The following is a 115,343-nucleotide window of genomic DNA, read 5'->3' on the forward strand; positions in this document are numbered from 1 at the left end:
ATACGATAAAATCAGGTAAGAGGTACTCTAATAAAGGCAGAAAACTTTCCAAAACAGATAGGGTTGATTAAAACACAAACCTAAAAAAATCCAACGCTCTCCACAACTTTTGGTTTTGATCCCAGAAAACTTTCCAAAACAGATAGGGTTGATTAAAACACAAACCTAAAAAAATCCAACGCTCTCCACAAATTTTGGGTTTGCTCCGATACTTGCAGGATATCATTTTTTTCATTCTATGATTTACCTCCAACAAAAAACCCCTCAAATCGCGAAATTTGAGGGGTTTTTGTGATTTAAGTGGACGCGTAGGGATTCGAACCCCAAACCTCCTGATCCGTAGTCAGGTGCTCTATCCAATTGAGCTACGCATCCGATTCTTTATATTTCCCGTTGTTTTGGGACTGCAAAGGTAGCTGTTTAAATTTCAATTCCAAACGAAAAATGTGTAAAAGTTTCAAATAATTTACTTCTATGCTGAAAATCAATCGGTTTCGGATTGAAAAAATTTACACTTTTATCACTGCTTTGCTACAATTTCAATTTTAGGCCATCGTATCCCAGTCGCACCGTGGGCGGAAGCTCCTTTTCTACGTCGCCGTGTTTGCCCATTTTATGACTGACGTGCGTAAAATAGGTCATTTTGGGTTGCAGCCTTTCCACCATGCCCAATGCCTGCTCCAGTGAATAGTGAGAAATATGTTGATCTCGCTGAAGGGCTCCCAGCACCAGCACGTCCAATCCTTTCAATTTGTGTTGTTCAGACTCGGCAATATGATTTACGTCGGTCACGTACGCGAAGTTATTTACCCGAAAGCCAAAAACGGGGAGTTTGTGGTGGAGCACGTCAATAGGAATAAAAGTGACGCCTTTGACCTCAAAAGGGGTATTGCTAATTTCGTGAAGTTGTAGGCGGGGAATGCCTGGGTAACGGTGCTCGGCAAAAACGTACTCAAATTCGCGGTGAATTTGCTCCAAGACTTCCGCCCGTCCATAAACGGGCATATCGCGCTGCTGAAGGAAATTAAACGCACGGACGTCGTCCAGCCCTGCGGTGTGGTCTTTGTGCTGATGCGTGAAGATTACGGCATCCAATTGACTGATTCCTTCCCGCAACATCTGTTGACGAAAATCCGGGCCCGTATCAACCACAAAGTGATGGCCGTTTACTGCCAAGTGTATCGAAACCCGCAGCCGTTTGTCGCGGTAGTCCAACGAGCGACATACATCGCAGCTACAGCCAATCAACGGTACGCCCGAAGAAGTTCCGGTACCTAGGAGTGTGACAATCATTTTTAAGAAGTGAGGAGCGAGAAGTCAGGAGCGAGTGATGATTTTTTTCATTCTCGCTTCTCACTTCTCGCTTCTGCTATTACTCTTCCGTTAATTCATTTACAATCTCCACGAGGCGGTCAAAGTTGAGTGGTTTTACCAACACATCGTTGAAGCCTGCGGCCTTAAATTCTTCTTCCGAGTAGTTTTTGGCATTGCCCGTGATGGCCACAACCGGCAAGTTTGATTTTTTCTTATCGCCGAGCGCTCGGATGGCTTTTACGCACTCCATGCCATCCATGATGGGCATGTTGATATCGAGCAAAACGATGTCAAAATCTTCTTTGTCTACAATTTGCATTACTTGCTCACCGTTTTTGACGGCTGTAATTTCATAATTTTGAAATTCCAAAATCTTACGGGCTAAGTTTTGGATTACGGAACTATCCTCAGCGATGAGAACGCGCTTTTGCGACATAATGTATTAAGTTTTGGTGGTTTACTGTTTTCCCTGCAAAAGAACAAAGAAAAGCGACACTAAGAAACAGAAAAATTAGAAACAGAAAAACTGAAAAATTCAAAAGGGAGCTTTTTTTTTATTATCCGACGAATTTGGCTCTTTTTCACAAAAAATCCCACGTTTTAGGCGTGGGATTTTTTGATGATAAAAACGGCAATTGCTAGTTGAAAATGTAGCGAATCCCGAACTGACCTTGCCATACATTGTTTACGTTGATGCTCTTCACAAAAGCATCACGCAATAAGATAGTTTCGCCATTTACAGATTGCGTAGCCATACGATAGGTTGGAACCCCCGCTGCGCTGATAGACGCCATTGTCAATGGGTTGGTGGTAGTAGTAGTTTCAGCTACACCCCAGGCATTGTTAATGAGGTTACCTACGTTTAGCACGTCAAAACGCAGGCGGATGATGTTTTTCTTTCCTTTTGCACCCACCGACACATAAAAATCTTGCTCAACGGTAAAGTCAAAACGAGTCAGCCAAGGTACAGTGGCACCGTTACGTTCTGCATATTGACCGCGACGTGATTTCAAATAAGGGTCGTTTTCGATGTAAGCATCAAACGCCGCCGCCTGTTGGTCGGGCGTGAAGGTCTTTCCACCCGCAGTCAAAGTAGCGAAAGTCAAATCGCTTCCTTTGTTAGGTACAAAGATAAGGTCGTTGTTTTGACCGTCGCCGTTGATGTCACTTCCTGAAGTATACGAGATTTTGAATCCGCTGTTGGAAACCATACCCAACGTAAACATGGTAGAACCACCCAATTTACCGCCGTAATTCAAACGGTAGTTGAGGTATCCTACAAAACGGTGACGCAAGTCGTTGTCAGACCATGATGGAGTCAAGAAGTTTTGACCCGCAACCGTGGGGATGTTGGCCAATACCGTACTCGCTACTGATTGAATATCTTTCGCTAACGAGTAAGTATATCCTAACATACCGCTCAAGCCTTTGGTAGCTGTTTTTTCCAATTTAGCCGTGAAAGAGTACGAATAACCTTCTTTCGTGTTGGTCAGGATAAACGCGTTGGTGTTTGCGGAGTTGATAAAACGAGCAGGGTTGACAGCGGCTCCTGACAATCCTGAACCAGGGAAACGACCGCGCGTATCTGGACCGCTCAAAGTTCGGTTGGGACCGTTTAAGTTACCATCAATGTAGCGAAGTGCCTGAATATTTTTGTTGTAGATACCTTCCAAGGTTCCAATTAATCCCCAAGGCAATTTTTGGTCAATTGCCAAGTTAGACTTCCAAATGACTGGGTTTTTCAAACCGTCTACCGAGGCGTTGATTACGTACGCAGGCAGTTTTGTGATGTCAGTTGTAGCAGGCTTGTAGCGAGTAGGATCCAACGTAAACGGATAAGCAGTGGTGTTGGTAAAGTTCAATACTGCGGTGTTTACCCCGTTGTTACCCAATTGGTTTGAGACCAATACTTGCGGAATACGTGACACGAAAATACCCGTTCCACCTCTGATTTGAGTCGTTCTGTCACCTTTCACATCCAAGTTAAAGCCGATACGTGGCGACACCAAAAGTTTGTTACTTGGAAAAGTACCTGTGCTTACTTTCAAGTCTTTACCGTTTTCATCTTTGTACGTCAAACCTGCAACGACTGGGTTGTTGAAGTCCTTGGCTAAATCATCATTGTAATCAAACAGGTCAAAACGAACACCACCAGTAACTTTGAATTTGTCATTTACCTGAAACTCGTCCTGTACATAAGCTGTGTAGGTCGATTGCTTCAAGGTCTGCAAAGGCTCAGCTCCGTTTGGCAACAAAGAGTAGCGGTAGTTAAAACGTGCAACTTGTACAGGAGAAGTAGTCAAGTTTGGATCAGCTTTATAGGCCAACGCGGCAGTTTTAAAGTCCGCAATAGAATTAAACACCCATACCCCGTTTGAAGAAGGGAAGAATACGTTATTTGACGTAAAGTGCTCATAGGCTAAACCTAGCGTCAAGGTATGTTTCCCTGCAAAGTAGCTCAAGTTATTGGTAAAATTCAACGTTGAGTAGTTCAGCTTGTTGTTGGGTGTAAAAGGGTCAAAACCCGTAGAAGTGTAGGTACTTCCGTCTTTCAAAATATCAATCGTTGGGAAGATTTCGTTCTTGTACTGACGATCTTCATTTTGCTTGTTATAGGTAGCGATGAAGTTATTGGCAAATTTACCGCCAAAGTTAGAGTTCAATTCAGCAACCAAAGAACGAGTATTATCAGCAATCAGATAACCTGTGTTTTCGGGCGAAAGCGCCAACGAAGAGTTGGTACGGTTACCGTTTCCTGCGGTGTTGCTACTGTTACTGTTGCTGATGATGGCCCCCGACTGCGAATTGTGGTGCGAGTAGCGCAACGTCAACTTGTGGTTGTTGTTAATGTTGTAATCAAGACGAACCAATCCTTTGGTACTTTTAACTTCATTGTTAAAGTTGTCGATAGCCCCTGATTCATAATTGAAGTTGGTCTTCATGAAATTGGCGAGATCGGTCAAGTCATCATAAGTAACGCGAGATACGTTACCCGCCGCACCCGCACGAGCCGCCACCCAAGTGGTAGCTGGTGTAGAGCTGGTAAAGGTTTCGAAGTTGGCGAAAATGAACAGCTTATCTTTAATGATTGGCGCACCCACGCGGAAACCAAACGTTTTCTCGTTGATGTTCACCGTTGGCAAATCTCTTCCGTCCGCTTTTTTGCCGACTAAGTTGCTGCCTCTTGTAAGATAGTAGGCCGAACCCGTTACTTCGTTTGTTCCTGAGCGAGTAACGGCGTTGATACCAGCACCCGCAAAACCTGACTGACGTACGTCAAAAGGTGCAATGTTGATTTGTACCTGCTCAATCGCATCCAATGATACGGCAGTAGTTCCAGTACGTCCACCTGCCTGAGCCGAAGAACCCAATCCAAAACCATTGTTAAACACTGCACCGTCGATGGTAAAGTTGTTAAGACGGCTATCCTGACCCGCAAATGAGCGACCGTTGCTGTACGCATTGTATTTAGTAATATCATCAATGGTACGACCGATGGTAGGCAAGCTGTTTACGGCGTTGAGGCCCAATGTAGTAGCCGCACCCGTACGTCCTGAAGAGAAAATATCCGAACGACCGCTGGTTACCACAATTTCCTGAATCTCTTTACCATCTTCAACCAACGAGAAGTTTGCATCGGCAGAGGCACCTAAGTTTGCAACAATGTCTTCTTTAGATTGTTCTTTAAAGCCAACAAAAGTAACCGTAACTTTGTAGGGTCCACCTACCCGCACTGAGGGTAATACATACCGTCCTTTTTCGTTGGTAACGGTTCCGTATTTTGTTCCAGAAGGTAAGTGAGTAGCTACGATGGTAGCGCCCGGAAGCTCTGCTCCTTTATCATCTTTTACAATACCCCGAATTGAAGAAGCGGTAACTTGAGCTTGTGCCGCTGGGAAAACCATAAAAAGAGAAGCAACGACTGCGAAAAGTGCAATTATTACCCTCTTCCTTTGTAAATGTTTAACATTCATAAATTTGGGAATTTTGGTTAGAATTGTGTTTGGTAAAATCAGTTGGTTGATGTCAAAAATCGCTGCAAAGAAACAAGAAAATTATGGGACAAACAAAAGCACTTTGGAAAGAAAATAGTACGTTAGCGGACCTAAATGCCTGATTTATTGGAATAATACATTTTTTTATCGTTTTTTTTCCAAATCCATTGGTTAAATAATTGTTAACAACATTTTTGTCCTTATTTTGACCTTAAAATGGCTTTTTTGTCACAAAAAAGCAAAACATAAAGCCAAGTGTAAACCAATAAAACATATTTGTTAACACCTTGAAATCGTACAAATTGCCCTAATTCAATAAATGACGTCATAAATTAACATATACAGTGAATCCAAAACTTTATCTGGTCCCTACGCCCATCGGCAACTTAGAAGATATAACTCTGCGCGCCATCAATATGTTGAAAAGTGTAGATGTTATTTTGGCCGAAGACACCCGCACGTCGGGGCATTTGCTCAAACATTTGGGTATCAGCAAACCTTTGCAGAGCTATCATATCCATAACGAGCACCAAACAGTGCAGCGAATTATTCAACGCATTCTGAAAGGTGAAAACATGGCGCTGATTTCGGATGCGGGTACGCCGGCGGTATCTGATCCCGGTTTTTTACTGGTACGTGAATGCCTCAAAAACGGCATCGACATCGAATGTCTGCCAGGGCCTACGGCTTTTGTACCCGCCTTGGTCAATTCGGGGCTGCCCACCGACCGCTTTACTTTTGAAGGTTTTTTGCCTCACAAAAAAGGCCGCCAAACGCGCCTTACTGAACTAAAAGAAGAAGAGCGCACGATGATTTTTTACGAATCGCCACACCGCCTGCTCAAATCGCTCCAACAGTTTGTGGAGTACTTCGGAGCCGACCGGCAAGCCTCCGTTTCGCGAGAATTAACAAAACTTTATGAAGAAACCATCCGTGGAACTTTAACAGAAATTATTGCTTATTTTGCCGAAAAAACAATCAAAGGTGAAATCGTTATCGTCGTTGCAGGGAAACCATAAAACCGTAGGGGCAGGCCCGCAGCTGCGCCCGCTTACGTCTGCCTATTTTACCCGTACATCTGCCCATTATCGTATGTTTAACAACTGCATTATCTCTGTTCTTGGGCACATTGTTGTCCGAGCACTCTCCTGTCTGATTATATTTTTCTTAACGCTCTGTGCGGTACACTCTCCGCTCTTTGCCCAATCCCTGAGCCGGGATGCCAAAGTAAGCCTTATCACGGTCTCGCCGGGAGAAGAATTATACAGCAGCTTTGGCCACAATGCGCTTTGGGTTTCTGACCCCATGCAGGGCATCGACAAAGTCTATAATTATGGCACTTTTGATTTTAGAACCGAAGGGTTTTATATCAAGTTTATGCGCGGCACCCTTCCGTATCAGTTGTCGGTCTCGCCGATGTATTACACGATGTACGGCGCGCAGGCCGAAAATCGTAGCGTAACGGAGCAGGTATTGAATCTTTCGCAAAACCAAAAACAGAAACTGTACGATTACTTGGAGAACAATTACTTGCCCCAAAATCGACAGTACGCTTATAAGTTCTTTTACGACAACTGTGCAACGCGGCTGCGGGATGCAATGCAGGCCGCGTGCGGGGATAGTTTACAATATTATAATCAACCTATTCGCGGAACTTTTGAAGCTAAAAGTTACCGAAATTGGATGAATAGCTATCTGGGCAATAAACCTTGGGCCCGTTTTGGAATGAATTTGGGCATTGGGTTACCTTCTGACCACGTAGCTACCCCTCAAGAAGAAATGTACTTGCCCGACAACCTAAGAGACCACGCTGACAGGGCAAAAATTGGCGGACAAAAGCTGGTTCTGCAAAAAAACAAACTTTTTGAGCCCCCCCAACCCGATCCTGTTTTCCCCCCTTTTTATGAGCTATTGTTAAGTCCGCAGTTTATTTTCATTTTACTGATGGGCGTATTTAGCGGTCTTACTACTTATCAAAAAAGACGCAAAAAGATTTCGTTCCTTTATGATAAAATCATCTTCACGGTGATTGGATTGGCGGGGTGGCTTTTACTCTTACTCTGGATTGCCACCGACCACGGCGTCACGAACTGGAATCCACATTTACTCTGGGCATTTCCCCTACATTTTCCTTTGATATTGTTTTTGGGGAATCCAAAACACAGCAGTTGGGTAAAAAAATATGTGCTGCTGTGTCTTATTTTACTTGTCATTTTTGGTGTAGGAGTGATTGTGAGTAGCTTAGTCTTAGGTACGATTATCGGTCAACCCATTGAAGCGGCCTTTATCATTATCGGTCTCTTTTATCGCCTCAACTTTCTCCGCCAACGCGTTTAAGCCATTCTAATTTATCAATTCCAAATACCATGAATCTCGAAAATATCACCCACCAAACCATAGAAATTGTCCGTGAAGCGGGAGCATTTATCAAACACGAAGCCGCCAAGTTTGACCGCTCGTTGACCGAGTACAAAGCCGCCAACAACCTGGTGTCGTACGTAGACAAAGAAACTGAAAAGCTCTTGGTGACGGGCCTACGCCAAATCTTGCCCGAAGCAGGTTTTATCACCGAAGAAGGCACCGCTGGCGAAGAATCCAATCCCGACGAGCTGTATTGGATCATTGACCCCCTCGACGGCACGGCCAATTTTATCCATAGCTTGCCCGTGTATTGCGTCAGTGTGGGATTGGTAAAGAATAAAATTCCTATTGCTGGCGTCATTTATCATTTGGGAACCGAGGAGCTATTCTACGGTTGGCAAGGCGGCGGCGCGTGGACGGTCAACTTACGGTATATGCTTGGCGGATTACCGTTGGACAGCGCTTTTCTTCAGGGTGCAACCCGCCTAAAAGTTTCGTCAGCCACTACCCTCGGCGACAGTTTATTGGCTACGGGATTCCCGTATTATAAGTTTGAAAAACAGGACCGATACCTCAAAGTGCTAGAAACGCTCATGCAAAGCTGCCACGGATTGCGGCGTATGGGTGCGGCGGCCATTGACTTGGCCTACGTAGCGTCGGGCCGTTTTGAGGCCTTTTATGAGTACAATCTCAACTCTTGGGACATGGCCGCTGGTGCGCTTCTCATATTGGAAGCAGGCGGTCAAATCACCGATTTTTCGGGTGGTCAGGATTGGCTCTTTGGCGGCGATGTCATTGCGGGTTGTGCGGCTCAAGCCGAGCTTTTAGAAGTAATTAAAAAACATTGGGCCTAACAAGGTCAGACTTTCCAAGTGTTCGGTACACTTGGAAAGCATCAATCTCTCCAAATTTTCCGAGCAATTTTAAAATAACCGTAAGAAATACCGCATTTTACAGAGCAGAGACAACTATCAATTGTTTCCATAAAAGTCACTCTCATTATTTCTTCAGACTTATCGAAAATAAAAGAGGTGGCTCGTTGCCGAGCCACCTCTTCGTAGGTATATAACATGGCACTAAAATCAGGCCAATTAGAAACGGTCGAGGTTCATCACCTTGTTCCACGCTGCCACAAAGTCCTTTACGAACTTCTCTTGCGCATCTCCGCATCCGTACACTTCCGCCAAGGCACGAAGCTCCGAATTTGAACCGAAAATTAGGTCAACCCGGGTGCCCGTCCACTTGAGTTCGCCAGTTGAGCGATCACGGCCTTCAAACACGTCTTGGTGTGGCGAAGCCGCTTTCCATGTCGTACGCAAATCAAGTAGATTGACGAAGAAATCGTTGGTAAGTGTCTCTGGGCGCTTGGTAAACACTCCATGTTTAGAGAAACCGTAGTTGGTATTCAAAACACGCATACCCCCCACAAGCACGGTCATTTCGGGTGCGGTCAGGGTCAACAATTGTGCTTTGTCAATCAACATTTCTTCGGCTGAAACCGTGTATTTGGTCTTAGCGTAGTTGCGGAAACCGTCGGCTTCTGGCTCAAGAACGGCGAATGATTCCACATCGGTTTGCTCTTGAGAGGCATCAGTACGTCCAGGTGTGAACGGAACGGTCACGTCATAACCAGCCTTCTTAGCTGCCTGCTCAACACCCGCACATCCACCCAACACGATCAAGTCAGCAAGAGATACCTGCTTACCACCCGACTGCGCGCTGTTGAATTCCTGCTGAATACCCTTAAGTTTATCAAGTACATTCGTCAAAAGGCCTGGGTGATTCACGTCCCAATCCTTCTGTGGGGCAAGGGCAATACGGGCACCGTTTGCGCCACCACGTTTGTCGGAGCCACGGAAAGTAGAAGCCGACGCCCAAGCAGTTGATACCAATTGAGACACCGACAGGCCCGAAGCAATGATGCTTGCCTTCAACGCAGTGATGTCCTGCTCGTCAATCAGTTCGTGCGTAACGGCAGGAACGGGGTCTTGCCAAATCAGCTCTTCTGAGGGTACTTCTGGGCCGAGATAACGAGCGATAGGGCCCATATCGCGGTGAGTCAATTTAAACCATGCGCGGGCAAATGCGTCGGCAAACTGATCGGGGTTCTCATGGAAACGTCTTGAAATCGGTTCGTAAATAGGATCTACTCGCAAAGCGATGTCGGTCGTAAACATCATAGGCGCATGACGCTGCGCGGGGTCGTGGGCATCAGGCACGCTACCGAGGCCCGCCCCATTTTTGGGTGTCCACTGCTGCGCTCCGGCTGGGCTTTTGGTAAGTTCCCATTCAAATCCAAACAAGTTGTCGAAATAGTTGTTGTCCCATTGCGTTGGATTGGTGGTCCATGCGCCTTCCAAACCGCTGGTGATGGTGTAGACACCATTGCCGCTGCCGAAAGAGTTTTTCCAACCAAGGCTTTGCTCCTCAATGCCTGCTCCTGCGGGCTCGCGACCCACGTATTTGCCTGGGTCGGCCGCACCGTGGGCTTTACCGAAGGTGTGTCCACCCGCAATCAGCGCCACCGTTTCTTCGTCATTCATTGCCATGCGGCCAAACGTTTCGCGAATATCACGGGCCGCCGCCAGCGCATCAGGGGTGCCGTTAGGCCCCTCTGGATTTACGTAGATGAGCCCCATCTGAACAGCCGCAAGCGGATTTTCCAGTTCGCGGTCGCCTGTATAGCGTTTATCGCCCAACCATTCGGCTTCCGAACCCCAATAAATATCTTCTTCTGGTTCCCAAATATCCTCACGACCGCCTCCAAAACCAAAGGTCTTGAAGCCCATCGACTCAAGTGCACAGTTGCCAGTGAGAATCATTAAATCAGCCCACGAAATCTTTCTGCCGTATTTTTGTTTGATTGGCCACAGCAACAAGCGCGCCTTATCAAGGTTTCCATTATCAGGCCAACTGTTTAGAGGGGCAAAGCGAAGGGTACCTGAACCTGCGCCGCCTCGTCCGTCAGCAATACGGTAGGTACCAGCACTGTGCCACGCCATCCGAATAAAAAATGGACCATAGTGACCGTAGTCGGCGGGCCACCAGTCCTGAGAGGTTGTCATGAGCTCAAAGATATCTTTCTTCACCGCAGCTAGGTCAAGGCTCTTGAACTCTTCAGCGTAGTTAAACGACTCACCCATTGGATTGGAAAGGGCAGAGTTTTGACGGAGGATGTTCAATTTTAGTTGATTTGGCCACCAGTCACGGTTGCTAGTACCACCGCCAGCGCTTGGCTTTTTCTTGGCAGTTCCATTGTGAAACGGACACTTGGCTTCCCCGTTAACATCGTAAGCTGATGTGCCTGAAGCTGTATTATTTTCCATTTTTCTTAATTAATAAAATGTTTAGTAAGTTAATTTGTAGTGATTTTTGGTTGCTTATCAGGTTGTGTATGCAGGGAGAGAATTTACAGAATAATGACACATTTGTGCCGACATCTACACTTAATTCTACATTTAACTTTTGGCTGAGCGCAATCTTTCATTTTTAGTAATTTGTTGTCAAAATTACACTAGAATATTAAATAAGTCAAATTGATTATTTTTATGACTATATAGTTTTTATCTATAATGTTACTCTCTCAAAGAAGAGCATTGCCCATTATTTTCATTATACCACTGCTTGTCAAGCACTTACTCTCTTGTTTTAATCCGTTTAAAAACAAAACTAACCATGTAACTATACGTACGCCCAAAATCACTTCCCACGAGAGCGGACGAAAGCGGGACATTTAAAATTAGAAAGTAGACAAAACCATGTTTTCCATTTCTCTGACTTTTGTTAAGGCAATAAAAGCTGTATTTTTAGGATGTATAATAGACCGCAAAAAATCTATCTATACGAGCGATTATTGTTTTACCTAAACCTAAATTTAACAAAATGGAAAATGTAAAATCACCAAACAAGCACGCCTATAAGTTGCTTTTTTATGGCGTTCTTTTATTCTTTTTTGGTTTAGCGGCTGGTTTGTTCGTTCCGCTGATGGCCAACCCCCGAATGGGGCTAAGCACTCACCTTGAAGGCGTGATGAACGGCATTTTTTTGATTGTATTGGGGCTGATTTGGAACCGGGTGGCCCTACCTGACAAATGGCTCAAGATCACTTTTGGACTCGCGCTGTACGGCACTTTTTCCAATTTTGCCGCGGTATTGTTTGCCGCCATTACTGGGGCTGGAAGGATGATGCCAATCGCCCTAGGCAAAGAAGGAACACCCATCCAAGAAGTCATTATTTCATTTTTGCTGGTGTCGGTTTCGTTGGCCATGCTAGGGGTGTGCGCCATTGTATTGGTGGGGCTTAACAAACATATCAATGCGCAACTGAGTCACTAGTATAATGAGCCAATATAGCAATCATCAAGAAGATACCTCAAAATAGAAAAACGTACCTTAACAATTCCCCTAAAAGATAGAAATGATTTGAAAGTTGTCGATGGGTCAAAGACGTATTTGGTTTTTGGCCCATTGGCGGCCTCCGCTGTGGAACCAACCTTCAAAAAAGTTGTTAATTTAAGTACCTTAATTTCTCACAAAAAACAAAACATGAAAAACTCTATCTTAATCGTCGGCGGTACCGGTAATCTCGGCGGAAAAATTATTAATGCATTGCTCGAAAGAGGCGCGGATGTCCGTATGGTGGTTCGGGCGGGCAGCGACGCTGCAAAATGGGCAACTTTTGAACAACGCGGCGTACAGGTTATTCCAGTAGATATGTCGAGCGTCGAAGAACTCACTAAGGCCTGTGCGGGCGTATCCTGCGTGGTTTCGGCCCTGCAAGGCCTCCACGATGTGATTGTTGACACTCAAGCCCGATTGCTCGAAGCAGCTGTAGCGGCTGGTGTACCCCGTTTTATCCCTTCCGACTACGCCACCGACTTTACCAAAATCCCCGTTGGGGCCAACCGCAATTTTGATTTAAGACGCGAATTCCATACCCATCTTGACAAGGCTCCGATTGCTGCAACGACGATTTTCAACGGTTGTTTTGCGGAGTTGTTGGCCTACAACATTCCTCCTCTTGATGCCAACAACAAAACCATTGGCTACTGGGGCGACGACATTGACTGGCACGTAGACTACTCTACCATGGACGACACAGCGGCTTACACCGCCGCCGCCGCCCTAGACGCCTCCACTCCTCGTTACCTCAGAATCGCTAGTTTCCAAATAAGCCCTAAAGAATTGGTAACGCTGGCGAGTGAACTCACAAAATCGACGTTTAGCCTTGCCCCGATGGGTAGCCTCGACGGGCTGGCCGCTTACATCAAGAGCGAACGCGAAGCCCATCCTGAAGGAGAAAATGCACTTTATCCCGACTGGCAAAATGCCCAATACATGCACGGAATGTTTAGCGTTCACCACGATGCCCTCGACAATGACCGCTACCCAGATGTGACCTTTACGAGTGCGGCGCAATTCCTGGGTGCCATTCTTCACTAACCACACAAATCACCTTGTGAAATGCTGGATTTAGGGCATTTCACAAGGTGATGCCTTTCAAAACGCCAAATGGTATGAGAATTTGTGCAGTTCAGACCAAACCCGTCAAAGGCGACATCCCAAGAAATATTGAGATTCACAAAAAGTTAATCGCATTGGCGGTGGCCAACAGTGCCGACATCATTATCTTTCCAGAGCTTTCTTTAACGGGTTACGAACCTGAGCTGGCCAATGCCTTGGCCGCACCTATCGACACACCACAACTGGATGATTTTCAAAGCATCAGCGACGCAGCACATTGCACAATTGGCCTAGGAATGCCCGTCAAAAACGATTTGGGCATCAGCATCAGCATGATTTTGTTTCGGCCCCATACCCCCCGCGGGGCATACTCCAAAAAGTATTTACACCCCGACGAAGAGCCTTTTTTTATCAGTGGACAAAGTAGCGTTGGTCTGATTGGTGCTCAATCCAATATTGCGCTTGCCATCTGTTATGAACTATCAATTCCTGAACATTCGGAAACAGCCACAAAAAACGGTGCTGAAATCTACCTAGCAAGCGTGGCTAAATCGGCGGCAGGAGTTGAAAAGGCCGCACAGACGTTGTCTGACATCGCCAGAAACCACTCTATGGCAGTGCTCATGTCCAACTGCATAGGGTATTGCGATAATTTTGAAAGCGGTGGAAAAACCTCCGTTTGGGCCGAAAATGGCGCATTAGTAGGACAACTCGACGATAAAAGTGAGGGAATTTTGCTATATGATACCCAAACCAAAGAAGCCATTGCGCATTATCTATAATGAGGGTTCTCAATAGTAAAAAGATACGCACAATTTGATTTTTTGACGATAAAACATCAAACTAAAAAAACCAATGACCAAGACAATTTTAATTATCGGGATGGGGCAAGGGCTTAGCTTAGGCATTGCCGAAAAATTCGGTAAAGAGGGCTATAAAGTAGGAATGGTGAGTCGAAGCCCAGAAAAACTGGCAGGTTTCAAAAATCATTTGCAAAGTTTGGGCATCACCTCTGCTTTTTCGGCCGCCGATGTAGCCGACACCGATCAATTGAAAAAGGCCATCACGGATTTAAAATCTCAGTTGGGCAGTATTTCTATTCTGCAATACAACGCCGTAGACTACCGAATAAAGCCCCTGATGGAAGAAACCGTAGAGGATTTGACCAACGGATTTAAAATCAGCGTAGCCAATGCCTTAGCCGCTACCCAATTTTTGTTGGCCGATTTGAAGGAAAACAAAGGCGCTGTACTGCTCACGGGCGGCGGGTTGTCTATTCATCCAAGCCCCGCAGTCGCTTCTATTTCTTTGGGAAAAGCGGGCATTAGAAACCTTGCCCTACAATTGCACCAAGCCTTAAAATCCGACAATGTTTTCGTGGGTACAGTGACCGTAAGCGGCGCAATCAGCCCCAACAGCCCAACCCATTCGCCCGAGATTCTGGCCCAGAAGTTTTGGGACTTAAACACCGATAGAAGCAAAGTAGAAATTATACATTGATTCAGAAAGCTTCATTGACAAAAAGCAACGCTCCCGTATTCTATACAGAGTTAGGGAGCGTTGCTTTTTAATATACCCATCATACAAATTACATATTAGAAGTATCCTCTTTATGCTTGTTTGACACAAAACCTCAGGGGAGATTGCCAATTATTTTAAACATTTCTAACAACAATATTGGAATATATCAAATAAATATTGAATGGACCATAACGCACTATTTGTCATAAATAAACCTCTATAAACGACCGTTTGATAATTATATTTGACAACTTTAACATATTGGTATAATATTGCAGCTTTAACTCACAACTTTGATTTTAAATCATTTCCAGAGTATATTATATTTTAGGTAGGTCCGCTGAATACAGACCAGTATCTTGAAAATAATCCTAAAGCATCAAACTTATAGACTTTATAAGTACAATTTTTTCATAACGTTGAGTATAATAATAAAAGCACAGTGAACTTCGCTGTGCTTTATTTTTTATTATCTATGCTTCCGGATGTTGATTTTTTTAATTCCCACCGCCACAGTTTTTCGTTGGCGATGTCGTCTATTTCTCCCTTTTTCAGAAACCCATTTTTAGTCAAAATACGCGTCGAGGCATTATCCATTGCCAAAGTATAGGCTTTAATCACTTTTACGGAAGGGGCAGCAAAGGCGTTCATTACCAATGCATTTGCCAATTCCATCCCTAAGCCTTGGTTGCGGTAGGGCTTGATGATTTCGTAGCCTATTTCCACGACTCCAGCGGCATCGGGTTTCCCCTTGTAACCACAGCTTCCAATTAATATATTGTCTTTTTTATGGATAGACACATACGTCCACCAGCCTAGTTCGTTTTCATCTGCTTTGATTTTTTGAAGGGCATATTTGAAGGGGCGCGTACCGAATTCGGTCCATTTTTCAGGGACCGAAACTTTCAGGTATTTTTCCAAGGCCGAATTTCCCTCAATCGCTGTTTCGAGAAATAGTTTATCGCAGGGAATAACCAGTAAATGTTTGGTTTCTATTTTTTGACTCATTTGCGCTTAAAAAATTTATCTTTAACGTTCCAAAAGGTATAAATTCAACCCCGCATCCATTTTAAAATTTCCGCAGAAATGACCATCAAAGAATTAACCTTGCTGTCCGACAATCTTGCAGAAACCAAACAATTTTATGCCCGAATTTTGGGATTACCCATTGTCAGCGAAGAAACATCCACCCTTTCTTTTGCCGCCGGTGCAACCCTCCTTTGTTTTGAACAATCTACAAACCTACGGCCACGCTATCATTTTGCATTTAATATACCCTACACGTCGGTGATGGATGCATTCAGTCAAATGAGCAAGAAAGTTGACATTTTGCCAATTTCGAAAAACTCCAAACTTGCCGACTTTGTCAATTGGAATGCAAAATCTTTCTATTTCTACGATAACAACGGCAATATACTCGAATTCATTGGCCGCAATGACCTTCCCGACAGGGATAAAATGGATTCACCCTTTATTTTATCAGTGAGCGAAATCGGCCTGCCCGTAAAGAATGTAAAGGACGAATGTGAAAATTTGATTAATGAGCATCGTTTGGGATATTTTGACAAACAACCTCCAAGCGACACCTTCAGCGTGATAGGCAAAGATACCGGGCTACTGATTATCGTTCCTGTTGGGCGGAATTGGTATCCCACCGACAATCATCCCGCCGAAGCCTATAAAATAAAGGTTGTTATTCTCAATGCCGAACGAGAAATACCCCTCTTATACGAGTAATAGAATTTTTACTACTGTTCCTTTCTCAATAAAAAAATCTTCATTTCAGCAATTGAATTTCCTTCAAATGTGTTGTAAACTCAATACGACCGAAAAACAAACATGAAAATAGACAATCAGACCTTAAAAACACAATTCGGAAACATATTTGAGGCAGGTTTGCTGAACGAATTGTCCGAGATTGGCAACTATATGGAAGTAGACGAGGGATACGTGCTTATGCGGCCCGGCGGGTATATTCGTACCATTCCCATTATTTTGAAAGGTTCGGTTAAGATTTCGCGGTCTGACCCCGACGGCCGCGAAGCGTTGCTGTATTATCTGGGCGGACTAGATTCGTGTGCCATGTCATTGACCTGCTGCCTAAACCGTCGGCAAAGTGAAATTACGGCCATTACCGACGAAAAAACCCGTCTCATCACCGTTCCTGTCGAAAAAGTAGAAGATTGGATGAACAAATACCCTTCGTGGAAGCAATACGTATTTGCCACCTACCAAAAACGCTTTGACGATTTGCTGGGAGCCATTGACCAAATTGCCTTTCACAAGCTCGACGAGCGCCTCATCAACTTGCTCAAACGCAAGTCGAAGCAGTGCGGATGCAGCGTGTTTAACATCACCCATGAAGAACTCGCCAACGAGTTGGCCACCTCCCGCGAGGTTATTTCTCGCCTACTCAAACAACTCGAAAACCTAGGACGCGTCAAACTCTCACGGAATAAAATTGAGTTGTTGGATGCCGTAACGGTATAATTTTAGCCCCTAATATTCCGTATTAATAAAAAAGGCAACCCAAAAACGGCCCGTAAAACACGAGGTCATTTTTGGGTTTCAACATTATTAAAGAGCTTTGAAACGAAACACCACTCATCTTTACGGCACCCTATTTATCTTTTTTTGCCCAAATAAGCCCGTAATCCATTTGTGTCTCAAAGCTTTCACTAGAAGGAGTCAACCCAGCCTCGTGTAGCCATCCTCGGTACTCTCGACGGCTATACGCCCGACCTTTGGTCACCCAAAACAACTGAGCTGAGTAATCCGTAACAGCCAAAGGTCCGTCCAACTCGTCGTTCAAAAAAGCGTCGTGAATCCACAATTCGCCTTCGGGTCGAAGGGCCGCCGCAAAACGACGTGCCAATCGCTGACAAGTATCAGTCGGCCAGTCGTGAAACAGGCTCGCCGCCAGTAAAATATCAGTCTGTGGCAATGTATCCGTCAGCATATCACCCGGCTGAAACCTAACTCGCTCCCGAACCCCAGCAGCCCCGGGCCGGCCGCTTTGGCAAAACTCATTGAGCAATTCTGCCGCCACCTCTAACACCGCTGGGCGGTCAAACACCGTAGCCGTAGCCTGCGTATTGACCAACAGCCATTCGTAGCTAAAGTACCCCGTTCCACCCGCAATATCCAACAAATGCCCGTTGTGTTTGGGGAGTTTTGTGGCCACAATTGGCGCTAAACACTCCGCACGGCCCGCCAGCGCCAATGTCAGCGCCCGAGCCGTGGTTGGATCATCCATCGGCGAGGGGCCATCTCCTTCTTTTACGTATGCCGTACCGCCAGCGCCAGACCGTCGCAGACCGTCATTTAGGAGCCGTTCAGCCATTTCAACCACTCCAGAGTCATTCTTTTCCAACCCCAAATAATCCGTCAATGTGGGCCTTACTCCTTGAGTAAGATGCCGTCCAAGAGACGTTAACTGAAGTTTTCCGTCGGTATCGTACGCCCACATGTCCATGGCACATAAGGCAGGAAACAGAACCATGGCTGGGCGTTCCTTTAATCCAAGTTCTGCCTGCAATTCAGATGGGGCAAGCGGGCCCTCACTGAGCGCTTCAAACGCGCGGAGGTGATGAACTGCGGCAATGAGCAGGCGTGAACTGTACATGGCCCGGGCGTGTCGGGTAATGGGGGCAAGATCAGGATAATTGGCAATTGGCATAAGTGAGTTAGGTATCAAACTTCAAAAGTCAGAAGTAGGGAGAAATTACCAGTTTATTGATACGCCATTTCACCAAAAAGCCGTGACAAAACTAAGAGCGAAACTTTTCTGGGAACTACAACATATCAATATGGTTGGTATCAATTAAACTATCAAAAACGGAAAAAGCCGCCAAATCGAAAGATTTGGCGGCTTTTGTGGAGCCGGTGGGAGTCGAACCCACGTCCAGAACAAGGAAACCGTACGCCTTCTACACGCTTAGATTTGATTGAATTTTCGAGTGCCGGCAAGGTTCAAATCAGACCTCATCCTGCACCTTAGGTGTTGTGTCTCGCCGGGTATCAACACCATCAACCCGACCAGCCTCACGTTTCGACGCTCCTTGATCCAACCCGCAAGGCGGAGGTTGGAGGAACGATGGCTAAAGCTTAATCACTCCGGATTAGGCAGCCATAGCGTAGCTATATTCGCCAGCTATTGTTTATGCGTGTTTTTAACAGGACTCGCGCACACGTCCCGACGTGCTTATACGTATTGCCTCAACTCGCTGTCAAAACCATGGCGGCCCCAATAAAAGTTGACGCCCTACAACCGATGACTGTTTTTCGCAAAGCGTTTACTAAAACCAGCCATTTGAAATCGGGTTCTGGTGAAACACCCGCATGAGCTAAAAAAGTTCGCCCATTGTCAAAATATTATGAGGCTATTGTTGGAGTCCACTGACGCTCGCACTGTAAGTCCCCCCTTTTGCGTTGAGAATCACGGGTGAAGAATAAATGCTACCTCCTGTTTGAAACTCCCATTTTTTAGCGCCCGTCTGAATATCTACAGCGTAGAGTTTTCGGTCCAAACTACCGATGTACACCAAACTGTCGGAAGCCACGGGTGAGGATTGGATGCGATTGCCCGTCCAAAACTCCCATTTTTTCGCGCCCGTTTTGGCATCCAGCGCGTAAAGTTTGTAATCGTTACTGCCCGTGTACACCACACCGTTGGATACCACTGGCGATGAAAGCACGGGACCGTCGGTCCTAAACTCCCACTGTTTTGTGCCCGTTTTAGCATCCAGCGCGTAGACTTTACGGTCAAAACTGCCCACGAATACCGTTCCGTCGGCTACCGTAGGTGAGGACGTTACTTCGCCGCCCGTCGAAAATTGCCATTTTTTCACCCCCGTCAGTGCATCTACCGCGTACAGATTATAATCATTGCTGCCCATGTAAACCATCCCATCGGCTACGGCGGGCGAAGAATCGACCCCCGTTCCGGTGGCAAACTCCCACACTTTCTCCCCCGTTTTGGCATCCAATGCGTAGATATTTGTGTAGCCGCCCACGTACACTTTGCCGTTGACCACAGTACAAGAAGATACGCTCAGCCCCTCGGCCGTAAACTCCCATTTTTTGGCGCCAGTCACGCCGTTAAGTGCGTACAATTTACTGGTAAAATTGGCGGTATTGCCCATACCAGCGTATACCGTGCCGTCGGCAAAAAAGGGCGCGGAAGAAATCCGCATTCCAGCGGCAAACTCCCACGCTTTAGCCCCCGTCTGAATATCTAAGGTATAGACTTTCTCGTCTGAGCTTCCAACAAACACCAACCCATTACCAAGCACTGGCGTCGAATGCACAGCGTCGGCGGCCGTAAAATCCCACAGTTTCATTCCCGTTTTGGAATTGATGGCGTAGAGTTTGTTGTCGCTGCTTCCCACAAAAATCGCGTCAATGCCTTTGGGCATCGGGTCTTTTGTTTTAGAACAACTTGCCAATAGCACAAGGCCAAGGAGAGAGAGAATACTGTTTTTCATGAACCAATTCATCTGTTTTTAGAATGCAATCGAAACTTTGTTAACAACGGCAAATCACTTTAGATAGTACTTTTATGTTAAACCAAACGCGTTTTTTTAGGAACGGTGGTCATAAATTCTTTCAAATAATACGGCTCAAAGGTTTCGACATCCTCAAATTGACGTTTCTCAAACAATCCAACCGCCAATTGTCCCACTGTTTTGGCCGAAGGATGCACCTCTACGGGGAGAAAAAAGGCATTACCGTAGGCTTCCATGAGGGGCTGACATTTGGCGGCACCATCGCCAAAAAACACGATTTTTTGGCGACGTAATAGCTCCGCAAACGACTCTCCATCCATAATTTTGGCCTGCGTAGGCTCAATGTAATTCAAGTAATAGTCAAAAACCGCGCAGTATACTTCCATGCGACGGGCATCGAGCATAGGGCAAAAAAGGGTATCTTCGTCAAAAAAACCGCTGATTTGAAGCGTTAGTGCTTCTAGGGTATTAACGGCCAAAAGGGGCTTTTCCAGCGCAAAACACAGTCCTTTGGCCGTAGAAACGGCAATCCGTAACCCTGTGTAAGAGCCTGGCCCTTTGGCTACGGCAATGGCATCGACGTCGGACAACACAAAGCCCGCATGTTCGACGGCATTTTGAATAAGCGTAGTCAGCATCCCCGACGAGGATTTTTCGGCCAAGAGGTCATAGCTCGTCAGCAACTGACTGTTTTGGTGTAACGCAACCGAGCAGCCGCGTGTGGAAGTATCAATACTTAATAAAAGTGGCACGTTTTTGTTGGTATTGTGTGAAAAGTTTGATAGTTTGAATGATTGGCTGTTAATTTGTTTGCAAATACAACTCATTTACTCAAACTTTCCAAGTTCATCAACAGAAACATGGTAAGTTTTTCAAACCCCTATTTATAGAGAAATGCAGGTTCATTTTATTGCCATCGGCGGAAGCGTGATGCACAATTTAGCGATTGCTTTACATCATAAAGGATACCAAGTGACTGGCTCGGACGACGAAATATACGACCCCGCCCTCACCCGACTCCAAACCTTGGGTTTACTTCCGGCCGAAATGGGCTGGTTTCCCGAAAAAATCCACGCGGGACTCGATGCTGTCATTGTAGGAATGCACGCCCGCAAAGATAATCCTGAACTGGCCCGCGCCACGGAATTAGGCCTGCCACTCTATTCATATCCTGAATATATATTCCAACAAAGTCTTCATAAACAGCGTGTTGTGATTGCAGGAAGCCACGGCAAAACCACCATCACGTCGATGATTCTGCACGTGCTTCGTTTCAACAATCGCGTCTTTGATTATTTGGTAGGTGCCCAACTGGAAGGTTTTGACACGATGGTGAAGCTAACCGACAACGCCCCCGTGATTGTTATTGAAGGCGACGAATACCCCGCCTCTCCTACCGACCCCAACCCCAAGTTTTTGCATTATCACCCTCACATAGCGCTCATCAGCGGCATTGCGTGGGACCATTATAATGTTTTCCCGACCTGGGAAGTGTATGTAGAACAGTTTGAAAAACTGGCCGACTCGCTGCCAAAATCAGGGGTTTTGATTTTTGACGAAACCGATGATATGCTCGACGTCATCGGCAAAAACGAACGGCTGGATGTCCGTCCGGTTCCTTACGAGGCTCACTCCCACAAAATCAACAATGGACAAACCTTCCTCACTACCAACGATTATGGCGACGTGCCTTTGTTGGTTTTTGGGGAGCATAACATGAAAAACATCAGTGGCGCATTGGCGGTGTGTGAAGAACTTGGACTGACCCAAGCGCAATTTTACCGAGCCATTCAGAATTTCAAGGGAGCGGCCAATCGCATGGAAACGTTGGCTAAAAATGACAAATCGGCCGCTTTCAAAGATTTTGCCCACGCTCCTTCCAAAGTAGAAGCTACCGCCAAAGCCGCCAAAGCGCAGTTTCCGAAACGAACCTTAGTGGCCTGCGTCGAGCTGCACACGTTCAGCAGTTTAAATAAAAATTTCATCGGCCAATACGCCCACCGACTCGATGATGCCGACGTGGCCGTGGTCTATTATAACCCTCATACGCTGGCCCACAAACGCCTCGATGCCATCGAACCCTCAGAAGTGAAAGCGGCTTTTCAGCGCGATGATTTGCAGGTTTTTACGGATAACGAAGCATTGCAACAGTTTTTGCTCGAACAAAAGTGGGAACAATCCAACTTGTTGATGATGAGTTCGGGAACCTTCGGTGGATTGAATCTGAAAGAACTCGCTGGTAAAATTATCAAGAATTAAAGCGTTAGTTAAGGGGGTTCTCCCCCTTAACTTCTACACCTACCCCTTCTCCTAGCAAGGATTCCATCAAAACTAACGCTATCTTTGTAAAAATTTTTACAATGCGTTTTTTAGATTATCCTTCCATCATCAGATTTGCGTGGGCCGATTTTGATTCCAGTCGCCCCATCGACCACATTGAAGACATAAGTGCCCGTGTTTCTACCAATCACGTATTCAGGGTAACCCTCGAAGGCGGCGACCGTGTCATTGCCAAACTCTCGTATTTCGGTAAGTTTGAGCACTTTAAAGAAGACCATCGCCTGATTCATACCCTGGCCAACAACCTGTTGTATCCGTTTGAAACGGTGCTGGCGAAGTCGCTGGTCAAAAACAACCAAGTGTACGTATACCGTCACCAACAGGAAGATATCGACGTTTGGGTGGTATTTTACAACCCCATCCGGGTCGCTGAAAAGCTTCCCCGCCGGTTGGAAGAGCACCACATCAGAAAGCTCGGCTCGGAGATTGCGCGGTTTCATTTAGCCTGCTCACGCGTGAGCACCGTCATGCCCAAGTCTTCCAAAACCCTGCGTTCGGATATTCAGGATTTGCTCGACCTGCTAGATACCGAAACGGGCAGCTACGAACACCGGATGAACATCGAAGCCCTTCGTGTTCAGTGCAATCGTTTTCTGGAAAACCGTAAAACGATTGTTGCGGGGGCAATCGAAACCATCCCTGTGTTTTTGGATTGGAACATCGGCAATTTTTCGGTCACCAACGACTTAGAGCTGTTCTCGCGTTGGGATTACGACTGGTTCCGCATTAGTTATCGGGTCATGGACTTTTATTTTTTCAGTCGCGTTTGTTCTGATGCAGGAGACCGTACCGTGTTTTCGTATTGGATTAATCCTTTGGCCGAAGAGCGTTTTGGCTGGTTTTTGGAAGAATATCACAAAGTATTTCCACTCACCCGGCGCGAAGTCCTTTTCCTACCAGAAGCCTACCGTTTTTTCATTTTAAACTACGTAATAAAATACGGGCGCTATTTTTTCCATCGTACCTACGCCACCAAACTCCAAAGCGAAGCCTACAGTACGTATTTTCCGTCGATTGATACGTTTTCGGTAGAGCCTATTTTGGAACGATTGAAATTATAAATACCAAACTAACACACTGTTTATCAATTGAATACACCCACTAATCAAACTTAAAAACAACGACGATTGTAACCTTTCGCTCGTTTACCTAACATTTCACTGCATGTTAAATCTGGATAATTTTAAAGAAATCGCCGACAATTATCAGGTCTTTTTCTTCGATGCTTTTGGGGTGTTGAAAAACGCCCATGGGTTGATTCCCAACATTGTTGATACTTTTTCCTATATACGACAGCAGCAAAAACAGTTTTATATACTCACCAACGACGCCTCGCGGAGCCCACAACAATTGGCCGAATCTTATTGGCGGCTGGGACTGCATGATGTCACCGCCGACAGCATCATCTCTTCGGGAATGTTGGCGCGTGAGTATTTACAACTAAAGGTAAAACAAGGAACTGCCGTGTATTTGGGCACCGAAGATTCGGCCCATTATATTGAAACAGCCGACTTAAGAACGCTTTCTATCTCCGATGTAGATTTAGACAATACCGCTGATATTAATGCCCTAGTGCTGCTCGACGACGAAGGTTTTGACTGGAACAACGACCTCAATAAAGCGGTCAATCTGCTGCGTCGACGTACGATTCCTGTCATTGTAGCCAACACCGACAATACCTACCCGACCTCAAAAACCCACGTAGCCATCGCGATTGGCGGCGTGGCCGATATGCTCGAAAACATTGTTGGAAAACAATTCATCCGTTTCGGTAAACCCGACGCTCAATTGTTCATGTTTGCCTATGAGCGAGTGGTGGCTCAAAACCCCGCCATCGGCAAAAAAGATATTGTCATGGTGGGTGATACCCTCCGGACCGATATTTCTGGGGGCAATAAATTTGGGCTGGACACGGTATTGGTACTCACGGGAAACATCCCAGCCGAAGATGCCGAAATTCGGATTAGAAGTACGGGCATTATCCCGACCTACGTGTGCGAGTCGGCGGTAATTTCAGTTTAAAATAAACGAATTTTCTTGGACTTTAATTGCTACAACCCACTCCCGCAACCGCCGTGAATATACTACCCTTTTCGGCTAAAAAGCCTGGCTGAAGAGTTACGGAGTTTTTAGCATCGTACGTAATATTGGCCCCCGCCCGAATGGCGTTAACCCCAATCAACGTATTTGAGGCTTTTATGGTGAGCGTTTGCCCCGAAACATACGGAGAAGATAAAGTAGCTGTGGCCGGGCAGGTACTGACCTGAATATTGGCCGCCACCGACGCACAACTCCCGATACTACAAGTAGCGCTATACGTAGTTGTTTGCGTGGGTGCCTGCAAAATACGGTACCCCGATTGTCCAGTAGACCAACTCACCGCCCCCATACATCCCCGCGCGTATAACGTAACCGATTGCCCCGCTACAACTGGTGAAGCACTGACCGTCAGCGAAGGAGACGCAGGCGCCCCTTCTGGAACGGTAACTGATTGGGATAAAATGATGTTATCAAAAACATCCTTTAAATATACCCGATAGGTACCCGCCCCAGGCGTTATTATCTGAGTATTTGAGAAGGCAGTAGAAATATCATTGTTACCACTCACCCAAAAATACGTGTATCCCGCAGGAGCCGTAATAGAATAGGTACTTCCTGAGCAACCTAAGATCAACGCTGGCGGTGTAGCTGCCGCGTAAGGTATAGCCGCCGAAAAGAAGGTATTATCGAGCATGGTATTCCAGCCAGAAGCCATTTCAGAAATCCCCTGAATTCCCCCTGATACGTTTTCAAGATGAACCCCGTCAACGCGCGGAAGTTGGATATTGTCCGTATTTGGTCCAGCAAATATTTTATTGGGAGTATCAATAACCAATTCTTGTCCCGAAATCACCTCCGCATCCGTTCCACCTCCAATCGGAGGGCCCCAATAAGAACCTTTTGCAACCACCCAAGGCAACTGTGCCTTGTTGGAATGACTGCGTGAGCGACTTATTACGTGATTTAAGCTATCCCTGTATTCGGCGGCGGAGGTATTGTCGTTGGGGTCTTCATTGCGATTTTTTATTGAATCAGATTCTCCCTGATGCCAAAGCACCGCCCTGACCCCAAACAACGAAGCGTAGAAATTAAGCGCCTTTCGCAAGTAGTGATATGGAAAATTCGGATTGTTTGCATATTGGATTCCAATGTGTGGATGGGCGGCGGGGAGCCCGTCAGCACTGCGGCTCCAATTGCCAATAGATGAGCCACTTGCTGCCGCATTAAAAAACAAAACAGGTACGTTAAAACGGCTCAGTAATGCATCTCCCAACTCCCCCCACGCCCAAGAAGTTACACCGTTTGGCGCAATATGAACTGCCTGACCGGTGCTATTTAGTGTGGAAATCTGCGGAAACGGCGGATCCACATTTTGACAGGTCCCATCGGGACACGGCAACAACCAATCGACATATTTGATTCGATCATTTGCATCAACGGAGGCTTTATGCCCATGATTTTCAACCCCTTGTACATTGGACTGGCCCGCAATCACAAATACCTCACCCACTCCCACCCGCGACAAAGTGGCGGTACTAACTACATTATTAAACAAAACAGAACGAACTTCCAACGTATACCATCCTCCTGTCACTCCACTTAATGTGCCTTTATAAATACCCGCCGCAGGAGCTGTATCAATGCTTGTCCAACCAACTCCTGTTCCACCTGCAACGGCAATCAACCGCGCCTCAACGCGCTCTACTCCACCAGTATAACTCCCTGCAATTGAAATGGTGGCCGTGTTAGAGGTACTCCTTTGAAAAACAGCCCCGTCGAACGGAAAGGTGATTGAAAGTTGTCCCTTAACCGAGGAACTTATCGTTATCACCAGTAAAAAAAACAGTACTATAATCTTATTAGTTGAGGGTTGATAAGTAAACATTTATTATAAAAAATTGTAGGGTAAGTAATCTTTGCCAAGGGCATAAATAATTCAAATCAATACCTTTCTTTTTCAGGAAAAAGCAGAAATATTATTTTGACATCGTCCCCTTTCCAAAAGACACACCAAACACACTACCATCAAAAAAAATTGATGGTAAAAATGAAAAGTCTGGGAGAAGACAGGGGTAGATTCTTGAGGGATATAAAATTTATACCATATAAAATTTACATTAATTAAATGGGTATATTTATTTAATAATCAATGGGATATAAAATTTTTAAGAAGTTTAAATATAGTTATTCCACCCTAAAAAGGCAGTTTTATCTCATTAAATTTTACAAATAATTATCAAACGGTTCTACGCATATGCCCGATAGTCAACCTTAAATTCATCTTTTATTTTTCCTCCGAAACCATGAAATCATTACTTGTAAGCCTCCTATTATTGTGTGCATTCAGTGGCTTCGCCCAAGGCCCCAAAGTGCTTATCGTCACGGCTCACCCCGACGATGAAACCATGTTTCCCGTTACGGTTTTTAAAATTACGCGTGAACTTAAAGGCAGTGCCGACCTTGCCCTGATTACGGATGCTTCGGGTGGGTTTAACGGAATGTTGGCTTCGATGTATTACGGCATGAACATGCTCGATTCGGTCGTGGGCCGCAAGAACTTACCCCTTATACGTAAGAAAGAAATGATGGCCGCGGGCGAAATACTCGGCATCGGTAATTACTACTTTTTTGACCAAATCGACGATTACTACAATCGCAACGAAAAACCGTATCTCCAAGGTAAAAACTGGGACATCAGCTACATAGAGCGCCGATTAGACGGGATTCTAGCCAAAGGACAATACGACTACATCTTTTGTATGGTCCCGCATGAAGGTCAGCACGCCCATCATAAAGCCGCCTCGCTGAGCGCTTTACGGGCAGTGCAGCGCTACAAAGGCCCCAAACCGCCCATTGTGTTGGGCGGCCAGTCGGCCAATAAGGGGTATACATTTACATTTTCTTCGCTGGACGGCTACCCCGAATCTACCATCAGCCCTGCCGCACCCGTTTTTGAATTCGACCGTTCGTTTGGATTTGGGGAAGACAATAAACATAGTTACATGATTGTTGCAGACTGGGTGAAGGCTTCGCACAAGTCCCAGAGCGGCGACATGAACCAATCCATGCACCGCGGAGAATTGGAAACATTCTGGTATTTTGCCCTTAATGGTGACCAAAGAATTGCGGAAGTAAAACAGCTATTTGAAACCCTCAAAAAAAGTGGATTTCCGACCAAATAGTCTCTATCTTAAATTTACTACTTACTAAATGCGGAGAAGTAAGGCCTTTCGGCGTATTTTTGCGCCTCACCAAACCTATGATACTCAGACATGGCCCAGCCAAAAGCATTTTTGTTTGACCTCGACGGGGTCATTGTAGATACCGCCCACTTTCACTACCAAGCATGGCGACGATTGGCCAACGAAAAATTGGGGTTCGACATCTCGGAAGAATTTAACGAAAGCCTCAAAGGAGTGAGTCGCACCGAGTCGCTGGACCGTATTCTCGCCCACGGAAATGTGACGCTCTCTCCCGCTGAAAAGGAGACTTTGGCCACGCTCAAAAACGACTGGTATGTGGAGTTAATCAATAAGATGAACCCCGATGATATTTTGCCAGGTATTAACGCATTTCTAGAAAAAACACGTTTAGCAGGAATAAAAATCGGATTGGGTTCGGTGAGCAAAAACGCCAAACCGATTCTGGAACGTATCGGCATTCTCAGCGCTTTTGATGCCATCATCGACGGCACAAAAATAACCAAAGGTAAGCCCGACCCCGAAGTTTTTTTGAAAGGAGCGGAAGAATTAGGCGCCTCTCCCGACGAATGTGTCGTATTTGAAGACGCCGTAGCAGGTATCGAAGCAGGCAGAAGAGCTGGCATGAAAACCGTTGGCATAGGTCAACCAGATATTTTGACCGAAGCCGATGTAGTTTTAGCCAATCTAAACAATATGACAATTGAGGACTTACGAAAAGCCTTGCATTTTTAGGGGTGAAGGGGTTTTCTACCCACAAAAAAACACAGGATTTTTTTTGGAATAAATTGTTTTCTATCTATATTTGCACAACTAATAATGGTGTGGATATAGTCGGAAAGCTGTTCGAGGATTTCGAGCAGCTTTTTTTATTTTATCGCCCCCGGTCAAATGTCTCAAAATGATAAAAAGCGGGCAATTACCCGCTCTTCACTAATCTGCCATTACTTTAAATTCTGAAGTTGTGTGGAACTGAATGTCGGGGTTGTTGTCCCGATTCATGCGCAACATCCATTCGGAGTCGGCCAGAAAAACGGGATTGTCATCTTTATCGTACCCGATTTGTGTTCCTTTCAAACGAATAAATTCTTGAAGTTTTTTGGGGTCTTCGCTGGTTACCCAGCAGGCCCTCGTCGTGTTCATCTGCACCCAACGACACTTAGCGCCGTACTCATGCTCCAATCGGTATTGAATTACTTCAAATTGCAGTTCGCCTACCGTACCCACTACTTTCCGATTTCCGGGCTGTACCGTAAACAACTGCGCCACCCCTTCATCGGTCAATTGCTGTACTCCTTTTTCCAATTGCTTGGATTTCATCGGGTCAAGATTAATTAACTCCTTGAAAATTTCAGGCGAGAAACTTGGAATACCCGCATATTGCAACTCTTCCCCTTCGGTGAGGGTATCGCCGATTTTGAAAGTACCCGTATCGTACAAACCAATTACGTCTCCCGGAAACCCTTGATCAACCACCTCTTTTGCCGAAGCCATAAAACTATAAGGATTGGAAAAACGGACATTTTTCTCGAGGCGGGTATTTTTATAAAACTTACCCCGCTCAAAAATACCCGAACAAACCCGCAAAAACGCAATTCTGTCGCGGTGACGTGGGTCGATATTGGCGTGTATTTTAAAAATAAAACCCGTAAAATTCTTCTCATCGGGCTTTACGACGCGCACATTGGTTTGACGGGCAATGGGCAACGGCGAAATCTGGCAAAAGGCTTCCAACAATTCACGGACGCCAAAATTATTTACCGCACTCCCAAAAAACACAGGGGCCACTTTGCCCGACAGGTAATCTTCGCGGTCAAATTGGTCGTATACCCCATCAATGAGTTCGACATCTTCCCGCAGTTGAGCGGCATCGCGCGCGCCAACTTTTGCATCCAATTCGTCAGAATCCAACTCCAGCAGCGCCACATCATCTTCCACTTTGGTTTTATTCACTTTGAAAAAATACATCTGTTTTTCCAGCAAGTGATAAACCCCTTTAAAAGTAGCACCACCGTTGACGGGCCACGTCAACGGACGCACTTTCAGGTTCAGTTTTTGCTCCAACTCATCGAGTAAATCAAACGGATTTTGCCCTTCGCGGTCCATTTTATTGATAAAAACAATCACTGGGGTATCCCGCATACGGCATACTTCCATCAGCCGTTCGGTCTGTTCCTCCACGCCTTTTACGCAGTCAATCACCAATATCACCGAGTCCACCGCCGTAAGGGTACGGTAAGTATCTTCGGCAAAATCTTTGTGACCGGGGGTATCTAAGATATTGATAAGTAAGTTGTTATACTCAAATGTCATCACCGACGTAGCCACCGAGATACCACGTTGTTTCTCGATTTCCATGAAGTCAGACGTTGCGGTCTTCTTGATTTTGTTTGACTTAACCGCGCCCGCCGTTTGAATAGCCCCTCCAAAAAGCAGGAGTTTTTCGGTCAAGGTCGTTTTTCCCGCATCGGGGTGACTGATAATGGCAAATGTGCGCCTTTTGGCTATTTCCTGTTGGATCGTACTCATTGTAAAATTATTGGATATCGGACTTCCGAAAAAGGTTGCAAAGTTAACAGCTTATTTCTGAAAATCCTGAATTATAAGGCGTTGAGAAGTATAAACAAGGCGAGGTTTTGGGGTTTCTTTGAAAAGAAAGCCCACTTGATAGTTTCCTTCGGGGATATTATCTTGGTAAATCCAAGCTTCAAACCCTTCTTTGAAGTAGTTTCCTGTGCGTAAAAAAGACCTTCGTTCCCGGTTGGGCCGCTGTTTTACAGCCGTCACGTAGGTTGTAGAATCATTTTTAAGCACCATAAATAACGCATTTTGGGGTTTGTCTTGACTGACTGCCAGTTGTTCATTCCGTATTTTATTGATGAGAATTCCGCCGTAGGCCGGTAAGGTATCGATGTCTATGCTTAACGACACATTGGGCATGGTCAATGTATCGGCCTTGATTTCGTTTACTTCATTCAGCGCGGTGGTGGGAATCACGTAGATTCCATTTTCTACGGCTTCATCAAAATATTGCTTGACCACCGTGTTTGTCATAGTCTCCAGCTTCCCCGTTACGCGACGATGTTGCTGAAGCGAAAAAGCATCGGATAGGAGCGAATTTCGAAAATTAATTACATCGGGCGCGGCAAACATGTACGTACTTACGGCAAAAAAGATACCTACAACGGTCATTCCCCCCGTCAGCATTTTTTGACCTCTTTGGGATAAAATCAACAAAAACGTTACATAAAGCGCCACCACCGACATCACAGAATAAATCATGTAGCGCGCGGGGGTTTCGAGGGTATCTACGGCCCGCGCAGTGGCCACGCCCAACCCCGTAACGAGCAGCCAAGCAAGCAAGGCCAAAAGCGATAAATTGGCAGGTGTATCGGTAAAAACGGATAAAATCTTGCCTTTCGAAGCGTTATTTACTAATTTTTTGACGTATTCAACCACCAACCAAAGCGCTAAGCCTATCAATGAAAGCGTAATTCCAACGCCCAAAACCGCCACTTCTGGCAGACGACCACGAAAGTAGGAAGCGCAGGAGCCAAAAAACGACACAATGGTTAAAGCGGAGTTTCTAAGGCTTTTTTCCTGACCTAAAGACCCAAAACCGAAGGGATAGTACCAATAAAACAAAACGGTAGTTAAGATGCAGGCAGCCAACCAAATAGTAGCTTTTTTGTATCGTGTTTGAAGCAGCGGAATGACCAATCCAACGTACATTCCAAAAAGGCCATTTCCGTTGGTATAGGTCAATAAATATCCCCCAATAATGGCCCCCGTAAACGCCCAATTGTTTTTTTTCGACAATAAAAAATAGGTCAATAATCCAATGGCAAATGAAGCGGTATATTGCCACAGTGCCGCCGCCCAAAAGATGTTCTCATGATATGCTGGCGTAAACAAAAACAGGGCCACTGGCAACGCATACCAAAATGGCAAACGATTGACCGACAGTATCTTCCAAAAATACACAAACAAGCCAATGACCAAGCCGCTGCCCATCAAAATCAGCGTCCGGTAGTTGGCTTCTCCCGTCAGTAGATAATCTAGCCAAAATACCAATTTGGCCGTAATCACCCCGTGTCCGTTGTGTTTGTACTCCAATTCTTGCATAAAATGCAGGACATTGGGAGCATTGATAAACTTAATGATGTATTCTAAATACGCATAATCATCAAAATAAGGGACATTTACCGCATTTTGGCCCACAAAACGATAAAATAAGAAGGCAATAATAAGTACTGTGAAAGCAGCAAAGACATTTAAAATTTTCATGCGTACGACACTTGGCGAGCCCGCAAAGATAGCTTATTTTTGCAAAAATGACTTCTATGAAACGTTATCTGTACATAGTCCGCCACGCTAAAGCGGAAGATAGTTCTTCGTTCTTCGGGGATTTCGACCGCGAGCTTACTTCATCGGGCACCATTGATGCCGCCCGCATGGGGAAGTTTCTGGCCGACAAGGGCCTAAAACCCGACTTGTTGGTGAGCAGTTCGGCGGCTAGGGCATTTCAGACGGCCCGCATCATGGCCGAACAGCTGCATTACGAATATGAAGCCATCAAAACCACCCGCGACCTATACGACAACGGCCCTAAAGCCTACCTTGCGGCCGTCAATACCGCCCCCGAGAAATGTCGACACCTGATGGTGTTTGGCCATAACCCCGACATCACTTACTTTGCCGAATACCTTACCAATTATGACATCGGCTCCATGTCAAAAGGCTCGGTTGTCACCGTAGAATTTACCAATTTAGATTGGGAAGAAATTTCATCCAGAACGGGAAAATTCATCAGCTACGACGTGCCAAAACACTTAAAACAATAGAACGCCTGTTTTTACTTTTGCCTTTGGCCACTCCCCAATGAACCGAAATCGTAAGATATTTATCATCGTCAGCGTTGTTTTTGTAGCCATTGTGGCTTTCTTTGCCATCGATATGGCAAGACGCACCACGGCACCGTGGAACAAGAAAAAACAGATCATCCGGGCGTTTGACGTAGCCGCGCCCACTGACTCCATTGCGGTAGATACCACCCGTCGTTAGGTCAATACATCGGTCAACGCTTCTACCAAGGCATTCATGTCGGTGGCGGTATTGTACAAATGCGGCGACACCCTAATGCCCTGCCCGCGCGCCGCCACAATTACTTTTCTGGCCTCCAATGCCTGCTGTACTTTCACAACATCCGTCGAAGCGGGCAGCCTGATACCTACCAAATGATGCGCCCGCTCGGCTTCGGGTTCAAACCGAACGCCAAGGCTGGCTAGCTTTTGGACGGGTTGCTGCCAAAGTGATTGGCAATGCGCCTGTATCGATTCGCAGCCCCAAGCTAATTTTTCGCGCAGTGCCACTTCTAGCATCGGCATTTGAATAAAATGTGAATGTTCTCCTACGTTGTACCGATACGCTTTGGGGCGGTAGTTTTCTTGGTACTCCGTGAGTTTATAAAACAAATTGCTCTCTTGGCGGGCCATCCAAGACTCTTCGAGGGGAATTCCTCCGTCAAAAAATTCGCCGAAATACGCCAGCCCCATTCCATAAGGCCCCATCAACCATTTATAAGCGGCGCAGACCAGCAAATCGGGTTTTACTTTCTGAACATCAAAATCAAGGGCACTCACCGACTGCGTACCGTCAATGGCAACGAGGGCATTGACCGCCCTTGCACGCTCGGCAATTTTTTCGATTTCAAACTTAATCCCGTATTGCCAATGTACGTGCGGCATCACCACCAAGGCCGTATCTTCATTGATGGCCTCCAGAATGCGTGCATTCCACTCTTGCCCCACGGCTTCGGAATCTGGCATCGGCACGGTCACAATCGTTAAAGACAACTCTTTACAAACCCGCGACCAAGCGTACACATCGCTGGGGAACTCATCGCCCAACAATAGAATATGTTGACCCGCCCGCAGCCCCGGCTTACGGAATAGGTTGCGTGCCACCACCGCCATGGCATACGAAACCGACGGAATAATAGCAATGCGCTCTTTATCTTGGCTGTTTATCAGTTGGTCAAATAATTCCCGAACAACCCATGCCCGTTCAAAAAAATCATCAGGGCGGATTTGGTGAATCGACGGGCTGAACTGTTGGATGGCATCAATCCCCGCTTGTTCAACGGCTTTTGAAAAGGGGCCACGAGTGGCACAATTGATGAAATGTATGCCTTCAGGGAGAGAAAAAAGAGATGAAGTGTTATTTTTCAACATGTCGTTTATGAATGTAATACAACTAAATATCAAGGCAAAAAGCCAAATATTGAGCCTAAAAACCAGCTTTTTATAACTATCTTATGTTTTTATTATAAAATAAACAAACTATGGCACAAAGTTTGATAACATGACTACTATAACTCATAAGTATATTTAAACGCATGGATATTATACTAGGCATTGGTTCACGAGTTCGTCATGCCGAATTTGGAGAAGGGGTAGTAATTAATGTAAAATCCAACGGTTATACCATTACATTCCTGCAGCACGGAGCCAAAGTTATTAAAATAAATGCACCGCTGGAAATAATCGAGGCCGTTGAACTAGACACCGATTTAGTGAGCTTATTTGATGTTGAGCAAACATTAAACAAAGTACTCCAAAAGTGGATGGACGCCACCGAAACAGTGCCCCTCGGCGACAAATGGAAGGGCGGAAAAATTATTTTAAAACCTGGGCGACACGACTTGGCGTCCAAAGAAATGACAATTGATAGCTTTTTTCACAAAATTGTAATGATTCGTGACCGCCTCAGGGTGCTCGAACAACGCGTGAATGCCAGCAATCTAAACGACGAAGAAAAAGTAAATATACAGCAGTATATCACCAAAATATACGGTTCTATGACTTCCTTCAATCTGCTCTTCAAACATTCTGAGCACTATTTTGTAGGGGAAAAAACCACCAGTGATACTGCATAGAAGAATCTGAATCACGCTGCTTCAGCGATGATTTGAATATGGGGTAAAATAAAGGCGAAGATCGCGAGGGTCACTGACCTTCGCGACTTTTTTTTAGGCCCTTGGATGGTATTTCGTGACCACTTCTCGAAGGTATTCACGGTCTAGGTGCGTATAAATCTCGGTCGTTGTAATGGATTCGTGCCCCAGCATCTCCTGCACCGCCCGCAAATCCGCCCCGCCTTCAATCAGGTGCGTGGCAAAAGAATGACGAAAGGTGTGCGGGCTTACGGTTTTCTTTAACCCCACTTCCTCCACTAAATTCTTGATAATCAAGAATATCATAACGCGCGTCAATTGCTTTCCGCGACGGTTTAAAAAAACATAATCCTCATGGCCTTTTTGCACTTCCACCAAACTACGGATGTGCTCAATATACAATAAAGTATACTTGATGGCATCACTGCCTATGGGCACAAGTCGCGTTTTGCTTCCTTTGCCAATCACCCGCATAAAGCCCGCGTCAAAGTAACAATTGGTAATCTGTAAATTGACCAGTTCGGAAACCCGTAACCCTGAGCTGTACAAAACCTCCAACATGGCACGGTTGCGGGCTCCTTCGGCCGTAGAAACGTCGTTGGCCTCTAAAATCTGAATAATTTCGGGATAGGTAAGCACATCTGGAAGGCTACGCGACAAATGCGGCGACTCAATCAACTGGGTGGGGTCGACCTTTAATACATTTTCTAGCACCAAATAATTGAAAAATGCCTTTACACCCGAAAGCATCCGCGCCTGAGAATAGGCAACTAATCCCAAATCGTGCAGATACCCCAAGAAACCCAGAATATCCAATTCTGTCATTTCAGTCAGGTCTTTCCCTCCCAACAAATCCATGTACTCCGACAATTTGGTGGCGTCCCGGACGTATGCTTCCACCGAGTTATCGGCCAAGCCCCGTTCGAGCATCAGGTAGTCCTTAAAATGTTTGAGGTAAGAATCCCACATGTTAGATTGCAGCACAAGTCTTGGGCGTTAGATATAAAGTCTCCGTTAAAACGCCCGAATTTACTATCTATTGGGTTTAAAAAATGCCCTTTGTTAAAAAACAAAAAGCTGCCCGAAATTTCGAACAGCTTTCCGACGTTATCCACACCATTTCTATAAATTCAATTCAGTTTGAGCTGGAATTGAATTATGTTGCAATAATACTTAAATATCCATTAATCAAATATTAAAATTTTATTAAAAAAACAACAATATTCTAGCCTTTTTAAACTCTTTAAAGTAATACTATAACTATTTCAAGTTTACTTTTTTGAAAGCGAAAATTTTCCTGATTTATATCATAAATCCATCCCATTCAGACCTACATTTCGGCATTTCATCTCACTTAATAATCAACTCATCGTTTTTTCACTTAGCCCCCTTATGTCAATTTAAGACATTTGTTTCCAAATTATACAGCCACTTATTACCCATTAAAAATGGAAACATCTCAATACACCTACTTAGGAACGCTAAGAGGGCTTTTGGTTTTTTGGATATTATTTTGTATGCACGGCTGCAATCGGCAGAACGTATTTGAAGAACCGCTGCCTGTCCAGAAACTCCCCAAACTAAGCAATGTTATCGCCTTCAATCGAAAGCATGAATTTTTTTATGATTCAAAAGATTTCGTCAATCGAATCAACATTATCAATAATTATCAAAGCGAAGACGAGTTTAGCACTCACTACACGCTCACGTACAATTCTAGCGGCAAGTTAGTGAAGGTCTTGGGGCAGGAAGACTCAGGTACCGTTAGAGAAACCAATTATTTTTACGACAAAACTTCGCTCGTCAAAACCGAGGAGTATTCCAATAAAATTCTCACAAGAACGATTGCGTTTACATTTAATCCCGACGGACAACTCGTGGAAAAAACCCGAAAGCTTACCCAGCCCAACGACCAAGAACCCGAAACACTGAAGTATATCTACGTTTATGACGCTCAAGGCAACCTAACTCAGGAAACCAGTTATAGCCCCGGGAAAACACCCGATGATTGGACGGTTTATCAAACCGTTCTGTATCGTAAATACGACGATAAGCCCTATGTGGAGCAGATGATGAAATACCCGCTTCTCCCCCATGTAATCATGCATCGCAACAACCCCCAAGAAATCATTGTGAAAGGAGGCTGGTACTCCTACCTCATCACCAATGCCTATGAATACAACGACAAGGGTTGGCCAATCAAAAAGGTAATCGGTGGGACCGAAAAACTGCTTTTTAGCTATTATTGATTTCTGTTGGGGATTGATTTAAGTCATTTTAGAACCCGATGATAGCAATTCATGCCTAACGGTATTGACGAAATCCTTTTAAATCTTGAACTTCACTTCGCAATTCGGCCAACCGCCGAAATTACAACAGCCAACACATTTCTTTTATTAATTATTTTACAGCTATGACCATCAAAACAGTATCCCTTGCACTTCTAGTAGGTGCCCTCAGTCTGACGAGCACCCATGCCAAGAAAACCTCTCAAAACACCTACTTTTGGGTAATTGAAAACGGAACGGAGACACAGCCGTTTAGCATTGTCCGCATTTATCGCGACGACAACCAGCTTGTGTACGAAAAGCAACTTTCGAACGTAGAACTTGATATAAAAAAAGCAGGAACCCGGCGGAAACTCAACAAAATCCTGCGTGCCTATACCTCATGGGCCAAGCGGGTAAGTGAGTTGACATCCAAAGAGGTTCCTGCTTAACGAAAGTTGGAAAAACCGAAAGTAACTGTCTCCTCAGCGAGGCGGTTACTTTTGGGTTTCGGTCTCTTCATTTCGATTAAATACTTTGTAAAGCACAAACGCCACCACCAGCGCTCCAATGTAATAACCCGTAAGCAAAGGATTAGAAACTGCCACCGCCACCAATGCTACTCCCGCGAGAATCAGGGCACAAAGCGGAACAAAAGGGTAAGCAGGCGACAAAAAAGGACGCTTTAGAGCAGGCTCTTTACGACGAAGCTGGATGACAGAAATGGAACCAAAGCAATACAAGGTCAGCGCCCCGAGCACCGACAAGATGATGATTTCGGCGGCGGTATTTGAAAACAATATCAAAATCCCCACCAACATATTGACCACCAAGGCATTGGTAGGCGTTTTGAATTTAGCATGAACTTTTCCGAGTACGCCCGGAAAATGCCCGATACGTCCCATTTCAAAAGTAGCTCTTCCAGCCGCCATCAACAATCCATGAAAAGAGGCTACCAGACCAAAAAGGCCAAAAACAATGACCGCAAAATACAGCGGATTGGCCTCCCCCACGAGACGCGCCAAAGCCAACGGCAACGGTGAATCAGACGTTGTACCGTCTGGTTTGTACACAATGGCTTCCCACCCCCCTACACCAACAGAGCACACAAACGTAAAGGCGCACAGCACCACCAACGTAAGCATGGCCGAACCAAAACCGCGAATAAGATCCCGCTGAGGGTTTCGGCTTTCTTCGGCGGCGTTGGCCAAGCCTTCAATGCCCAGAAAAAACCAGATAGAAAAAGGCAGAGCCGCCCAAACGCCCGCCCATCCATTGGGTAGCGCGTTGGCCGTAAGATTTTGAATTGAAATTTGGTTGTAGGTTGCCCCCGCAAACAAGATTAATCCCGCCACGGCCAAAAAAGTAATCAGCAACTCAAACGTAGCCGCCAACTGCACTCCCACGACATTCAGTAACGTAAAGAGCATATACGCACCCAACGCCGCGTAGGTTGGGGGCAATTCAGGAAAGAACAAATTAATGTGAGCCCCGATACCCACCGAAATCGCAGGCGGCGCCAATACAAATTCAAACACTTGGGCTATGCCCGCCATAAACCCCCAATCCCGTCCTAAAGCCCGCGTGGCGTAATCAAACACACCTCCCGCTTTAGGTATAGCACACGATAGTTCGGCGTATCCTAACGTAAAACACACGTACATAATGACCGACAACACCGTGGCAACGGCCATTCCCAAAGTACCCCCTTTCTCTAGTCCAAAGTTCCACCCGAAATACATTCCGGAAATAACATAACCTACACCTAACCCCCAAAGTAAAGTAGGGGTAAGTGAACGATGCAAATTTTCATTTTGGGACATAAGAAATCTGTTAAGAGCGTAGAGTGGGTTATATAATAAGAGTGTGTAATGATGTATAACGTGGATACTTTCAAAATGGCAAAAAGTTACGGTTAGACCTGAAAAGTGGTGACGGTGACCAATACGTCAAACGCAATCAACACCAATGCTGCCAGTAAAAAATACCTGTACTTATTACTGACTACGGCCACCTTCCGACTATCAATTAATCGACTTTCCACCGAATTTATCGCATTTACTACTTCTGGAATAGCATTAGATTGGTTGTTTATCTCAAAATACTTCCCGCCAGTGGTAGTGGCTAAGTCTCGCAGGTAAGCCGCGTTCAATTTGGTCGTCACCACCTGCCCGTTTTCATCTTTTATCCAATCTCCCTTTTGACGAATATGCCCCCCTGCGTTTGTGCCGACTCCTACGATAAACAAATTAAATCCAAACTGCCGAATCGAAGCCAAGGTTTTGCGCTCACAGTTCCCGAAATCTTCCCCGTCGGTCATCAACAAAATAATTTTTGACGTATTTGCCGAAGGATTTTGGAGCAGTTTCTGAATGCACAATTCCAGCGCACTGCAAATATCCGTACCAGTATTACTCACCTGCAACGTACTAAGCGATTGCGTAAATAACTCAAACGCATTGAGGTCAAACGTAAGGGGAACTTGCAAAAAAGCATCCGAAGAAAACACAATTAATCCAAAACGATTTTCGACCAACGAAGCACTGAGCCGTTGTAACTCAAACTTCACTTTTTCCAGTCGTGAGGGCTGAATATCGGTAGCGTCCATGGATTTAGAAACATCAACCAATACCATCACATCTTTTCCTTCCGCAATAATATCCCGTTCGGGCTCCCCGAAAAAAGGTCCCAACAACGCCACAATCAGCAACGCAAAATACGTAGTGCGCAGAAAAAATTTAATCACAACGGCCCGGGCCGTTGCCCCTAATGCCCTCGCAACCAAAAAAGTACGGCCAATGTAAAGTACATAGAGTACGAGAAACGTACCCATAAAAATGTATTCAACCGCCGTGAGTTCGTAGTTAAAATTCATAAAAAGGGTGAAATAATGGCCAAATTAACAAAAAAACCGTTGCAGAAGGAGGGTTAACGCTAGTCTATAGACTAATTTTGCAGCATGGCAACCATTGGAACCGATATTATCTCCGTTAAAAAACTCCTCAGCGCAGGAGAAGTAGTGGGCATTCCGACCGAAACAGTATATGGTTTGGCGGGCAATGCCTTCAACGACGATGCTGTTTTGAAGATTTTCAGCGTGAAGAATCGCCCGCAATTTGACCCCCTCATTGTGCATACCGATTCCATTGCCCATGCCTCCACCTTTGTCCATTCTTTTCCCGAAAAAGCAAAACAACTGGCCGAGGCTTTTTGGCCGGGCCCGCTTACGTTGCTTTTACCCAAATCTGACGCCGTTTCTGATTTGGTAACGTCTGGGCTCTCCACCGTTGCCGTCCGCATTCCCAATCACCCGCTGACGCTGGAGTTGCTTGCCTCCCTTGATTTTCCGTTGGCCGCTCCAAGTGCCAATCCCTTTGGGTACATTAGCCCTACGTCGGCGCTGCACGTTGAAAACCAACTAGGAAAGAAAATCCCTTATATCCTCGACGGCGGCGAGAGCACGGTGGGCATTGAATCCACCATTGTAGGGTTTGAAGGGGAAGATGCCGTGGTGTATCGTCTGGGCGGGATTGCCGTAGAAGCCATTGAGGGCATCATTGGCCCTGTGCAAACCGTATCGCATTCTACTTCCAACCCCAAAGCGCCAGGAATGTTAAAAAGCCACTATTCTCCCAGAAAACCGCTGTTTATCAATCATTTACCTGAAATATTACAACAATATTCACCCAACAAAATCGGAAGTCTGACATTTAATCATTTGGTGGATTCAATTCCCGCTGAAAACCAACGCGTTCTGTCTCCCGCCGCTGATTACCCCGAAGCTGCCAAACATCTTTTTGCGTACATGCGCCAGCTAGACAGCCTCCCAATTGAAGTAATTTATGCTGAATTGCTCCCCGAGAAAGACTTGGGTCGTGCCATCAATGACCGCATCCGTCGGGCGGCGGTGAGGGAGGTATAAATCTTATTTGTATGAAACATAAACAGGCCAAAAGCAGTTAAAAACGCATGGATACCATTGATTTTACCCAACCGTGGACTTTTGCCCAAACTGCTTTGTACTTTTTTTTGGGGATTTTCGGACGTTATGTACTCATTGCGGCCCTATTTCATTACCTTTTTAAAGTAAAATACGAGGCTTATTTTCAACCCCGCGAAGTAAATCAACGCCCCAGACGTCAAGGACAACATTGGCGAGAAATCGGTTTTTCATTCATCACCGCTCTAATCTTTGCTTTTGTGGGTACGGGAATGGTGGTGGCTTGGCAAAAAGGATACACCCAAATTTACACCGACTTCCATGAGTACTCCACATTTTGGTTTATTGTCAGCATTCTGATTATTCTCTTTTGCCACGAAACCTATTATTATTGGCTTCACCGCTGGATGCACCACCCCAAAGTATACAAATGGGTTCATAAAGCGCACCACGACAGCATTACCACCTCGGCCTGGACTTCTTTTTCATTCCACCCGATAGAAAGCATTTTACAGGCGATTGTCCTGCCAGTATTGCTGTTTATTATTCCGCTTCATTACGTTGCGATTGGTATCATTTTATTGATTATGACCACCACCAGCGTTATCAATCATTTGAATACCGAACTCTATCCGCGCGATTTTCATCGTCATTGGTTTGGCAAATGGTGGATTGGCGCCACACATCACAGCCTACACCATTCTCAGTTTAAATACAATTACGGGCTATATTTTACCTTTTGGGACAAGTGGATTGGCACCGAAAGCCCAGATTTCAAGAAGTTGTTTGAGAAAAAAACGAGAAAAGAAGGGGAAAGTGTAAAAGTATAAGGGTGAAATATTGACTATTTTACCCTTATACTTTACACTTTCATTGCACTTTTTCAATCTTCCCAGCCAAAAGAACGCTCTACGGCTTTGTGCCAACCTTTGTATAATTTATCCCGTTGGGCATTTTCCATTTATTGCACTTTTTCAATCTTCCCAGCCAAAAGAACGCTCTACGGCTTTGTGCCAACCTTTATATAATTTATCCCGTTGCGCATTTTCCATTTTAGGATTCCAAGTATGAGCTATTCCCCAATTCTGACGTAAATCGTCGAAGTTTTCCCAATAGCCTACCGCCAAACCTGCCGCATAAGCCGCGCCCAAAGCCGTCGTTTCGGTCACCGCTGGGCAAACGACGGGTACGTTGAGCATATCCGCCTGAAACTGCATGAGGGTTTCGTTAGCCACCATCCCACCATCTACCCGCAATGATTTAAGCTCAATATCAGCGTCTTTCTCCATGGCGTTCATCACGTCGAGGGTTTGATAGGCCGTTGCTTCCAGTACCGCCCGGGCAATGTGGGCCTTGGTCACGTAGCGCGTCAAGCCCGCAATTACTCCCCGAGCGTCGGCCTTCCAGTAAGGCGCATACAATCCCGAAAATGCCGGCACAAAATACGCCCCACCATTATCTTCGACCGATTTTGCCAGTGTTTCTACGTCACTACTTTTTTCAATCATTCCCAAGTTATCACGTAGCCATTGAACCAGCGCCCCCGCAATGGCAACGCTTCCTTCCAAAGCATAATTAACTGGCTGATTTCCAAATTTATACGCCACCGTCGTAAGCAACCCTTGCGTAGAAACTTTTAGTTCAGTGCCTGTATTGAGCAGCATAAAACAGCCCGTTCCGTAGGTGTTTTTGGCCTGCCCCGGCTCGAAGCAGGTTTGCCCAACCAATGCTGCGTGTTGGTCGCCTAAATCTCCCGCAATCGGCACATTGGGCAATACATCAAGTACCACGTTTCCGTACACTTCACTGCTGCTTTTGATGACCGGAAGCATCGCACTTGGAATGCCAAATGCAGCCAACATATCTGAATCCCAAGCCAACGTATGGAGGTTCATCAACTGCGTTCGGCTGGCATTGGTCACGTCGGTTACGTGCGTGCCGCCGTGTGGCCCCCCAGTTAGATTCCAAATCAGAAAGGTATCCATGGTACCAAAAAGCGCCTCTCCTTTTTCGGCATCTTCGCGCAGGCCGGGCACATTATCCAACAACCATTTCAGTTTTAACCCACTGAAGTACGTGGCCAAAGGCAAGCCCGTTTGGGCACGAAAGCGGTCTTGTCCGCCGTCTTGGGCAAAATGATTTACTAGGTCGCCCGTACGGGTATCCTGCCAAACTAGGGCATTGTAATAAGGTTTTCCAGTTTTTCGATTCCAAACGGCGGTGGTTTCGCGTTGGTTTGTAATCCCGACGGCGGCAATTTCGGTAGCCGAAATCGACGCATTGATGCGGGCTCCCGCAATTACTTCGAGCGTATTTTTCCAGATTTCTTCGGGGTTATGTTCCACCCAACCCGGCTGAGGATAAATTTGTTGGTGTTCTTTTTGGCCCACAGAAATAATGTTTCCCTGTCGGTCAAAAATAATGCAACGGGTACTCGTGGTACCCTGATCAATGGCAGCTACGTATTTAGACATTATTGGTGAAAGGTTTATTAAGCAATAAACTTAAACAAACTTTCAATACCGAAATAAATACTGTATAAAAATGCCAAACCTATCATACTAAACAATCCGATTTTGTACAAAAACGCACTTCGCGTTTGCAAATAAGAAAGCCCCAAGTAAAACATGGCCAAGATACTGAAGAAGGATTGCAAAAACAGACGCCCCTGAAAACAAGACCACGCATCGTACCTAAAACCCGCCGTCAATACCAGGGCGACACTCACAAGCAGAAGGCCAAGCCATGTACTTTTTTCGTTATTTTCACGAAATTCTGTGGCCGTCAACGAAGATATTTTTGTCAAAAAATGAACGGTTTGACGAATTAATAACCCCAAACCCAACAAAATAATCAGCGTGGGAAAAATCGCCACCAAGTAAATCAAACTGCCGATGTACCGAAAACGGGTTTTTACCCCCAAATTAAAATCATTTTCAAGGTCTGCGAATTTATACCAAAAGGTACTGTAGAAAAGAATGGGATAGACATGCAATAACTTTTCATCGCCGTGATAAATGACGGGCGATTTCATCAAACGTACCAAATGAAATCCGTAGTAGCTTTTCGGGCCAGTGTACATTTTTTGGTCACTCAACGGAAAAATATCCATGTTATGAACCACGGGTTTTCCTTCATAGTACCAATTTTCGGCAAATTTATACCCTCCTATTATCCCCGTAATGAACCCCAAAATCATCAGCCGTAGCACTATCTTTTGCCATTTGATTTTAAAGTGCCACAACGTAAGGGCAATAGCCCAAAAAACGACGGGAACGAACGCCAAAAAAGTACCTTTGGTTAAAAGGCCGATACCAAGGGCCAACGCCAACCAACGTTCGGTTTTGGGAGAGGGTGTTTGAAAAAAGCGAGATAACAACCAAAAACACCACGTCCCGACCGTAAACGCCAAACTGTCGTTGGTGACATATAAAGAAAAGGTAATGTAGGCATGCAGGAAAATAGCCAGTAAAAAACTTACATTGCGAGTCAAAACATGGCTAAAGTAATGTTTTGCCAACAAATACAGTACGTATAAATTCAAACACGACAAGATAACCGACAATAATTGAGTCACTTTCAGACTTGAAAGCGTATCAAAAGCAAAGAAAGGCTGCGCCAACAAATAGTAAAGCGGCGGGTGCATAGCACAAAAAATCTCGCGGGTAAGCGGGAGCCGATGCTGAGTAGCAATAAATTGGATGACTTCGCCGTGTGCATCGGCGCCGTAAGCAGAAATAAAAAAATAGAGAAATACTCTCAACGCAATGCCAAACCAAAGCAAGAAGGTAAGCGCTCGTTCACGTTCAAAAAAAGAAATCAACATCCGAGAAATTATAAATTACACAAACTACCCTCTGTATCGGCCAACAAAAGTAAAGAATAATGGGAGGTTTTTTGCACTTTTTTCTTGCAAAAGCCGTTATTTTGGCAGACTTTCGCAGACTTTTTTTGTTTCACCAAACACACTTTTTATGCTTCTAAGGCAAAATGAAAAGTTCTTACACAAACCTAATTGAGCAGACGTTTGAATTCCCCACGCTGGAGTTTAACGTCCAAAACGACGAGCTGTCGTTTAACAATGTACCCCTTATGGACATTATACGCCAGTATGGTACACCGCTAAAAATCACTTATTTACCCAAAATCGGCGAGCACATCGGCAACGCCAAACAGTTTTTCAAAAACGCTTTTAAGCGTTTCAATTACAAGGGTTCCTACACTTATTGTTATTGCACCAAGTCTTCTCATTTTAGTTTTGTTTTAGAAGAAGCGCTGAAGCACAACATCCACATCGAAACCTCGTCGGCGTTTGATATTCCCATTATTCGGAATCTCTACAAGGAGGGGAAAATTGCCAAAAGCACCTACATTATTTGCAACGGCTATAAACTGCCCGGGTACCAAAAAGCCATCACGGAGCTTATCAATGAAGGCTTCAATGTAATGCCTGTATTGGATAACCTCCGCGAGATTGAATACTATGAACAAAATGTAACGGCCGAGTCGGTCAATTTTGGTATCCGAATCGCTACCGACGAAGAGCCTAATTTTGCCTTTTATACGTCACGTCTGGGAGTGCGCTACAGCGACATTAACGACCTTTATAAGGACAAAATACAGCAAAATCCGAAGTTTAAGCTTAAAATGCTTCACTTTTTTATCAATACAGGCATGAAAGATACGGCCTACTATTGGAGCGAATTGACGCGTTTTATGTTTAAATACTGCGAATTGAAAAAGATTTGCCCTGATTTGGACTCGATTGACATCGGCGGTGGGCTTCCCATTCAGACTTCGTTGCAGTTCAACTACGATTATCAGCAAATGATTGATGAAATCGTGGAAAATATCCAATGGATTTGTAACAAAAATAACGTTCCAGTACCGCATCTTTTTACGGAGTTTGGTAGCTATACCGTGGGCGAAAGCGGCGCGGTTATTTATCAAATCATTGACCAAAAACTCCAAAATGACAAGGAGATGTGGTACATGATTGACGGTTCGTTTATCACTCATTTGCCTGATTCATGGGGAATGAACCAAAAATACATCATGTTGGCGGTCAATAACTGGGACAATCCTTACCAAAAAGTAAACATTGGTGGTTTGACCTGCGACTCGCAAGATTTTTATAATACAGAAGCGCACAGCGCCGACTTATACCTTCCGGTTTTTGGACTTGATACCGAAGTACAGTACGTTGGGTTTTTCCACACGGGGGCGTATCAAGAGTCATTGGGAGGATACGGCGGTATTCAGCACTGTCTTATACCAGCGCCTCAGCATGTGCTCGTAGATCGCGACGAAAATGGCAACATTGTAACCAAACTCTTTGCTGGTCAACAAGATAGCGATAGCATGATGACAATTTTGGGATATACCAAAAATAACTCTGCGGCCAATGAACTTGAAGAGCAAAAAGCTACCGCGCTTGATTTGGAAGCTCAAACAGAATTAGCGCACAGTTAACAATAAAATCGGCACGATTTTCGTAATAAACACTTGATAGACACGCAGGCAACCCTCGGGTTGCCTGCGCAAATAATCAATCCATCATATGAAAAAGTTACTTACTCTTGCTTTACTAATGGTCGTACTTGCCGCTACAAGCTGCAACCGCAAAGGATACTGCCCCGCTTATGATAGCTCGGCAAAAACCGTCAAGAAAGCCTAATTAGCTTCAATAACCAATTGAGTAACATCTAAGAAATTAGATGCATAACTATCCCCAGCCGATTTCTCAGGTGCGGAGGTGAGGTGTATTGTGCGTACTCCGACGCGTTTTCCTGCCTGCATATCGCGGGAGCGGTCACCCACCATCCAAGAAGACATCACATCAATGTCGTATTTGGCAATTGCTTTTTCAAGCATAAGTGATTCGGGCTTGCGCATCAACGAACGGCTATCATAATCAGGATGATGTGAGCAGAAATATAAATCATCCAATAAAAACCCACATTGCTCTTGGAAATACTGATGGCATTTCCATACCTCCTCTTTTGAGTACAGCCCTTTGGCAATACCCGCCTGATTGGTCACCACAATCAATAAATATCCCGCATCTTTCATTTTCTTTAGCCCTTCAACCACTCCTTCTGGGATAATCATTTCTTCTACTTGATACAGATATCCTTCCGTATCTTGATTCAGAACACCGTCACGGTCTAGAAATACACACTTTTTCTTCATTAGTCTAATCAATTCTGTCAAATTCAAATATAAAAATATTGGATGATTTTTTTGTAATTATTCGTGTTATTTTAATAAAAAAGTTTGTTTTTACGTTTTTGATTATTTTTCAAAAGTTATTTTTTCTTTGGTTTTATTGAATAAAATTAGCATTTTATTGTAAAATAATTCCACAAAGTCCTTACATTTGCAGTATATTATTTGTTTACGGCCTTTTTTATAAAAATTAAGCATTTCACATGAAATTAGACCAAATAGACCGCAAGGTTTTGGACATTTTGCAAGCTAACGCAAAAATTACCAATGCACAACTTTCGAAAGAAATTGGTCTTTCTCCGGCTCCTACCCTGGAACGGGTAAAGAAACTTGAACAGCATGGTATTATTCAAAGTTATCACGCACAGTTAGATCGCGAAAAAGTAGGGTTGGGCGTCACAACTTTTATCCAAGTATCTTTGACTGGTCACAAAAAAGATGTTACAGATTCGTTTGCCCGAAGAATAAACGAAATTCCCGAAATCATAGAGTGCCACCATATTACGGGTTCAGGAGACTTTTTATTGAAAGTGATTTCGAAAGACATCGCGTCTTACCAGAAATTATTATTGGAGTGCATCAATGAAATTGAAGAAGTAGCCAATACCCAAACCATGGTGATTCTTTCGACTTTCAAGGAAAGCAAGGTTTTACCAATCCCTTATTAATTTCCCCTAAATTTAGTTGAAAAGAGGCGTGGCTTACGGTCACGCCTCTTTTCAATTTGGGTTTAGGCCACCGTTCGTCACATTTTGGTTGAGATTCAACAAAAGCCCCGCTATTTTGTTACTCAAAAAACAATCCGATGACGTTCAAAGACTTCAATGTGCTTCTTATCCGCCTTTTTTTGGGCTATTTATTCACGTCTTCGGGATTATGTAAGCTCACCGAAGGGCACTTTGGTCAACTGATCGGCCCACCCCTTCTCATTCAACAACTTACCCCCCACGGTTTGCGTACATTTGGTTTTTTCATTGCTATTTCGCAGGTGATGGCGGGGGCTTTAGTCTTATCGCAACGCTACTCTGTGCTGGGCCTGATTATGCTCATTCCCATGAACTTAGGCATATTGATGGTGACCATTTCACAGAATTGGGCAGGTACGCCCTACGTGGATGCGGTCTTTACGACGTTGAATATTCTCACGCTTTTGTACGAATGGAATACCCTGAAATTCTTACTTTTTCCTGAACAAACCTCCATTGAACTGCCGCTTCGAGTAAACAAACTTTTTCCAGACACCAAACTTCCTCTCGTCATCATCGGTATTTTCGGAATTTCGTGTGTGTTGAGCAGATACCAAATCCTCGCAACCAGCGGGCTGGCTACCGTAGCGTATGCGTTGACTTTTTATAATGTTTTCAAAAGTCAGCGGCTTCCGTTCTTTTATCGTTCCGTAATCATTCTGGCACTTGTTTCCATTTTAGCAGTTACATGGATTGGCCTGTTGCATAAATCTATGCCATTCAACCCCTTCTTTCTTATTGCCATTCCTATTATTGGAACTGCCTTGGCCTATTTTTCAACCTTGGGATGGATACTATTTTTTAAGAAGAATTTGCTTAAAGCCACAGAAGGCATATAAAACCACATTCGTTAGTTGGTCTTATATGCCTTGTCTGTGAGAAGAATAAATATTACGCTTTCAGACGCGTCAGCGATTCCTGAATCGCGACAATTTTAGCTTCGGCATCGGCGAGTTTTTGACGTTCTTTTTCGACCACATCCGCTTTGGCATTTTGGACGAAACGTTCGTTCGACAACTTTGCTTCTACCGATTTTTTGAAGCCCAACGTGTATTCCAATTCCTTTTGGAGGTTTTCGATTTCGGCAGCTACGTCAAGTTCTCCCGCGAGATTCACGAAAAACTCATCGGCTTTCACCAAAAACGACATTCCATCGGCTTGGTCGGTCGCGTAGTTGATTTCTGAAATGTTGGCCAGTTTTACCAACAACCCTTCAAAAGGCTGGTACAAACCTTGATTTTCGGTCTTTATCGTCAAAGGCAATGCCGTTTTAGGGCTTATATTCTTGGTACTCCGCAAGTTACGGATGTTGGTCACAATCTCAAAGAAAATCTCAACGTTAGCCAAAAGCGTCGTGTCAATTGCTCCAATTGTTGGATACTCGGCCACGCAAAGACTTTCCTTCTCCCCTCTTGGACGAATATCCTGCCAAATTTCTTCGGTAATAAACGGCATGAAAGGATGCGTCAGCGCCATGATGCGCTCAAAAAAGTCAATGGTTGCCTCGAAAGTATCTTTGTCAATGGGTTGACCGTATTCGGGTTTAATCATTTCCAAATACTGCGAGCAGAAATCATCCCAAATCAATTTGTATACCGCATTGAGGGCGTCCGAAATACGGTATTTTGAGAATAGATCAAGGACTTCCGTGATTGTTTGGTTGAGTTTTGACTCAAACCAATTAACCGCCAACTGTGCACTGAAAACTGGAGACTGTGGGCTGTACACTTCCCATCCTTTAACCAATCGAAATGCGTTCCAAATCTTGTTGCAGAAGTTACGGCCCTGCTCGCAGAGTTTTTCGTCAAACAACAAATCATTTCCTGCGGGTGAACTGAACAACATTCCCGTGCGTACCCCGTCGGCGCCGTATTGTTCAATCAATGCCAACGGGTCGGGAGAATTTCCCAACGATTTCGACATTTTACGTCCTTTGGGGTCGCGCACAATTCCCGTTAGATACACATTCCGGAAAGGCAATTCACCCCGGAACTCATACCCCGCAATAATCATCCGCATGACCCAGAAAAACAGAATTTCGGGTGCCGTAACGAGGTCATTGGTAGGATAATAATAGTTGATGTCCTCGTTGTTGGGGTCTTTGATACCATCAAAAACCGAAATAGGCCAGAGCCACGAGCTAAACCACGTATCCACCACGTCGGGGTCTTGGGTCAGGTCGGCTTCGGTCAGGGCAAACAACTGCATTTCGTGCTGGGCTTTGCGAAGGGCTTCTCGTTTGTTTTTGGCCACAATCACGGTACCGTCCGACAAATAATAGGCAGGAATTTGTTGTCCCCACCACAACTGCCGGCTGATATTCCAATCGCGAATATTTTCAATCCAGATTCGATAGGTATTTTTAAACTTAGGCGGATGCAGCTGAATATTGTCATTCATCACGTTTTCGAGCGCGGGTTGACACAGCTCCTTCATCCGGACAAACCACTGCAACGACAAGCGTGGCTCAATCACGGCGTTTGTGCGCTCAGAGTGACCGACGTTGCTTTTGTAGTCTTCTATTTTCTCCAAGTTCCCCGACTCTTCGAGCAGTTTGATGATTTTTTTACGGGCTACAAAACGGTCTTCACCCACCAAAATCAGCGCTTTCTCGTTGAGTTTTCCTTCCTCGGTCAAAATATCGATGATTTCGAGCTTGTGTTTTACGCCCAAATCGTAGTCATTTTGGTCGTGCGCAGGCGTCACTTTCAAGGCTCCCGTTCCAAAATCCATCGTCACGTATTCATCCGTGATAATCGGAATCTCGCGGTTTATGAGCGGGATAAGGGCTTTTTTGCCGTGTAAATGCTTAAAACGCTCATCGTCAGGGTGCACACAAATGGCGGAGTCGGCCATGATGGTTTCGGGGCGAACGGTCGCAATGGTAATGGCATCATTCTCTCCCACAATAGGATACCGCAGGTAGCACAGTTTCGTCATTACCTCTTTGGTGACGACTTCTTCGTCGGAGACGGTGGTTTGGGCCTGTGGGTCCCAATTGACCATGCGATGACCACGATAAATGTAGCCTTTGTTGTACAGGTCAATAAAAGTGTCAATCACGGCATCATAAAGCGACGGCTCCATCGTAAACCGCGTGCGGTCCCAATCGCAAGAGGCGCCCAGTTTACGCAATTGCTTCAAGATAATGCCGCCGTATTTATCGGTCCATTCCCAAGCATATTTATAGAATTCTTCGCGGGTCAGGTCACTTTTCTGAATGCCTTGTTCTTTGAGCATCGCCACCACTTTGGCTTCGGTAGCAATCGAAGCGTGGTCGGTGCCCGGCACCCAACATGCCTCTTTGCCTTCCATGCGTGCCTTGCGGACGAGTACATCCTGAATGGTATTGTTGAGCATATGGCCCATGTGCAGCACCCCCGTCACATTGGGCGGCGGAATGACGATGGTGTAAGGCTCTTTGTCAGGATTAGGCTTGGAATTGAAATAGCGGTTTTCAATCCAATAACTGTACCATTTGTCTTCAATTTCACGCGGATTGTAGGTCTTCGAAATCATGTTTTAGTTGTATTGACTTTGGATGTCGGGTGGTATATACTTGGTAAAATATCCGTTATTACGGTCAAAAAATGTGTGCAAAGATAGGGAATTCTCCGTGAACCCGGTCACACAATGGTTTGGAATGCGGAGGAATAGACGTTCATTGTTTCTGAGTTGTTTGATAATTTTAATTAATAAAAAAGCCCGACTCAGGCGAGTCGGGCGGTATATTTTTAGGGGTTAATAGCTACTAAAATACGACGCTCCCGACTCGGACACAGCCCACCACACGAACGTTCGTGACTTTGACGGCAGGTATGTTGCTCAGCGTGAGGTACATCGTAATTGTGTTTATTTGACAAAAGTAGAAAAAATGGGCTTGATTTTTTTTTATTCAGGACAAAAATATTCTTACAAATGTTTTTTACACCATCAACAAGCGCCAAATCCCGCAGAAAAGAAACAGAATCAACGCCACGGGAGTAAGCACTTTCCAACACAAAAACATGAGCTGGTCTACGCGCAAACGCGGGAACGTCCAACGAACCCACATCTGAATCAGAATGGCAAAACCTGCTTTAAAAATCAGCCAAAAAGCGCCAGTTACGTTGCCCCAAATGGTGCCAGGAGCGCCGCTTGTCCAGTCGGCAAGGCGAAGCGAGCCAATGTTGGGCAATGGCGTATTCCAACTTCCTAAAAACAGAATGGCCCCCAACAACGACACCAACAGCATCATGGCGTATTCTGACAAAAACAGCAGCGCCCAGCGCATTCCAGAATACTCCGTGTGGAATCCTCCCACGAGTTCTGACTCTCCTTCGGGGATGTCAAAAGGGGCGCGGTTACATTCAGCCAATGTTGTAATAAAGAACACAATGTAGGCGATAATCAAAAAGGGACTTCTGACGATATTCCAACTTAAAAAACCACCGACCCGCGTAATATCAACGCCCATTGATTTTAACCCAAACAGGTACGTGATTTCGTCAGAATAAACCCCTTGTTGGTAACTTATGGTCTGTAAATCAAGGGTCTGGGCCGTCATCACGACGCACAAGATGACCAACCCCAGCGGGATTTCGTACGAAATGATTTGAGCCACGGAACGAACCGCACCAAAAAGAGCAAACTTATTGTTGGAACCCCAGCCCGCCATCAAAATCCCAATTACATCCACAGAGATAATCGTCATCAAATAAAATATCCCGACCGACGTGGTAGAACCCTGTAAATCAGGACTTAGCGGAAGCACCGCATAACCCGCGAAGATGGCCGTAAAAATCACCAACGGAGCCAACAGAAACAGCTTTCGGTCGGCAGTGGCGGGAACGATGTCTTCTTTTTGCAGAAGTTTGAGCAAATCAGCGATGAGTTGCAGCAAGCCCCATTTCCCTACTTCCATCGGTCCCATACGGTCCTGAATAAAAGCGGAGACTTTACGTTCCAAATACACCCCCACCACCACAGAGGAAAGGGCCATTATCAAGAAGATGGGCAGCGTTACGGGCATGGGTACTCGCGAAAAATTTGCCCAAAACTACGCAAAAATCCCAAAAATTGGCAATTTGTCAATCTTTCAGGCAAAGCCAATTCCACTTTTACCATGTCTTTTGTATAAAGTGCCTTCTGGGAAGTTTTATTAGGAGAATCGCTCAAACTTATCCCAATTGGGTTTGCGTTTTTCGAGGAATGCGTCACGGCCTTCTTGGGCTTCCTCGGTCATGTATCCCAAACGAGTGGCTTCTCCTGCAAACAATTGCTGCCCGACCAAGCCGTCGTCTACGAGGTTGAAAGCAAATTTCAACATCCGAATCGCCATTGGGCTCTTTCCAAGAATTTCCTGCGCCCATTGAAAGGCCGTATCTTCCAGCTCTTCGTGCGGAACCACGGCGTTGACCATGCCCATTTCGAAGGCTTCTTGGGCCGAATAACTACGTCCTAAAAAGAAAATTTCACGGGCACGTTTCTGGCCAATCATCCGCGCCAAATAGGCTGATCCGTAGCCTGCGTCATAACTAGCAACGTCGGCATCGGTTTGTTTAAAAATTGCGTGTTCTTTGCTGGCCAACGTCAGGTCGCAGACAACGTGCAAGCTATGTCCACCACCTACGGCCCAACCTGGCACGACCGCAATCACGGGTTTGGTCATAAAGCGGATTTGACGTTGTACTTCCAAAATATTGAGGCGGTCGCGGCCATCTTCGGCGCGATAGCCACCTTTTTGACGGGCTTTTTGGTCTCCTCCCGAACAAAATGCCCAAATGCCATCTTTGGGCGATGGTCCCTCACCCGACAGCAACACCACCCCTACTTTGGGGTCGTGGGTAGCATCCCCAAAGGCATCGAGGAGTTCGAAGGTAGTTTTGGGACGGAAGGCGTTGCGTACTTCAGGGCGATTAAACGCGATGCGAGCCACTCCGTCGCATTTTTTGTAAGTAATATCCGTATATTCTTTGGCCGTAGTCCAGTTTGGCATAGCGATGGTTTTTTCTACAAATTATCGGTTTAAAAAATAGTTTCTAAATAAGTGCATCTCTTGGATTTCTACCGCTACGTATTTCTCAAAAATCACATTCCCCACCTGCGAGCGCAACGCGGAGATACCCACATCAATCAGGCGCAGCCCCTACTCGGTCAGCAAAATATTATCAAAGGCCAACCCACCAATATCCGAAGGGCGTTTGAGGTCTCGGTGTACAAAGCCCGCTTGGTGCAAAGCGCGGAGTTCATCCTCAAACACATCAAGCCGTAGTTCGCGTATTTCCACTTCGTAGGCGCGGTAGTCCATGGGGCGGAGGCGTTCCATCACCAACATTTCAGCTTGTAAGTCTTCGTTATAATCCAAACGGATAAACTTGGCTATCAAATCATTCACTATGTTAGCAAACTTCATTTTTTCGGCTTCCGAGCCAATATCCGAACGAGTATCGCCCGTAAACAACTTGGCCACTTCCGTATCTGAAAGTACAATCACGGTGTTGTTGGCACCAGAAGAAAGCTTGCGGGGGTATTTCATGATTATCATTTTTTATGGCACCGGATCGTACCCATGCCCGCCCCACGGGTGGCAACTTGCAATGCGCTTGAGTCCCAACCACCCACCCTTGAGCGCACCGTGTTTTTGAACGGCCTGAATCATGTAGTGCGAGCAGGTCGGCGTGTAGCGGCACGAATTGGGCAGGTACGGCGAAAGCGCCACCTGATAAGCCCGTACAATGAAGATAAGAATGTTTTTCATAGTTGGATTAAGTCCCTCTCTGATGTGGACGGGGCCGCCCATGCGGAGGGATTTAGGGCGGTCCGCCGCGCGGTGAGGCTTTTACCACAATTGACTCGGATACTTCCCCTCCTCGTGCAGCTTTTTCAATGCCGCCTGCACGGTGGGTTTATCTTCTGGATAGGTGACGCCAAACCATTCGGAAGCATTAGGAATGACTTTAAGCTTACCTAAACCACTCTTAATCAAATGCGTAGCTACTACCGGAATATAAAACTCCGCTTTAGGTGCATTGTAGTTATTGCGGGCATAATCAGAGAAAAGCGTCTGGGTAATGGGAAAAACAGACGGCTTAAAACCCCAAAAATTCATCGAAACGGGCGTTTCGGGGCCAAGTTCGGTAAGCTCGCCGCTTTCTTCAAAATAGATTTTTCCTTCCTGCGGGAAGATTTTCGTGCGCTCAGTCACCACGTCCAAATAACCTTCATCATTGACTTCACACACCCCCCGCGACACGGTACCGTTTTCCGAAAGTGTCTTTTTTACTTGGTACGCAATCAGCGTATGCTCGCTGTCGTCTGCGCTGGTATTGAGGAAATCCGCCACCAGTTGGAAGGCTTCGAGGCCGTAAAAATCGTCGGCGTTGATGATGGCAAAAGGCGTTTGGGTTTGTTCCCTGCCGCAGAGCATGGCGTGGCCCGTGCCCCAAGGTTTGGCGCGTTCGATTTCCCCTAATTCCACGGGCACGTAGCTTTGGAAGCCCTGAATGGCGTAATCGTAGTCAATTTTTCCTTTGAGTTTGGGACCAAATACTTCTTCAAAATCAGCACGAAGTTCTTCGCGAATAATAAAGACAACTTTGCCAAAACCAGCCCGGATGGCATCATACAGAGAATAATCAATGATGGTTTCGCCGTTGGGGCCAAATTGGTCGAGTTGTTTGATTCCGCCGTAGCGGCTGCCCATGCCAGCGGCAAGTATTAAGAGGGTGGGTTTCATTTAAATGTGTAAATGTGTGAGTGAATGAGCCTAAGGCTTAATGCCATTTTTTTTTACTTTGAATCTTTTTTAAGAGTTGTTTTGCAGGAATGGTTTTCATTCCCCCTTTAGCATCAGCAATTACAAAGGATTGTCCTAACACTGCTTTTTTCGGTACAAGTTCTTTAAGTGCTTTATCAATACCTTCGATAAATTTCACCGACAGTTCTTTGCTATTCATTTGTTTTGAATTTGTTTAATAACCTGCTGCCAAACTTGTTGATTTATGACCTCTACACTTCCCCCTTTATCCCCATTAGCAATAAGTTTAGGCGTTATTTCTGAATTATCTATCAAAATCCAAGTATCGCAAATAGGCATAAACAGTTCAAATAAATTATAAACTCCTCGCTGATAACGCCTTATGATAACATCCGCTGGGATATGATGTCCGCCTTCTAAAACACGTTGTTTCACCCGTTCAATCGCCATTGTAAAAGATGGCAACCAAAAAAAAGCCACTGTTACGCTATATCCTCCAGCCTGGGCTTCTTTAATAAGCGAAATATAGCTTTTAGCCGCCAAAGTAGTCTCAAACGCAAAGTCTTCTTTGGTAGACAGCAAAAAACGTATTCTCTGCAACATAATTCTACCAGCTTCAAAGGCTGCACCTTCAGGATTGAAAGGTGAAAGGCCAGCTGCAATGTTATCGGCATTTACAAATTCCCGACAGTGAAGCATCTCAGGCAAAATTGTTGATGCCGCAGTCGTCTTCCCTGCCCCGTTTGGCCCAGCGATGATGTATAAATCAGGCATCCGCTACAGATTCTTGCTCATCTCCAGCATTCGATTGACGGATTCGTAGGCTTTAAGGCGTACATCTTCCGGAACGGTGATTTCGGGTTGCTCATACAGAAGCGCGTTGTACAGTTTTTCGACCGTGTTCATTTTCATGTAAGGGCACTCACTGCACGCGCAGGTGTTGTTTTCGGTGGCGGGGGCGGGAATAATTTTTTTGCCAGTTCCTGCCGCTGCTTGTTTCATTTTGTGCAAAATGCCTGCTTCCGTGGCTACGATAAATTCATCGTGCGGGGTTTCAGCCACAAATTTCAGAATTGCGGTGGTTGAGCCTACAAAATCGGCCTGAAGCAAGATGTTGTCTTTGCATTCAGGGTGCGCGACGAGCAGGGCGCTGGGGTATTTTTCACGCAGGGCTTTTAATTTGGCTTCCGAAATATCAACGTGAACGATACAGGCGCCGTCCCACAGCACCATATCACGGCCCGTTTTTTTGGCTACATAACGACCTAAATTGGCGTCGGGTGCAAAGATAATTTTCTGGTCTTTGGGCAATTGCTCCACAATCTTGACGGCATTGGACGAGGTCACGATGATGTCAGATAATGCCTTGATTTCGGCCGAGCAGTTGATGTAAGAAAGCACCAAATGGTCGGGGTATTGCGCTTTGAAAGCCGCGAATTTATCAGCTGGGGCCGAGTCGGCCAATGAACAGCCCGCATTCAGGTCAGGAATCACAACTTTTTTCTCAGGGCTGAGGATTTTGGCCGTTTCACCCATGAAATGAACGCCGCAAAAAACAATCATATCGGCAGGAGTAGCGGCGGCCTGCTGCGAAAGCCCGAGGCTATCGCCGATGTAGTCGGCCAAATCCTGAATGGCACCGTCTACATAATAATGCGCCAAGATAACGGCATTTTTTTCTTTACGAAGCCGATTGATTTCCGCCACTAAATCTACTTCTGGCGCAACTGCTTCGCGCACGTATCCATATTTTTGTACTTGTTCAAGGATTTCCATTTTCGTCTGATATTTGGCCCAAACTTACGCAATTTGTTTTTTGATTTTAAGCAGATTTTTGGGTTTTTGGGTTGTTCGTCCTAAGTTAATGACTACTTTGCTGATTATTTAACAAAACCACACCTCTAAAAATGCCTTGGGCAAAATATATTTCAGTTGTATTGGCAAGCATGGTCAAATTTGTAGCAGGCCCCTTGGCAGGCCTAGCACTTAGCTTAAGTTGGTGGGAAACGGCCATTTGCACCGTTGTGGGTATGATGTTCAGCGTGGTTATTTTTGTGTTTTTGGGCAGCGCCATTCAGCAATTGATGGCCCGCTATCGAAAGACCCAACCCCGTCTTTTCAGCAAGCGTTCTCGGCTGGCCGTTAGGGTCTGGAAAAAATCAGGGATGACAGGCATTGCCTTGCTTACGCCTCTGCTTTTTACGCCCATAGGCGGCACGTTGATTGCCGTGTCGTTCAAAGTACCCCGCCTGACTGTCATTGCTCAGATGCTACTTTGGGGCACGATTTGGGGCGTTATTATGTCGTTTGGCCTCTATCAGTTTCGGAGTCTCGTCTAGCAATCGTTGATATACCTGTCCGACGGTTTTAAACCGTCAGACAGGTACGTAAAAACCGTTCAATCGATTGTAGCTTAGAATCAAACAAAAATTGCGTTGACACTCAATTCAAATTCGGGAAGAATAGGCTTGGCCGAACATATATCATCATCGGTACAGATTTGTACTTGCTTGCGTGAAGTATAGACATGAACTGTCTTGTTGTCAGGATAAATCAACCACATGACTTTAACTCCTGCTTTAAAATACTCAGCCGTTTTTTCTTCGACTTTGTTAGCGTTATCACTGCCAGAAATAATCTCAATCAAAAATTCAGGTATTTCGTCTTCACCCTGCTTCGTACGCTGTATTTGTTCTTTGGAAAGATATGCTATATCGGGTCTTCTCATTTGAATACCGGTAAGCTGTACATCATATTCTGAAATCAAAGTACCTGATTTCCAGAGCCCTTTTTCAATAAAAAGTTGATTCAATACTTCGTAGATAAAAACCTGTGTTTTGTTCATGCCAACAAATTTGATAAGCTCTCCGTCATTCCATTCATATTTAAAGCCATCTTCCGGCTCCCAAACCATAAACTCTTCCAAAGTTTTGGGCAGAACTGCGGTATCTCTTGCTTCTATCATTGGTTTACCTGATTATTTTATTCAAAAATAAAATATATTGGCTAGTTTCCAAAATAGAGGAAACTAGCCAATTGTTTAAACATTCAATCTAACGGTTTTGAACTAACAGTAGGGGTAAACCCCTTAGGGCAGAGGTAAACCCTGCCCCTACCGTTTATTTATCGCCCAAAATCACGGGCACGTTGCCTTTACCGCCCATGATAATGACCTTGGCATTGGGCGACGACGCCAATTCTTTTTGGGCCTTGATTTGCTCGTACTGCAACTGACGGTCGGTCAAACTTTCGGAAATAATGCGCTGATAATCAGAAATCCCCTGCGCCTCAACGCGTTTACGTTCGGCTTCTTGCTTTTCTTTGCTCAACACAAACTGCATTTTCTGCGATTCCTGCTCGGCATTGATTTTGGACTCAATGGTTTTTTTGACCGACTCGGGCAGGTTGATATTCCGAATCAAGACGTTTTCCAGAAAAATTCCTCGGTTTTTAAATTCCTGTTCAATTTGCTTAGAAATACGCGCCTGAAACTCATCACGCTTGGTGGAATACAACGCCACTGCGTCATAATTAACGGCATTGTCGCGGATGCGCGTGCGGGTTATGGGACGAACAATTTTCTCAACGTAAGTAGGCCCAATCTCGCGGTAAATTTTGGGCGCTTCGGAGGGAATAACGCGGTAGAGAATCGTTAAATCTATTTCGACCTGAAGTCCGTCGGCCGTCAGAATACGGATGGCGTCGTCGCCTGTTTTATCCCCCTCATCATGTACTGCCGACATGGTATAGTTTTGCGTCTTTGTATCCAACAATGTAACATCCACGAGCGGGTTTACAAAGTTTAATCCACTGCTCAAAACAGTATTACTTACCTTTCCAAACAAAGATTGAATCCCCACCGAACCCGCATCAACCTGCTTGATACACGACGTAAGAACCCCGAAAATGGCCAAGACAACACCCGCCACCTTGACAGGACGGGAAAATTTGGCAAACGCCAACGATGGAGTATTGATCGCAAAGCCTGCTATGACCAAAATCACTCCGATAACAATCAGAAACATAATAGTTTGGGTTTAAAATTTATGCCACAAACGTACACGTTTTCTGGTCTGATTGTACACTATATTGAGGATAGGCTTTAGCGGGCCGGAGCTGGTAAAAAAGCAGGAAGAAAGGCAACCGTCTAAACGGTTTCTTTTACCACATCGGGTTCTTTTTCTTTTAAAATTTTAGGTTTAATAATCAACCGAAGGGATTGGTCGTAGGTAGCGTAATTCCAGAGCCAGTTGATAAAGATTAACAGACGGTTTTTAACGCCAACAATCGAGATAAGGTGCACAAACATCCAAGTCAACCACGCAAAAAATCCCTGAAACTTCCAGAAAGGCAGGTCTACCACGGCAAGATTGCGGCCCACGGTCGCCATCGAACCTAAATCTTTGTAAACAAACGGTTTCATTTCCTGTCCCTTCAGCATCCGTACCAGATTTTTGGCGAGCAATTCGCCCTGCTGCATGGCCGGCTGCGCCAATTGGGGGTGCCCATTGGGATATTTTTCTTCAGTCATTAAGGCCAAGTCACCCAACGCAAATATGTTTTTTGTGCCTTCAACCTGACTAAACTGGTTCACTTTTACCCGACCTCCACGTACAATAGAAGCCACTGGAATACCCTCAATCGCGTTGGCCTTGACGCCCGCCGCCCAAATCAGGTTGTTGGTACGGATGCGGTCGCCTGTGTTGGTGGTGGCATATTTTCCGTCAAAATCAACAATACGAACGCCCAAACGCAGATTGACACCTAAGTCGGTCAAATACTGTTTGGCTTTTTTGGAGGCTTGGTCCGACATGACTTCCAGCACTTCGGGCGAGGATTCGTACAGGTAAATCTGCATCGAATCGAAGTTCAATTCGGGATAATCTTTCGGCAAAATATGCCGTTTCATTTCGGCCAACGTGCCGGCCACTTCTACGCCCGTAGGCCCGCCGCCCACAATCACCACGTTCATCAGGCCGTGACGTTCTTCAATGGTCTCCACACTCAGGGCATCTTCAAAATTTTGGAGCATTCGGTTACGAAGCGCCAATGCCTCCGACACCGATTTCATGGGCATGGCATTTTCGATCATGTTTTTCATGCCGAAAAAGTTGGTATCGGCTCCCGTCGCCAACACCAAAAAGTCATATTCAACGGGTCCGAGTTTTGTTTCAATGACGTTGGATTCAGTATCAATTTTCACCACTTCCGTGACCCTGATATGAACGTTATTTTTCGATTGAAATACTTTACGCAGCGGAAAAGAAATAGAACTAGGCTCCAATCCCGCCATGGCTACTTGATAAAACAGCGGCTGAAATTGGTGGTAGTTGTTTTTATCTATCAATACAATCTGTAAATCAGAACGTTTTGAAAGCTCACGCGCCAGCACAAGCCCACCAAACCCCGCGCCGACAATGACGACGCGCTTGAGTTCAGTTTTTGGGAGATTGGGTGTCATTTTTAAATTGGCAGTTTATAGTCGGTATGTCGCGGCAAATATGCCGAAATCTACTTTTTAAACACATCCAATCCAACGTTGGTTCGTTATTTGGTTATCACTTTCAACGCCCCTCTCACCCATTCGGCTTTTTCTTTCAGCTTCTTCAAATCATTGTCCGTCACCGTGATATGGCCCATTTTACGGAATGGCTTGGTAATTTTTTTGCCGTATAAAAAAGGAAATACACCGTGGGTAGCCAACAACGCCTCCATTCCTTCATAATACGCGGGGCCAGTGTGACCTTCTTCCCCCAATAAATTGACCATAGCGGCAGGCGTGTAAGCGGTAGTATCGCCCAATGGAAAGTCTAAAATAGCCCGCCAATGCTGCTCAAACTGCGACGTAAAATTGGCCCGAATGGTGTGGTGACCGCTGTTGTGCGGGCGCGGAGCCACTTCATTGATGAGCACTTGCCCGTCTTTGGTCAAAAACATTTCAACGGCCAAAAGTCCCACGATTCCGATGGCCTGTGCCGTTTTTTTTGCCAATTCTTGAGCCTGCTGTTCAATTTTAGGTGAAATATCGGCGGGCGCAAAAAGGTATTCGACCAGATTGGCTTCGGGATGAAACACCATTTCGACGGTGGGAAAAGTGGCTACCTCGCCGCGCTCATTCCGGGCCACAATCACGGCCAATTCTTTGTCAAAATCAACGGCTTTCTCCAGTAACCCCGGCGCGTCAAAAGCCTTGTCAAAATCGGCGGCTGATGCGATTCGCTGCACCCCTTTACCGTCGTAGCCATCTTTCCCTAATTTGTGAAACGCGGGCAAGAAATCAGCATAATTGCGCACATCGGCTCGATTTTCAGTTAGCACAAAATCGGCCGTAGGCAGGCCATGGTCACGATAAAATTGCTTCTGCAAGCGTTTATCCTGAATCAATCGAATGACGTGCGGCTGCGGAAACACTTTTTTTCCTTCTCGTTCGAGCGCTTCCAAGGCTTCCACGTTTACTTTTTCAATTTCAATGGTCAGCACCTCCACGTCCTGCCCAAATTGATACACTGCGTCATAGTCTTGCAACGAGCCTTCGACAAACTCGGGCGCAATAGCCGCGCAGGGCGCATCGGCGGCATCTAAAATCTTGACGTTTAAATTCCAGTCTATCGCGGCTTGCAGCAGCATCAGACCCAATTGCCCTCCACCTAAAACGCCTACTTTTTGTTTAATATCAAACACGTTAAGGAAATGTAAAATTTAAAATGTAGAATAAAAAATGCAAAACACCAACATAATCACCTATTAATCAAATGATTGCAATTATATTTTAGAACCAACCCATCGCAACGACAATTTGAATTTCCGTTTTATGTTCAGCCTTTTACATTTATTATTTTTCGGTTCATTACAAATCAATCATCTAATTCATCTGGATCATTGACCTCAAACCACTCATAAATAGCTTCCTCGGCCATTTTAAGCGCGGCATCTAGGTCTTTTACTTTTTTAGGAGATTCAAAAACGGTCCCTGTTTCATCAATACAGCGTACTGTTGCTTCGGCTCCCTCCAATTTTCCAAACTCCACTTTTCCGTACGTTTCGGCCCAACGGTAGAGGTACGGGTAGGCTTTCATTAAACTCATTTTAGCTGATTTTTGGTTTGGGCGCAAAGATAAACAGATATGAACTGAAGTGAACAATTTTCGACAAAATCTAAACAAAGCCAGACCAATACAGACAAACTAAACCACCAGCTATCCTGCGTCTAGGGGGTATGTTTTAGCAAAATCTAGATTAGGGATTATTTCCTATAAAAGCCCAAAAACACGTTTGTATTATTTATAGCAGGGTTTCTAAATATCTTTCCGAAATACTCGTTAATCTTGCAAAAATGATTTCCTTGTATTTTCATATCCTCCATAAGACCTTCAGGATATGAATCACTCCAAAACTCGTCTCTCTGAAGGTGAGAGCGCTCTCTAACATCATGAAGATTTTAAGTTATTTATCACTTGCTGCCGTGCTTTTTGTCTCGGCTTGCGCGGGGCCACAAGGTGATCCAGGGCCCGTTGGCCCCCAAGGCCCCGTCGGCCCTAAAGGCGACCCAGGAACGACAGGCGGAACGGCCTTTTATTCAACCAATTGGGTGGCGGTTTCCAAACAATCATTCATCACCAACTACAACAAAACCGAGCGTTATTCCACCATTGGGTTGCAGGGAGGCGCTATTCAGACGTACTTGACCCAAAAGACGATGGATGGCGGCATGGTGTTTCTTTATAACCGCACCGCTGCCAATAAAGCGTTTGTAAACGCAGTGCCGTGGGATACGTATTTCAACGATGTCCACGTAACGTACTCCTTTGCCATGGAGCCTGGGCTCATTTCTGCTTTTATTTCTTTTTCCAAAGATGTTGATGTAAATCAATTCTTTGTCGACGAAGAGTTTCGGGCGGTTATTGTTCCGCCAGCCACGGGCGCGCGCCTAGGGCACGTCAATTGGAAAGATTATAATGAAGTGAAAAAAGTCCTTAACCTGAAGGATTAATAGCCAACAAGCCAGCCCGCGTTAGCGACAACTAGGGCTGGCTTGTACAAAGTATTTTTTGTTGTTCAACAGCACACTCGTTCCGTTTGGGGCCGTGGCCACCGTAAACCGAGCAGTATTTCCGTTGCGGTAATTAAAAACCAAAATTACCTGATTCCCTTCCGCACCCACACGCCACGTACCCGAGCCGCCACCCTGCGTTACGGCCGAAAAGTCACCGCTGAAGCCGCCCGAACTGCTCGCCGACGTGTCTCCTCCCGAAATAAAGGTGCCGTTGGAGCACAAATCAAAGGTTTGTTTTTCGGAATAACCATTGCCCGTGTAGAGATACAATAACTGCTTACCATTGAGCCGATTGCGCCATTGCTCGGCGGCGGGAGAGGTTTGCGGTTTGCTGAAAGTCGCGCTCGCTGCCATAGACTTGAGCGTTTGCGGTAGCTCGGTTGTATGCTCTGCCCGCGGTGCAATGGTCGTGAAAGTGACCCCACCCCCGTAGGGCGACAACAAGGAGAGGATTGTCAACACAGCGGGTGTGCCTTGCATGGTTCCTTCGTAGGTTGCGAGCACTCCGTTGGAGCCATAACGCTCTTTTCGGACCTTCAAATAGGTATTGGAAGCGGCATCATTTTGATCATAAATATCATTTAAAATGGCCTGAATCGTTGGATACGCATGAGGCGAAACCGACAAAACCGTCTGCTGCCCCGAGCGCAAGAAAGAGTAACCACCGTTTTCTTGCCCCTGCAAATTCCAGCCCGCAGGACTATTAAAACTGTATCCTGAAGCACTTGTGTACATTTTTCCAGAAGCTCTTGCGGCCGTTGGCGTGGTAGCCTGAGGCTGAGCGGGTTGCGCCGCCGCCGTTGCAGGCTTTGTACTGGGAGCATTGGAAAACGAAGGCGTCAACGAAGTCCGTTTCATCGGGATGGTCACTCCCTGCGTGGTGATAAAATATTCCCCCAACAACTTTCCCAACGAAAATTCAATGTCTTGTCCGTTGTCAGAATAGGTTCCAGATACCCCCGCAATTACGCGATTAGCCACACAGTTGTAGCGCTTTCCCTCGGCGGTAAACACGCCTTCATAGCGATTGTTCCGCTGTGTAATGTTGAGTAAAATATCGGCTTGTTCGGCCTTAAAAGTGCCCACATACGGGTCAGGATTTTGCGCAAAAGTCATTAATTGAATAAATCCCACAACGATTAACGTAAGCACCCAAAAGGATACTTTGGCGGGAAAACGTTTTATGAACGCGTTTATATTCATCGGGTAAAAGTTTTGGTTCTGTTTTTAAATATATACCTCATTGCACATTGATTCGAACGTGGTCAGAAGAAATTTTTTCGCCATTTCGCAGGGTCACCGTCACGCGCAAGTATTTATGGGCATTTTGGGCAATCATCTTCATTCCATTGGCTTTGAATCGAAACGAATAAGGTGGTTTGCGCTTATTATCAGGCCAATCCAGCCTACCAATCGGCTTTTCACCGGGCAGCCCTGGGCGATTTTCGACAATTTCGACGGGGATTTTGAGCATTTCCTGACGCAGTTTTTTGGTGGCCGCCAATTGCGGACGATTAAAATCAGCATCGTCCACCAACTGCGGCTTGGCGATAGTTACCGTCGGAGAGGTATAAAGGCCCAACCACCCTAAATAAGCATCAGGAGGACAGTTGTCGGGGGTGGAAGATGCCCTCAAACAATTGGGCGACATTCGCGCCGCTTCCACATAAATATACTGGACTTGGTCCCTAAGAAAGCGAGCATCATTGCTTTTTAGGACTACTTCCACCGTCAGCGGGTCGTTTTCGCTGATGGTTTCTGCGCGGGCTCTACTCAGGCAACGGTTAGTATTATTGGTCAGGCAAATGCTTACTTTTTCAAAGGCAACATCCGATTGAGCGTTGAGGGAAGTTTGCCCAAAAGTGAGCAAAAACATCCCAAAAATGACTTTTTTCATTGTGGGAATTGGGTTAATTATTGGTCCACGTTTTTTTCCCGCTTACCCAAACAGAATTAAAGCCAATGCCGTTGTGGCGGTATTTTACCCACGCATAGCCGTCATTTCCCCAACCCGTTCCCCACGAATTACGGACCAACCACGCCCCTTTGTTGTTGTCCCAGCCCACAATGACCACGGCATGATTTACGTCTTCGGACTTGAAATCTTGTGGGGCAATTTCGTCAAATACCTCGTCTTCGTTACCGCCATAACTACAAAATGCATCCGTTGCCACAATGCCACAGGTCACCGAGCCATGGCGAAGAATGGCCCTTTTGATGGCCGTGGCATCGTCCATGTTAAAGGGATTGGCATCCAACCACGACCACGCCAAAAGTTTGTGTTTTCGTCGCGGTACGTTGTCGCGGCAACGGTTATTATCACGAGCATCGTATTCATAACGGGTTTCGTACAATACCCCAAACAACTGCATATAGGTCATTGCCCCTTCGGAGAAAAAACCTGAGCAACCATCAAACGCAGGCGTAGCGCAGTCAACGAGCTGTTGTTCAGCCAAATTGGTACTATAATTATATTTTTTACGAAAACTTATTTCGGCCGCTCCACAGGCTGCAAAAGCCCAACAGCTACCACAACTTTCCTGATTTCGGATGGCCGGGAGGTTGGGCGTTCTAAACACTGGTGGCGGTGGTGCCGACGAAAAAGTGGTTACATTACCACCTTCCCCCGATTCGCCCAACGATTTATTGGCGGCCTCAATTTGCTTTTGCATTTTATCGGCCGTTAAGGTCTTGTCCACTTTGTAACCCGTAATTTTGGTCAAATCGGCCCCCAAAACAGAAGTCACTCGGGGGGTAAACGAAAACTTTTTGGACTGGGCCTGCGACTTCAACTGGCTTAGCTTGTTTTTCTGCAAAGGCGAAGCGTTTTGCGTCAGCAACTGTAGATTCACTTTTTTCACGGGAGTTTCAGGCTCTTGCTCTTCTTCCTCTTGGGCATAACCACAGAAAACGCCTCCCATACAAAGCAACAGAGCGGGCAACAAGACATTAAATTTCATAAGCAGCTTGGATTTAGAGTATTCATTAAACGATTTTGAATGACTCAAAAGTAGTGCTTTCCCGAAGCCCTGTAAACTACTAAATCAAGTAGGCAAAAGACGGAATTGGCGCAGACCTAAACAACAAAGGGCAGACGTAAGCGGTACACCGCCACGGACCTGCCCTTACATTTAAATTTATTATTCTGCTGTTTTTCGGTTAAGAGATGATAGTAAGCCTACCCTTACAAACTGGTCAATTGCTGACGAAGAGCTTTAGAAATGGCCTCGGTGGCCGAGTTGACGTGCAGTTTACGGTAAATATTTTTGAGGTGGAAATTGACCGTAGAAATGCTTATTTTGCATTCATCCGCAATCAATTTATAGCTTAGCCCCCTCACCAAACACCCCAGCACTTTTTGTTCCGTCGGGCTGAGCTCATGGTATTCTTCCTTGGGAGAAGCGGCATTTTGCCCCTGAAACATCGTCAATACTTTACGGGCTATCACCGGTGACATGGGCGCTCCGCCCTGCGCTACCTCAATGATAGCGTCCAAATAACGTTCGGGAGAAGCATCCTTTAAAATATATCCCGAAGCACCCGCACAAATCGCCGCAAAAATACGTGCGTTGTCCTCAAAAACGGTCTGCATTAAAATCTGAATCTCTGGAAAACTCGCCTTAATGGTACGCACCGCCTCAATCCCGGATATACCAGGCATTTGAATATCCATCAGTACCACGTCGGGTCGGTCGCGTTTCATGACTTTCAGGGCCTCGTTTGCATTGGCATAGGCCCCCGTCATCAACAGCCCTTCACTGTTTTCGATGGTTTCGGTTAAGAGTTCTCGAATTTCTTTTATATCCTCAAATAGTGCAACACGTATCATATTGGGTGGGTTTATCATCGGTAAATTTGAGAATAAAACGTATGCCTGTCAACTGTTAATTTAAGTAGGCCGACGCCCGAAAAGTCAATTCTATGCACGTGCCTGATTGGGGCGATGATTGGAGTGCCAAATCGGCTTTGAGCGCTTCTGCCCTTTTTTGAAAGTTTTTAAGTCCATTGCCTTCGGTAGCCTGCGCAACATTAAATCCATGTCCATTATCGCTGATTAACAATTTTAAAACCCCGTTTTTTTTCTCGAAATGCACCTTTGCGTGCGTAGCCCCTGAATGTTTGGCAATATTGTTGACCGCCTCCTTAAAAAACAAAAACAAATTGCGCCGCTGGTCGATGGGAAACTGTTCATTGCGAAGATTATCATCAATCAAAAGTTCAAATTCAATCTGTCGGGCTCCGAACGTATCCTGCGCAAACGTCACCATCCGGTCCACCCACTCTTCGGAGGTATCGTTATGGGGATTAATTTCCCAAACTGCCTCCCTGACCAAACGCATTGCTTCGCGGGAGCGCTCACTGATTCGCCCAAACATTTCTGCCAACTCGGGGTCTTGCTTTTGGGCTTTTCGCCGATTAAGTTCAGAAATCATCGTTAAACTGCTCAACGACGCCCCCAAATCATCGTGCAGATTGATTGAAATCTCATCTCTCATCTGTTGTTGACGGAGTTTTTCAAGCTGCATCGACCGTAGCCGATACCCCAACGCCAGCGAAAACAAAACGATTTCAAACATAGACCCCGCCATAAGGTAATAATCTTGGTTGTCGGCGGAAATCCAACCCAGATTTTTCATCCCTACCACCAACACCGCCACTGAGAGCGTACCTGAAGCCAGCAAATACAATTGAGCCATTTTTGAACCCGCCCACGCCAAGCCAATAGCGCTGTAACACTGAATGCCAACCATTATGGCAGCGGCGGTAATAAAAACCACGTTGATGTACGAATTATACCAAAACAGGCAAGCCGTAAAACCCACCGCAAAGACATAAGCGGCGGTTTTCATGAACAGTTTTAGCCAAGGAAAGCGTTTGTACGGGTCCAAAAAAGCAAGCGAAAAGAACGTCAGAAATACGCCCGAGATACCCAAAAAAAAGATGTGGGAACGGTCATTAAACACGGAGTTGCTCCAAATATACTGATAGCCAAAACCGTACAAACAAAATTGAAACGCCCCAAAAAACAGCACATAGAGACAATAATGGCCATAAATTGAATCGCGGGTCACGAACCATAAAAAGAAATTATACAGCGTAATGAGCAAAATAAACCCGAAATAAATCCCCCAAATAAGGTTTTTGCCCGCCAAATGCGCGTACAGTTGATGTTCTTCCCAAAACGTCAGCGGTAATTTTAAATCCTCGGTCGAAACCGCCCGTAAATACAGGGTGTAAGATTGATTAGACGCCAAAGGGAGATTGAAGATGGGACTTCGGTCGGGGATAGAATAAGCGTCAAAAGGTAATGCATCCCCTAACTTTTGGGTATATACCATTTTTTGGTCATGAATCACGTACAATGTCACATCGTTTAAGCGGGGGTTGTCAATTTCTAAATACCACCGATTTTCTCCCGTTTTCAGCACATTTATTTTCACCCAAACGACCGAAGTCGTATACCCACTGTTCGGGATGGTCGACATGGCTCTTTTAAAGGGTATTTTTTGAATGGTTTGAAGGGTAAAAACCCCTTCCGAGTCCTCCAAAACGCCGCACTTCAATCCTACTGAAACCGATTCTTTTGAGGAGCTTAGCTCAATACGTTCTTGAGCTAAGGTGGGTATACTAATGAGCCAAATCAAAAAAAGTAAAGAAGCAATTCTGGTATTCATTTGTACTAATCAAAAAGTAACTTTTCAATACTTTCCAAAAGTTACTAATTTTGTTCATATACCAATCAAATACGTTGGTTTTAGCCAATATCCCCTTTTACTGGGATTTAGCCATCATCACCACGATTTCACACAATCCATGCAACTTTTCTTTCGTCAAGTCGGGACAGGACGTCCCATGGTTATCTTGCACGGCCTCTTCGGCTCATGCGACAACTGGCTCACCATCAGCAAAGTAATTGCCGACCAAGGCTTTTCGGTATACGCCGTCGACCAGCGCAACCACGGGCGTTCTCCACACGCCCCTACACATTCTTATCCTGAGTTGGCCGATGATTTACACGAATTTATCCAACAACAGGGACTGGAAAAGCCCATTTTGGTCGGGCATTCGATGGGTGGCAAAACCGTTATGCAATACGCCATGCAATATCCAGAGGCATTCAGTCAACTGGTAGTTGTCGATATTGCCCCGCGTTCGTACCCAGTTCACCACGCCGAAATCATTGCGGGCTTAAAGGCCATTCCTCTGGCTTCGTTGCAAAGTCGTAACGAGGCCGATGCAATTTTGAGTCAGTACGAGTCGATTCCGTCGGTACGGCAGTTCTTGCTCAAAAATCTCTACCGTAACGACGATGGCGTTTTTGCGTGGCGACTCAACTTGCCCGTCATTGAAGCAAACATCGAAATCATCGGGCAAGACCTCATCAACCCGCGCATTGTGACCGAACCCACGCTCTTTATGCGCGGCGAAAAATCTGGTTACGTTCGGGATAAAGACCTTCCCACCATTCAGCATCTTTTTCCTAACTCCACCGTTGACACCATCGCAGGCGCAAGCCATTGGGTGCAGGCCGAAAAGCCCGAAGCGTTTGTGCAATCGTTGGTTAACTTTTTACAATGAAATTATTTCTGATTCCCACGCCCCTCGCCGACGATACCTCTGCCGATGTACTCTCTGCCCAAGTTTCCGAAAGCGTCAAAAATCTTGATGTGTTTTTTGCCGAAAACCTACGTACCGCCCGGCGTTTTATTAGCGGCCTTAAATTGGGAAAAGTCATTGATACCCTGACCTTTTACGACCTCAACAAAGAAACCCCCGAAGCCGAAACGTTGGCTCAGCTCAAAGCTTTGTTGAAAGAAGGAAAGAATGCGGGTGTATTGTCAGAAGCGGGCTGCCCGGGCGTGGCTGACCCCGGCGCAACCGCCGTGAAGATAGCCCATCAACTCAACATCGAAGTGGTGCCGCTGGTGGGTCCTTCGTCCCTTTTATTGGCCCTCATGGCCTCCGGATTGAACGGTCAATCGTTTGTATTTCACGGCTATTTGCCCATTGAACGTGCCCAACGGGTAAAAACGATTAAGTATTTGGAGAAAGAGGCCATGTCGCGCAAACAAACCCAGTTGTTTATCGAAACGCCTTACCGTAATAATCAGGTAATGGAAGATTTACTGATTCATTGCGAGCCTACCACCCGCCTCTGTGTAGCCTGTAACCTGACGGCACCCGACGGATTTGTCAAAACGCTTTTCGTCAAAGACTGGAAAAATAAAACCTACGATTTGCACCGAAAACCTACCGTGTTTTTGATTGGCTAAAAACACGCCGAGCCGCAACGTGTTGCGGCTCGGCGGTTAATGGAAAATCCTATTTAATAGCCTATCGGTTCATTGAAACCAGAAACTCTTCGTTGCTGCGGGTACCTTTCATGCGGTCGAGCAGGAAGTCCATGGCTTCGTTGGGGTTCATGTCAGACAAGTGCTTACGCAGAATCCACATACGTTGTAGGGTTTCTTTGTCAAGCAACAAATCTTCCCGGCGCGTTCCTGAAGCCATCACGTCAACGGCAGGGTAGATACGTTTGTTGGCCAAACGGCGGTCAAGTTGGAGTTCCATGTTACCCGTTCCTTTGAATTCTTCAAAGATTACTTCGTCCATTTTTGAACCCGTATCAATCAAAGCCGTGGCAATGATGGTCAGCGAGCCACCATGCTCCACGTTACGAGCCGCTCCAAAAAAGCGCTTTGGTTTGTGCAAGGCGTTGGCATCCACCCCACCCGACAGGATTTTACCCGAAGCAGGTGTGACGGTATTGTACGCCCGCGCCAAACGCGTAATTGAATCTAGCAAGATGACCACATCGTGGCCGCATTCTACCATTCGTTTGGCTTTTTCGAGCACCATACCCGACACTTTTACGTGGCGGTCGGCCTGCTCATCAAAGGTAGATGAAATCACTTCCGCCCGCACACTACGTTGCATATCGGTTACTTCCTCAGGACGCTCGTCGATGAGGAGAATAATCAAATAAATTTCGGGGTGATTGCGCGTAATGGCGTTGGCTATCTCTTTCAACAGCACGGTTTTACCCGTTTTGGGTTGGGCCACAATCATACCACGTTGGCCTTTACCGATAGGGGCAAACAAGTCCAATACCCGCGCTGAGTAGTTGTCGGCTTTGCCGCTCAACTTAATATGTTCTTCGGGAAATAATGGCGTTAAATACTCAAATGGAATACGGTCACGAATTTCTTCAGTGGTTTTTCCGTTGACGGTTTCGACGCGGAGCAAGGCAAAATATTTTTCACCTTCTTTGGGCGGTCGAACCGAGCCACGAATACTGTCGCCTGTTTTCAAACCAAAAAGTTTGATTTGTGACGGTGATACATAAATGTCATCGGGGCTGGCGAGGTAATTATAATCGGCCGAGCGCAGAAATCCGTAGCCGCCATCCGACATAATTTCGAGCACCCCTTCGTTGACAATCAGTCCGTCAAATTCTTTTACGTAGTTATTATACTGACGTTTGATTTTGTTGTGGACATCATCGCCCCGGTATTCACGGGGGCGTTCTTCGGGTTTGGGTGGGCCTACCTCCGCCACTGGCTCTACTTCTAGGCTTTCCGTAATAAAGGAAGTATCCAGAAATTCTTCTTCGGGCAAATCAATTTTGAGATCACCGAAATCTTCTCCTTCCTCCATCAACGAAGCGGGCACCATTTCTTCTGAAATGGCGACAGGTTCTTGAACAACAGCCACTTCCGCAGGGGCATTGAAAAAGGAAAGTTCAGGCTCTTCTTCTTTTTCTTTTTGTATTCGTTGGCGCTTTGAACGTTTATCTGAGTTGTCTGACACAAATGAATGAGATTGCGGACGTTTGTGGGCAATAGGCATCTGCTTTACTGGCTCTTCTGCTTTTTTCACCACTTTTTCTTCAACGACGGGAGCCGAAGGAATAGGCAGCTCTTCCTGTTTAGGAACAGAAGGTGCAGGGGCAGGCGTACTGCTAGCCGGTTTACGAGCGCGCTTGGGCGGGACGACAGCTTCGGAAGCTGCTGATGCCGTTTGCTGTTCGAAAATTCGGTTAATGAGGTCTTTTTTAGAATACTTGTTTTGGTCTTTGATACCGAGTTGTTCGGCAAGTACCCGTAGCTCGGACAGGAGCTTGAGGTTAAGATCGTCAATGCTGAGCATAAAATAGAGGAGAGTAAAGAGAATCTTTACGCAAGAAAATCGTTGACTATTAAGTGTTTAACAATTAGAGAGCAAACCAGGAAAATATCTGAATGTAAGCTGAAACTGAACAAGAGAGGCGGTATTTGGATGAACCGGTATCAGATTGTAACCGCAGTACTGCCAGAAAGTTTCGCAATGATAACTCTTTAACGTGATTGTGTCAAGAAAATTTTCAGCTATTATTAATTTTTTAAGTGGATAAGTTAAATTTTCGGTAAAATATTACCGCTTATCCTTCCTTCAAGTGCTATTTCTTGAAAACTCACTAACTTTGCAGCCGTTTTAAAAAAAGATAGTTAAACGTTAAAGTTTAACGGGTAATCAGAAAAAAGCAACAAACTGATTTACCGCTAACGGACAACGTGTAACATATAACGTCAAAACCAAACAAATGGAGAGAAATCAAATCATTGGATTAGCGCTGATTATGACGATGCTGATTGGGTACCAGCTCTTGGCCCCAAGTCCTGAACCTACCAAGCCTAATCCTGCGGAGCAAGCCAAAAACGCACCGAGACCCGCGGCCACGGCTCCGGCCCAAAAGAAATTGGATTCCATCACGGCCCAAGCGGTGTATGGTGATTTTGCAAGTGCGGCGCAAGGAACGGCCCGCGACATTGTCGTAGAAAACGACGATGTGCGTGTTACATTCAGTACAAAGGGCGGAAATGTCAAAGAAGTATTGCTCAAGAAATACAAAACGTACACGCTGCAACCCTTGTACCTGATTGATGAACAAAGCAGTACTTTCAGCCTTGAACTTCCTACCAATAAAGGAACGGTTAATCTTTCGGAGTTATACTTCACCACCGATGCACAAAGCCAAACCATCAGCGCGGGCAAATCTGCAAAAGTATCGTTTCGCTTGCCCATGGGCAACAATCAGTACGTAGAACAAACCTACACCGTACAGGGGAATGGTTACCTGATTGATTATGATGTGCAATTGGTCGGACTGGATGGGCTGGTCAAAAATGAACCTACGCGCCTAGTGTGGCAAGACAAGCTCAAACAACTTGAAAACGACATGGCTGAAAACCGCAAAGTAGTGACCACCAATTACTATTCTGACGGCTCGCTCTCAAACATCGGTGCCGGCCAAAGCGAAAACGTGGAAGAAAAAATCGAGCAACCTGTTTCGTGGTTTTCGCACAAAAACAAGTACTTCCTAACGGCATTTATTACCAAAGGCACGGCACTGAGCAACGTAACCCTAAAATCACTGGTGGATATTACGGATACAACCTACATCAAAACCATGCAAAGTGAGGGTTCGCTCGCCACGGCCGATTTGAAAGCTGGCAAAGGTAACTTCCAGTTATTCTTCGGGCCTAACGATTATCAGGTGGTAAAAGAAGTAAAAGCCGCCCCTGATTTTGGCGACAACGTAGACCTAGGCTACGCTATCCTAAAGCCACTCAACAAGTTCTTCTTTGTTCCGATGTTCAACTTTCTGGAGAAATTCTTCAGCAATTACGGAATTTTAATCATTGTTCTGGTACTGATTGTCAAGCTCGTGATGACGCCACTCGTGTATAAATCGTACGTGAGTATGGCCAAAATGCGAATGCTAGCGCCTGAGTTGGCCGTGATACGCGAAAAAGTGGGCGACGATGCCGCCAAAATGCAACAGGAGCAAATGAAACTCTATCAGCAAGTGGGCGTCAGTCCGTTGAGCGGTTGTATTCCAGTATTGGCAACGATGCCGATTTTGATGTCGCTGTTCTTTTTGTTTCCTAACTTGATTGAACTTCGTCAGGAGGCTTTCTTGTGGGCAAGCGACCTTTCTACCTATGATGCACCCATTAAGTTGCCTTTCTCGATTCCATTCTACGGTGCGCACGTGAGTATTTTCACGCTGGCCATGACGATTTCACAATTAGTGTACGCATGGTATAACAACCAAATCACGCCTACGCAAGTACAGCAGCCCGGGATGCCCGACATGCGCATGTTGACGTACTTCATGCCCGTCATGTTTATGTTTATTATGAACTCGTTCCCAGCAGGTTTGAGCTTTTATTATTTGGTTTCCAACGTCGTGACCATTCTTCAACAGCAGATTATTCGTCGTTTTGTGAACGATGATAAAATCCGGGCGATTCTGGAAGAAAACCGCAAGAAGATTGCGTCGGGCGTGAAAAAGAAATCGAAGTTCTCCGACATTCTGGAGCGCTCCATGAAAGCCGCCGAAGAAGCTAAAAAACAAGCGGACGATGCCAAAAAACAAACCGAGGCAAAACGCCAACAATTAAAGAAGAAAAATCCATAGGCATAAGAAGTCACAACACAATAAAGGCTGCGGAGTACACCTCCGCAGCCTTTATTGTGTTGTGAGAAACATTTATAATCTATTCCAAAGGTAAGTCCTCAGTATTCAGATAAACATCTTCCATTGGCAGAGTCACGTCAACGGATTCCAAATAAATAGCACCCTGTATATCAATGGCTTCTGATGCCAAAAACCATAACCCCGCTTCGTTTTTACGGTATACTTCAGCGTGGATTTTTTTAGAATCCACCAAAACATACTCTTTCAAACTCTCCAACTGCCGATACAATAAAAATTTATCTCCCCGATCGTAGCCTTCGGTACTTTTGGAAAGTACTTCCACGATAACGACGGGATTCATGACCGTATCTTTGTATAAGTCTGAAAACTGAGGTTTACCGCATACAATAACAATATCAGGGTAACTGTAAAGCCCATCGGTATGGCGCGTCAAAATACGCTGGTCGCTCGACATCGTACGGCACCCCTTTCTGCGAAGTGCCATATTCAGATTGGCCGAAAGATTACCTGACACCACATTGTGCCTCGTGGTCGCCCCCGCCATGGCAAAAATCTCGCCGCGATAATACTCGCTTTTGTACGCAGCGTTGCGTTCTATTTCCAGATATTGTTCTGGCGTATAATACGTTTGGGTTTGCGCACTCATGCCTGCTGTTTTTTAAACAAAGTTACCCAATATCTCCGCCAAAGTCAATTTCTGTTGCTCGCCCGACTGCATGTTTTTGAGGGATAATACACCCGTTTGAATTTCTTCTGAGCCGATGATCAGCACGTAGGGAATGCGTTTACGGTCGGCGTAGTCGAATTGTTTTTTGAGTTTTGAGGCATCAGGATACAGCTCGGCGTTGACGCCTGCTTCGCGCAGTTGACGCAATACCCCCAATCCGTAGGCTTCGGCGTCGGCGTCAAAGTTCGTAATCATCACTTGGGTAGTAATAGATTGATTTTCAGGAAAAAGCTTCAATTCTTCCATCACATCATAAATACGGTCTACGCCAAACGAAATCCCCACACCCGACAGCCCAGGCATTCCGAACGTCCCCGTCAGGTTATCGTAACGGCCACCACCTGAGATACTTCCCATTTGCACGCCATTGGCCTTTACTTCAAAAATAGCCCCCGTATAGTAGCTTAAACCACGCGCCAGTGTCACGTCAAGTTGCAGTTGGGGAGACGGCAAGCCGAAGTTATTGACTTTGGTCCAAACCTCTTCCAGCTCTGCCACCCCTTTGGACCCGATTTCGGAGCCCGCCAGCCATTGGCGGAGGTTGTCGAAAATATCGGTTTGATTGTTGGCTAATTCATAAATAGGTTGCAATTTCTCAATCGCCTCGGCCGAAAAGCCGCGTTCCAAAAGCTCCTGCTCCACTTTTTCTTTACCGATTTTATCCAATTTATCAATCGCCACGCACATCGGTCCTTCCTGTCCCGGCGCACCGATGATTTCGGCAATGCCGCTTAAAATCTTACGATTGTTAATTTTTACGGTAAAATCCAACACGCCCAATCCACGCAATACTTCATGAATCATCAGCACAATCTCGGCTTCGCACAGCAGAGAATCTGTCCCAACGACGTCGGCATCGCACTGATAAAACTCCCGATAACGTCCCCGCTGCGGGCGGTCGGCCCGCCATACGGGTTGGATTTGGTAGCGCTTAAAGGGCATCACCAAATCGCTGCGGTTCATCACCACAAACCGGGCAAAAGGCACCGTCAGATCATAACGCAATCCTTTTTCGGAGACTTTGAGGGTGAGTTTTTTGTAGCCTTCCTGCCATTGGGTCTCGGTGAGGCCTTCGGCAAAATTGCCCGAATTAAGAATTTTAAAGAGGAGTTGGTCTCCTTCATCGCCGTATTTACCCATCAACACCGAAAGATTTTCAATGGCAGGCGTCTCGATAGGCTGAAACCCATAACGTTGAAAAATACGGCGAATGGTATCAAAGATATAGTTACGCTTGGCCATCTGCGCGGGCCCAAAATCGCGCGTTCCACGGGCCAGAGAAGGTTTACTCATTATTTTCGTGGTTGGTGATTAGCAGTTCGTGGTTGGTGAGTAATAGTCACTATTCACAAGCCACTCCCCACTATTAAACCGCAAAAGTAGCATCCTCTTTGAAAAAAATAGGCGCATGGTTTATTTTTTTCGGAAAGAAGTCCGTATTTTTGCGGCTCAATTTTAGAATCAACATTAAAAGATAATACTACAATGGGCGTGACCAAACTTTTGCGCAAAGCAAAGCGCAACGTAATGATTCCACAAAACAAAGAGGCTCTTATTAAGCACCGCACGTGGAAACCAGAAATTAAGAAAATTGACATTGAGGCAATCAAGGCAGAGTTTGCCGCCAAAGCCTAACCAATTTTGCCGCCTTGAGCGGCATTTTTCTTTTTAAGGGCAGTTTCAAACTCCTTTTGCATTTTTTTCAATTTCCGACGAACTTCCTGACGGTATTGGTATTGTACGCGAAAAATAATGGCTTGACCAAACAGTGAAATACCCGCATTGATGACGATTAAGCTATACGTTCCCATCAAAAACCATTGTCTGAAAGGGGCGTTGGTATGTTTTAAATGCCCTGCCTCACTAAATACACACAGTCCGTACCCAATCACGACCAAACTTGTCGGGGCCAACAGCAGCCACTTTGTTCGGGAGTTCATGCGTTTTACCAATTTTTGGCCGGGTGGTTTTGACGTTTTCGGAATCATCTTTGTGGTAGGTGTCTTTAAGTTTTGCTTTTAACCCGAAAAGTAAAAACTTTGCAGGACTTGTTGAATAAAAATCTCATAAAATTCTCGAATGAAAGACATCATCAGTTGGGTGTTACGGCACGTACCGCGCAAATATTTACAATTAGTCAGTCATTTTGGCGTCAAAGTCTTGTCGGTTTTTTACCGTGGTAAGGGAGTCGAATGCAGCGTATGCGGCAGCGAATTCAGAAAATTTCTACCTTATGGCCGTTCAGGAAGAGACAATGCCCTCTGCCCCAGCTGTTTATCACTAGAACGCCACCGCCTGATGTATTTGTACTTACAGCGCAAAACGCCGTTTTTCAAAGCCAATCTCAAATTGCTTCACGTAGCACCCGAGTATTGTTTCATCGACCGCTTCGAGAAGATGAAAAACCTGGATTATATCACCGCCGATATTGAGTCTCCTTTGGCAAAGGTAAAAATGGACATTCACCAGATTCCGTTTGAAGCCAATACGTTTGATGTCGCTTTTTGTAACCACGTCATGGAACACGTTGACAACGACATCAAAGCCATGTCTGAACTTCATCGCGTGCTCAAACCCGGCGGCTGGGCCATCATTCAATCACCGCAAGATTGGTCAAGAGCTGAGACCTTTGAAGACCCAACCATCACCGACCCCAAAGAGCGCGAAAAGCACTATTGGCAGGATGACCACCTTCGTCTTTTTGGACGTGATTACGGCAAACGCCTTGAAAAAGCAGGTTTTAAAGTAACCGAAGACCGCTTCGTCATGAACGAACTCACACCTGAAGAAGTAAAACGCTTTGCGTTGCCAGCCAACGAAGTGATTTATTTCTGTCAAAAATAATGACATTCTTGATTTGGATTGACATAAATGGGAAAGTTCCACCGAGAACTTTCCCAGTGGAACTAAGTACTACAATTCTTAATCTAAACGAAATGGTGCTTTTCAGTGCTCCTTACACACTCGGTCTGCAAGGGTTTTCATAAGGCTTACCCTTACGAAGCATGTTTTATTTACTTAAACTATCTACCTGCCCATTTGTTTTCTGCATTTTACGAGCTACCCTTTCATCCACTTGCGCAGGTTTAGCCTGGCTTTTGTAGTGATTAGGTAATACCAACGGATTTTGGGGTTCAAGTCCAATCGTCGGTACACTCATTACTACCGTTGCCTCCTGCGCAAAATTGACCTTTCCCTGGCGCTTATAATTATGTGCCGATTGGACATTATTTTTTAATTCCAGTGGCATGACACGCTCATTTGGCGAAACGACCAACGATGATGTACTTTGCGGTGCTTTCTGCGAAACAGGTCGCTTGTAATTGTGCGGCGAGTTGATGGATGCATTTTGCGCTAACACAGACGACGAACCTAACAAAATTAAGGCGATAAATGATTGAATGAACGATTTCATGATAATTATTATGTTTTGGAATACTTAGCTAATGTTGTTGTCTTTTGACACTACAAAAGTACGGCGCTGGTCTTAGAGGGATATTAGGCCAAGATTAGAATTGCCTTAGAAATCCGAGTCTTCCTTACTTTTGAAGCCCAAATTCTACTTTCTGCACTTAGTAAAATGTGATTAAGTCAAAATTTAATTTTGAGCCCTGGGCCAGATACTTGGTTTACGGGTACATCAATGGGTATATTATTTTGATTTAGCTCCAGATACTTCAATTTTTTTAGCCCTTTAATTTCAATGGGAATATCCTGCAACTGATTATTTGCCAAATACAACTGTTCTAGTTGGCTTAACTTTCTAATGTTTCGGGGTAATTTTTGAATACCGTCGTTCTCTAAGTGAAGAATTTTTAGCCTTGGAAGCTTACGCAATACATTGATATTTTTAGGCAAATCAAGGTTCTTGTCGTTGTCGAGGTATAGCTCTTCCAAATTTTGCAGTTGAGAAAATTCCGATGGCAATTCCCTGAACGTATTCCCTCCAAGATCCAATACCCTCAAATTTTGCAGCTTAAAAATTTCGAGAGGGACCCCGTTCAATTTGTCATTACGCAAACTCAGGTAACGCAAATTAATGAACTTAGGTAATTCGCGTTTGAAGTCAGTGATATCCTGATTGCTCAAATTAAGACGATAGACTTTTTCCGGGGCTTTCAAGGCTTCTTCCCATTGGTTGTACTCTTTGTCGATCAGCAAAGCTTCTGACGACTGTCCCATAGCCCTGCTTTGTACACCGACCGTTAAAAGAACGGTTAAACTGTACAGTAAAAATTGAATTTTCATTTTTGGTTGGTTAAGTGCATTGGTTGGCCCCTCCTGGGCAAAAAACGAAGGTAAGTGCCACAAAATCACCTACCACTTCAGTAGCATTATGGCCAGATATACTATTTAGAAACACTTTCCCTTCCTAGCAATAGGTGCTTTTTCAAACTTTGCGAATATCACGCCTGAAGCGGCGAATAAATTCTGTTTCTTTTCCGGACACTCTCTCGTCAGCTTGTGCTATATCGGTCATTATCTTAATAAAATATTCGCGAGTAGAGTCATCAAGGTCTTTGCTGTGCGATGCAAAGCAGCGCATGGCAAAATTGTAGGCTTCCTCTACGGGCGTCTGATAATGTTCCCGCAGCTGAAAAGATTGCATAGCCAACTCCCCATGCGGCTCTTCAATCAATACATTGCGGGCTTTTAGAGATTCGAGTTCATGTAATTGTCCATCAACTTTGATGAGCGCATATACAGCACTGCCTAAACCGATATATAAATTAGGGATGAAGGGTTTCATTTTTAAAAACTGGTTAAAATATTGACAAACAAGAGTTTTTATTTTTTGTAAAAAAAAAGACAGGACAAACCAATTATTTATCCTGTCTAACGTTCACTACAGCCATTACTACTCTACCTTATCTGGTGAGATCAAAAGAGGGGCACCGCCACCCGTGATGATCACTTTACTGTTTGAGGAAGCCGCCAGTTTATTGAATGCCTCAATCGACTTAAATTGAATGAGCATCGGCGTCAATCCTTCATTTATTATTTTCTGGGCATCGCGAACCCCTGTGGCTTCAATGATTCGGCGCTGGGCTTCCTGACGTTCTTTATCGAGCACAAACTGCATACGTTGTGAATCCTGCTCTGCTTCCAGTTTTTCTTCAATTGCTTTGGTCAATCCTGATGGTAAAACGATACTTTTCAGCAATACGGATTCAACAATAAATCCACGGTCTTTGAGCTGTGACATCATTTGTTCGCGAATCGAGTTCTCAATGGCAGTGCGTTGGCCTGTATGCATATCTTTGGCAAAATAGCGAGCCGATACATCGGCCACAGCCGAACGAAAAACGGGAAGTATCACCACTTGATCATAGTTCTTACCCAAATTTTCGATTATCTGTGGAGCCTGACCGCCCACCACTCGGTATAAAATAGACACATCTGACTGCACCGTAAGACCTTCTTTGGAAGGCAAAGGCAACCGTACTTCTATATTTGTGGTTCGGGTAGGCATTTTTATGATGCGAGTCACGAACGGGTTAAATACTTTTACGCCTTCTCGGAGTGGCTCAGGTCTGATTTTTCCGAGGGTTCGTTTTACGCCTACTTCGCCCTGGCGCACAACTGTACAACTACTAAAAAAAAGGATTATGGCTAAAAAGGCAAGGGGATTAATTACGCGTTTCATGGTTGTCATAGGTTTAACTGTTAATGAAAAAGGGGAATCAAAACCAAGTCTTTGCCTAGTGTTTTCACGCCGTCAATTGTCTTGTTTTGACAGCACAAAATTGTTACCTTAGTATTAGACGAATATTATAGCCGTATTAGAAGTTCCTTAGAAAACTATGGTTTCTCCTGCGATTTGTATTGAAGGAGTTGAATTTGTTTTCGAAGCTCGTTCAATTGCCGATCTGTTTGCAGTTTAGCCGCATAGAGCGAATCATAACGCAACCGAAGCTCGTCGTGCTGCTGTCTGAGGCTTTGGTGTTGTCCACGGTATCGAAAGGCTGTGCCCAAACCACCAAAAAATAACATAGTAAAGGCCAAAACGACAATCCCCCCCACAAACGTAGACGCCCATCGACGACTGCGCTTGCGCACCGTGGCTTGAGGATTGGGGGTCGAAAAATAATCTAGTTTGTAGCGCGTCATAATTTTGTCCCATTTTAAGTAGGCAAAACTAATACCACTACCTTGGAAGAAACTTAGAAGAATATTAGAAAAGCATTAGGATTTTTGGGGAAGCGTAATCACAAAAGTAGTACCAATCTCAGGGCCCGATTCTACCGATAGGCTACCGTGGTGTAATTTAATGATTCGGGCGGTCAATGAAAGTCCAATACCATGCCCAGCGATGTTGCGCGCGTTTGAACCACGTCGGAAAGGTTTAAAGATAAGCGGCAATTCTTCCTTAGGAATGGCTGGCCCATCGTTATGAAAATGGATTTCAAAAGCGCTTGGTAACTTGTTGAACCGAACCTCAACCGTGTTGTCTGGGGAGAATTTAGCCCCGTTTTCCAACAAGTTGGTGAGCGCAATTTGAAGAAGGGCCTCATTGCCCAACACATTGAAATGAGTGGTGTCTTTAGAGAAATTCGCCAAATTTACTTTAATTATATACCCTGGATAGGCCCTGAGCAACTCACTACGAACCTGCCAAAAAATTTCGTCAAGGTACACCTCCGACAATTTAACGGCCGACTCTTCTATGCTGACCTTTGCCAGCGACAACAATCCGTTTGAGAGTCGATTCAGCTGGCGGGCATCGTCGAGCACGGAGCGGAGCGTATCGTGCCATTCCTGCGGGTTATCGTCCATGAGCGCTACCTCAATTTGGCCCGTAATGGCCGTAAGCGGGGTTCGGAGCTCGTGCGAAGCATTGGAGACAAACGCCCGCTGCAATTGAAATGCTTCCTCCAAGCGGTCGAGCATCTGGTTGAAACGTTCGGCCAACTGACCGATTTCATCGGGCGTATTTCCTACATCTACCCGCAAATCCAGACGTGAGGCCGTAATCGCATCTACCCGACCAATTAGTTTTTTGAGCGGCAATAAAGCCCGGTATGCATAAAACCACCCCACCAAAAAGACAATAAAGCCAGAAATAAACCCCCCTACTCCCATCACCAAAAGCAAGTTGCTTACTTCGCTGTGGCCATATTTATCAACTGCCGAGGCAAAGACCACAAAGCGGTTATATTCATCTGCAAACAAGACTCCTATTACCTCTCTTTTCCCTTCGTCCCAACGAAATTCCTTCTCAAGACGTACGTGGTTCAGGATTGTCTTATCCACTTTTAGATAATCGGTACCGCTTTCATACACGAGTGAATCGCGGTAATTGTAGATAATAATTTCTTCTTCGTTGAGAACCGTTAAATGATTCTTATCGAGCAACTTATACAACTCCGGACTGAGCGTTTCTTTCCCAAAAAGCAACTCTACGTTGGTATTGGCCTCGGCCTTGAGTTGTTCGTAGAATTGGGTTTTGCGGTGCCGCTCCGCAAGCAAATAAATAACAATGCAAAACAACAGCAATAAAATCGAAACAACCGCCGTAAAAAGCAGCGTTAAACGGATACGAATCGTCATTTTTCTTTTAGCGTATAGCCCATGCCAACCACCGTATGGATGAGCTTGTTAGCGGTTTCTTTGTCGATTTTTTTTCGCAAATAATTGATATAGACCTCAATAAAATTGGTGCCCGTGTCAAAATCAATGTCCCATACTTTTTCGGCAATATCCACTTTTGAAACCACCCTTCCACGATTGCGCATCAGGTATTCTAACAATGCAAACTCCTTGGCCGTCAAGTCAATGGTTTGTCCGCCCCGCCGGGCCAGTTTTTGGTCCAGATCTAATTCCAAGTCTGCCACACGCAGCACGTTGGTCTGCTCAATGGTTTTTACGGCTCGTTTAAGCAGAGCCTTCAAACGAGCCACCAGCTCCATAAAATCAAATGGTTTGACCAGATAATCATCAACTCCTGCATCAAAACCCGCCAGTTTGTCGGCGGTAGTATCTAGCGCAGTAAGCATCAAAAGCGGGATTTGGGCATTTTTGGTACGGATGTAAGCGGCCAATTCTACCCCATCCATAAAAGGTAAATTCACGTCCAAAATGATGAGGTCAAACGTGCGCTCGTCAAAAAGGCGCTGCCCCTCTCTCCCATCTTCGGCAATTTCGACCGTAAACCCCTGTCTTTCTAAGCCTTTTTTTATAAATGCGGCCACTTTTGTTTCGTCTTCCACTAAAAGTAAATGAGGCACAAATTCCATAAACGGTGCGATAAATAAACTTTAGATAGCTATTAAATCAAAGGCTCAGGCAGGCATGTTGCTTTTGAGTTCTTCCACCTGATTGAGATGTCGATCAATGTGAAACCGCAAAAATTCAAAGCGTTGACGAATATCAATCGGGCCAGAGATAGGATGCGGGTGAATCAGTGATTCCAACTCATCGTCATGCAGTTCATGGCCCAAAGCGTTTAGTTCCACTTGCAGACTTTCCAACGAAGCCGCCCAAAAACCAATCGGACCACCCAACCGAGGAGCGGCTATTGCAGGAGCGATTTCTTTTGGCTTCCAGGTTTTTTCCACAATTTCTTCAATCGACAGTCCTTTGTGAATCATCTCCCCGTCCCAGTTTTTTTTACCTTCGCGGGCGGCCTGAAGTACTTTCCACATCCCGAGTATGGCGCCGTGTTCGGCCCAATACAAATGCTCCGTGTTGTCTACTACATTCCAAACATCGGGAGAAGGTTTCCATTGCGCTTGCCCTTCAGAAAGTTGCCTAACAGTGTCAAGGTAACGATTGCGCGCCGCCAATACTTCGCTGATTAGTTTTTTTACCTGATTCATGTTGAGGTTCTTTTATGTGCGTTAAAGGTAAAAAAAAGGGTCGAGAAATTGCATTTCCACGTATTTTTATGCCTATTTATGCGAAATTGGTTGTTATGGTCGTGACAAAAACAGCCAAATTTTCTCCTCTGTATCTTCAAAAATCTAACCATGTTCCAGTTTATGGTTGTTTGGGGCATGGGCGCACCGTTTTTAAGAAAGGCTTCACTCCTAATGCTGTCCGTCGCAGGTGAGATGGAGTCCCTGAAAAAAATCGGGGCTAAAAAAAGAAAAGGCAAACCCAATGATGTACTCATTTTCGACGGTTTTTGTAGCTTTGTCAAATCACTTGCAAATTTGCCGAACTATGAGAAAACTTACGTCTTACACCTTTTTCTTTCTCCTTTTATTACATTCCACCCCTAACATCCACGCCCAGGTAAAACCATTAACCTCCAGCGAAATCCTCCTTAATCTTAAAAAATTAAATGTATTGGGTAGCGCCATGCACATTGCCGCTCACCCCGACGACGAAAACACCTTACTCCTTACGTATTTATCCAAAGAACGACTCGTTAAGACCCAGTACCTCGCCCTCACGCGCGGCGATGGCGGTCAAAACCTCATCGGGCCTGAGCAGGGCGAATACATCGGCATCATCCGTACGCAGGAGTTACTGGCCGCCCGGCGCATCGACGGAGCCGAGCAGCTTTTTTCGAGAGCTTATGACTTCGGCTTCTCCAAAACCCGCGAAGAAACGCTCAAATTTTGGGGCGAAAACAACATTTTGTCCGACGTGGTGTATCACATCCGTAAAAACCAACCCGATGTACTCATTACGCGCTTTCCGCCAGATGCACGGGCAGGACACGGCCACCACAATTCGTCGGCATTCTTAGCAGAATTGGCCTTCAATATGGCAGGCGACCCTACCAAATTTCCAGAACAACTCAAAGAAGTACAAACGTGGCAACCCAAGCGGGTGGTTTGGAATACTTTTTCACCGGGTTTTTCTAACCAAAAACCCACCGATAAAGGAAGTTTCATCACCATCGACATTGGCGGCTACAGCCCCTACCTCGGAAAATCACACGCTGAAATCGCCGCCGAAAGCCGTAGTTCACACAAAAGTCAAGGGTTTGGCTCGGGGGCTAACCGCAACGCGCGAATTGATTTTATGATGCACAAAGACGGTGTACCCGCCGAAAAAGACCTGTTTGATGGCGTTGATATGTCATGGAACCGCGTCAAAGGAAGCGAGCAGGTAGCGCAACTGGTAGACCAAGCCATTCGCAATTACAACGTCAATTATCCCGCATCCTCGGTACCAGTTTTGGTCAAAATTTATCAGGAATTAGGAAAACTAGACGCTCAAAATAAATACGTTCAGCAAAAGAAAGCCGAAATTGAAGTATTGCTTCAAAACTGCCTAGGGCTTTGGTTTGAAACCAACCCTGTCGACTACGCCGTAGCCCAAGGCGACCGCGCGGCGGTGCGGGTAAGCGTGGTAAAACGCGCCGATTACCCGCTTAAACTTACCCGCGTGCAATTTTGGGGCGCTCAAAAAGATTCTACATTGTCATTGGAGTTGAAAAACAATGAACTTTCAACCTTCACTTTCAGCGCGGAGGTTCCTAAAACAATCAAAATCAGTCAGCCGTATTGGTTAGAAAAACCCATCAAAAATGGCGCCTTCCAGATTGATGACCAATCCAAATTAAGCACGCCCGAAAACGTACCTTCGTTACAAACATCGTTTACATTCCTCATTGATGGTCAATCTTTTACCTTTACCAAACCTTGGGTGTACAAATCAACCGACCCCGTGGATGGTGAAGTCTACCGCCCGTTTGAGATTCGGCCCGAAGTGACGGCCAACGTGAGCGAAAAAGTGTACGTTTTTGCCGACAATCAACCCAAAATGGTGGACATTGTGGTAAAAGCCCACCGTGCCAACGTAAAAGGAATGTTGACGTTTGACGTACCCGCTGGCTGGCGCGTGGAGCCGGCCCAAATCCCGTTTGATTTGCCCGAAAAATACCAGGAACAAACCGTCAGCGTCAAGATTTTCCCCTCCGCGCAGCAGAGTGAAGTCAAACTGAAAGTAATTGCAAAAACCGAAAACGGAGAGAGTCCTTATAGCCTCAAATCGGTTGAATACAAGCACATTCCGACGCAGACGATTTTCCCGATGGCCACCACCGCCTTGGTAAAGCTCGACATCAAAAACAAAGCAAAAACCATCGGGTACATTGCAGGCGCGGGCGACGAAGTACCCGCGGCCTTGCACCAAATGGGCTGCAACGTCACCTTGCTTGATGAAGCTGCACTCAGCAAAAATCTTGCGGTCTATGACGCCATCGTGGTGGGCGTCAGGGCCTATAACACCGAAGAGCGTATCAAGTATTTTCAGGAAAAATTGATGGAATACGTCAAAAACGGCGGTACGATGGTGGTGCAATACGTAACGGCGGGAGGCTTCGGCAATACGCTCAAAGTGAAAGAAATAGGCCCGTATCCTTTCAAAGTAGGCCGCGACCGGGTCACGGAAGAAGACGCCGAAATGCGGATTTTACAACCCACGCATCCTATCTTGAACACACCCAACAAAATTACGTCGAAAGACTTTGAAGGATGGATTCAGGAGCGCGGTATTTATTTTGCCGTAGAATGGGACAAAAACTACACGCCACTTTTCTCGGCCAACGATACCAACGAAGCCGCCAAAGAGGGTAGCCTTATTTATGCGCCCTACGGAAAAGGCCATTTTGTGTATACCGGCTTGGTGTTTTTTCGCGAGCTTCCGGGCGGAGTATCGGGGGCATATCGGTTGTTTGCCAACCTGATTTCGTTGGGAAAGAAATAGCTACGAAGCAAACAAATCATATTTAAAAAAATGGGCTGGCTATTTGCGGCCCATTTTTTTTAGTTGTTTCAAGCCTCTTCTTTCCAAAACACATTTCCCAATTGACTGCTGGAGACTGCGCCAAAGCGTAGCAAAATACGACTTGGTGGGCTCACGTTTGTACGCAATTCGCCCAGTTCTTGTGGGTTCGTTGGGCGACGGGTTTTCATTCTGAATAAAAAGTCGATTGGCCATTCCCGATATAAATTTTCTCTTTTGGGAATTGCCATCACTGTCTTGTTTAAGAAAAACAACTTTCAAATCGTGATAAATTAAGGTTCCTTTTCCTGCTACATTGTATTCATTGCCTTTCACCTCAAAAGTAAAACGCTGGACTTGGCCCGATTCAATCTTAGTCATCGCCAGTGCCTCTATCACTGGATTAAGGTTCCGTAAATCCATGGCACCTACTACCCCTTTACAGGTAAATTCACCGCTTTTGGAGGCAATATTGAACGTAAAATCGGCGGTAAACAAGGCCTTCCCCATAAAAAGACCGTTTATGCGCGCCTCGCATACAGGATTTCTGAGCAACGAAAGCGTATCATTGGTCACGTTGACTAAATCGCCTTTGACCAACCTAAAATTTACGCCACCATTGCTATTCGTTTCGGGGCTATACTCGGCATAAGAGACCACAAAATTTTCGACGTGCACCGTGTCTATGTTCATTTTAAAGGGCAACTCTCGGAACATCTGTTGGGGGTATTTTCCTATTTTAGAAGACGTAGAAGGGTTGCCATCGCTAAAAATAGCAATGTTTCCGCGTTGAATAAACGCCCGTTCCGCCATCAGTTTTTTATCAAAAATCAAGGCCTTCAAGTCTACTTGCTGTACCAATATATCTTCAAAAACAAACGCAATACGGTCATTGCCGTTGGCCCGGGTGGTGTACTGACGCCCCTCGAATTTGGGCATATAATGAATTCCTTTGACTTGAATTTCTCTTTTTTCGGACGAAAAAGATATCGTATCTAGCCTAAAATCGTGCAATGAACCGATGGAAGGAAAGTAAAGGTTTGATAATTTGAAGGACGTATTTTTGGAATAATAAAAACGGGTGGTATCGAGATAAGAAAGCGAATCAATCAAAAAGTCTGTGATGTCTATGTCCAGTTTGTCCAATACAATCCGTTCGGGTTTTTGTTTGGTTTTATCCGCAAAAGCAAACTTCATCTGATTGAACTCCACTTTTTTGACCCGGAAAGATTTTACAAATTTTGAAATAACTTTATAAGGCGACGATTCTGTATTTGAAGGTGCTTTGCTCTGCTTCCGCTGCGTAATTTCGACCGTAGGTCGGTTGATTCTGATGAGGTCAATTTCCAGTTTTCGTTCCAAAACCAGTTTAAACAAGCCAATATTGGTGAGCAGGATTTCTTCAATGTCGGTAGCGTAGATAAAATTGGATGTGTTGCTGTTCTCAATCCGCTTTCGATACAAAAGCGTATCAGGAATCAGTTTTATGCGCGTTAGTTCAGCTTTGCCCGAAAATGGTTTGTAGAGCAGTTTCTCAAACTCAATTCGGTACATTCCATCCGATGTTTCAGAAACTGACTTTTTGAGTGTTTTGACCAATAAAGGCCGTAAGTAATAGCGTTCGGCCACTAAAACCATCGCCACCGTGAGCAAGGCCACACCGCCAATAATGAGCATCCATATCGTCCATTTTCGCGTCATAATCAGATTTTAGTTATTACTGGTGCGGGTTCAATAACAGACTAAAAAGTTATGCCGGCCTCAATTTTATTTACAAAAAAAAGGCGCTTACATCACATAAGCGCCTGATTGATACCATTTTATACTGAGCAATAAAAACGCCAAATTACTAAGCAAGTACAGTTTGCTCGCTCCATTCAAAGTGAGGGAGCTTAATCGGAGCCAACAATTGTTCTTCGAGCATATTGGCCCATTCGCTGATGTAGAGCACCACATCATCCCGAAAATTATGGCGCAAGTAGCGTTTCTCGGGGGGCAGGCGTTGCAAAATGCGTACATCCGACAGCCGTTCTAATTGCTTCAAATCGTCGGGGTCGAGGCCCGCCTCCATCATTTCGCCGATGAGCAAATCCATGGGCAAACCACTCGTTGGGCAATAGTCATTGAGCTGCTCATTCCAATCTCCGCGCCCGTTGGCAAGGGCATGGGCATGAATTTCGGCTTTGGTCAGGCGGGTAAGTTCCTGCGCTAAGTTTCCGCAATTGCAGCTTCCCATGTGGCCCCATTGATAAGGTGAACCTTTTTCGATTTTTCGGGCCGTACGACGAAGCGCCGCAATAAGGTCAAGATTCGGGCGTGCCATAATCGTAAATGTATTGATTAAGTTAATTGAATCGTTTCGATAGTGAATTAACCAAAAAACACCTTGTGGCTGGTTTTTGTTTTAAGGCAATTTATGTATTTTTTTGTAAAAATTAAGGTTTTACGCTGTCAAGAATCATTTTTCTGGCAACGCAAAACGAAATGCACCACCCGATGAAATTTTCTATTTTCGCAAGTTGTATCTGTCTTTACCTTTTTACCGCCTGTAGCTCCACGTTTAACCCCAAACAAACGTATTCGGTGCAACAAATTCAGGATGATTTCAACCTCATGCAACGAGCGTTGCTGGAGTCTCATCCAGGAATTTATCGGTATTCTTCGCCCGATACCATTCAGTGGATTTTTAACAAAACCGCTCAGCAACTGACCCACCCCATGACCGAGCGCGAATTTAGGCGTACGGTCAATCCCGTTTTTTCGTACATCCGCTGCGGCCATACCGACATTTATCCATCAAAACAATACACAAAATATATCAAAAAAAACAAACCCAAAGAATTTCCACTTTCGGTTTTTTGGGCTGATAATCAACTCCGTATCACACAAAACCGCACCAAAGATTCTACCCTTGCCGTGGGCGGCGAAATCACCCGCATGGATGGCCGACCCATCGAAAAAATAATGAAAGAAATGTGGGATTTGATTCCGTCGGATGGCTATAACCAAACCTTTAAAATTTCCGTAGCCAACACCAATTTTGGGTCATTTTACCGCTATTTGTACGGCAACGACAGCACATTTACCGTGACGGTAAAAGACAGTTTGGGAAAATCACGTAACCTAAAAATTTCGTTTACGGCTCCTCCCAAACCCGCCAAAAAGAACGCTCCTAAGCCCGTCGGGGCACCCAAACCCAACACCGTTCCGACCACGACGCCCATTCCTCGCCCCAAAGCACCCAAAGTCGATAAGCGCCGCACCTTGAACATATCGACACGCGACAGCAGCGTGGCAATTCTGGACATCAACACTTTCCGCGACGGCGGTCATCGCAAGTTCTACCGAAAATCTTTTCGAACCCTTAAGCAAAAAAACATTCAACATTTGGTCATTGACCTACGCGCCAACGGCGGCGGCCGCTCCGATGCAAGTGTCAACCTCATGTCGTACCTGTTGGACTCGACCTTCGTGGTTTATGATACCATCGACGCCGTGCGGGGGCGCCCCTCTTTCAACCGCTATTACGGCAGCAAACTACTGCGCTTTGCAGCGCGTAATTTTTGGTCTAAAAAAATCTCTTCCGACCGCATTCGCAACCGGTCGACCGCAAAAAAAATACGCCCCAACAAAAAATACGGTTTTAAAGGCAAAGTTTACTTACTGACCAACGGCGGGTCGTTTTCGGCGGCGGCGATTTTCCCTTCTATCATTCAGGAATATAACCCAAGGGCGGTCGTTATTGGCCGCGAAACCGGCGGTGGGCAGTACGGTTGCAACGCCTTCATTTCCCCTTACCTTACCCTGCCAAACACAAAAGCAAAGGTCCGAATCCCGATGTATAAAATTGTGTTAAACCTTCCGGGCTACGACAAAGGGCGCGGTGTAATGCCCGATATTCCAGTAGCGTACACGTTTCAGGACGTGGTTAAAATGAAGGATTTAGACATCGAAAAGGTCTATGAATTGACAAAAAGTCCTGACAAGTAATAAGAAAATCCGAACATTAGTAACTTAAACTACCTACGGCCACGGCCGCTTTATTGCCGATTGTGTATGCTTGTAAATTGGAACATAACTCATTATTTCTACTTTTTTCTCCTTCTATTGCCATTTACTTCCATAAGTCAAAAGCAAAATGAATGGAAGTTGGAAAAAGACAAAAACGGAATCCGGGTGTACTCACGCCACCTCGTTGGGAGTAAGCTCAAAGAAGTAAAAGTAACCTGTGAACTCAACGCTACCCTATCGCAACTCGTGGCTTTTGTATCAGACATCGACCACTACAAAGACGCCGTGTATCGGGTGGCGGAGGCTTATGTGGTAAAACGTGTCAGCGACCGGGAGTTTTATTACTATAGCGAGACCGAAATGACATGGCCTGTGTCAAATCGCGGTCTGGTTATCCGTATGGAGTTTGATATGGACCACCCTACCCGAACACTCCGTATCCGTGGCAATAATGCCCCAGAGTTGACTCCCCAAAAAAAGGGAGTGGTTAGAATCCCGCATTGGCATTCGCTTTGGACAGTTCAGGAAATTGACAGTAAACGGTTACGGGTAGACTATACTTTTGCCGTTGACCCAGGCGGAGAACTCCCAATTTGGCTAGTTAATGCCCTGATTGCAGTAGGGCCTTATCAGTCTTTTTCAAGCATAGAAAAACTACTGACCCGTCCCCACTACCAAAATCGTACGTTTAGTTTTTTGCAACCCTAAATTGAAGTAAATAACTCCGTACAACGCCCCAAATCATGAGAACAAAAGATGAAACTAAAGTACAGCTCATTCTCAAAACTGCCCTCAAAATGGTGGCTCGGGTGGGATTGGCGGGACTCAAAATGTCGGATTTAGCCAAAGAGGCAGGCGTAGCCACAGGAACCGTCTATATTTATTTTGAAGATAAAAATCAACTCATTTTTGAGCTATACCATTACCTGATGCACGTCAGTATCAATGATTTAGCACCGCAAATTTTAGAGACCGACCCGCTCAAAATTAAAATCAAAAAAATAACCCGTAACTACCTAGAAGACAACATAAACAACCCCGAATACGGCGCGTTTTTGGAACAATATTTTCGTTCACCGTACTTTCATAAAGAGGATTCCACCCGAGTAGAAAAAGAAATCACCAAGCAACCGCTCTACCAATTGATGGTGGAAGGCCAACGCCAAAGTCTCATCAAAGAAGCCGACCCTGAGCTGCTCGTTACTTTGGTGTACGGAATGCTGAATGAACTGGCAAAAGTGTCTGTTTATACCCAAAAGCCCCTTACTACCGCCGAATGGGAATTGACATTTAGTGTACTTTGGGATGGAATACGGAGTTAATTTAGAAAAAAGGGGGCTATCGATTAATCTTTATCGGGCCGATAAATCAATTCCCCGATAAATATCTGAGAGCTTCAGCGTTACATTAATTGATTGTAAATGAATTGTTTCTGAAAGACTAAACACGTCATCGGTGCGCCAATCTTTTTCATTTAATCGGAAGTAAGCAGAAACCAGTGCGTGTTTTTGATGAACTACCACGTATTCTTTAAATGAGGGTAGCGAACGGTATAAATAGAATTTTTCGCCCCTGTCATACTCTTCCGTAGAGGGCAACAGCACCTCCACAATCAACAATGGGTTCAGGATGGTATCTACTCGATTTTGATAAAACAACGGTTTTTCACAAATCACCACGGCATCTGGATACACAAAGCTCTCAATGGTTGGAATATGGATTTTGGTATCACTGTTGCTAACTTCAAAATATGTATTCATTAAAGCTACATTCAAGGCCGTTAAGACATTGGTAGCGATGCGGTTATGAACGTAAGAAGCGCCAGGCATTTTAGTGATTTTTCCGTCAAAATATTCCAATTTTTCCAATGATTGCGCCTCCAGTTCGAAGTATTCTTCGATGCTGTACGTGGTTTCGGGCGAAAGTAATGCAACCATAAAATAATCAGTTTTTACAAAGTTAAACGAAATTTCCTAATTTGAGCCAAATCTGACCCTGAGGATTATCATGCTCTTTTACTCCTTGCTAAAGTTTATTTTTACGGTTACGCTTCGCCTCTTTTTTCGGCGGTTTCAGGTTCACGGACTCGAAAAACTGCGGAAAGCCAAAGGCCCTTTGATTCTGGCGGTCAACCACCCCAATACTTTTATGGACCCGCTCATTGTGGCTACTTTGATACCCCGACGGGTCGCTTTTATTGCCAACGGCAGTATTTTCAACCGATTGACCCGACCCATTTTCAAGTATTTTCACGTCATTCCCGTGTACCGAAAAAAAGACACCTCTGACGTGCTACTCTCCCCCGCCGAACTCAATAAAATGACATTTCAGAGGTGTTATGATTACTTAAAAGCCAAGGGAACGGTTCTTATCTTTCCCGAAGGAACGAGCGAAATTGAGCGTCGTTTGCGCGAGCTCAAAACGGGCACCGCCCGCATTTCCTTGGGTACTGAATACGATAATAACTTCCAACTGGGTCTTCAAATTTTACCGATTGGCCTTAACTACTCCGACCCAACGCGCTTTAGAAGCGACGTATTTATCAACGTTGGCCACCCGATAGCCCTCGCTGATTTCAAAGAAAAATACAATCCAGAGTCCTTTGAAACCGTTGAAGAACTAACGGACTTAATTCAACAGCGCATGGCCGAAACGGTCATCATTACCGAAGACGAAGAAGAAGATACACTGGTAAAGCAAGTCGAAATTTTATATAAGAATCAACTCTTTGAAGAATTGGTTTTGGACAGTAAAGCCCAAAAGGACGAGTTTGGCCTCATTAAGCAAATTGTGACGGCTGTTAGGTATTTTGAGCACCACCGCCCGGCCCTGTTTCGGTCTATGCAAGTCAAAATGTCCAACTATTTGGATACGCTACACAAACTCCGTCTTTCAGATGAAATTTTCACCCAAACCCAACACCTCAGCCGCAATCTGAGAAGTACCACAATCTTACTGATTTTAGGCCTTCCAGTGTACCTATTCGGGCTGTGTTTCAATTATCTACCGTACATTTTACCTTCCAAAATTGCCCGTTTGATTTCTTCAGACATCTCCTACCGCGCCCCAATCATGATGACCCTTGGAATCTTCACATTTCCCCTCTTTTACGGACTCCAACTGGGGGCATTTCAGGCTATTTTCCAACAACCCTGGCTGACGATAGGCTTGGCAATTTGTCTGCCCCTTAGCGGTTTTTTTGTCTTGTGGTACTGGGGTCGGGCCACTCGCCTGAGACATGTATGGCAAGCGATACGGCTCTTTCGGCGTAAACCTACGCTGATGCAGACGCTTTCAAGCGAGCGCACCGCAATCTTCCAATCGCTCAACGAAGCCAAAGAGCTTTATTTGAAGTTGGGAGAATAAAACTGGCACTAGCTAGTTCTTCACCATTGCAAGCTCCGCAATCAATTGTTCCAATACCTTAGCCACGCCGTTTTCATCGTTTGATTCGGCCCTAAAACGCGCCGCTTGTTTGATGTCGGGATGGGCATTGTCCATAGCGTACGAAAAATAGGCCTGCTGCATCATTTCCAAGTCATTGAGGTAATCGCCAAAGACCATGGTTTCGGCCGCCGAGATACCGTGCAATTGCTGAAGTACGTTCATCGCTTTGCCTTTATTGGCCAAGTTATGCGACAAATCAAGCCAAATTCCTGCCGAGACCTTTACTTTAATTTCATCTTCCCACGCCTTAAAGTGCGGATAACTATTGGCCGCTGAGCCATCCAAATCACAGATACTCACTTTCAGGCATTCATCATCCACTACTTCCAGCAAATTCTCCACTACCTCGTAGCGTTCAAAATACTTGGTCAATTGCGCCCAAAAGGCGGGCTCGGTGTTTTCGACGTAGGCTTTTTTCTTACCGCAAAAAATAGGGTATGCGTTTGGGATGGGTCGGGAAGTCAGAATTAGCGAATCAACAATTTCTCTTTGCAGCGGTTGGACATACAGTTCTTGATTTTGGTAAACGACATAACTACCGTTTTCGGCCACGAAAATCACATCACCTTTAACGGGTTCAAACTGTTTTTGAAGATTGAAATACTGGCGTCCGCTGGCCGCTACAAAACGAATACCGTGGACTTTAAGGGTCGCTAAAATGGGGTAGATGGCGGGGTTTAACTCTCCTTTAGAGTTCAGCAACGTACCGTCCATGTCGGTAGCCACTAATTTTATATCTTTCATATACGACAAATGATGTATCCCAAAATTGCACAATTTCTTGCGTAGGAACGTGTTTTTATGGAATATATACCATTTAATCGCAAGATATTTTTATTCTATCAATCCGTCACATCCAACCTCGCCGCCTAAAATAAATCAACAATCCTCCTGCCAACACCGCCATGCCACCAAGGGTATAAAAATATCCGTTTGGCTGACGCAATTCTGGCATATTGTCGAAGTTCATGCCGTAGATTCCAACGATAAACGTGAGGGGCATAAAAACCGCCGAATAAATAGTGAGGGTTTTCATGACGGTATTCATGCGTGAGCTAAGCGTGGAATAGTGAATATCAATTAACCCTGTCAATAATTCACGGTTGGAGTCAATGGTTTCGATGGCAGTAATGACGTGGTCGTGCACATCGCGGAAATACGGGAACGTACTTTTGCCAATGAGTTTGGAATTTTCGCGCAGGCCCTGGCTCAGCATATCACGCAATGGCAATACGTACTTGCGCATGAGGGTAAGCTGGCGCTTCATGCTATACAGTTCGCTGATGGGATCCTTGTGTTTTCCAGCCAAAATCAGCCCTTCCAGTTCTTCCAACTCCTCGCTCATACGTTCAAGGATTTCGAGGTAGTTATCCACAATCAAATCAATCAATGAAAACAGCAGATAATCCGCCCCGTTGCGGCGCGTTTTTCCAACCGATGCTTTGATTCTGTCCAAAACGGGGCCAAAAATATCGCCTGTGCGTTTTTCCTGAAACGAAATCAGGTAATTGCTACCCAACAAAAAACTCACGTGCTCCGCTTCGATTTCTCCCGCCTCATCTCGCCAATAAAGCATTTTGAGGGACACAAACACGTAGGTTTCGTTGAAAAACTCAATCTTGGGCTTTTGCCGGGTATTCATGATGTCTTCCAACAAAAGCGGATGAATATTGTGCAACTGCCCCACGGCCTCAATGACGCCCGACTCGTGAATCCCATCCACATCTAGCCAGCTGATGTAGGGTTTATCGCCCGAAATCTGGCAATCTTTGATTTGTTTGATGGTGTGTTGCTCGTGGTATTGCTCGTTGTATTTAACGATTTTAAGGGTGGTATCTTTTGCCACTTCTGGCCCCACATACACCAATGTACCAGGAGAAAGGCCAAACGTAGAGGTATTGGGTGGGGGTGTCATGGGTTGTTGATTTGTGGTTTTCGGTCGCCGATTTTAGTAGGTGAATGTTACTATTGAGCCATCAATCGCAGCACTTTTTCTATGTCTTCGGGCGTGTCGATGCAATGACTTTCGTAGGACGTAAGCCCCATTTTGATTTTAAAACCGTTTTGAATCCAACGCAACTGCTCCAACGATTCGGCTTTTTCTAAACTAGAAACGGGCAGTTTGGTAATTTTCTCCAAAATATCGGACCGGTACGCATACATTCCCACCTGACGATAATAAGTGTGGTGCTGATGCCATTCTTTGGGGTCAACTCCTTTCAGAAAAGGCAATACCTGACGGCTGAAATATATGGCTTCAAAATTCTGATTCACAATCACTTTAGCCTCCCCCACATCAAAAAGCACCTCATGGTCGCTCACGGGAATCATCTGCGAAGCCAACTCTACACTCCCGTCCAAAACCGCTCCCAACTCATCAATCTGCTCAGGTGCCACGAAGGGTTCATCGCCTTGAATGTTGATGATGTAATGGGTTTCGGGTTTGGAGTTCACGGTTGTTTCTGAATTTTTAAACTGTAAACCGTGAACTGTAAACTGATACGCCTCCCAACACCGGTCGGTGCCACTTGGGTGGTCGGGGTGAGTCATAACGGCCTTACCACCAAACGCTTGTACGTGTTGGAGGATGCGCTCATCGTCGGTAGCGACAATCACTTCCGACAGGCATTTGGCCTGCGACGCCTGCTCATACACGCGCTGAATCATGCTTTTGCCCTGAATATCAATGAGGGGTTTGCCCGGAAAACGCGTCGAAGCGTAGCGAGCGGGAATAATACCGATAATCATTTCACAACTTTGTTAGAACTGCGAAGTACGGAAAATTACCGCAAAATCTCTTTACAACTAGGGTAAAATCGGTGATTAGGGCGTAGTTACAGGTATTGAAAGTGTGCCCAAACAAGTAGAAGCATGAGTTTTAATTACGTAAGAAATGTTGCTGGAATACCCCAACATCGCTATCACGCAAAGACACTCAATTCCAATTCAAAACCAGGCAGCACCTCTTCGCCTGACACCTTCCCTGCTGAAAACGGTACCCGCTCCACCGTTCCGTTTTGGCGATATATCCACACTTCTTGGCCCGCCAAATCAATCAGCCAACCCAATCGTACGCCATTTTGAATGTAGGCATTCATTTTGAGTTGGAGCTTCGGGAGACTGTCGGTTTTGGAGCGAAGCTCGGCCACAAAATCGGGGGCGATGTGGGCAAACTGATTTTTTTCACTTTCGGGCAACGCGTCAAAACGGGCTTTCAGAATAAAAGATGCATCAGGGGCTCGCATAGAACCGTCGGCAAACGTAAACCCCGCCGACGAACTGAACGTATAGCCTAAATTGGAAGAGTGGTTCCACAATTCGAGAATGAACAAGAGCTTATTCTCGTAAAAACCTGAAAGTGTATTGGTTGGTGACATAATAATAATATTCCCGTCGGCATCTCGTTCGATGTTGAGTTCGTCGTTCATGCGACAAAACGCCAAAAACGCGGCATCATCCCACCGAATTTCGTCGGGAAGCCTGAGTACGTATTCATCCAATGCGACCATAATCTCTGACCGTTTTTTATTCAAAAATAACAATTTCAGCCCCAAAACCCAAAAGTCATTGAAAAGCCGTAATTTTGCACCCTAATTAACACAATTGTCTATTGTTGTCAGTGATTTTGAGGGAATTAGTTAAGTATTTAAGCCATTCTCACTACTCACTGCTCACTACTGAATACTAACTATGGAATACAATCACCGCGAAATTGAAAAAAAATGGCAGCAGTTTTGGGAAAACAACCAAACCTACAAAACTGATATTGACCACAATAAGCCCAAGTACTACGTCCTCGACATGTTTCCTTATCCTTCGGGAGCCGGACTGCATGTAGGGCACCCGCTGGGCTACATTGCTTCTGACATTATTTCGCGTTATAAAAGACTCAAAGGCTTTAACGTGCTGCATCCGATGGGCTTCGACAGCTTTGGGCTTCCTGCCGAGCAGTATGCCATCCAAACGGGTCAGCACCCTGCCATAACGACCGAGCAAAACATCAGTACGTTTATCAGTCAAATGAAAAACATCGGTTTCAGCTACGACTGGAGCCGCGAAGTCCGCACGTCTGACCCCAATTATTACAAATGGACGCAGTGGATTTTCATGCAACTGTTCAACCATTATTACGACAAAGACGCCGACAAAGCCCTGCCCATCAATCACTTGGTTGCGCAGTTTGAAAAAGGAGGCTCCGCCGCAGTCAATGCCGTTTGCGACGAAGAAACGCCTGAATTTACCGCCGAAGACTGGAACGCCATGAGCGAAAAGGAGCAGCAAATCCTGCTGTTGAAATACCGCTTTACCTTCCCCGAAGAATCTTACGTCAACTGGTGCCCGGGCTTAGGAACGGTATTGTCCAACGACGAAGTAAAAGACGGTGTTTCGGAGCGCGGGGGCTTTCCGGTGGAGCGTAAATTGATGAAACAGTGGGCTATGCGCATCACCGCCTACGCCGACCGCCTGTTGACCGGCTTAGACACCATCGACTGGCCCGAACCCTTGAAAGAGCAACAACGCAACTGGATTGGAAAAAGCGTAGGAGCAAGTGTGAAGTTTAAAGTAGCCAGTGAAAACAGCGATGCCCTTAACATCGAGGTGTTTACCACCCGCGTGGACACCATCTACGGCGTTAGCTTCATGGTGCTGGCTCCCGAGCACGAATGGGCGTTGGAATTGACCACTCCTGAGCAAAAAGAGGCCGTCGAAACCTACATCAAATGGGCCGCCAGCCGCAGCGAAGTAGACCGCATGGCCGAAAAGAAAGTGACGGGCGTGTTTACGGGCAGCTATTGCATCAATCCGTTGAGCGAAGAAAAAGTACCCATTTTCTTGGCCGATTACGTGTTGGCAGGCTACGGAACGGGGGCCGTTATGGGCGTACCTTCGGGCGACCAGCGCGACTGGAACTTCGCCACAAACTTTGGTTTGCCGATTGTCCCGATTTTGGACAGCCAGAAAGACATTGATCAACAAGCCGATAACACCAAAGAAGGGACTTACATCAACTCGGGCATCATCAACGGTATGACCTACAAAAAGGCCACCGATACGTTGATTGGCTGGTTGGAAGAGCGCAAATTGGGCAAAGGAAAAGTGCAATATCGCCTGCGTAATGCCGTTTTTAGCCGTCAGCGCTACTGGGGCGAGCCGGTGCCCGTTTATTTTAAAGATGATGTTCCTTATCTGATTGATGAAAGTGAATTGCCTTTAGAATTGCCCAAAATCGATAAATATCTCCCCACCGAAACGGGCGAGCCGCCACTGGGCCGCGCCGAAGGCTGGAAATATAAAAATGAATACGAATACGAATTGAGCACCATGCCTGGCTGGGCTGGCTCCTCGTGGTATTGGTACCGCTACATGGACCCGCAAAACAACGACGCTTTTGCCTCCAAAGAGGCCATCGATTATTGGCAGCGCGTTGACTTTTATTTGGGCGGCTCCGAGCACGCCACGGGACACTTGCTATACAGCCGTTTTTGGAATAAATTCCTGAAAGACCTGGGCCTCGTACCGCACGAAGAGTTTGCGGCTAAGCTATTGAATCAGGGCATGATTCAGGGGGTTACTGAATTTGCTTATTGCCTAAAAAGGGAAAGTTTTATATATAAAGAACAAATTGAAGGTAAAGAACTTGTAATACCAACCTTGCATGGAAATGAAGGCATAATTTCTGCAGATGAAATTGAAGAATTATTTTTTAGTGGTGATATGATTGAGGAATTAAAGAGTAAATATCCATCATTTGAGTTTTATGTACAGCGTTTACCTATTAACCATATTACGAATAATACAGTAAACGTAGAAAGTTTAATCAGTAAAAATCCATTTCGTTTTAAATCATCAATTTTTGTAGTTAAAAATGGATGGTGGTATGCTGGAGGGGGGCAACCCAAATTTAGTAATTCTATTTTAGAGCCAGCAAAGTTTTTGACATATTCAGAAGTTGAAAAAATGTCAAAGTCAAAACTAAACGTCGTCAATCCTGATGATATCATTGAGAAATACGGGGCTGATACGCTGCGTATGTACGAAATGTTTTTAGGGCCGTTGACCGATGCCAAACCCTGGAACATGAACGGCATCAGCGGTACGTTCAACTTCCTGCGTAAATTCTGGCGGTTGTTTTTTGAAGACCAGAGCGGCAAACAAAAATGGACCGATGCCGAGCCGACCGCCGAGGAGTTGAAGGTATTGCACCGCACCATCAAACGCGTGGAAGAAGACATCGAGCGGCTTTCGTTCAATACCGTCGTGTCTACGTTTATGATTGCAGTCAATGATTTGAGCGATTTGAAATGCCACAAAAAAGCGATTTTACAAGATATGCTTATTTTGTTGGCGCCGTATGCCCCGCATATTACCGAAGAATTGTGGGTGGCATTGGGCAATGAAGCGGGTACTATTTCGGCGGCGTCATTCCCTGTTTTCAATCCTAAATACTTGGAAGAAAGCGCATTTGAATATCCGATTCAAATCAATGGCAAAGTGCGCGCCAACATTCCGTTCCCCGTAGATATGTCCAAAGAAGATATTGAGCAGGGCGTATTGGCCAACGAAACGGTACAGAAATGGCTCGAAGGCAAAGCCCCTAAAAAAGTGGTAGTAGTGCCAAAACGAATTGTCAACGTCGTGTTGTAAACATCAACGTCGGCAAGGTTTTGAACCTTGCCGACGTTACAAAATCATTCAGAAATGGCTCGAAGGCAAAGCCCCTAAAAAAGTGGTGGTTGTGCCAAAACGAATTGTCAACGTCGTGTTGTAAACATCAACGTCGGCAAGGTTTTGAACCTTGCCGACGCTATGGTAAATCATCATTTTCGGGCTGCTTGTTTGATAGCGTATCTACTTTTTTTGATTCTCATGGCGGAATTTCTCCCTATTAGAACCTAACCAATATCTTTTATCTGCCAACCGTTTATCACGATACTTTTCGTAGTAATCGTTCGTCATTAAATCAAGTTGAAATTTGTACTTAAAACCAATGGTCGCTTGGGCATTTTTGTACAATTTACTTAGAAATACCTGAGAAAAATCTGACGCTTTGTATTTATTCAATGCGGTATTAGAGACTTTTTTTTCGTCAATCCATACCCCATAAACCTTTGCATCTTTGTAAGCTTCAAATTCTCTTTCGGTAGGAGTAATGCGAGGTAAAGGGCTTAAAGGCGGATTCATTGCCCAGTTCTGTTTTAACTGCTGTTCTTTACTCATCGCCCTAAAAATTACCTCCAAACGTGCTCGGTCCGGCTCAGACGGCCTATCTAAACGATAAATCTCTTTCCCATCTTTCCCCCCTCTTGTTAAATATTTTTCAACAATTTGCTGATATTCCTCCACCAATGCCTGCGAAACTCCGTCTTTATTGGATTCAGCTTCCTGAGCGGGTTTTGGAGTAACAGAGGGCGGTGTTTGTGCAAAGCTGATGTCGCTAAAAATAAAGACCAACGCTGAAAAAACGCATAAAGCTGTCGTTTGAAGCAAGTATGCACGCTTCGTTGAAGTGAATTTGTTCATCATTTTAAACCGTTTTTTGGTGAGGAGATAATTGAAAGAGCTCGCCAGTGTCACGCCGCTGTGTAGGCTTATTTTATGAAGTAATAAATACTGATACGCAGGTGGATTTCGGTGCGTTTTAATCACCCAATCATCCGCCAAAAATTCGTGATTAAGCCTAATCGCCCGACGATACAGCCACACGGCGGGATTCCACCAGCAAAACGCCAGAAAGATTTCTATAAATATGACATCCAACGTATGACGCTGACGGATATGCGCCTGTTCATGCTGTAGGATTTCGGCTTCTATTTCGTCGTTTTCAAATGCCCGGCGATTGACAAAAACATACTTACCGAAACTGTAAGGGGTATTATTCTGCGGTATCAATACCAAGTTCATTTCACCCATTTTCACGGTCGGATGGGTGAAAATCATTTGCCAAAAAGAATACAGATTTTTAGTAAAACGAAGCAGAAAGGCAAGGGTAATTACCCCATAAAGTCCCCACAGATACGTCGTCAAAGGCAGCGTATCTGTAACCGCTGAAATTGAAACGGGGTCATTGGGAGTAAGTGGCCCGGATTGAATGACGGTCGATAGTGTTGGCGTTTTTTCAACAACGGACGGGAGCGTTTCAACGGGCAATTCGTACGAAACAAGGGGAATAAACCCCGAAAACAACAGGCTGAATAACAGGTAGAAGCGATTAAAAACAGGCATTTTTTCTTTTTCCAATACCAAATGATACAGAATCAGTAACAATGCCGAGCAGACGGCAAATTTGAAGAGATAAATGCTCATGGCTTTTTATGTTTAAGTTGTTCGTCAATCACTCGTTTCAAGTCCTCCAATTCCTCTTTGGTGAGGTCGGAGGTATTTGTAAAAAAGGAGGCAAATTGCGCTACCGAATTCCCGAAGAAATTTTTAATGATGCCGCGAACGTGTTTAGAAAAATAATCCTCTTTGGAAACCAAGGCATAATACTGCCGCGAATTTCCGAAAAGAGTATACCCAACAAAACCTTTTTCCTGCATCCGTTTGAGCAACGTAGCCACGGTAGTGGAGGCGGGTTTAGGGTCGGGCGAGGCATCAATTAGGTCTTTCATAAAGACCGTTCCCTGCTGCCAGATTACCTCCATTAATTGTTCTTCAGATTTAGAAAGTTGCATATGCTCTACAATTTGATACTTTGTTCTACAAATGTAGAATATAAAAAATTCAAAGCAAATTTCCGGGTAGATATTTTGAGATTATTTTCTATTTTTGATTGAATAAAACAGCGTAGCCATGAACAATTTTGCAAACAGCAAAGTCATAAAATTGTCTTTTTTCGTCCTATTGGCCACTTTGATTGTGGCAGGCTGCAAAAAGAAGGATATTTGGCCCAAAGAAACGTATGAAATGTTGAATAAACGCTCCATCAAATTAGTTACTTATAGCAATTCCCGCTTGAGTCAGTTCAGCTTCCAAGAAAGCGCCAATAAACACGTAGCAGTTTATACAAATCAGTTCATGGATTTGAGCCAATGCAATGATTGCGGACACCCTTTCATTGCTTTCGAAGTGGACCCTTTACTTTCTGAATTCAGCTATTCTTCTGCGCAGGATTTGGAAAATATTCACGCTATAAGCGGAGTAACGAGCAGTTTCTTTGGCCCATATGCTTATCCTATTCGTTCGGGCAGTATTACAGGAAAAAAAACCACCGACTATTCATGGATTATCACCATTGATTTACCAGCCGATAGTACCAAGACAAATGAATCCCGTAAAATAAAAGGCGTATTTACGCTGAAGTAATTATTGTTTAAGCCATAGGAAACGCGCTTCACTTGTTATAAAACAACTTTTCGCTCCACTTCAATGAATCTGGAAAAGGGAGATGATATTTGGAAAAATCAGACCAGAAAATCAATACACGGTGTTTTGACGGGTCTTTTGAAGAAAGGATGACAGGAAATTTTTTATGCTTTATCAGTTCCCTTTTATGCCCAGTAAATTCTACAAAATAACGCTTGTATTTGTAATCAATATCTTCTCTGAATAGCCTATTTTTATGTTGATAGTGGTAATGAAACCTCAAATACAGCGTCCCCGTTTTGGTGTGATATTTTTCTTCAACACCATCAATCGTTGCTATTTCAAAAGTCTGATTATGAAAGATTTCTTTCTTCTCACGAGATTTTATTATACTCATAAAAAGAAAAGGTAGTGCTATTAACACATACCCCCAAATCCCGAAAAACATTGCTGCTTCAAAGTTCCACTTTTGTTCTTTGGGTAGACCTTCCATTTACGTGTATCTCAGTATTGTTTTTAGTCATCCCCTGATTTTTTCAACGTCGAAGGGCACACAAAATCGGTGGTGGTGATACGGCCCGACTTTTGAATGGCGGCAAAGCCGCCGTCAATGTCTACAAGATTGTCGTAGCCCCGGGATTTGAGAATCGAAGCGGCCATCATGGAGCGATAGCCCCCTGCGCAGTGGATATACATCGTTTCTTTTTTGGGAAACTCGGCCATCAAATCGTTGATATTATCCAACGGAAAATTTTTAGCGCCATCTACGTGCTCGGCCGAAAACTCACCGGGTTTACGAACGTCGATGATGGGCAAATTTTTGTCTTTTTCAAGGCGACTGGCCAATTCATCGGCCGAAATTGAGCTGATTTCATCCACTTCATTTCCGCTTTCGCGCCAAGCGTCAAAGCCGCCGTCTAAGTAGCCAATCACATTATCGTAGCCCACCCGCGCCAAACGCAGAATGGATTCCTGCGCTTTTCCTTTCTCGGTGACCAACAATAATTCTTGCTTTACGTCGGGAATCAACGCGCCTACCCACGGGGCAAATTGGCCGCCCAGACCGATGTTGATAGAATTAGGAATAAAGCCTTTGCTGAAAAGCTGTGCGCCGCGGGTGTCCAATACCACAGCGCCCGTTTCGTTGGCGGCGGCCTCAAAAGCCGACGGCGACAAGGCGTGCGCCGCGCGTTTCATCACGGTATCTATGCTTTCGTAGCCTTCTTTGTTCATCTGAACATTCTGAGGGAAGTACTGCGGCGGCTTCGCCAATCCAGCGGTTACTTCCTTGATAAACTCCGCTTTAGTCATATCGGCACGGAGGGCATAATTGAACATTTTCTGGTTACCGAGCGTGTCAGTGGTTTCTTTGCTCATATTTTTGCCGCAGGCAGAGCCAGCTCCGTGGGCGGGGTAAACGATGACTTCGTTGGGCAAAGTCATGATTTTGTTACGGAGAGAATCATACAAAAAACCCGCCAAGTCGTCCATGGTCAGGTCTGATTTTTGGGCCAAATCAGGCCTCCCCACATCGCCAATAAAGAGGGTATCGCCGCTAAAAAGCGCTTTTTCTTGCCCATTTTCATCCAACAATAAGTAGCAGGTTGACTCCAAGGTATGCCCCGGCGTATGAATGGCTTTCAAGGTGATTTTTCCTACCGAAAAAAGTTCTCCGTCCGTGGCAATGTGCGCCTCAAAACCCGTTTTGGCATTGGGCCCATAGACAATCGGAGCACCCGTTTTTTTGGATAAATCCAAGTGGCCCGACACAAAATCAGCGTGAAAGTGGGTTTCAAAAACATACTTAATTTTGGCTCCGTCGCGGGCGGCACGTTCGATGTAGGGCGTTACTTCGCGGAGTGGGTCAATGACCGCCACTTCGCCTTCACTTTCAATATAATACGCTCCCTGCGCCAGACAACCGGTATAAATTTGTTCGATTTTCATCTTCGTATGAATTACATCCCATTTTCACTACTCAATGAATCAAATTTAAAAGGGCTTAGTTCCGCGTCGCCCCCAAAATCACATTGAAGCCTCTTTTACGTTAGCATCAAAAATCCCCGTCAACACCTGACCATTTCGTTTGATTTGCAGAAAAATCCGGTACTGCCCTGCTTTCGGGAATGCGTACGGAAACACAATTCGGTTTTCATGTTTCATACCTTCCATATCGTGCGCGCTCATGCCGCTCATGCTTGCCATCAACAGCCTGTCACGCTCAGCAGGGGCCAGCAGTTTCAGGCCTGCAATGTAGCGGTCAATGCTATCCCGAAAGGCTTTGGCATCGCTGGAATACCGAAAAATTTTGGTGGTATCGGCAATACGGTTTTGCATGATTTGCTGCGCCGCCATCGAATACGTGCCTACAGGATGTAAGTGAATGTAGACCGAGCCATCGGAGCGCACAATGGCAGCGTGGCCATTCATGCCCAGATACGGCTCCAATACCGCAGGTTTTCCGTCGGGACCGAAGACTTCAAAAGCCAGTTGATAAGGTTTCCCTGCCTCAAACGAAACTTCTGGTTTGCCTTCCCACACGATGGAGGTGCCATCTTTCAGTTTGGTTTTGGTGCCCGGCTTTCCGCAAATAACCACATTTTCATCAACGGGGATTTGCTTGGGATTGTTGAGCGGGTCGGTCACCACGTATGTATCTTCGGGGTCGGTTTTCAATGCTGCATTACCGTATATTTCGGGAATATCAATGGTATCCGTAATGGTTTCGGCAAAGCCTGAGCGCTGCACTACGTCGGCATAAACCAAGTACCTTCCAGCGGGCAATTTGGGTAAATACGCCTCAAAGGTGGTCGTATCACGACGCTCAGGGTGAAGATGCGCAAAGGCATCCAGCGTATTTTGGCGTACCAAAAACAAGTGCATCAATTTGCCGTGGTCAGGGATGAGAAAGCTCATCACCGTACGGCGTTGTGAGCTTTTATTGATAGAATTGGTATCTACTGTCAGTTGAAAAACGCGCTCATTGTTTTGGTTAATAATCTTGGCACTTCCCAAAATAGGCTTATACATGTACCTTTTATAATCATCCGCCCAGCTATTCCACCAACTACTCCCGATGTAGAGTATCCCAGTACAGGCCACTGCCGCCACCCCCATCGAAACCCAGCGCGAACGACGCTGTTTTGGGGTAAGACTGGCTCCTTTTCTGAGCAAACCGTCGCTGGCACTGGCGCCGATGGCGGTAATTAAAATCACGACCAATAACAACCCCAAAATACTCAGCAGTACGCCCAAACCTGCGGGCATGTCACGTTGGGCCGTCGAAACCGCCACAATCGGAACAATCAATTCTTTTTTGCCATCGTCGCCATCCAGCGTAATCTGCACACTGGAGGCACCACCCGCCATGAGCCACACGATTCCCTGAAACTGTCCCGCTTGATTTGGCACGGGGCTGATAACATCAGAAGACGGAGCACCTTTGTCACCCGTACGAAAATAAATGGGCCGCGCCAGTACACCGGTTACGTTTCCGCTTTCCACATAGACCGTCACCTGCGCCGTACCCGGAATGACATCGGGTGGTTGCAAACTGACCAACACGCGATAAGCACCCGCCTGCCCCTGAAACAGCACGCCAGCACTGCCCACGTGCGCCATGGAAGCAATCGAATATAAAAGACAAAAAGAAAAAACAACGAAAAAGGAAAAGGCTTTCAGAAGACGCATGTTCAGGAATTTTAGGAATAAAAAAAAGGGGACGCAAGAATTATCTCGCCCTCTTTAGATGCATTGATAGTTCATTGGCAAGGTGGTTTTGCGCGTTTCATCGTTGAATTTTTCGCATCCACTTACCCCATGCCAATCCTATTCGGGAAGAAATGTAGCCAAACCCAAGCGCATAAGCGATTCCAATGCTGAAATCAGTGGCATTCTGTAACACCCAAGGCGCATATTTGTAGCGGTATTCCCAATCGGGATCATTGCCGAAATAATAATAATGACTACCAAAAAACCAGTTGCGAGCATAAGGCGACTCCTGCAAAAACGACCCAAAGGGCCATTGCACAATGAGCGTAATTACCACAAAAACCACGCTCATGATGGCCGCCATCACCCAATCGTTGATGTAAGTATAACGGTTCAGAATCCAGTCCATCGCCAAAGCGGGCACAATCAATAACAAAGGAAAAGCAAACCCTTGATAATGGTCAATGTGATTCCAGATGGGCCCCAACTTAGGTTCAGCAGGAAACAAAGGAATAATCCATAGCGTAAGGCACATCACGGCTGTATAAACGCCCGTAACCGAAGTGATGGTCCAGCGTCCACCCGCCCCTCTTCCAAAAGCCAACAGCACCAACGGAAACGCCATGGCCGATACTTTATAAAAACTCGAATTGTGCATTTCCCATTTTCCTATTTCTTCAGAAAGAAGGGTAAACCACATCGTAACCAAAAAACCCGCCGACAACGCAAAAAGCATATTGAGTCGACGGAAACGTCGTTTGGTAAAGTCTGTATTTGTAGGCTGAGCGCCCGTCATTTGATTTTTTACGGCCAAAACACTCACAATTGCTCCAAACTGCACACCGATGATTCCCAACGCCAAAACGGTATGCGGCGGAGAAAGTATCTGCACATCGAGTCCGTACGTGCCATGCCACCAATCATCAAACGGAGCCGATGTGAGCATCATCAACGCGCCCCAAATGCAGAATAAGGCCCCTAACGAACTATAGAAAAAGCCCCAAACCTTTACACTTTGCGCTTTCTCCACTACCGAACCTTTGAACGTAGTATACAGCACTTGATAGCCCGAAAAAAGCCCAGAAACAATCGCTCCCACGTATATAATGACGTGAGGCGGTGAAAAAAGGCCATCGCGACCAATGCTGAGGTGCCAACAAATGTCCCAAATAAGACCTACAATAACGCAAAAAGATGAAAATACAACCGCATATAAATACGGAGGAATGCCTAAAAGAAAATCAGTCGACGAAACGCGCTGATAGTCAGATGACTTTTCAATAGCGGGCGAAAGCGGGCTTGCCATAACGAATCCGAATTAAGGTTAATAGGTTTATTGAGGAGGAACACAGGCGGCACAGAAAATCAAACCATTCTTTCTTTCTAAAAAGACAAAAATAGTGCTTATTCTCTACGCCAAAACGTGCTGAATGGGCTATTAAAAGTACTAAAAACCAATGACAATCCAAAAGCCTTATTCCCCCATCCAATTTCGAAATTCTCCCGCTTTATCTCGGCTGATAAACACCTCTTCTTCGGTACACGGCCGTAAATCCAATTTGAGCCGACTGTTGAAGTGCAAATGGATTTTATCCACGGATTTCGGGCAAAGAATAATCTGCCGATTGGCCCGAAAAAACTGCTTCGGATTCAAAATGCATTCAAGTTCGTCAAGGGTATAATCCACCACGTACGAACGTTCGTCCCAGGTCTTTACAAAACTCAATCGCTCCTGACTGTAAAAATACGCAATGTCATCGACTGAAACAGGCACCAGCCTTGAGCCCTGTTTCAACAAAAAACGCTCCCGGTAGTCCGAAGGCGATACTTTTGTTTGTTTGATAAGATGTACCAGTTCATTGACGTCCAAGTGGTTTTCGGCCGTTGTTCCGTACAATTTTTTCAGTTCCTGAAATTTATAAAGGCTTCGTTTTAGGGCTTCTTCATCAATGGGTTTAAGCAGATAATCTATGCTATTGACCTTGAAAGCCTGAATGGCGTATTCGTTATAGGCAGTCGTGAAGATAACGGGGCTTTTCACTTCCACTTGACTGAATATTTCAAAACTTTGCCCGTCGCACAATTCAATGTCCATCAACAACAAATCAGGGCGCTCGTTGTCTCGCAGCCACTGAATCGACGACTCTACGCTGTCGAGCATCGTGATTACCTCAATGTTTTCATCGCACTCCTGCACCATCGCTTTCAATTGCCGAGCAGCCAGCGCTTCATCTTCAATAATGACTACTTTCATCATCTATTGTCTTAAATCAATCCTTGATTGTTACTTTTCCGTTTCCGAAGGGCTATCCTATGCTTTAACCGTTTTTTCGGTGGCGCTCAATTCGCCGATAAGCGGCACTCTCACCTCAAAAACCTCTTCTTTTTCATAAATCTGCACGTGTGGCTGTCGGAGCAAGGCGTATTTTGAAGCAATATTCATCAGTCCTTTTTTGCTCGAAGGCATCCCGTTATTGGGCTTACACTGAAGGTTATTTTGCACAATAAGCTCTCCCGAATTATTGGTAAAAATCTTGATATGCAATGGTTTGGCAATGGAAACCATATTGTGTTTAACGGCATTTTCGACCAACAATTGAAGCGTCAAAGGCGGAATTTGGGCGTGGCGGTACGCGGGGTCAACGTTTACTTCCAAGGCAATGCCGTCTTCAAACCGGGTTTTCAGCAGCCCAAAATAGGCGTGGGTAAATTCCAGTTCTTTTTCGAGAGAAATCAGCTGTTGCTCATTGCTTTGCAAGAGATACCGATACACCTGCGACAAATCCCCAATAAACCGCACAGCCGTTTTGTTTTCGTTGGATTTTACCAATGCCTGAAGCGTGTTGAGGCTATTGAATAAAAAATGCGGTTGTACTTGGTTTTTCAACGAATCCAGCTGCATTTCAAGGTTGGCACGGCTAAGTTCTTCCGTTTGGCGTTTACTGATTAACCATTGCCGAAAAAAATAACGACTTTCGTAAACGGCAAAAATGATGGCCAGATAAAATAGATTCAGCCCAAGCATAAAGAGCGTTTCGGGATAAAACCAGTCAAATTTGGGCTTATCGCTGTAAACAAAATAATCGAAGAGAATCAACCGTTGGGCCACCAACACCACCACCACTGGAACACTGAGCAACCCCAACGCAATGAGCCGTTGGCGAACATTTTCAAGGCCTGGATTACGACGACGCACCTCAATAATCATCCAACGCCCCACAAGCCACGAAAAATAGACCGAGGCCAATCCTGCAATGAGAAATTTGGCCGCCGTGAAGGTATCATTGCAGAGGGTAGGTAAATTAAAGAAAACGGTTGCAACAGCCCAAAGAACAATTGGGCCAAGGAAAAGCAAGCGTTTATCGTTGAGGGTGACTTTCATCGCAGTGCCAAAAAATTCATTCAGTTAATTACAAACTTAAACCTATAATTAACAAATCGGAGGTTGCTGGCGAACGAAAGCCCTAAAATAGAGGCTGAACCGTCGTAATTTAAAATTCAAAGGTTAAATAACGGGACGGGTTCTGCTGCCGCGCTCGTTGATTTTTTTGCAGCATACCAGCTCTCCATCCTCACATTTAGTAGCCGACGATTTGACGGAAGAATGACCAAAAGCCGCCTTGAGCGACAGAGATTCTGAACTCAGGCTACAACCACCGATGGCAACCAGGACGCTGAAAAACAGGAGGTTTTTTAAGTAAAGTCTATTTTTTAACATGGCTATATCGTTTGTGAGTTCAGGAATATGATGTATCAACGCTCATAAAACGCTCAAAATTACATTATTGCCCTGATTTATCAATAAATTAATTATCATCGCCCAAAATTTCTATACTCCCTTACCGCCTCAATTTCAACCCCTACAAATTTAGACACGTGGATTGGATAAACGCGGTACTTTTTTGGAAGGGCAAGACCTGCTTTTTCAATTTCGTGAGTATCAGCACCGTTGCAAAACTTACAAAGCAATTTGCTTTTTAAGCCCCTAGAAAACAAATAGTAGAATTTTTATATAAAATTAGACATTTCAATAGTACATATCCCCTACTTTTGACTATACACCTTAAACCCTTTGCTTCATGACTGCCCAAACTCCCTCTCTCCGCTATGCATGGTACGTCGTAGCGGTGCTTATGCTTGCCTATATTTCTTCGTTTATTGACCGTCAGGTGCTCACTTTGCTGGTCAAACCCCTCAAACGGGATTTTGGAGTTACCGATACGCAGATAGGGCTTTTGATTGGGTTCAGTTTTGCCATTTTTTATACATTTCTTGGCATTCCGATTGGCCGCTTGGCCGACCGACGCAGCCGCAAAAGCATCATCTTGTGGGGAATTGTTTTGTGGAGTTTAATGACCGCCATTTGCGGCGTGACAGACACCTACAGCCAGCTTTTTCTGGCACGCGTGGGGGTAGGAATCGGCGAAGCCGCTTTGTCGCCCGCTGCTTATTCGATGATTACCGATTTGTTTCCGCGCCATAAACTAGGCACCGCCATGGGTATTTACAACTTAGGTGTATACGTTGGCTCTGGGCTTTCAATCTTGTTAGTGGCCCTCATTCTCAAACTTATCAGCGTGGAGGGTATGTGGCAAGTACCGTTTTTCGGAGAAATATACCCGTGGCAGACGGTCTTTCTAATCGTTGGCGCACCGGGGCTTTTGATTGTGTTGCTGATTGCCTTTACGGTCAAAGAACCCGTACGCCAGCAAACCTCGAAGGCAAAAGTTGAGATGTCAGAAATCCGAGCCTATTTCAGCGCCAATCGTTTTTCATTGTTGTCACTCTTTTTCGGGATTGCCTTCATGGCGTTCAGTTCTTACGCCACTACCTCCTGGACCCCTACCCTTTTTGTGCGCAAATATGGCTTGGCCGAAGCTCAAGCAGGAATATTGTTAGGTGCAATTATCACGATTTTTTCAACGGCTGGTGTTTATTTGGGCGGTCGCTACGCCGACAAACTGACCAAAGACGGCTACCCCGACGCCAAAATGCGGGTTGGCTACCAAGGAATGCTCATCGGCACTTTGCTGGCCGTCACTATTTTGGCAATGATGGCATTCACCTCGGCTCCTCTGCCCGTGTTTGTGGTTTTATTGGCACTGATTTGCTTTTTCACGGCTCTTCCTTACGGTGCTGCTACGGCCGCTCTTCAGGAAATGGTTCCTGCCCCGATGCGGGCTACCTTTTCCGCTTTTTTCCTGTTTGTGGTCAACATTGTCGGGTTAGGCGGCGGGCCTTTGGCGGTCGGTTTCATCAATGATAAAATATTTGGCGACCCCAATCAGGTTCACCTCTCATTGGCTTGTACGGTACTGCTAGGATGCGGGGTTTCGTGTCTGCTCCTTTACCGAGGCTTAAAGCCGTTCGTTCGTAGTACCGAAAATGCTCGACTGGCAGTCAATTAGTAAGGGAAGCCACAATTTTAGCCACAAAACGCAACTACCTGTTTGCTAAAGCTATTCAGAAACCCAATAGCTTCGTGGGTATTGTATTGGTTTTTCGGTAAAAAAAACACTCTCCTCGCTTTTATTATTAATCAATAACTAAAGCGACAAAATGATAAAATACATAGCCATTGCTTCGGCAGCGACAATGCTCCTGCTCATTCGTCAAACTGCGACCGAACCTATGCCCGTATCGGTCACCAGTTCCACCTTGCCCGCATTCGAAACCGCGCAGAATAACTACAAAAACTTCTGTTCGAGCTGTCATGGCGAAAAAGTGGAAATGTTTGTAGACCGCCAATGGAAACACGGCAAAACCAAGCCTGATTTGATAAAAAGCATCACAGGGGGGTATCCCGACAACGGAATGCCGTCGTGGGGTGCGGCACTCAAACCCAAAGAAATTGAAGAATTGGCGGATTATATTTTGGAAGGCATTGAGAAGGGCAGCAAATACAGTTTTGCTGCCAAACCTAAATCCAACGTGTTTGCTTCGGCTGAACTTACCGTAAAATTAGACACGGTAGCCAGTGGATTGAGCAGCCCTTGGGGCATGGTATTTTTGCCCGACGGAGATTTAATCGTGACCGACCGCACGGGAGAGATTTATCGCGTGGGCAAAAACCAACAGAAAACCAAAGTGACGGGCGGCCCTGCGGTATTGGCCGAAGGACAGGGCGGACTGCTCGACGTAGAGCTGCACCCCAAATTCGCCCAAAACGGCTTTATTTATTTTTCGTATTCTGCCTTCAAAACCGAAGGAAACGACAAACTTTCGACGACGGCTGTGATGCGAGCCAAGTTGGAAGGCACATCGCTGTCGGACCAAAAAATCATCTTTGAAGCACTACCTTATCTCAAAACCCGCCACCACTACGGCTCCCGGCTCGAATTTGACAGAAGTGGATTTTTATATGTTTCGGTCGGCGACCGTGGGCAGCACGTCCCACTACTACCTCAATCGGTAGAAAATGACTGCGGAAAAATCCACCGCCTCAACGACGACGGCAGCATCCCCGCCGATAATCCATTTGTCAAAAAAGACAAAGCCCACGGCTCGGTGTTTTCGTACGGTCACCGCAACCCACAAGGCACCGCTCTCAATCCAACAACGGGCGAACTGTGGGAACACGAACACGGCCCACGCGGCGGTGATGAAGTAAATATCATCAAAAAAGAAACCAATTATGGCTGGCCAGTGATTTCCTACGGAATCAATTATGACGGAACCGTTCTAACCCCAAACACGGCCAAACAAGGCATGGCACAACCCAATCACTACTGGATTCCTTCAATCGGCCCCAGCGGTATGACCTTCGTAACGGGCAACCGCTACCCCGCTTGGAAAGGGGATTTGCTCGTAGGTTCGTTGCGCTTTAAGTACCTCAACCGTTGTAAAGTACAAAATGGCAAAATCGTTAAAGAGGAGATTCTACTTCAAAATCTGGGGCGTTTGCGAAACGTACAAATGGGCAATGACGGCTACATATACGTGTCGGTCGAAGACCCTGGATATGTGTTCCGGCTAGTACCCGTTCCGGTGAAATAAGAAAATTGCGTAATCCAATCAAAGAGGTCGGGCCACCCCGGCCTTTTTAATTGGTCTAAAAACCGTCTTTTAAAGGTACAAATAGGATTTTGGCAAACTTTCCTTTTAATTTTACGGTTCTATTTACGTACAACGAAAAGCGTTAACTGAGTTTTTATTAATCAATCAGTAAACCATTTAACTAATAACGGATTACATTCCCCCATGGGCGACTTAACCATCAATAAAGAAAAGATACTTCAGGCCCTTAGTACCGTTCAGGAACCTGACCTCAAGAAAGACCTCGTGACTCTCGGCATGATTCGCGATGTTG

General features: G+C 45.4%; 107 protein-coding genes, 1 tRNA gene and 1 other RNA gene (1 of these 109 running past the window's edge). 41 read left to right on the forward strand and 68 right to left on the reverse strand.

What is annotated here, in order from left to right:
- Positions 1-301: 301 nt before the first annotated feature.
- From NCI00_RS00005 to NCI00_RS00020, 4 genes are all read right to left on the reverse strand, one after another.
- Positions 302-375, reverse strand: a tRNA-Arg gene (locus NCI00_RS00005).
- A 156-nt stretch (positions 376-531) separates the two neighbouring features.
- Positions 532-1,293: an MBL fold metallo-hydrolase gene (locus tag NCI00_RS00010; protein WP_253523672.1), complete on the reverse strand. Its 762-nt coding sequence runs from the start codon at positions 1,291-1,293 to the stop codon at positions 532-534.
- Between the two features lie 79 nt (positions 1,294-1,372).
- Positions 1,373-1,750 carry a response regulator gene (locus NCI00_RS00015; protein ID WP_013931087.1) on the reverse strand — a complete coding sequence of 126 codons (378 nt, stop codon included), beginning with the start codon at positions 1,748-1,750 and terminating at the stop codon, positions 1,373-1,375.
- Between the two features lie 202 nt (positions 1,751-1,952).
- On the reverse strand, positions 1,953-5,288 hold the full coding sequence (locus NCI00_RS00020; protein WP_253523675.1) for a TonB-dependent receptor: 3,336 nt from the start codon (positions 5,286-5,288) through the stop codon (positions 1,953-1,955).
- Between the two features lie 365 nt (positions 5,289-5,653).
- Between NCI00_RS00020 and rsmI the strand changes: the two genes are divergently transcribed.
- Genes rsmI through NCI00_RS00035 form a run of 3 tightly spaced genes read left to right on the forward strand, consistent with a single transcriptional unit; the run spans position 5,654 to position 8,524 of the window.
- Positions 5,654-6,328 carry a 16S rRNA (cytidine(1402)-2'-O)-methyltransferase gene (gene rsmI, locus NCI00_RS00025; RefSeq protein ID WP_253523677.1) on the forward strand — a complete coding sequence of 225 codons (675 nt, stop codon included), beginning with the start codon at positions 5,654-5,656 and terminating at the stop codon, positions 6,326-6,328.
- Positions 6,294-7,646 carry an Lnb N-terminal periplasmic domain-containing protein gene (locus NCI00_RS00030; RefSeq protein ID WP_253523679.1) on the forward strand — a complete coding sequence of 451 codons (1,353 nt, stop codon included), beginning with the start codon at positions 6,294-6,296 and terminating at the stop codon, positions 7,644-7,646. The genes rsmI and NCI00_RS00030 overlap by 35 nt, the downstream gene beginning before the upstream one ends.
- Before the next feature lie 29 nt (positions 7,647-7,675).
- The gene (locus NCI00_RS00035) at positions 7,676-8,524 is read left to right on the forward strand and encodes an inositol monophosphatase family protein (protein WP_253523681.1); all 849 of its coding nucleotides are present in this window, start codon (positions 7,676-7,678) and stop codon (positions 8,522-8,524) included.
- Between the two features lie 237 nt (positions 8,525-8,761).
- Here the strand turns inward: NCI00_RS00035 and katG are convergent, their stop codons facing one another.
- Positions 8,762-10,996: a catalase/peroxidase HPI gene (gene katG, locus NCI00_RS00040; RefSeq protein WP_253523683.1), complete on the reverse strand. Its 2,235-nt coding sequence runs from the start codon at positions 10,994-10,996 to the stop codon at positions 8,762-8,764.
- A gap of 556 nt (positions 10,997-11,552) precedes the next feature.
- Between katG and NCI00_RS00045 the strand changes: the two genes are divergently transcribed.
- From NCI00_RS00045 to NCI00_RS00060, 4 genes are all read left to right on the forward strand, one after another.
- The gene (locus NCI00_RS00045) at positions 11,553-12,005 is read left to right on the forward strand and encodes a styrene oxide isomerase (RefSeq protein ID WP_253523685.1); all 453 of its coding nucleotides are present in this window, start codon (positions 11,553-11,555) and stop codon (positions 12,003-12,005) included.
- A gap of 210 nt (positions 12,006-12,215) precedes the next feature.
- Positions 12,216-13,112, forward strand: coding sequence for an NmrA family NAD(P)-binding protein (locus NCI00_RS00050; protein ID WP_253523687.1), 897 nt, complete (start codon positions 12,216-12,218; stop codon positions 13,110-13,112).
- A gap of 74 nt (positions 13,113-13,186) precedes the next feature.
- Positions 13,187-13,915, forward strand: coding sequence for a carbon-nitrogen hydrolase family protein (locus tag NCI00_RS00055; RefSeq protein WP_253523690.1), 729 nt, complete (start codon positions 13,187-13,189; stop codon positions 13,913-13,915).
- A 73-nt stretch (positions 13,916-13,988) separates the two neighbouring features.
- Positions 13,989-14,633 carry an SDR family NAD(P)-dependent oxidoreductase gene (locus tag NCI00_RS00060; protein WP_253523693.1) on the forward strand — a complete coding sequence of 215 codons (645 nt, stop codon included), beginning with the start codon at positions 13,989-13,991 and terminating at the stop codon, positions 14,631-14,633.
- A gap of 480 nt (positions 14,634-15,113) precedes the next feature.
- Here NCI00_RS00060 and NCI00_RS00065 read toward each other — a convergent pair whose 3' ends face one another.
- Entirely contained in the window at positions 15,114-15,662 is a 549-nt protein-coding gene (locus tag NCI00_RS00065; RefSeq protein WP_253523695.1) for a GNAT family N-acetyltransferase, read from the reverse strand.
- Positions 15,663-15,740: 78 nt separating this feature from the next.
- On the opposite strand from NCI00_RS00065, the gene NCI00_RS00070 reads away from it, so the two are divergent.
- Positions 15,741-16,391: a VOC family protein gene (locus tag NCI00_RS00070; protein WP_253523697.1), complete on the forward strand. Its 651-nt coding sequence runs from the start codon at positions 15,741-15,743 to the stop codon at positions 16,389-16,391.
- A 102-nt stretch (positions 16,392-16,493) separates the two neighbouring features.
- A complete protein-coding gene (locus NCI00_RS00075) occupies positions 16,494-17,144 on the forward strand; it encodes a Crp/Fnr family transcriptional regulator (RefSeq protein WP_253523699.1) in 651 nt (216 codons plus the stop codon).
- Between the two features lie 130 nt (positions 17,145-17,274).
- Here NCI00_RS00075 and NCI00_RS00080 read toward each other — a convergent pair whose 3' ends face one another.
- From NCI00_RS00080 to tsaB, 4 genes are all read right to left on the reverse strand, one after another.
- A complete protein-coding gene (locus tag NCI00_RS00080; RefSeq protein WP_253523701.1) occupies positions 17,275-18,333 on the reverse strand; it encodes a methyltransferase in 1,059 nt (352 codons plus the stop codon).
- A 195-nt stretch (positions 18,334-18,528) separates the two neighbouring features.
- Positions 18,529-18,902, reverse strand: a transfer-messenger RNA (tmRNA) gene (gene ssrA, locus NCI00_RS00085).
- A gap of 134 nt (positions 18,903-19,036) precedes the next feature.
- Entirely contained in the window at positions 19,037-20,140 is a 1,104-nt protein-coding gene (locus NCI00_RS00090) for an outer membrane protein assembly factor BamB family protein (protein WP_253523703.1), read from the reverse strand.
- A gap of 77 nt (positions 20,141-20,217) precedes the next feature.
- Positions 20,218-20,913 (reverse strand): tRNA (adenosine(37)-N6)-threonylcarbamoyltransferase complex dimerization subunit type 1 TsaB, encoded by a 696-nt coding sequence (gene tsaB, locus NCI00_RS00095; RefSeq protein ID WP_253523705.1) that lies wholly within the window; start codon positions 20,911-20,913, stop codon positions 20,218-20,220.
- Between the two features lie 142 nt (positions 20,914-21,055).
- Between tsaB and NCI00_RS00100 the strand changes: the two genes are divergently transcribed.
- The 3 genes from NCI00_RS00100 (at position 21,056) to NCI00_RS00110 (ending at position 24,523) form a co-directional block, all read left to right on the forward strand.
- On the forward strand, positions 21,056-22,420 hold the full coding sequence (locus NCI00_RS00100) for a UDP-N-acetylmuramate--L-alanine ligase (RefSeq protein ID WP_253523707.1): 1,365 nt from the start codon (positions 21,056-21,058) through the stop codon (positions 22,418-22,420).
- A gap of 101 nt (positions 22,421-22,521) precedes the next feature.
- A complete protein-coding gene (locus tag NCI00_RS00105) occupies positions 22,522-23,562 on the forward strand; it encodes an aminoglycoside phosphotransferase/kinase family protein (protein WP_253523710.1) in 1,041 nt (346 codons plus the stop codon).
- A gap of 103 nt (positions 23,563-23,665) precedes the next feature.
- Positions 23,666-24,523, forward strand: a complete 858-nt coding sequence (locus NCI00_RS00110; protein WP_253523713.1) for a TIGR01459 family HAD-type hydrolase — start codon at positions 23,666-23,668, stop codon at positions 24,521-24,523.
- A gap of 22 nt (positions 24,524-24,545) precedes the next feature.
- On the opposite strand, the gene NCI00_RS00115 is transcribed toward NCI00_RS00110, so the two are convergent.
- On the reverse strand, positions 24,546-26,372 hold the full coding sequence (locus NCI00_RS00115) for a 3-coathanger stack domain-containing protein (protein ID WP_253523714.1): 1,827 nt from the start codon (positions 26,370-26,372) through the stop codon (positions 24,546-24,548).
- A gap of 472 nt (positions 26,373-26,844) precedes the next feature.
- Between NCI00_RS00115 and NCI00_RS00120 the strand changes: the two genes are divergently transcribed.
- Positions 26,845-27,723, forward strand: a complete 879-nt coding sequence (locus NCI00_RS00120; protein ID WP_253523716.1) for a PIG-L family deacetylase — start codon at positions 26,845-26,847, stop codon at positions 27,721-27,723.
- A 90-nt stretch (positions 27,724-27,813) separates the two neighbouring features.
- Entirely contained in the window at positions 27,814-28,476 is a 663-nt protein-coding gene (gene pgmB / locus NCI00_RS00125; RefSeq protein ID WP_253523718.1) for a beta-phosphoglucomutase, read from the forward strand.
- Positions 28,477-28,674: 198 nt separating this feature from the next.
- On the opposite strand, the gene NCI00_RS00130 is transcribed toward pgmB, so the two are convergent.
- Together NCI00_RS00130 and NCI00_RS00135 are read right to left on the reverse strand one after the other, a co-directional pair.
- A complete protein-coding gene (locus tag NCI00_RS00130; protein WP_166559566.1) occupies positions 28,675-30,270 on the reverse strand; it encodes a peptide chain release factor 3 in 1,596 nt (531 codons plus the stop codon).
- Between the two features lie 51 nt (positions 30,271-30,321).
- Positions 30,322-32,028 carry a hypothetical protein gene (locus NCI00_RS00135; protein ID WP_253523720.1) on the reverse strand — a complete coding sequence of 569 codons (1,707 nt, stop codon included), beginning with the start codon at positions 32,026-32,028 and terminating at the stop codon, positions 30,322-30,324.
- A gap of 56 nt (positions 32,029-32,084) precedes the next feature.
- Here NCI00_RS00135 and NCI00_RS00140 point away from each other — a divergent pair, with 56 nt between their 5' ends.
- Positions 32,085-32,585, forward strand: coding sequence for a SixA phosphatase family protein (locus NCI00_RS00140; RefSeq protein ID WP_253523722.1), 501 nt, complete (start codon positions 32,085-32,087; stop codon positions 32,583-32,585).
- Between the two features lie 37 nt (positions 32,586-32,622).
- The gene (locus NCI00_RS00145) at positions 32,623-32,805 is read left to right on the forward strand and encodes a hypothetical protein (RefSeq protein ID WP_253523724.1); all 183 of its coding nucleotides are present in this window, start codon (positions 32,623-32,625) and stop codon (positions 32,803-32,805) included.
- On the opposite strand, the gene NCI00_RS00150 is transcribed toward NCI00_RS00145, so the two are convergent.
- Positions 32,802-33,974, reverse strand: a complete 1,173-nt coding sequence (locus tag NCI00_RS00150; protein ID WP_253523727.1) for an aminotransferase class V-fold PLP-dependent enzyme — start codon at positions 33,972-33,974, stop codon at positions 32,802-32,804. The genes NCI00_RS00145 and NCI00_RS00150 overlap by 4 nt on opposite strands.
- A gap of 164 nt (positions 33,975-34,138) precedes the next feature.
- On the opposite strand from NCI00_RS00150, the gene NCI00_RS00155 reads away from it, so the two are divergent.
- Entirely contained in the window at positions 34,139-34,678 is a 540-nt protein-coding gene (locus tag NCI00_RS00155; RefSeq protein ID WP_253523731.1) for a DUF8685 domain-containing protein, read from the forward strand.
- 93 nt (positions 34,679-34,771) lie between these two features.
- On the opposite strand, the gene xerD is transcribed toward NCI00_RS00155, so the two are convergent.
- Positions 34,772-35,665 (reverse strand): site-specific tyrosine recombinase XerD, encoded by an 894-nt coding sequence (gene xerD / locus NCI00_RS00160; protein WP_253525983.1) that lies wholly within the window; start codon positions 35,663-35,665, stop codon positions 34,772-34,774.
- Between the two features lie 479 nt (positions 35,666-36,144).
- Between xerD and NCI00_RS00165 the strand changes: the two genes are divergently transcribed.
- Together NCI00_RS00165 and NCI00_RS00170 are read left to right on the forward strand one after the other, a co-directional pair.
- Positions 36,145-36,945, forward strand: coding sequence for a hypothetical protein (locus NCI00_RS00165; protein ID WP_253523735.1), 801 nt, complete (start codon positions 36,145-36,147; stop codon positions 36,943-36,945).
- 164 nt (positions 36,946-37,109) lie between these two features.
- A complete protein-coding gene (locus NCI00_RS00170; protein ID WP_253523737.1) occupies positions 37,110-37,415 on the forward strand; it encodes a hypothetical protein in 306 nt (101 codons plus the stop codon).
- A 45-nt stretch (positions 37,416-37,460) separates the two neighbouring features.
- On the opposite strand, the gene eat is transcribed toward NCI00_RS00170, so the two are convergent.
- On the reverse strand, positions 37,461-38,786 hold the full coding sequence (gene eat / locus NCI00_RS00175; RefSeq protein ID WP_253523739.1) for an ethanolamine permease: 1,326 nt from the start codon (positions 38,784-38,786) through the stop codon (positions 37,461-37,463).
- Positions 38,787-38,878: 92 nt separating this feature from the next.
- The gene (locus NCI00_RS00180; protein WP_253523741.1) at positions 38,879-39,838 is read right to left on the reverse strand and encodes a vWA domain-containing protein; all 960 of its coding nucleotides are present in this window, start codon (positions 39,836-39,838) and stop codon (positions 38,879-38,881) included.
- A gap of 84 nt (positions 39,839-39,922) precedes the next feature.
- Between NCI00_RS00180 and NCI00_RS00185 the strand changes: the two genes are divergently transcribed.
- Together NCI00_RS00185 and NCI00_RS00190 are read left to right on the forward strand one after the other, a co-directional pair.
- Complete coding sequence (locus NCI00_RS00185) at positions 39,923-40,885, forward strand: L-threonylcarbamoyladenylate synthase (RefSeq protein ID WP_253523743.1); 963 nt, start codon at positions 39,923-39,925, stop codon at positions 40,883-40,885.
- 47 nt (positions 40,886-40,932) lie between these two features.
- Positions 40,933-41,733 (forward strand): sterol desaturase family protein, encoded by an 801-nt coding sequence (locus NCI00_RS00190; protein ID WP_253523745.1) that lies wholly within the window; start codon positions 40,933-40,935, stop codon positions 41,731-41,733.
- Between the two features lie 144 nt (positions 41,734-41,877).
- Here NCI00_RS00190 and glpK read toward each other — a convergent pair whose 3' ends face one another.
- Entirely contained in the window at positions 41,878-43,377 is a 1,500-nt protein-coding gene (gene glpK / locus NCI00_RS00195) for a glycerol kinase GlpK (protein ID WP_253523747.1), read from the reverse strand.
- A gap of 17 nt (positions 43,378-43,394) precedes the next feature.
- A complete protein-coding gene (locus NCI00_RS00200; protein WP_253523750.1) occupies positions 43,395-44,729 on the reverse strand; it encodes a glycosyltransferase family 39 protein in 1,335 nt (444 codons plus the stop codon).
- A gap of 164 nt (positions 44,730-44,893) precedes the next feature.
- On the opposite strand from NCI00_RS00200, the gene NCI00_RS00205 reads away from it, so the two are divergent.
- Entirely contained in the window at positions 44,894-46,375 is a 1,482-nt protein-coding gene (locus NCI00_RS00205) for a type III PLP-dependent enzyme domain-containing protein (protein ID WP_166559552.1), read from the forward strand.
- Positions 46,376-46,576: 201 nt separating this feature from the next.
- Here NCI00_RS00205 and NCI00_RS00210 read toward each other — a convergent pair whose 3' ends face one another.
- Positions 46,577-47,095, reverse strand: coding sequence for a D-glycero-alpha-D-manno-heptose-1,7-bisphosphate 7-phosphatase (locus NCI00_RS00210; RefSeq protein ID WP_253523753.1), 519 nt, complete (start codon positions 47,093-47,095; stop codon positions 46,577-46,579).
- A 239-nt stretch (positions 47,096-47,334) separates the two neighbouring features.
- Here NCI00_RS00210 and NCI00_RS00215 point away from each other — a divergent pair, with 239 nt between their 5' ends.
- Together NCI00_RS00215 and NCI00_RS00220 are read left to right on the forward strand one after the other, a co-directional pair.
- Positions 47,335-47,799, forward strand: a complete 465-nt coding sequence (locus NCI00_RS00215) for an Lrp/AsnC family transcriptional regulator (protein WP_114066308.1) — start codon at positions 47,335-47,337, stop codon at positions 47,797-47,799.
- A gap of 137 nt (positions 47,800-47,936) precedes the next feature.
- Positions 47,937-48,716: a hypothetical protein gene (locus NCI00_RS00220; protein WP_253523757.1), complete on the forward strand. Its 780-nt coding sequence runs from the start codon at positions 47,937-47,939 to the stop codon at positions 48,714-48,716.
- Between the two features lie 52 nt (positions 48,717-48,768).
- Here the strand turns inward: NCI00_RS00220 and NCI00_RS00225 are convergent, their stop codons facing one another.
- The 9 genes from NCI00_RS00225 to nadA form a co-directional block, all read right to left on the reverse strand.
- Entirely contained in the window at positions 48,769-51,396 is a 2,628-nt protein-coding gene (locus NCI00_RS00225) for a valine--tRNA ligase (RefSeq protein ID WP_253523760.1), read from the reverse strand.
- Positions 51,397-51,802: 406 nt separating this feature from the next.
- Positions 51,803-52,888 (reverse strand): complex I subunit 1/NuoH family protein, encoded by a 1,086-nt coding sequence (locus NCI00_RS00230; RefSeq protein WP_253523762.1) that lies wholly within the window; start codon positions 52,886-52,888, stop codon positions 51,803-51,805.
- Positions 52,889-53,017: 129 nt separating this feature from the next.
- Entirely contained in the window at positions 53,018-53,854 is an 837-nt protein-coding gene (locus NCI00_RS00235) for a 1,4-dihydroxy-2-naphthoyl-CoA synthase (protein WP_253523764.1), read from the reverse strand.
- Between the two features lie 150 nt (positions 53,855-54,004).
- Positions 54,005-54,394: a hypothetical protein gene (locus NCI00_RS00240; protein WP_253523766.1), complete on the reverse strand. Its 390-nt coding sequence runs from the start codon at positions 54,392-54,394 to the stop codon at positions 54,005-54,007.
- Positions 54,395-54,406: 12 nt separating this feature from the next.
- Positions 54,407-54,616 carry a membrane protein insertion efficiency factor YidD gene (yidD, locus tag NCI00_RS00245; protein ID WP_253523768.1) on the reverse strand — a complete coding sequence of 70 codons (210 nt, stop codon included), beginning with the start codon at positions 54,614-54,616 and terminating at the stop codon, positions 54,407-54,409.
- Between the two features lie 81 nt (positions 54,617-54,697).
- Entirely contained in the window at positions 54,698-55,594 is an 897-nt protein-coding gene (locus NCI00_RS00250; RefSeq protein WP_253523770.1) for a nucleotidyltransferase family protein, read from the reverse strand.
- A gap of 37 nt (positions 55,595-55,631) precedes the next feature.
- Positions 55,632-55,814: a DUF8506 family protein gene (locus NCI00_RS00255; RefSeq protein ID WP_253523772.1), complete on the reverse strand. Its 183-nt coding sequence runs from the start codon at positions 55,812-55,814 to the stop codon at positions 55,632-55,634.
- Positions 55,811-56,389: an ATPase gene (locus NCI00_RS00260; protein ID WP_253523774.1), complete on the reverse strand. Its 579-nt coding sequence runs from the start codon at positions 56,387-56,389 to the stop codon at positions 55,811-55,813. Before NCI00_RS00260 ends, NCI00_RS00255 begins: the two co-directional genes overlap by 4 nt.
- A 3-nt stretch (positions 56,390-56,392) precedes the next feature.
- Positions 56,393-57,391, reverse strand: coding sequence for a quinolinate synthase NadA (gene nadA, locus NCI00_RS00265; RefSeq protein WP_253523776.1), 999 nt, complete (start codon positions 57,389-57,391; stop codon positions 56,393-56,395).
- 131 nt (positions 57,392-57,522) lie between these two features.
- Here nadA and NCI00_RS00270 point away from each other — a divergent pair, with 131 nt between their 5' ends.
- Positions 57,523-57,954: a hypothetical protein gene (locus NCI00_RS00270; protein ID WP_253523778.1), complete on the forward strand. Its 432-nt coding sequence runs from the start codon at positions 57,523-57,525 to the stop codon at positions 57,952-57,954.
- 80 nt (positions 57,955-58,034) lie between these two features.
- Here the strand turns inward: NCI00_RS00270 and NCI00_RS00275 are convergent, their stop codons facing one another.
- The 5 genes from NCI00_RS00275 to NCI00_RS00295 form a co-directional block, all read right to left on the reverse strand.
- Positions 58,035-58,580, reverse strand: coding sequence for a Uma2 family endonuclease (locus NCI00_RS00275; protein WP_253523780.1), 546 nt, complete (start codon positions 58,578-58,580; stop codon positions 58,035-58,037).
- A 154-nt stretch (positions 58,581-58,734) separates the two neighbouring features.
- The gene (locus NCI00_RS00280; protein WP_253523782.1) at positions 58,735-59,640 is read right to left on the reverse strand and encodes a prohibitin family protein; all 906 of its coding nucleotides are present in this window, start codon (positions 59,638-59,640) and stop codon (positions 58,735-58,737) included.
- 122 nt (positions 59,641-59,762) lie between these two features.
- On the reverse strand, positions 59,763-61,076 hold the full coding sequence (locus tag NCI00_RS00285; protein ID WP_253523784.1) for an NAD(P)/FAD-dependent oxidoreductase: 1,314 nt from the start codon (positions 61,074-61,076) through the stop codon (positions 59,763-59,765).
- 86 nt (positions 61,077-61,162) lie between these two features.
- Positions 61,163-62,296, reverse strand: a complete 1,134-nt coding sequence (locus NCI00_RS00290) for a 5-(carboxyamino)imidazole ribonucleotide synthase (RefSeq protein WP_374758826.1) — start codon at positions 62,294-62,296, stop codon at positions 61,163-61,165.
- A gap of 173 nt (positions 62,297-62,469) precedes the next feature.
- Positions 62,470-62,700 carry a hypothetical protein gene (locus NCI00_RS00295; RefSeq protein ID WP_166559541.1) on the reverse strand — a complete coding sequence of 77 codons (231 nt, stop codon included), beginning with the start codon at positions 62,698-62,700 and terminating at the stop codon, positions 62,470-62,472.
- Positions 62,701-63,044: 344 nt separating this feature from the next.
- On the opposite strand from NCI00_RS00295, the gene NCI00_RS00300 reads away from it, so the two are divergent.
- Complete coding sequence (locus NCI00_RS00300) at positions 63,045-63,605, forward strand: collagen-like triple helix repeat-containing protein (RefSeq protein WP_253523786.1); 561 nt, start codon at positions 63,045-63,047, stop codon at positions 63,603-63,605.
- 21 nt (positions 63,606-63,626) lie between these two features.
- Here the strand turns inward: NCI00_RS00300 and NCI00_RS00305 are convergent, their stop codons facing one another.
- From NCI00_RS00305 to NCI00_RS00325, 5 genes are all read right to left on the reverse strand, one after another.
- Positions 63,627-64,871, reverse strand: a complete 1,245-nt coding sequence (locus NCI00_RS00305; protein ID WP_253523789.1) for a hypothetical protein — start codon at positions 64,869-64,871, stop codon at positions 63,627-63,629.
- Positions 64,872-64,908: 37 nt separating this feature from the next.
- Positions 64,909-65,565, reverse strand: a complete 657-nt coding sequence (locus NCI00_RS00310; RefSeq protein WP_253523792.1) for a hypothetical protein — start codon at positions 65,563-65,565, stop codon at positions 64,909-64,911.
- A gap of 13 nt (positions 65,566-65,578) precedes the next feature.
- A complete protein-coding gene (locus NCI00_RS00315; protein ID WP_253523795.1) occupies positions 65,579-66,628 on the reverse strand; it encodes a C1 family peptidase in 1,050 nt (349 codons plus the stop codon).
- A 224-nt stretch (positions 66,629-66,852) separates the two neighbouring features.
- Complete coding sequence (locus NCI00_RS00320; RefSeq protein WP_253523798.1) at positions 66,853-67,497, reverse strand: response regulator; 645 nt, start codon at positions 67,495-67,497, stop codon at positions 66,853-66,855.
- A 55-nt stretch (positions 67,498-67,552) separates the two neighbouring features.
- Positions 67,553-69,343 (reverse strand): sensor histidine kinase, encoded by a 1,791-nt coding sequence (locus NCI00_RS00325; RefSeq protein WP_253523801.1) that lies wholly within the window; start codon positions 69,341-69,343, stop codon positions 67,553-67,555.
- Positions 69,344-69,482: 139 nt separating this feature from the next.
- On the opposite strand from NCI00_RS00325, the gene NCI00_RS00330 reads away from it, so the two are divergent.
- Both NCI00_RS00330 and NCI00_RS00335 read left to right on the forward strand, forming a co-directional pair.
- A complete protein-coding gene (locus NCI00_RS00330) occupies positions 69,483-70,247 on the forward strand; it encodes an alpha/beta fold hydrolase (RefSeq protein ID WP_253523803.1) in 765 nt (254 codons plus the stop codon).
- Positions 70,244-70,942: an SAM-dependent methyltransferase gene (locus NCI00_RS00335; protein ID WP_253523805.1), complete on the forward strand. Its 699-nt coding sequence runs from the start codon at positions 70,244-70,246 to the stop codon at positions 70,940-70,942. The genes NCI00_RS00330 and NCI00_RS00335 overlap by 4 nt, the downstream gene beginning before the upstream one ends.
- 61 nt (positions 70,943-71,003) lie before the next feature.
- On the opposite strand, the gene rho is transcribed toward NCI00_RS00335, so the two are convergent.
- The gene (gene rho / locus NCI00_RS00340; protein WP_253523807.1) at positions 71,004-72,818 is read right to left on the reverse strand and encodes a transcription termination factor Rho; all 1,815 of its coding nucleotides are present in this window, start codon (positions 72,816-72,818) and stop codon (positions 71,004-71,006) included.
- A gap of 433 nt (positions 72,819-73,251) precedes the next feature.
- Between rho and yidC the strand changes: the two genes are divergently transcribed.
- Entirely contained in the window at positions 73,252-75,132 is a 1,881-nt protein-coding gene (yidC, locus tag NCI00_RS00345; RefSeq protein WP_253523809.1) for a membrane protein insertase YidC, read from the forward strand.
- Between the two features lie 79 nt (positions 75,133-75,211).
- On the opposite strand, the gene NCI00_RS00350 is transcribed toward yidC, so the two are convergent.
- Entirely contained in the window at positions 75,212-75,799 is a 588-nt protein-coding gene (locus NCI00_RS00350; RefSeq protein ID WP_253523811.1) for a Uma2 family endonuclease, read from the reverse strand.
- Between the two features lie 12 nt (positions 75,800-75,811).
- Entirely contained in the window at positions 75,812-77,173 is a 1,362-nt protein-coding gene (gene hisS / locus NCI00_RS00355; protein WP_253523813.1) for a histidine--tRNA ligase, read from the reverse strand.
- 192 nt (positions 77,174-77,365) lie between these two features.
- On the opposite strand from hisS, the gene NCI00_RS00360 reads away from it, so the two are divergent.
- Complete coding sequence (locus NCI00_RS00360; protein WP_013929369.1) at positions 77,366-77,515, forward strand: hypothetical protein; 150 nt, start codon at positions 77,366-77,368, stop codon at positions 77,513-77,515.
- On the opposite strand, the gene NCI00_RS00365 is transcribed toward NCI00_RS00360, so the two are convergent.
- The gene (locus NCI00_RS00365; protein ID WP_206023298.1) at positions 77,512-77,820 is read right to left on the reverse strand and encodes a hypothetical protein; all 309 of its coding nucleotides are present in this window, start codon (positions 77,818-77,820) and stop codon (positions 77,512-77,514) included. The genes NCI00_RS00360 and NCI00_RS00365 overlap by 4 nt on opposite strands.
- Before the next feature lie 139 nt (positions 77,821-77,959).
- Here NCI00_RS00365 and NCI00_RS00370 point away from each other — a divergent pair, with 139 nt between their 5' ends.
- On the forward strand, positions 77,960-78,724 hold the full coding sequence (locus NCI00_RS00370) for a class I SAM-dependent methyltransferase (protein WP_253523816.1): 765 nt from the start codon (positions 77,960-77,962) through the stop codon (positions 78,722-78,724).
- Between the two features lie 166 nt (positions 78,725-78,890).
- On the opposite strand, the gene NCI00_RS00375 is transcribed toward NCI00_RS00370, so the two are convergent.
- The 8 genes from NCI00_RS00375 to NCI00_RS00410 all read right to left on the reverse strand — a co-directional run bounded on the left by NCI00_RS00375 (position 78,891) and on the right by NCI00_RS00410 (position 84,699).
- Positions 78,891-79,295 carry a hypothetical protein gene (locus NCI00_RS00375; RefSeq protein ID WP_253523819.1) on the reverse strand — a complete coding sequence of 135 codons (405 nt, stop codon included), beginning with the start codon at positions 79,293-79,295 and terminating at the stop codon, positions 78,891-78,893.
- A 176-nt stretch (positions 79,296-79,471) separates the two neighbouring features.
- Positions 79,472-80,128 (reverse strand): leucine-rich repeat domain-containing protein, encoded by a 657-nt coding sequence (locus tag NCI00_RS00380; protein WP_253523821.1) that lies wholly within the window; start codon positions 80,126-80,128, stop codon positions 79,472-79,474.
- Between the two features lie 142 nt (positions 80,129-80,270).
- Positions 80,271-80,630 (reverse strand): tellurite resistance TerB family protein, encoded by a 360-nt coding sequence (locus NCI00_RS00385; RefSeq protein ID WP_166559525.1) that lies wholly within the window; start codon positions 80,628-80,630, stop codon positions 80,271-80,273.
- A gap of 108 nt (positions 80,631-80,738) precedes the next feature.
- The gene (locus NCI00_RS00390; RefSeq protein ID WP_253523823.1) at positions 80,739-81,527 is read right to left on the reverse strand and encodes a prohibitin family protein; all 789 of its coding nucleotides are present in this window, start codon (positions 81,525-81,527) and stop codon (positions 80,739-80,741) included.
- A gap of 155 nt (positions 81,528-81,682) precedes the next feature.
- Positions 81,683-81,991: a hypothetical protein gene (locus tag NCI00_RS00395; protein WP_253523825.1), complete on the reverse strand. Its 309-nt coding sequence runs from the start codon at positions 81,989-81,991 to the stop codon at positions 81,683-81,685.
- Between the two features lie 75 nt (positions 81,992-82,066).
- On the reverse strand, positions 82,067-83,431 hold the full coding sequence (locus NCI00_RS00400; protein WP_253523827.1) for a HAMP domain-containing sensor histidine kinase: 1,365 nt from the start codon (positions 83,429-83,431) through the stop codon (positions 82,067-82,069).
- Positions 83,428-84,117 carry a response regulator transcription factor gene (locus NCI00_RS00405; RefSeq protein ID WP_253523829.1) on the reverse strand — a complete coding sequence of 230 codons (690 nt, stop codon included), beginning with the start codon at positions 84,115-84,117 and terminating at the stop codon, positions 83,428-83,430. Before NCI00_RS00405 ends, NCI00_RS00400 begins: the two co-directional genes overlap by 4 nt.
- 45 nt (positions 84,118-84,162) lie before the next feature.
- Positions 84,163-84,699, reverse strand: coding sequence for a DinB family protein (locus NCI00_RS00410; protein WP_253523831.1), 537 nt, complete (start codon positions 84,697-84,699; stop codon positions 84,163-84,165).
- 346 nt (positions 84,700-85,045) lie between these two features.
- On the opposite strand from NCI00_RS00410, the gene NCI00_RS00415 reads away from it, so the two are divergent.
- Positions 85,046-87,544, forward strand: a complete 2,499-nt coding sequence (locus NCI00_RS00415; protein ID WP_253523833.1) for a PIG-L family deacetylase — start codon at positions 85,046-85,048, stop codon at positions 87,542-87,544.
- A gap of 39 nt (positions 87,545-87,583) precedes the next feature.
- On the opposite strand, the gene NCI00_RS00420 is transcribed toward NCI00_RS00415, so the two are convergent.
- Both NCI00_RS00420 and NCI00_RS00425 read right to left on the reverse strand, forming a co-directional pair.
- The gene (locus NCI00_RS00420) at positions 87,584-89,263 is read right to left on the reverse strand and encodes a hypothetical protein (protein WP_253523835.1); all 1,680 of its coding nucleotides are present in this window, start codon (positions 89,261-89,263) and stop codon (positions 87,584-87,586) included.
- Between the two features lie 148 nt (positions 89,264-89,411).
- Entirely contained in the window at positions 89,412-89,885 is a 474-nt protein-coding gene (locus tag NCI00_RS00425; protein WP_253523838.1) for a hypothetical protein, read from the reverse strand.
- A 173-nt stretch (positions 89,886-90,058) separates the two neighbouring features.
- Here NCI00_RS00425 and NCI00_RS00430 point away from each other — a divergent pair, with 173 nt between their 5' ends.
- The 3 genes from NCI00_RS00430 (at position 90,059) to NCI00_RS00440 (ending at position 92,895) form a co-directional block, all read left to right on the forward strand.
- Positions 90,059-91,552, forward strand: a complete 1,494-nt coding sequence (locus NCI00_RS00430; RefSeq protein ID WP_253523841.1) for a S41 family peptidase — start codon at positions 90,059-90,061, stop codon at positions 91,550-91,552.
- Positions 91,553-91,711: 159 nt separating this feature from the next.
- The gene (locus tag NCI00_RS00435; RefSeq protein WP_253523844.1) at positions 91,712-92,281 is read left to right on the forward strand and encodes an SRPBCC family protein; all 570 of its coding nucleotides are present in this window, start codon (positions 91,712-91,714) and stop codon (positions 92,279-92,281) included.
- Positions 92,282-92,316: 35 nt separating this feature from the next.
- Positions 92,317-92,895, forward strand: coding sequence for a TetR/AcrR family transcriptional regulator (locus tag NCI00_RS00440; RefSeq protein WP_253523847.1), 579 nt, complete (start codon positions 92,317-92,319; stop codon positions 92,893-92,895).
- Between the two features lie 30 nt (positions 92,896-92,925).
- Here the strand turns inward: NCI00_RS00440 and NCI00_RS00445 are convergent, their stop codons facing one another.
- Complete coding sequence (locus NCI00_RS00445; RefSeq protein ID WP_253523849.1) at positions 92,926-93,510, reverse strand: Uma2 family endonuclease; 585 nt, start codon at positions 93,508-93,510, stop codon at positions 92,926-92,928.
- Positions 93,511-93,580: 70 nt separating this feature from the next.
- Here NCI00_RS00445 and NCI00_RS00450 point away from each other — a divergent pair, with 70 nt between their 5' ends.
- Positions 93,581-94,939, forward strand: a complete 1,359-nt coding sequence (locus NCI00_RS00450) for a lysophospholipid acyltransferase family protein (RefSeq protein WP_253523851.1) — start codon at positions 93,581-93,583, stop codon at positions 94,937-94,939.
- 12 nt (positions 94,940-94,951) lie between these two features.
- Here the strand turns inward: NCI00_RS00450 and NCI00_RS00455 are convergent, their stop codons facing one another.
- The 4 genes from NCI00_RS00455 to NCI00_RS00470 all read right to left on the reverse strand — a co-directional run bounded on the left by NCI00_RS00455 (position 94,952) and on the right by NCI00_RS00470 (position 98,529).
- Entirely contained in the window at positions 94,952-95,764 is an 813-nt protein-coding gene (locus tag NCI00_RS00455; protein ID WP_253523855.1) for an HAD family hydrolase, read from the reverse strand.
- A 106-nt stretch (positions 95,765-95,870) separates the two neighbouring features.
- Positions 95,871-96,935, reverse strand: a complete 1,065-nt coding sequence (gene corA / locus NCI00_RS00460) for a magnesium/cobalt transporter CorA (protein WP_253523857.1) — start codon at positions 96,933-96,935, stop codon at positions 95,871-95,873.
- Between the two features lie 50 nt (positions 96,936-96,985).
- Entirely contained in the window at positions 96,986-97,768 is a 783-nt protein-coding gene (gene kdsB / locus NCI00_RS00465) for a 3-deoxy-manno-octulosonate cytidylyltransferase (RefSeq protein WP_253523859.1), read from the reverse strand.
- Positions 97,769-97,941: 173 nt separating this feature from the next.
- A complete protein-coding gene (locus tag NCI00_RS00470) occupies positions 97,942-98,529 on the reverse strand; it encodes a Uma2 family endonuclease (RefSeq protein WP_253523860.1) in 588 nt (195 codons plus the stop codon).
- 181 nt (positions 98,530-98,710) lie between these two features.
- Between NCI00_RS00470 and NCI00_RS29550 the strand changes: the two genes are divergently transcribed.
- On the forward strand, positions 98,711-101,665 hold the full coding sequence (locus NCI00_RS29550; protein ID WP_253523862.1) for a leucine--tRNA ligase: 2,955 nt from the start codon (positions 98,711-98,713) through the stop codon (positions 101,663-101,665).
- A gap of 48 nt (positions 101,666-101,713) precedes the next feature.
- On the opposite strand, the gene NCI00_RS29360 is transcribed toward NCI00_RS29550, so the two are convergent.
- Genes NCI00_RS29360 through NCI00_RS00485 form a run of 3 tightly spaced genes read right to left on the reverse strand, consistent with a single transcriptional unit; the run spans position 101,714 to position 103,692 of the window.
- Positions 101,714-101,842, reverse strand: coding sequence for a hypothetical protein (locus NCI00_RS29360; protein WP_256498176.1), 129 nt, complete (start codon positions 101,840-101,842; stop codon positions 101,714-101,716).
- A 27-nt stretch (positions 101,843-101,869) separates the two neighbouring features.
- Positions 101,870-103,324, reverse strand: a complete 1,455-nt coding sequence (locus NCI00_RS00480) for a M56 family metallopeptidase (RefSeq protein WP_253523864.1) — start codon at positions 103,322-103,324, stop codon at positions 101,870-101,872.
- Positions 103,321-103,692 (reverse strand): BlaI/MecI/CopY family transcriptional regulator, encoded by a 372-nt coding sequence (locus tag NCI00_RS00485; RefSeq protein WP_253523866.1) that lies wholly within the window; start codon positions 103,690-103,692, stop codon positions 103,321-103,323. Before NCI00_RS00485 ends, NCI00_RS00480 begins: the two co-directional genes overlap by 4 nt.
- 118 nt (positions 103,693-103,810) lie before the next feature.
- Here NCI00_RS00485 and NCI00_RS00490 point away from each other — a divergent pair, with 118 nt between their 5' ends.
- Positions 103,811-104,323, forward strand: a complete 513-nt coding sequence (locus tag NCI00_RS00490) for a hypothetical protein (protein WP_253523869.1) — start codon at positions 103,811-103,813, stop codon at positions 104,321-104,323.
- A 28-nt stretch (positions 104,324-104,351) separates the two neighbouring features.
- On the opposite strand, the gene NCI00_RS00495 is transcribed toward NCI00_RS00490, so the two are convergent.
- The 7 genes from NCI00_RS00495 to NCI00_RS00525 all read right to left on the reverse strand — a co-directional run bounded on the left by NCI00_RS00495 (position 104,352) and on the right by NCI00_RS00525 (position 111,752).
- Positions 104,352-104,816: a hypothetical protein gene (locus tag NCI00_RS00495; protein WP_253523873.1), complete on the reverse strand. Its 465-nt coding sequence runs from the start codon at positions 104,814-104,816 to the stop codon at positions 104,352-104,354.
- 23 nt (positions 104,817-104,839) lie between these two features.
- Positions 104,840-106,270, reverse strand: a complete 1,431-nt coding sequence (locus tag NCI00_RS00500) for an MBL fold metallo-hydrolase (RefSeq protein WP_253523875.1) — start codon at positions 106,268-106,270, stop codon at positions 104,840-104,842.
- A 78-nt stretch (positions 106,271-106,348) separates the two neighbouring features.
- Positions 106,349-108,013 carry a DUF8832 domain-containing protein gene (locus tag NCI00_RS00505; protein WP_253523877.1) on the reverse strand — a complete coding sequence of 555 codons (1,665 nt, stop codon included), beginning with the start codon at positions 108,011-108,013 and terminating at the stop codon, positions 106,349-106,351.
- A gap of 97 nt (positions 108,014-108,110) precedes the next feature.
- The gene (locus tag NCI00_RS00510) at positions 108,111-109,340 is read right to left on the reverse strand and encodes a hypothetical protein (RefSeq protein ID WP_253523880.1); all 1,230 of its coding nucleotides are present in this window, start codon (positions 109,338-109,340) and stop codon (positions 108,111-108,113) included.
- Between the two features lie 168 nt (positions 109,341-109,508).
- On the reverse strand, positions 109,509-110,288 hold the full coding sequence (locus tag NCI00_RS00515) for a LytR/AlgR family response regulator transcription factor (RefSeq protein WP_253525987.1): 780 nt from the start codon (positions 110,286-110,288) through the stop codon (positions 109,509-109,511).
- Between the two features lie 57 nt (positions 110,289-110,345).
- Positions 110,346-111,416, reverse strand: a complete 1,071-nt coding sequence (locus NCI00_RS00520) for a sensor histidine kinase (protein ID WP_253523882.1) — start codon at positions 111,414-111,416, stop codon at positions 110,346-110,348.
- 123 nt (positions 111,417-111,539) lie between these two features.
- Positions 111,540-111,752 carry a hypothetical protein gene (locus NCI00_RS00525; protein WP_166559498.1) on the reverse strand — a complete coding sequence of 71 codons (213 nt, stop codon included), beginning with the start codon at positions 111,750-111,752 and terminating at the stop codon, positions 111,540-111,542.
- Between the two features lie 361 nt (positions 111,753-112,113).
- Between NCI00_RS00525 and NCI00_RS00530 the strand changes: the two genes are divergently transcribed.
- The 3 genes from NCI00_RS00530 to NCI00_RS00540 all read left to right on the forward strand — a co-directional run.
- The gene (locus NCI00_RS00530; RefSeq protein WP_253523884.1) at positions 112,114-113,442 is read left to right on the forward strand and encodes a spinster family MFS transporter; all 1,329 of its coding nucleotides are present in this window, start codon (positions 112,114-112,116) and stop codon (positions 113,440-113,442) included.
- A gap of 151 nt (positions 113,443-113,593) precedes the next feature.
- Complete coding sequence (locus NCI00_RS00535; protein WP_253523886.1) at positions 113,594-115,030, forward strand: PQQ-dependent sugar dehydrogenase; 1,437 nt, start codon at positions 113,594-113,596, stop codon at positions 115,028-115,030.
- Positions 115,031-115,234: 204 nt separating this feature from the next.
- Positions 115,235-115,343, forward strand: partial view of an Mrp/NBP35 family ATP-binding protein gene (locus tag NCI00_RS00540; RefSeq protein ID WP_253523888.1) — the 5' portion only. Its footprint extends 998 nt past the window's final position; only the first 109 of its 1,107 coding nucleotides appear in the window; its start codon is at positions 115,235-115,237; its stop codon lies beyond the right edge, outside the window.

The sequence above is a fragment of the Runella salmonicolor genome, assembly GCF_024158025.1.
Classification (GTDB): domain Bacteria; phylum Bacteroidota; class Bacteroidia; order Cytophagales; family Spirosomataceae; genus Runella; species Runella salmonicolor.

What these genes read in the sequence shown, in the direction of transcription:
- NCI00_RS00010 (WP_253523672.1), bottom strand. Translation starts at nt 1,293, where the DNA reads ATGATTGTCACACTCCTAGGTACCGGAACTTCTTCGGGCGTACCGTTG.
- NCI00_RS00015 (WP_013931087.1), bottom strand. Translation starts at nt 1,750, where the DNA reads ATGTCGCAAAAGCGCGTTCTCATCGCTGAGGATAGTTCCGTAATCCAA.
- NCI00_RS00020 (WP_253523675.1), bottom strand. Translation starts at nt 5,288, where the DNA reads ATGAATGTTAAACATTTACAAAGGAAGAGGGTAATAATTGCACTTTTC.
- NCI00_RS00035 (WP_253523681.1), top strand. Translation starts at nt 7,676, where the DNA reads ATGAATCTCGAAAATATCACCCACCAAACCATAGAAATTGTCCGTGAA.
- katG (WP_253523683.1), bottom strand. Translation starts at nt 10,996, where the DNA reads ATGGAAAATAATACAGCTTCAGGCACATCAGCTTACGATGTTAACGGG.
- NCI00_RS00045 (WP_253523685.1), top strand. Translation starts at nt 11,553, where the DNA reads ATGGAAAATGTAAAATCACCAAACAAGCACGCCTATAAGTTGCTTTTT.
- NCI00_RS00050 (WP_253523687.1), top strand. Translation starts at nt 12,216, where the DNA reads ATGAAAAACTCTATCTTAATCGTCGGCGGTACCGGTAATCTCGGCGGA.
- NCI00_RS00055 (WP_253523690.1), top strand. Translation starts at nt 13,187, where the DNA reads ATGAGAATTTGTGCAGTTCAGACCAAACCCGTCAAAGGCGACATCCCA.
- NCI00_RS00060 (WP_253523693.1), top strand. Translation starts at nt 13,989, where the DNA reads ATGACCAAGACAATTTTAATTATCGGGATGGGGCAAGGGCTTAGCTTA.
- NCI00_RS00065 (WP_253523695.1), bottom strand. Translation starts at nt 15,662, where the DNA reads ATGAGTCAAAAAATAGAAACCAAACATTTACTGGTTATTCCCTGCGAT.
- NCI00_RS00070 (WP_253523697.1), top strand. Translation starts at nt 15,741, where the DNA reads ATGACCATCAAAGAATTAACCTTGCTGTCCGACAATCTTGCAGAAACC.
- NCI00_RS00075 (WP_253523699.1), top strand. Translation starts at nt 16,494, where the DNA reads ATGAAAATAGACAATCAGACCTTAAAAACACAATTCGGAAACATATTT.
- NCI00_RS00080 (WP_253523701.1), bottom strand. Translation starts at nt 18,333, where the DNA reads ATGCCAATTGCCAATTATCCTGATCTTGCCCCCATTACCCGACACGCC.
- NCI00_RS00090 (WP_253523703.1), bottom strand. Translation starts at nt 20,140, where the DNA reads ATGAAAAACAGTATTCTCTCTCTCCTTGGCCTTGTGCTATTGGCAAGT.
- NCI00_RS00100 (WP_253523707.1), top strand. Translation starts at nt 21,056, where the DNA reads ATGCAGGTTCATTTTATTGCCATCGGCGGAAGCGTGATGCACAATTTA.
- NCI00_RS00105 (WP_253523710.1), top strand. Translation starts at nt 22,522, where the DNA reads ATGCGTTTTTTAGATTATCCTTCCATCATCAGATTTGCGTGGGCCGAT.
- NCI00_RS00110 (WP_253523713.1), top strand. Translation starts at nt 23,666, where the DNA reads ATGTTAAATCTGGATAATTTTAAAGAAATCGCCGACAATTATCAGGTC.
- NCI00_RS00120 (WP_253523716.1), top strand. Translation starts at nt 26,845, where the DNA reads ATGAAATCATTACTTGTAAGCCTCCTATTATTGTGTGCATTCAGTGGC.
- pgmB (WP_253523718.1), top strand. Translation starts at nt 27,814, where the DNA reads ATGGCCCAGCCAAAAGCATTTTTGTTTGACCTCGACGGGGTCATTGTA.
- NCI00_RS00130 (WP_166559566.1), bottom strand. Translation starts at nt 30,270, where the DNA reads ATGAGTACGATCCAACAGGAAATAGCCAAAAGGCGCACATTTGCCATT.
- NCI00_RS00135 (WP_253523720.1), bottom strand. Translation starts at nt 32,028, where the DNA reads ATGAAAATTTTAAATGTCTTTGCTGCTTTCACAGTACTTATTATTGCC.
- NCI00_RS00140 (WP_253523722.1), top strand. Translation starts at nt 32,085, where the DNA reads ATGAAACGTTATCTGTACATAGTCCGCCACGCTAAAGCGGAAGATAGT.
- NCI00_RS00145 (WP_253523724.1), top strand. Translation starts at nt 32,623, where the DNA reads ATGAACCGAAATCGTAAGATATTTATCATCGTCAGCGTTGTTTTTGTA.
- NCI00_RS00150 (WP_253523727.1), bottom strand. Translation starts at nt 33,974, where the DNA reads ATGTTGAAAAATAACACTTCATCTCTTTTTTCTCTCCCTGAAGGCATA.
- NCI00_RS00155 (WP_253523731.1), top strand. Translation starts at nt 34,139, where the DNA reads ATGGATATTATACTAGGCATTGGTTCACGAGTTCGTCATGCCGAATTT.
- xerD (WP_253525983.1), bottom strand. Translation starts at nt 35,665, where the DNA reads ATGTGGGATTCTTACCTCAAACATTTTAAGGACTACCTGATGCTCGAA.
- NCI00_RS00165 (WP_253523735.1), top strand. Translation starts at nt 36,145, where the DNA reads ATGGAAACATCTCAATACACCTACTTAGGAACGCTAAGAGGGCTTTTG.
- NCI00_RS00170 (WP_253523737.1), top strand. Translation starts at nt 37,110, where the DNA reads ATGACCATCAAAACAGTATCCCTTGCACTTCTAGTAGGTGCCCTCAGT.
- eat (WP_253523739.1), bottom strand. Translation starts at nt 38,786, where the DNA reads ATGTCCCAAAATGAAAATTTGCATCGTTCACTTACCCCTACTTTACTT.
- NCI00_RS00180 (WP_253523741.1), bottom strand. Translation starts at nt 39,838, where the DNA reads ATGAATTTTAACTACGAACTCACGGCGGTTGAATACATTTTTATGGGT.
- NCI00_RS00185 (WP_253523743.1), top strand. Translation starts at nt 39,923, where the DNA reads ATGGCAACCATTGGAACCGATATTATCTCCGTTAAAAAACTCCTCAGC.
- NCI00_RS00190 (WP_253523745.1), top strand. Translation starts at nt 40,933, where the DNA reads ATGGATACCATTGATTTTACCCAACCGTGGACTTTTGCCCAAACTGCT.
- glpK (WP_253523747.1), bottom strand. Translation starts at nt 43,377, where the DNA reads ATGTCTAAATACGTAGCTGCCATTGATCAGGGTACCACGAGTACCCGT.
- NCI00_RS00200 (WP_253523750.1), bottom strand. Translation starts at nt 44,729, where the DNA reads ATGTTGATTTCTTTTTTTGAACGTGAACGAGCGCTTACCTTCTTGCTT.
- NCI00_RS00205 (WP_166559552.1), top strand. Translation starts at nt 44,894, where the DNA reads ATGAAAAGTTCTTACACAAACCTAATTGAGCAGACGTTTGAATTCCCC.
- NCI00_RS00210 (WP_253523753.1), bottom strand. Translation starts at nt 47,095, where the DNA reads ATGAAGAAAAAGTGTGTATTTCTAGACCGTGACGGTGTTCTGAATCAA.
- NCI00_RS00215 (WP_114066308.1), top strand. Translation starts at nt 47,335, where the DNA reads ATGAAATTAGACCAAATAGACCGCAAGGTTTTGGACATTTTGCAAGCT.
- NCI00_RS00220 (WP_253523757.1), top strand. Translation starts at nt 47,937, where the DNA reads ATGACGTTCAAAGACTTCAATGTGCTTCTTATCCGCCTTTTTTTGGGC.
- NCI00_RS00225 (WP_253523760.1), bottom strand. Translation starts at nt 51,396, where the DNA reads ATGATTTCGAAGACCTACAATCCGCGTGAAATTGAAGACAAATGGTAC.
- NCI00_RS00230 (WP_253523762.1), bottom strand. Translation starts at nt 52,888, where the DNA reads ATGCCCGTAACGCTGCCCATCTTCTTGATAATGGCCCTTTCCTCTGTG.
- NCI00_RS00235 (WP_253523764.1), bottom strand. Translation starts at nt 53,854, where the DNA reads ATGCCAAACTGGACTACGGCCAAAGAATATACGGATATTACTTACAAA.
- NCI00_RS00240 (WP_253523766.1), bottom strand. Translation starts at nt 54,394, where the DNA reads ATGAAATACCCCCGCAAGCTTTCTTCTGGTGCCAACAACACCGTGATT.
- yidD (WP_253523768.1), bottom strand. Translation starts at nt 54,616, where the DNA reads ATGAAAAACATTCTTATCTTCATTGTACGGGCTTATCAGGTGGCGCTT.
- NCI00_RS00250 (WP_253523770.1), bottom strand. Translation starts at nt 55,594, where the DNA reads ATGAAACCCACCCTCTTAATACTTGCCGCTGGCATGGGCAGCCGCTAC.
- NCI00_RS00255 (WP_253523772.1), bottom strand. Translation starts at nt 55,814, where the DNA reads ATGAATAGCAAAGAACTGTCGGTGAAATTTATCGAAGGTATTGATAAA.
- NCI00_RS00260 (WP_253523774.1), bottom strand. Translation starts at nt 56,389, where the DNA reads ATGCCTGATTTATACATCATCGCTGGGCCAAACGGGGCAGGGAAGACG.
- nadA (WP_253523776.1), bottom strand. Translation starts at nt 57,391, where the DNA reads ATGGAAATCCTTGAACAAGTACAAAAATATGGATACGTGCGCGAAGCA.
- NCI00_RS00270 (WP_253523778.1), top strand. Translation starts at nt 57,523, where the DNA reads ATGCCTTGGGCAAAATATATTTCAGTTGTATTGGCAAGCATGGTCAAA.
- NCI00_RS00275 (WP_253523780.1), bottom strand. Translation starts at nt 58,580, where the DNA reads ATGATAGAAGCAAGAGATACCGCAGTTCTGCCCAAAACTTTGGAAGAG.
- NCI00_RS00280 (WP_253523782.1), bottom strand. Translation starts at nt 59,640, where the DNA reads ATGTTTCTGATTGTTATCGGAGTGATTTTGGTCATAGCAGGCTTTGCG.
- NCI00_RS00285 (WP_253523784.1), bottom strand. Translation starts at nt 61,076, where the DNA reads ATGACACCCAATCTCCCAAAAACTGAACTCAAGCGCGTCGTCATTGTC.
- NCI00_RS00295 (WP_166559541.1), bottom strand. Translation starts at nt 62,700, where the DNA reads ATGAGTTTAATGAAAGCCTACCCGTACCTCTACCGTTGGGCCGAAACG.
- NCI00_RS00300 (WP_253523786.1), top strand. Translation starts at nt 63,045, where the DNA reads ATGAAGATTTTAAGTTATTTATCACTTGCTGCCGTGCTTTTTGTCTCG.
- NCI00_RS00305 (WP_253523789.1), bottom strand. Translation starts at nt 64,871, where the DNA reads ATGAATATAAACGCGTTCATAAAACGTTTTCCCGCCAAAGTATCCTTT.
- NCI00_RS00310 (WP_253523792.1), bottom strand. Translation starts at nt 65,565, where the DNA reads ATGAAAAAAGTCATTTTTGGGATGTTTTTGCTCACTTTTGGGCAAACT.
- NCI00_RS00315 (WP_253523795.1), bottom strand. Translation starts at nt 66,628, where the DNA reads ATGAAATTTAATGTCTTGTTGCCCGCTCTGTTGCTTTGTATGGGAGGC.
- NCI00_RS00320 (WP_253523798.1), bottom strand. Translation starts at nt 67,497, where the DNA reads ATGATACGTGTTGCACTATTTGAGGATATAAAAGAAATTCGAGAACTC.
- NCI00_RS00325 (WP_253523801.1), bottom strand. Translation starts at nt 69,343, where the DNA reads ATGAATACCAGAATTGCTTCTTTACTTTTTTTGATTTGGCTCATTAGT.
- NCI00_RS00330 (WP_253523803.1), top strand. Translation starts at nt 69,483, where the DNA reads ATGCAACTTTTCTTTCGTCAAGTCGGGACAGGACGTCCCATGGTTATC.
- NCI00_RS00335 (WP_253523805.1), top strand. Translation starts at nt 70,244, where the DNA reads ATGAAATTATTTCTGATTCCCACGCCCCTCGCCGACGATACCTCTGCC.
- rho (WP_253523807.1), bottom strand. Translation starts at nt 72,818, where the DNA reads ATGCTCAGCATTGACGATCTTAACCTCAAGCTCCTGTCCGAGCTACGG.
- yidC (WP_253523809.1), top strand. Translation starts at nt 73,252, where the DNA reads ATGGAGAGAAATCAAATCATTGGATTAGCGCTGATTATGACGATGCTG.
- NCI00_RS00350 (WP_253523811.1), bottom strand. Translation starts at nt 75,799, where the DNA reads ATGAGTGCGCAAACCCAAACGTATTATACGCCAGAACAATATCTGGAA.
- hisS (WP_253523813.1), bottom strand. Translation starts at nt 77,173, where the DNA reads ATGAGTAAACCTTCTCTGGCCCGTGGAACGCGCGATTTTGGGCCCGCG.
- NCI00_RS00360 (WP_013929369.1), top strand. Translation starts at nt 77,366, where the DNA reads ATGGGCGTGACCAAACTTTTGCGCAAAGCAAAGCGCAACGTAATGATT.
- NCI00_RS00365 (WP_206023298.1), bottom strand. Translation starts at nt 77,820, where the DNA reads ATGAACTCCCGAACAAAGTGGCTGCTGTTGGCCCCGACAAGTTTGGTC.
- NCI00_RS00370 (WP_253523816.1), top strand. Translation starts at nt 77,960, where the DNA reads ATGAAAGACATCATCAGTTGGGTGTTACGGCACGTACCGCGCAAATAT.
- NCI00_RS00375 (WP_253523819.1), bottom strand. Translation starts at nt 79,295, where the DNA reads ATGAAATCGTTCATTCAATCATTTATCGCCTTAATTTTGTTAGGTTCG.
- NCI00_RS00380 (WP_253523821.1), bottom strand. Translation starts at nt 80,128, where the DNA reads ATGAAAATTCAATTTTTACTGTACAGTTTAACCGTTCTTTTAACGGTC.
- NCI00_RS00385 (WP_166559525.1), bottom strand. Translation starts at nt 80,630, where the DNA reads ATGAAACCCTTCATCCCTAATTTATATATCGGTTTAGGCAGTGCTGTA.
- NCI00_RS00390 (WP_253523823.1), bottom strand. Translation starts at nt 81,527, where the DNA reads ATGAAACGCGTAATTAATCCCCTTGCCTTTTTAGCCATAATCCTTTTT.
- NCI00_RS00395 (WP_253523825.1), bottom strand. Translation starts at nt 81,991, where the DNA reads ATGACGCGCTACAAACTAGATTATTTTTCGACCCCCAATCCTCAAGCC.
- NCI00_RS00400 (WP_253523827.1), bottom strand. Translation starts at nt 83,431, where the DNA reads ATGACGATTCGTATCCGTTTAACGCTGCTTTTTACGGCGGTTGTTTCG.
- NCI00_RS00405 (WP_253523829.1), bottom strand. Translation starts at nt 84,117, where the DNA reads ATGGAATTTGTGCCTCATTTACTTTTAGTGGAAGACGAAACAAAAGTG.
- NCI00_RS00410 (WP_253523831.1), bottom strand. Translation starts at nt 84,699, where the DNA reads ATGAATCAGGTAAAAAAACTAATCAGCGAAGTATTGGCGGCGCGCAAT.
- NCI00_RS00415 (WP_253523833.1), top strand. Translation starts at nt 85,046, where the DNA reads ATGAGAAAACTTACGTCTTACACCTTTTTCTTTCTCCTTTTATTACAT.
- NCI00_RS00420 (WP_253523835.1), bottom strand. Translation starts at nt 89,263, where the DNA reads ATGACGCGAAAATGGACGATATGGATGCTCATTATTGGCGGTGTGGCC.
- NCI00_RS00425 (WP_253523838.1), bottom strand. Translation starts at nt 89,885, where the DNA reads ATGGCACGCCCGAATCTTGACCTTATTGCGGCGCTTCGTCGTACGGCC.
- NCI00_RS00430 (WP_253523841.1), top strand. Translation starts at nt 90,059, where the DNA reads ATGAAATTTTCTATTTTCGCAAGTTGTATCTGTCTTTACCTTTTTACC.
- NCI00_RS00440 (WP_253523847.1), top strand. Translation starts at nt 92,317, where the DNA reads ATGAGAACAAAAGATGAAACTAAAGTACAGCTCATTCTCAAAACTGCC.
- NCI00_RS00445 (WP_253523849.1), bottom strand. Translation starts at nt 93,510, where the DNA reads ATGGTTGCATTACTTTCGCCCGAAACCACGTACAGCATCGAAGAATAC.
- NCI00_RS00450 (WP_253523851.1), top strand. Translation starts at nt 93,581, where the DNA reads ATGCTCTTTTACTCCTTGCTAAAGTTTATTTTTACGGTTACGCTTCGC.
- NCI00_RS00455 (WP_253523855.1), bottom strand. Translation starts at nt 95,764, where the DNA reads ATGAAAGATATAAAATTAGTGGCTACCGACATGGACGGTACGTTGCTG.
- corA (WP_253523857.1), bottom strand. Translation starts at nt 96,935, where the DNA reads ATGACACCCCCACCCAATACCTCTACGTTTGGCCTTTCTCCTGGTACA.
- kdsB (WP_253523859.1), bottom strand. Translation starts at nt 97,768, where the DNA reads ATGATTATCGGTATTATTCCCGCTCGCTACGCTTCGACGCGTTTTCCG.
- NCI00_RS00470 (WP_253523860.1), bottom strand. Translation starts at nt 98,529, where the DNA reads ATGGTCGCATTGGATGAATACGTACTCAGGCTTCCCGACGAAATTCGG.
- NCI00_RS29550 (WP_253523862.1), top strand. Translation starts at nt 98,711, where the DNA reads ATGGAATACAATCACCGCGAAATTGAAAAAAAATGGCAGCAGTTTTGG.
- NCI00_RS29360 (WP_256498176.1), bottom strand. Translation starts at nt 101,842, where the DNA reads ATGATGATTTACCATAGCGTCGGCAAGGTTCAAAACCTTGCCGACGTT.
- NCI00_RS00480 (WP_253523864.1), bottom strand. Translation starts at nt 103,324, where the DNA reads ATGAGCATTTATCTCTTCAAATTTGCCGTCTGCTCGGCATTGTTACTG.
- NCI00_RS00485 (WP_253523866.1), bottom strand. Translation starts at nt 103,692, where the DNA reads ATGCAACTTTCTAAATCTGAAGAACAATTAATGGAGGTAATCTGGCAG.
- NCI00_RS00490 (WP_253523869.1), top strand. Translation starts at nt 103,811, where the DNA reads ATGAACAATTTTGCAAACAGCAAAGTCATAAAATTGTCTTTTTTCGTC.
- NCI00_RS00495 (WP_253523873.1), bottom strand. Translation starts at nt 104,816, where the DNA reads ATGGAAGGTCTACCCAAAGAACAAAAGTGGAACTTTGAAGCAGCAATG.
- NCI00_RS00500 (WP_253523875.1), bottom strand. Translation starts at nt 106,270, where the DNA reads ATGAAAATCGAACAAATTTATACCGGTTGTCTGGCGCAGGGAGCGTAT.
- NCI00_RS00505 (WP_253523877.1), bottom strand. Translation starts at nt 108,013, where the DNA reads ATGCGTCTTCTGAAAGCCTTTTCCTTTTTCGTTGTTTTTTCTTTTTGT.
- NCI00_RS00510 (WP_253523880.1), bottom strand. Translation starts at nt 109,340, where the DNA reads ATGGCAAGCCCGCTTTCGCCCGCTATTGAAAAGTCATCTGACTATCAG.
- NCI00_RS00515 (WP_253525987.1), bottom strand. Translation starts at nt 110,288, where the DNA reads ATGAAAGTAGTCATTATTGAAGATGAAGCGCTGGCTGCTCGGCAATTG.
- NCI00_RS00520 (WP_253523882.1), bottom strand. Translation starts at nt 111,416, where the DNA reads ATGAAAGTCACCCTCAACGATAAACGCTTGCTTTTCCTTGGCCCAATT.
- NCI00_RS00525 (WP_166559498.1), bottom strand. Translation starts at nt 111,752, where the DNA reads ATGTTAAAAAATAGACTTTACTTAAAAAACCTCCTGTTTTTCAGCGTC.
- NCI00_RS00530 (WP_253523884.1), top strand. Translation starts at nt 112,114, where the DNA reads ATGACTGCCCAAACTCCCTCTCTCCGCTATGCATGGTACGTCGTAGCG.
- NCI00_RS00535 (WP_253523886.1), top strand. Translation starts at nt 113,594, where the DNA reads ATGATAAAATACATAGCCATTGCTTCGGCAGCGACAATGCTCCTGCTC.